At 41.7% G+C, this 97,526-nt stretch carries 89 protein-coding genes and 1 tRNA gene (1 of these 90 only partly in view); 41 read left to right on the forward strand and 49 right to left on the reverse strand.

The genetic code is table 11. The annotated features are described in order from the left end of the window. A protein-coding gene (locus ABD873_RS01655) for an ABC transporter ATP-binding protein (RefSeq protein ID WP_345063776.1) crosses the window boundary here: on the forward strand, window positions 1-1,565 show its 3' portion. 214 nt of this gene lie to the left of the window's left edge; only the last 1,565 of its 1,779 coding nucleotides appear in the window; its start codon lies off the left edge, out of view; its stop codon occupies window positions 1,563-1,565. 67 nt (window positions 1,566-1,632) lie between these two features. On the opposite strand, the gene ABD873_RS01660 is transcribed toward ABD873_RS01655, so the two are convergent. The 4 genes from ABD873_RS01660 to ABD873_RS01675 form a co-directional block, all read right to left on the reverse strand. Further along, complete coding sequence (locus ABD873_RS01660; protein WP_039054306.1) at window positions 1,633-2,262, reverse strand: YceI family protein; 630 nt, start codon at window positions 2,260-2,262, stop codon at window positions 1,633-1,635. 100 nt (window positions 2,263-2,362) lie between these two features. Next, entirely contained in the window at window positions 2,363-3,688 is a 1,326-nt protein-coding gene (gene murA, locus ABD873_RS01665) for a UDP-N-acetylglucosamine 1-carboxyvinyltransferase (protein ID WP_039054307.1), read from the reverse strand. Window positions 3,689-3,775: 87 nt separating this feature from the next. Further along, on the reverse strand, window positions 3,776-4,384 hold the full coding sequence (locus tag ABD873_RS01670; RefSeq protein ID WP_410528275.1) for a DUF4290 domain-containing protein: 609 nt from the start codon (window positions 4,382-4,384) through the stop codon (window positions 3,776-3,778). Window positions 4,385-4,512: 128 nt separating this feature from the next. Then, window positions 4,513-6,789 carry an ATP-dependent helicase gene (locus tag ABD873_RS01675; RefSeq protein ID WP_345063783.1) on the reverse strand — a complete coding sequence of 759 codons (2,277 nt, stop codon included), beginning with the start codon at window positions 6,787-6,789 and terminating at the stop codon, window positions 4,513-4,515. Between the two features lie 121 nt (window positions 6,790-6,910). Here ABD873_RS01675 and ABD873_RS01680 point away from each other — a divergent pair, with 121 nt between their 5' ends. Further along, window positions 6,911-7,588 carry a M15 family metallopeptidase gene (locus ABD873_RS01680; protein ID WP_345063786.1) on the forward strand — a complete coding sequence of 226 codons (678 nt, stop codon included), beginning with the start codon at window positions 6,911-6,913 and terminating at the stop codon, window positions 7,586-7,588. Window positions 7,589-7,600: 12 nt separating this feature from the next. Here the strand turns inward: ABD873_RS01680 and ABD873_RS01685 are convergent, their stop codons facing one another. The 16 genes from ABD873_RS01685 to ABD873_RS01760 form a co-directional block, all read right to left on the reverse strand. Continuing rightward, complete coding sequence (locus ABD873_RS01685; protein WP_345063789.1) at window positions 7,601-9,106, reverse strand: M14 family zinc carboxypeptidase; 1,506 nt, start codon at window positions 9,104-9,106, stop codon at window positions 7,601-7,603. Continuing rightward, window positions 9,103-10,155: a S66 peptidase family protein gene (locus ABD873_RS01690; protein ID WP_345063791.1), complete on the reverse strand. Its 1,053-nt coding sequence runs from the start codon at window positions 10,153-10,155 to the stop codon at window positions 9,103-9,105. The genes ABD873_RS01685 and ABD873_RS01690 overlap by 4 nt, the downstream gene beginning before the upstream one ends. Continuing rightward, window positions 10,155-11,489, reverse strand: coding sequence for a dihydroorotase (locus ABD873_RS01695; RefSeq protein ID WP_345063794.1), 1,335 nt, complete (start codon window positions 11,487-11,489; stop codon window positions 10,155-10,157). Before ABD873_RS01695 ends, ABD873_RS01690 begins: the two co-directional genes overlap by 1 nt. A gap of 132 nt (window positions 11,490-11,621) precedes the next feature. Continuing rightward, entirely contained in the window at window positions 11,622-12,251 is a 630-nt protein-coding gene (locus ABD873_RS01700) for a gluconate 2-dehydrogenase subunit 3 family protein (RefSeq protein WP_039054071.1), read from the reverse strand. 11 nt (window positions 12,252-12,262) lie between these two features. After that, window positions 12,263-13,687: a Gfo/Idh/MocA family protein gene (locus tag ABD873_RS01705; RefSeq protein WP_345063797.1), complete on the reverse strand. Its 1,425-nt coding sequence runs from the start codon at window positions 13,685-13,687 to the stop codon at window positions 12,263-12,265. Between the two features lie 16 nt (window positions 13,688-13,703). Next, window positions 13,704-15,395, reverse strand: coding sequence for a GMC oxidoreductase (locus ABD873_RS01710; protein WP_345063800.1), 1,692 nt, complete (start codon window positions 15,393-15,395; stop codon window positions 13,704-13,706). A 35-nt stretch (window positions 15,396-15,430) separates the two neighbouring features. Next, window positions 15,431-16,675, reverse strand: a complete 1,245-nt coding sequence (locus ABD873_RS01715; RefSeq protein WP_345063803.1) for an MFS transporter — start codon at window positions 16,673-16,675, stop codon at window positions 15,431-15,433. A 31-nt stretch (window positions 16,676-16,706) separates the two neighbouring features. Next, complete coding sequence (locus tag ABD873_RS01720; protein ID WP_345063806.1) at window positions 16,707-17,618, reverse strand: hydroxypyruvate isomerase family protein; 912 nt, start codon at window positions 17,616-17,618, stop codon at window positions 16,707-16,709. A 5-nt stretch (window positions 17,619-17,623) separates the two neighbouring features. Next, window positions 17,624-18,637: an FAD:protein FMN transferase gene (locus tag ABD873_RS01725; protein ID WP_345063809.1), complete on the reverse strand. Its 1,014-nt coding sequence runs from the start codon at window positions 18,635-18,637 to the stop codon at window positions 17,624-17,626. Between the two features lie 4 nt (window positions 18,638-18,641). Then, on the reverse strand, window positions 18,642-19,955 hold the full coding sequence (locus ABD873_RS01730; RefSeq protein ID WP_345063812.1) for a Gfo/Idh/MocA family protein: 1,314 nt from the start codon (window positions 19,953-19,955) through the stop codon (window positions 18,642-18,644). Between the two features lie 44 nt (window positions 19,956-19,999). Continuing rightward, complete coding sequence (locus tag ABD873_RS01735) at window positions 20,000-21,013, reverse strand: formylglycine-generating enzyme family protein (protein WP_345063815.1); 1,014 nt, start codon at window positions 21,011-21,013, stop codon at window positions 20,000-20,002. A gap of 97 nt (window positions 21,014-21,110) precedes the next feature. Next, window positions 21,111-22,025, reverse strand: coding sequence for an AEC family transporter (locus tag ABD873_RS01740; protein ID WP_345063819.1), 915 nt, complete (start codon window positions 22,023-22,025; stop codon window positions 21,111-21,113). A 166-nt stretch (window positions 22,026-22,191) separates the two neighbouring features. Continuing rightward, window positions 22,192-22,809, reverse strand: coding sequence for a hypothetical protein (locus ABD873_RS01745; protein ID WP_052258572.1), 618 nt, complete (start codon window positions 22,807-22,809; stop codon window positions 22,192-22,194). A gap of 3 nt (window positions 22,810-22,812) precedes the next feature. Next, a complete protein-coding gene (locus ABD873_RS01750; RefSeq protein ID WP_345063823.1) occupies window positions 22,813-23,559 on the reverse strand; it encodes a hypothetical protein in 747 nt (248 codons plus the stop codon). Window positions 23,560-23,646: 87 nt separating this feature from the next. Beyond that, window positions 23,647-24,528 carry an OmpA/MotB family protein gene (locus ABD873_RS01755; RefSeq protein WP_410528228.1) on the reverse strand — a complete coding sequence of 294 codons (882 nt, stop codon included), beginning with the start codon at window positions 24,526-24,528 and terminating at the stop codon, window positions 23,647-23,649. 318 nt (window positions 24,529-24,846) lie between these two features. Next, entirely contained in the window at window positions 24,847-25,878 is a 1,032-nt protein-coding gene (locus tag ABD873_RS01760; protein WP_345063830.1) for a quinone-dependent dihydroorotate dehydrogenase, read from the reverse strand. 91 nt (window positions 25,879-25,969) lie between these two features. On the opposite strand from ABD873_RS01760, the gene ABD873_RS01765 reads away from it, so the two are divergent. Continuing rightward, complete coding sequence (locus ABD873_RS01765) at window positions 25,970-27,895, forward strand: ABC-F family ATP-binding cassette domain-containing protein (protein ID WP_345063833.1); 1,926 nt, start codon at window positions 25,970-25,972, stop codon at window positions 27,893-27,895. Here the strand turns inward: ABD873_RS01765 and ABD873_RS01770 are convergent. From ABD873_RS01770 to ubiE, 5 genes are read right to left on the reverse strand one after another with little or no spacing between them, the layout of a single operon-like run. Next, a complete protein-coding gene (locus ABD873_RS01770) occupies window positions 27,892-28,356 on the reverse strand; it encodes a GNAT family N-acetyltransferase (protein WP_345063836.1) in 465 nt (154 codons plus the stop codon). The genes ABD873_RS01765 and ABD873_RS01770 overlap by 4 nt on opposite strands. A 4-nt stretch (window positions 28,357-28,360) precedes the next feature. Beyond that, the gene (locus tag ABD873_RS01775; RefSeq protein WP_039052974.1) at window positions 28,361-28,810 is read right to left on the reverse strand and encodes a GatB/YqeY domain-containing protein; all 450 of its coding nucleotides are present in this window, start codon (window positions 28,808-28,810) and stop codon (window positions 28,361-28,363) included. Between the two features lie 6 nt (window positions 28,811-28,816). Then, entirely contained in the window at window positions 28,817-29,581 is a 765-nt protein-coding gene (locus tag ABD873_RS01780; protein ID WP_345063986.1) for an SDR family oxidoreductase, read from the reverse strand. Further along, window positions 29,581-30,420 (reverse strand): porin family protein, encoded by an 840-nt coding sequence (locus ABD873_RS01785; protein WP_345063841.1) that lies wholly within the window; start codon window positions 30,418-30,420, stop codon window positions 29,581-29,583. The genes ABD873_RS01780 and ABD873_RS01785 overlap by 1 nt, the downstream gene beginning before the upstream one ends. Next, window positions 30,417-31,160, reverse strand: a complete 744-nt coding sequence (gene ubiE, locus ABD873_RS01790; protein WP_345063843.1) for a bifunctional demethylmenaquinone methyltransferase/2-methoxy-6-polyprenyl-1,4-benzoquinol methylase UbiE — start codon at window positions 31,158-31,160, stop codon at window positions 30,417-30,419. The genes ABD873_RS01785 and ubiE overlap by 4 nt, the downstream gene beginning before the upstream one ends. Window positions 31,161-31,576: 416 nt before the next feature. Here ubiE and dnaB point away from each other — a divergent pair, with 416 nt between their 5' ends. Both dnaB and ABD873_RS01800 read left to right on the forward strand, forming a co-directional pair. Continuing rightward, window positions 31,577-33,163 carry a replicative DNA helicase gene (dnaB, locus tag ABD873_RS01795; RefSeq protein WP_345063845.1) on the forward strand — a complete coding sequence of 529 codons (1,587 nt, stop codon included), beginning with the start codon at window positions 31,577-31,579 and terminating at the stop codon, window positions 33,161-33,163. 94 nt (window positions 33,164-33,257) lie between these two features. Continuing rightward, the gene (locus ABD873_RS01800; RefSeq protein WP_345063848.1) at window positions 33,258-34,751 is read left to right on the forward strand and encodes an NAD(P)H-hydrate dehydratase; all 1,494 of its coding nucleotides are present in this window, start codon (window positions 33,258-33,260) and stop codon (window positions 34,749-34,751) included. Window positions 34,752-34,819: 68 nt separating this feature from the next. Here the strand turns inward: ABD873_RS01800 and glsB are convergent, their stop codons facing one another. After that, entirely contained in the window at window positions 34,820-35,770 is a 951-nt protein-coding gene (gene glsB / locus ABD873_RS01805; RefSeq protein WP_345063851.1) for a glycine N(alpha)-acyltransferase GlsB, read from the reverse strand. Between the two features lie 4 nt (window positions 35,771-35,774). Beyond that, window positions 35,775-36,602 carry a lyso-glycine lipid O-acyltransferase GlsA gene (gene glsA / locus ABD873_RS01810; protein ID WP_345063853.1) on the reverse strand — a complete coding sequence of 276 codons (828 nt, stop codon included), beginning with the start codon at window positions 36,600-36,602 and terminating at the stop codon, window positions 35,775-35,777. A 180-nt stretch (window positions 36,603-36,782) separates the two neighbouring features. Between glsA and ABD873_RS01815 the strand changes: the two genes are divergently transcribed. From ABD873_RS01815 to ABD873_RS01855, 9 genes are all read left to right on the forward strand, one after another. After that, window positions 36,783-37,442 carry a CBS domain-containing protein gene (locus ABD873_RS01815; RefSeq protein ID WP_039054503.1) on the forward strand — a complete coding sequence of 220 codons (660 nt, stop codon included), beginning with the start codon at window positions 36,783-36,785 and terminating at the stop codon, window positions 37,440-37,442. Between the two features lie 45 nt (window positions 37,443-37,487). Further along, window positions 37,488-38,381 (forward strand): NAD kinase, encoded by an 894-nt coding sequence (locus ABD873_RS01820; RefSeq protein ID WP_345063855.1) that lies wholly within the window; start codon window positions 37,488-37,490, stop codon window positions 38,379-38,381. Between the two features lie 71 nt (window positions 38,382-38,452). Next, window positions 38,453-39,313: a type IX secretion system protein PorG gene (gene porG, locus ABD873_RS01825; protein WP_345063858.1), complete on the forward strand. Its 861-nt coding sequence runs from the start codon at window positions 38,453-38,455 to the stop codon at window positions 39,311-39,313. A 7-nt stretch (window positions 39,314-39,320) separates the two neighbouring features. Next, the gene (uppS, locus tag ABD873_RS01830; protein WP_345063861.1) at window positions 39,321-40,058 is read left to right on the forward strand and encodes an undecaprenyl pyrophosphate synthase; all 738 of its coding nucleotides are present in this window, start codon (window positions 39,321-39,323) and stop codon (window positions 40,056-40,058) included. A 90-nt stretch (window positions 40,059-40,148) separates the two neighbouring features. Then, window positions 40,149-42,725 (forward strand): outer membrane protein assembly factor BamA, encoded by a 2,577-nt coding sequence (gene bamA / locus ABD873_RS01835; RefSeq protein WP_345063864.1) that lies wholly within the window; start codon window positions 40,149-40,151, stop codon window positions 42,723-42,725. Window positions 42,726-42,783: 58 nt separating this feature from the next. Further along, window positions 42,784-43,326, forward strand: coding sequence for an OmpH/Skp family outer membrane protein (locus ABD873_RS01840; protein ID WP_345063866.1), 543 nt, complete (start codon window positions 42,784-42,786; stop codon window positions 43,324-43,326). Between the two features lie 69 nt (window positions 43,327-43,395). Continuing rightward, window positions 43,396-43,941 (forward strand): OmpH/Skp family outer membrane protein, encoded by a 546-nt coding sequence (locus ABD873_RS01845; RefSeq protein WP_345063870.1) that lies wholly within the window; start codon window positions 43,396-43,398, stop codon window positions 43,939-43,941. 141 nt (window positions 43,942-44,082) lie between these two features. Next, window positions 44,083-45,375, forward strand: coding sequence for a 4Fe-4S dicluster domain-containing protein (locus tag ABD873_RS01850; protein WP_039054493.1), 1,293 nt, complete (start codon window positions 44,083-44,085; stop codon window positions 45,373-45,375). A gap of 14 nt (window positions 45,376-45,389) precedes the next feature. Continuing rightward, the gene (locus ABD873_RS01855) at window positions 45,390-46,184 is read left to right on the forward strand and encodes a (Fe-S)-binding protein (protein ID WP_345063873.1); all 795 of its coding nucleotides are present in this window, start codon (window positions 45,390-45,392) and stop codon (window positions 46,182-46,184) included. Between the two features lie 51 nt (window positions 46,185-46,235). On the opposite strand, the gene ABD873_RS01860 is transcribed toward ABD873_RS01855, so the two are convergent. The 3 genes from ABD873_RS01860 to ABD873_RS01870 all read right to left on the reverse strand — a co-directional run bounded on the left by ABD873_RS01860 (window position 46,236) and on the right by ABD873_RS01870 (window position 47,658). Next, window positions 46,236-46,322, reverse strand: a tRNA-Leu gene (locus tag ABD873_RS01860). Window positions 46,323-46,369: 47 nt separating this feature from the next. Continuing rightward, on the reverse strand, window positions 46,370-47,260 hold the full coding sequence (locus tag ABD873_RS01865; RefSeq protein WP_039053373.1) for a Ppx/GppA phosphatase family protein: 891 nt from the start codon (window positions 47,258-47,260) through the stop codon (window positions 46,370-46,372). Between the two features lie 143 nt (window positions 47,261-47,403). Further along, window positions 47,404-47,658 carry a hypothetical protein gene (locus ABD873_RS01870; protein WP_345063877.1) on the reverse strand — a complete coding sequence of 85 codons (255 nt, stop codon included), beginning with the start codon at window positions 47,656-47,658 and terminating at the stop codon, window positions 47,404-47,406. Window positions 47,659-47,808: 150 nt separating this feature from the next. On the opposite strand from ABD873_RS01870, the gene ABD873_RS01875 reads away from it, so the two are divergent. After that, complete coding sequence (locus ABD873_RS01875) at window positions 47,809-48,357, forward strand: hypothetical protein (protein WP_345063880.1); 549 nt, start codon at window positions 47,809-47,811, stop codon at window positions 48,355-48,357. Here the strand turns inward: ABD873_RS01875 and tamL are convergent. Then, window positions 48,354-50,690 (reverse strand): translocation and assembly module lipoprotein TamL, encoded by a 2,337-nt coding sequence (tamL, locus tag ABD873_RS01880; RefSeq protein ID WP_486387641.1) that lies wholly within the window; start codon window positions 50,688-50,690, stop codon window positions 48,354-48,356. The genes ABD873_RS01875 and tamL overlap by 4 nt on opposite strands. A 7-nt stretch (window positions 50,691-50,697) precedes the next feature. Here tamL and ABD873_RS01885 point away from each other — a divergent pair, with 7 nt between their 5' ends. Genes ABD873_RS01885 through ABD873_RS01895 form a run of 3 tightly spaced genes read left to right on the forward strand, consistent with a single transcriptional unit; the run spans window position 50,698 to window position 53,940 of the window. Beyond that, the gene (locus ABD873_RS01885; protein WP_345063886.1) at window positions 50,698-51,447 is read left to right on the forward strand and encodes a TrmH family RNA methyltransferase; all 750 of its coding nucleotides are present in this window, start codon (window positions 50,698-50,700) and stop codon (window positions 51,445-51,447) included. Between the two features lie 23 nt (window positions 51,448-51,470). Further along, on the forward strand, window positions 51,471-52,646 hold the full coding sequence (locus ABD873_RS01890) for an MFS transporter (RefSeq protein WP_039053369.1): 1,176 nt from the start codon (window positions 51,471-51,473) through the stop codon (window positions 52,644-52,646). A gap of 16 nt (window positions 52,647-52,662) precedes the next feature. Then, a complete protein-coding gene (locus tag ABD873_RS01895; protein WP_345063891.1) occupies window positions 52,663-53,940 on the forward strand; it encodes an AI-2E family transporter in 1,278 nt (425 codons plus the stop codon). 13 nt (window positions 53,941-53,953) lie between these two features. Here ABD873_RS01895 and ABD873_RS01900 read toward each other — a convergent pair whose 3' ends face one another. Together ABD873_RS01900 and ABD873_RS01905 are read right to left on the reverse strand one after the other, a co-directional pair. Next, window positions 53,954-54,472: a 2'-5' RNA ligase family protein gene (locus tag ABD873_RS01900; RefSeq protein WP_082021823.1), complete on the reverse strand. Its 519-nt coding sequence runs from the start codon at window positions 54,470-54,472 to the stop codon at window positions 53,954-53,956. Window positions 54,473-54,482: 10 nt separating this feature from the next. Further along, window positions 54,483-57,422 (reverse strand): DNA polymerase III subunit alpha, encoded by a 2,940-nt coding sequence (locus ABD873_RS01905; RefSeq protein ID WP_345063894.1) that lies wholly within the window; start codon window positions 57,420-57,422, stop codon window positions 54,483-54,485. A gap of 68 nt (window positions 57,423-57,490) precedes the next feature. Here ABD873_RS01905 and ABD873_RS01910 point away from each other — a divergent pair, with 68 nt between their 5' ends. Both ABD873_RS01910 and ABD873_RS01915 read left to right on the forward strand, forming a co-directional pair. Then, window positions 57,491-58,180 carry a TatD family hydrolase gene (locus tag ABD873_RS01910; RefSeq protein WP_345063898.1) on the forward strand — a complete coding sequence of 230 codons (690 nt, stop codon included), beginning with the start codon at window positions 57,491-57,493 and terminating at the stop codon, window positions 58,178-58,180. Continuing rightward, the gene (locus ABD873_RS01915; RefSeq protein ID WP_039053598.1) at window positions 58,177-58,908 is read left to right on the forward strand and encodes a tRNA threonylcarbamoyladenosine dehydratase; all 732 of its coding nucleotides are present in this window, start codon (window positions 58,177-58,179) and stop codon (window positions 58,906-58,908) included. The genes ABD873_RS01910 and ABD873_RS01915 overlap by 4 nt, the downstream gene beginning before the upstream one ends. Before the next feature lie 34 nt (window positions 58,909-58,942). Here ABD873_RS01915 and ABD873_RS01920 read toward each other — a convergent pair whose 3' ends face one another. Next, on the reverse strand, window positions 58,943-59,326 hold the full coding sequence (locus ABD873_RS01920; protein WP_039053597.1) for a MauE/DoxX family redox-associated membrane protein: 384 nt from the start codon (window positions 59,324-59,326) through the stop codon (window positions 58,943-58,945). A 234-nt stretch (window positions 59,327-59,560) separates the two neighbouring features. Here ABD873_RS01920 and ABD873_RS01925 point away from each other — a divergent pair, with 234 nt between their 5' ends. Next, the gene (locus ABD873_RS01925; RefSeq protein WP_039053596.1) at window positions 59,561-59,854 is read left to right on the forward strand and encodes a DUF4342 domain-containing protein; all 294 of its coding nucleotides are present in this window, start codon (window positions 59,561-59,563) and stop codon (window positions 59,852-59,854) included. Window positions 59,855-59,873: 19 nt separating this feature from the next. Then, complete coding sequence (locus ABD873_RS01930; protein WP_039053595.1) at window positions 59,874-60,071, forward strand: YqaE/Pmp3 family membrane protein; 198 nt, start codon at window positions 59,874-59,876, stop codon at window positions 60,069-60,071. Between the two features lie 56 nt (window positions 60,072-60,127). Here the strand turns inward: ABD873_RS01930 and glmM are convergent, their stop codons facing one another. Further along, complete coding sequence (gene glmM, locus ABD873_RS01935; protein ID WP_039053594.1) at window positions 60,128-61,513, reverse strand: phosphoglucosamine mutase; 1,386 nt, start codon at window positions 61,511-61,513, stop codon at window positions 60,128-60,130. Between the two features lie 193 nt (window positions 61,514-61,706). On the opposite strand from glmM, the gene ABD873_RS01940 reads away from it, so the two are divergent. The 5 genes from ABD873_RS01940 to ABD873_RS01960 all read left to right on the forward strand — a co-directional run bounded on the left by ABD873_RS01940 (window position 61,707) and on the right by ABD873_RS01960 (window position 65,792). Then, on the forward strand, window positions 61,707-62,300 hold the full coding sequence (locus ABD873_RS01940; protein WP_039053593.1) for a phosphatase PAP2 family protein: 594 nt from the start codon (window positions 61,707-61,709) through the stop codon (window positions 62,298-62,300). A gap of 5 nt (window positions 62,301-62,305) precedes the next feature. Beyond that, complete coding sequence (locus tag ABD873_RS01945) at window positions 62,306-63,127, forward strand: ZIP family metal transporter (protein WP_082021858.1); 822 nt, start codon at window positions 62,306-62,308, stop codon at window positions 63,125-63,127. 164 nt (window positions 63,128-63,291) lie between these two features. Continuing rightward, on the forward strand, window positions 63,292-63,531 hold the full coding sequence (locus ABD873_RS01950; RefSeq protein WP_039053592.1) for a FeoA family protein: 240 nt from the start codon (window positions 63,292-63,294) through the stop codon (window positions 63,529-63,531). Continuing rightward, a complete protein-coding gene (feoB, locus tag ABD873_RS01955) occupies window positions 63,531-65,633 on the forward strand; it encodes a ferrous iron transport protein B (protein WP_345063913.1) in 2,103 nt (700 codons plus the stop codon). The genes ABD873_RS01950 and feoB overlap by 1 nt, the downstream gene beginning before the upstream one ends. 6 nt (window positions 65,634-65,639) lie before the next feature. Next, window positions 65,640-65,792, forward strand: coding sequence for a FeoB-associated Cys-rich membrane protein (locus ABD873_RS01960; protein WP_156138253.1), 153 nt, complete (start codon window positions 65,640-65,642; stop codon window positions 65,790-65,792). Between the two features lie 50 nt (window positions 65,793-65,842). On the opposite strand, the gene ABD873_RS01965 is transcribed toward ABD873_RS01960, so the two are convergent. Beyond that, window positions 65,843-66,430, reverse strand: a complete 588-nt coding sequence (locus ABD873_RS01965) for a YceI family protein (RefSeq protein WP_345063916.1) — start codon at window positions 66,428-66,430, stop codon at window positions 65,843-65,845. A 9-nt stretch (window positions 66,431-66,439) separates the two neighbouring features. Then, complete coding sequence (locus ABD873_RS01970; protein WP_345063919.1) at window positions 66,440-68,596, reverse strand: S9 family peptidase; 2,157 nt, start codon at window positions 68,594-68,596, stop codon at window positions 66,440-66,442. 214 nt (window positions 68,597-68,810) lie between these two features. On the opposite strand from ABD873_RS01970, the gene ABD873_RS01975 reads away from it, so the two are divergent. The 4 genes from ABD873_RS01975 (at window position 68,811) to recA (ending at window position 72,566) form a co-directional block, all read left to right on the forward strand. Continuing rightward, the gene (locus ABD873_RS01975; RefSeq protein ID WP_156138252.1) at window positions 68,811-70,436 is read left to right on the forward strand and encodes a S8 family peptidase; all 1,626 of its coding nucleotides are present in this window, start codon (window positions 68,811-68,813) and stop codon (window positions 70,434-70,436) included. Between the two features lie 73 nt (window positions 70,437-70,509). After that, window positions 70,510-70,692: a hypothetical protein gene (locus ABD873_RS01980; protein WP_345063923.1), complete on the forward strand. Its 183-nt coding sequence runs from the start codon at window positions 70,510-70,512 to the stop codon at window positions 70,690-70,692. Window positions 70,693-70,759: 67 nt separating this feature from the next. Continuing rightward, the gene (gene nth, locus ABD873_RS01985; protein WP_039053591.1) at window positions 70,760-71,428 is read left to right on the forward strand and encodes an endonuclease III; all 669 of its coding nucleotides are present in this window, start codon (window positions 70,760-70,762) and stop codon (window positions 71,426-71,428) included. Between the two features lie 106 nt (window positions 71,429-71,534). Beyond that, window positions 71,535-72,566 carry a recombinase RecA gene (gene recA, locus ABD873_RS01990; protein ID WP_039053590.1) on the forward strand — a complete coding sequence of 344 codons (1,032 nt, stop codon included), beginning with the start codon at window positions 71,535-71,537 and terminating at the stop codon, window positions 72,564-72,566. A gap of 69 nt (window positions 72,567-72,635) precedes the next feature. Here recA and ABD873_RS01995 read toward each other — a convergent pair whose 3' ends face one another. Then, the gene (locus ABD873_RS01995; protein WP_345063927.1) at window positions 72,636-73,835 is read right to left on the reverse strand and encodes an OmpA family protein; all 1,200 of its coding nucleotides are present in this window, start codon (window positions 73,833-73,835) and stop codon (window positions 72,636-72,638) included. 134 nt (window positions 73,836-73,969) lie between these two features. Beyond that, window positions 73,970-74,782: a response regulator transcription factor gene (locus ABD873_RS02000; protein ID WP_345063930.1), complete on the reverse strand. Its 813-nt coding sequence runs from the start codon at window positions 74,780-74,782 to the stop codon at window positions 73,970-73,972. 92 nt (window positions 74,783-74,874) lie between these two features. Here ABD873_RS02000 and ABD873_RS02005 point away from each other — a divergent pair, with 92 nt between their 5' ends. Continuing rightward, complete coding sequence (locus tag ABD873_RS02005) at window positions 74,875-76,038, forward strand: dicarboxylate/amino acid:cation symporter (RefSeq protein WP_345063933.1); 1,164 nt, start codon at window positions 74,875-74,877, stop codon at window positions 76,036-76,038. Window positions 76,039-76,090: 52 nt separating this feature from the next. Here the strand turns inward: ABD873_RS02005 and ABD873_RS02010 are convergent, their stop codons facing one another. The 9 genes from ABD873_RS02010 to ABD873_RS02050 form a co-directional block, all read right to left on the reverse strand. After that, window positions 76,091-76,786, reverse strand: a complete 696-nt coding sequence (locus tag ABD873_RS02010) for an ABC transporter ATP-binding protein (protein ID WP_345063937.1) — start codon at window positions 76,784-76,786, stop codon at window positions 76,091-76,093. A gap of 18 nt (window positions 76,787-76,804) precedes the next feature. Then, the gene (locus ABD873_RS02015) at window positions 76,805-78,283 is read right to left on the reverse strand and encodes a DUF5687 family protein (protein ID WP_345063940.1); all 1,479 of its coding nucleotides are present in this window, start codon (window positions 78,281-78,283) and stop codon (window positions 76,805-76,807) included. 92 nt (window positions 78,284-78,375) lie between these two features. Then, a complete protein-coding gene (gene pruA, locus ABD873_RS02020; protein WP_345063942.1) occupies window positions 78,376-80,010 on the reverse strand; it encodes an L-glutamate gamma-semialdehyde dehydrogenase in 1,635 nt (544 codons plus the stop codon). 129 nt (window positions 80,011-80,139) lie between these two features. Beyond that, window positions 80,140-81,012 carry a helix-turn-helix domain-containing protein gene (locus ABD873_RS02025; RefSeq protein ID WP_345063945.1) on the reverse strand — a complete coding sequence of 291 codons (873 nt, stop codon included), beginning with the start codon at window positions 81,010-81,012 and terminating at the stop codon, window positions 80,140-80,142. 8 nt (window positions 81,013-81,020) lie between these two features. Then, entirely contained in the window at window positions 81,021-81,662 is a 642-nt protein-coding gene (gene msrA, locus ABD873_RS02030) for a peptide-methionine (S)-S-oxide reductase MsrA (RefSeq protein WP_345063948.1), read from the reverse strand. Between the two features lie 78 nt (window positions 81,663-81,740). Continuing rightward, window positions 81,741-82,352 carry a superoxide dismutase gene (locus tag ABD873_RS02035; RefSeq protein ID WP_345063951.1) on the reverse strand — a complete coding sequence of 204 codons (612 nt, stop codon included), beginning with the start codon at window positions 82,350-82,352 and terminating at the stop codon, window positions 81,741-81,743. 105 nt (window positions 82,353-82,457) lie between these two features. Next, the gene (locus ABD873_RS02040; protein ID WP_345063954.1) at window positions 82,458-82,928 is read right to left on the reverse strand and encodes a nucleoside deaminase; all 471 of its coding nucleotides are present in this window, start codon (window positions 82,926-82,928) and stop codon (window positions 82,458-82,460) included. 4 nt (window positions 82,929-82,932) lie between these two features. After that, window positions 82,933-83,268 (reverse strand): tRNA-binding protein, encoded by a 336-nt coding sequence (locus tag ABD873_RS02045; RefSeq protein WP_039053586.1) that lies wholly within the window; start codon window positions 83,266-83,268, stop codon window positions 82,933-82,935. A gap of 3 nt (window positions 83,269-83,271) precedes the next feature. Beyond that, window positions 83,272-83,487, reverse strand: a complete 216-nt coding sequence (locus tag ABD873_RS02050; protein WP_039053585.1) for a hypothetical protein — start codon at window positions 83,485-83,487, stop codon at window positions 83,272-83,274. 45 nt (window positions 83,488-83,532) lie between these two features. On the opposite strand from ABD873_RS02050, the gene ABD873_RS02055 reads away from it, so the two are divergent. The 9 genes from ABD873_RS02055 (at window position 83,533) to ABD873_RS02095 (ending at window position 97,212) form a co-directional block, all read left to right on the forward strand. Continuing rightward, complete coding sequence (locus ABD873_RS02055) at window positions 83,533-84,147, forward strand: porin family protein (RefSeq protein WP_345063961.1); 615 nt, start codon at window positions 83,533-83,535, stop codon at window positions 84,145-84,147. A gap of 109 nt (window positions 84,148-84,256) precedes the next feature. Further along, window positions 84,257-85,879, forward strand: a complete 1,623-nt coding sequence (locus ABD873_RS02060) for a DUF6377 domain-containing protein (protein ID WP_345063964.1) — start codon at window positions 84,257-84,259, stop codon at window positions 85,877-85,879. Between the two features lie 212 nt (window positions 85,880-86,091). Then, the gene (locus tag ABD873_RS02065) at window positions 86,092-89,061 is read left to right on the forward strand and encodes a SusC/RagA family TonB-linked outer membrane protein (RefSeq protein ID WP_345063967.1); all 2,970 of its coding nucleotides are present in this window, start codon (window positions 86,092-86,094) and stop codon (window positions 89,059-89,061) included. 11 nt (window positions 89,062-89,072) lie between these two features. After that, window positions 89,073-90,599, forward strand: a complete 1,527-nt coding sequence (locus ABD873_RS02070; protein ID WP_345063970.1) for a RagB/SusD family nutrient uptake outer membrane protein — start codon at window positions 89,073-89,075, stop codon at window positions 90,597-90,599. A gap of 10 nt (window positions 90,600-90,609) precedes the next feature. After that, entirely contained in the window at window positions 90,610-92,109 is a 1,500-nt protein-coding gene (locus ABD873_RS02075) for an endo-1,6-beta-glucanase (protein ID WP_345063973.1), read from the forward strand. A gap of 4 nt (window positions 92,110-92,113) precedes the next feature. After that, window positions 92,114-93,451, forward strand: a complete 1,338-nt coding sequence (locus ABD873_RS02080; protein ID WP_345063976.1) for a DUF5125 domain-containing protein — start codon at window positions 92,114-92,116, stop codon at window positions 93,449-93,451. Window positions 93,452-93,628: 177 nt separating this feature from the next. After that, complete coding sequence (locus ABD873_RS02085; RefSeq protein WP_039053583.1) at window positions 93,629-94,411, forward strand: succinate dehydrogenase cytochrome b subunit; 783 nt, start codon at window positions 93,629-93,631, stop codon at window positions 94,409-94,411. 23 nt (window positions 94,412-94,434) lie between these two features. Next, the gene (locus tag ABD873_RS02090; RefSeq protein WP_345063979.1) at window positions 94,435-96,369 is read left to right on the forward strand and encodes a fumarate reductase/succinate dehydrogenase flavoprotein subunit; all 1,935 of its coding nucleotides are present in this window, start codon (window positions 94,435-94,437) and stop codon (window positions 96,367-96,369) included. A 69-nt stretch (window positions 96,370-96,438) separates the two neighbouring features. Continuing rightward, window positions 96,439-97,212 carry a succinate dehydrogenase/fumarate reductase iron-sulfur subunit gene (locus ABD873_RS02095; protein WP_197053579.1) on the forward strand — a complete coding sequence of 258 codons (774 nt, stop codon included), beginning with the start codon at window positions 96,439-96,441 and terminating at the stop codon, window positions 97,210-97,212. Between the two features lie 78 nt (window positions 97,213-97,290). Here the strand turns inward: ABD873_RS02095 and ABD873_RS02100 are convergent. Then, on the reverse strand, window positions 97,291-97,526 hold a 236-nt coding region (locus ABD873_RS02100; protein WP_345063983.1), incomplete at its 5' end, for an IS3 family transposase.

The raw sequence follows: 97,526 nt of genomic DNA on the forward strand, positions 1-97,526 counted from the left end.
GTCTTCTGTATTTCGGAATAATAGTATTGGTATTGGCTCTTCTTCGGGGTATATTTTTGTTTTTGATGCGTCAATCTATCATTGTTATCTCCAGATATATAGAGTATGACCTGAAAAACGAAATCTATCAGCACTATCAATCATTGGATTTTGCCTTCTTCCGCAAAAACAACACGGGAGACCTGATGAACCGAGCTACGGAAGATGTAAACCAAGTACGCAACTATCTGGGGCCGGCCATCATGTATACTATCAATACCGTGACGCTATCGGTGATGATCATCTATGCCATGTATGATGTGAATGCTAAGCTGGCTACCTATGCTCTCTTGCCTATTCCCATCATATCGTTGCTTATACTTTTCATTAACAAAATCATCAACCAACGAAGCACGCGTATCCAAGCACAGCTGTCGAAGTTATCCTCTTTCGTGCAGGAAACATTTTCCGGCATCCGGGTTATAAAAACTTATGTGCAAGAGCAAAACAAAATTGATGAATTCGTTAAAGAGAGCAACACCTATAGAAAATCGGCCTTGGACTTGGTGCGCGTACAAGCCATCTTTTTCCCCTTGATTATCTTCTTAGTGGGATTCAGTACCATCATCACCGTATACATAGGAGGTATTGAAGTCAACAACGGTAACATAACGGCAGGAAACATTGCAGAGTTTATCGTCTATGTTAACCAACTGACCTTTCCTGCTATGGCTTTAGCTTGGGTGACCTCACTGATACAGCGTGCTGCCGCATCCCAAAAACGCATCAACGAGTTTCTCAATACAAAATCCGAAATCACCAATGGATCCCTCCGTCGGTCCCTATCTGGCGACATCGAACTACGAAATGTCTCTTTCACCTATCCGGATACCGGCATAAAAGCGCTGGACAACATCAACCTTACCGTAAAGGCTGGACAAACCGTAGCTATCATCGGCAAGACAGGATCCGGCAAAAGTACTTTGGCAAACCTTTTGATGCGCATGTACGATGCGGACCAAGGCGACATCCGGTACGATGGGATTAACATCAAAGAATACGATTACCGCAACTTACGGAAACAGATAGGTTTTGTACCACAGCAGGTATTCCTATTCTCGGATACCATTACCAACAACATTGCTTTCGGGCTAGATAAGTTCACCACAGAACAAATAGAACAGGCAGCAAAAGAAGCTGCTGTTTACGACAATATTAAAGCGTTCGAACATGGTTTTGAAACCCATATCGGCGAGCGCGGCATCACCCTTTCTGGAGGTCAGAAACAGCGCGTTTCCATAGCTCGAGCATTAGTGAAAAATCCGGAGATTCTGATTTTCGACGACTGCCTTTCGGCTGTAGACACAAAAACCGAAGAGGAAATTCTGCATAAACTCAGCCGTATCATGCAGAATAAAACGTCAATATTCATAGCCCACCGCATTTCTACCATTAAGAATGCAGACCACATTATCGTCTTAGACAACGGAAAAATTATTGAAGAGGGTAATCATGAAACACTACTAGCTCTCAACGGTGAATACGCAGAATTATACGACAAACAGCTACTACAGGCTGAAGAATAAAATACATTAGAAAACACCAAAGGCTCTGTAGAATTACAGAGCCTTTGTTTATAGTAGAAAGACAAAATTATTTATTCGCTACCACATTCACTTTGAAATTGATTTCTTTAGAAATCAAGTCATCTTTTTTGCCTTCATAAGTTACCCCCCAATCTTCACGGGCGATGTTGAAATCTGCTGAATATTTTACTGTATTATCTGTAACCTCTTCAGCTTTAGCGTCAAAAGTGATATTCTTAGTTATACCTTTGATAGTCAAGTTGCCTGACACCACTAAATCTGAAGGTGTAGCACCAGCCTTCACCTCTGTAATTTCGAAAGAAGCCTCAGGGTACGTTTCTACAGCAAAGAAATCATCAGCTTTCAAGTGGCCGTCCAATTTTTCTTTCCACTCACCTTCCAAATCAGTGGAGCTGATAGTGTTCATATCCAACACAAATTTACCTCCCTTGATAACGCCATTCTCTACAATGACATTACCTGACTTGATGGCTACCGTTCCTGTATGAGAGCCAGTAACCTTAGTTCCTGTCCACACCACAGAAGATTGAGCTGTGTCTACGGTAAATGCATCTCCTGAAACTTGATTTTCAACAACTACAGAGTCTTTTGTATCAGCTTTTTTCCCTTCCGGATTTCCGGCACATGAAGCTAAAACTAGGGCAGCCGTAGCTGCTAATAATGTAATTTTCCTCATCTTCGATTTCGTATTATTAATAGTTTGACTACCAATAATAAAAATAATATTGTTAATTCTTATCGTATTACAAAATAAATAACATTAAGACGACAATTCCTTAATGACTCAAGGGCTGCGCTTCTATACGCTTGATATCTGCACCCAAGGCTCTCAAACGCTCTTCGATATGTTGATATCCACGTTCGATCTGCTCAATATTGAAAATCGTTGACTTTCCTTGCGCCGAAAGGGCAGCAATCAACAAAGAAACACCGGCACGGATATCCGGAGAAGACATGGAGATACCACGCAGCTGCGTCTGCTTATTCAATCCGATTACCGTTGCTCGGTGTGGATCACAAAGTATGATCTGTGCGCCCATATCGATCAGCTTATCCACGAAGAAAAGGCGGCTTTCAAACATCTTTTGATGAATCAACACGTTACCTTTGGCCTGGATAGCTGTCACCAGAACTATACTCAACAAGTCAGGGGTAAAACCTGGCCATGGGGCATCCGAGATAGTAAGGATAGATCCATCGATGAAAGTGTCTATTTCATAGTGATCCTGCGCAGGAATATAGATATCGTCACCACGAAGCTCCATTTGGATTCCCAAACGCTTGAAAACGGAAGGAATAATCCCCAATTGGTCGTAGCACACGTCTTTAATCGTAATTTCCGATCCTGTCATCGCTGCCATACCGATGAAAGAGCCAATCTCAATCATATCGGGAAGCATGCGGTGTTCTGTACCGCCCAGACGCTCCACCCCATCTATGGTAAGAAGATTCGAACCTATACCTGATATTTTGGCACCCATACGGTTCAGCATCTTACACAACTGCTGCAGGTAAGGCTCACAGGCCGCATTATAGATCGTTGTAGTTCCTTTGGCTAATACTGCCGCCATCACGATATTGGCTGTACCTGTAACAGAAGCTTCATCCAAAAGGATATAGGTACCTTTCAAGGCGGAAGCATCCACATTGAAAAACTCATTTTCTGCATCATAAACAAACTTAGCACCGAGTTTTTCAAAACCTAAAAAGTGTGTATCCAGACGGCGACGCCCTATCTTGTCACCTCCCGGCTTAGGGATGGCAGCTTTGCCAAATCTCGCCAAAAGCGGTCCTACGATCATGATAGAACCACGAAGTCCTCCTCCCTTCTGCTTAAATTCTTCCGAAGTGAAATAATCTATGTTGATGTTCTTAGCCTGGAACTCGTAAGTATCTTGGTTGACTCTGTTGACTTCCACTCCTAAAGAAGCAAGCAAGTCGATCAGCTTGTTCACATCTTTGATGTCAGGCACATTGCTGATGGTCATCTTCTCTTCGGTTAACAGTACAGCCGACAAGATTTGCAACGCTTCGTTTTTCGCTCCTTGAGGAATGATCTCTCCCTTTAATCGCTTACCGCCATGTATTTCAAATGCATTCATAGACAATGGATGTTTATTAAACGAAATAAGTAACCAACTTTAAGATTAGTTACTTATTTCTACCAAATAACTAGTTATTAAAGCTACTTATTTCTTGTGGTTGTTATTCTTTGTTTTCTTTTTATCGTTTTTCTTCTTCTTGTTGCCTGCCGCCTGTTGCTGGTTTTTATTGGCAGCCTGCGTATTCTTCACACGGTTGCCCGGAGGCGGCGTCTTGAATTCAAGCTTCGTAAGTACCGTATCTTCCGGCAAGATAAGCTGCCCTTGGGAAAGCTCTTTAAGGTCTTCGATAATCTGTTGGTCAGTGACAGAATCCTTATTCCATGTCACATAGGCCATTTTCATAAAGTTGGCGATACCCAACGTCATTTTAGCCTTGCTCTCCTCGTTGGTCATGGAGATAGCCTTCTTGATCATCTCCTCGACAATGAAGCCGTAATGCTTGAAACGAATCTTGTGCTGCGGATAAGGCAGTGGCTCCGGCTTATGACGCACCTCATCTCTGGTAGGAATAGGATATGGTGAATCCACATCAATCTTGAAGTCAGAAATGATGTAAAGGTGGTCCCAAAGTTTATGTTTAAAATCGGCAACGTCACGAAGATGTGGATTGAGCACCCCCATCATGTCGATGACCACTTGTGCCAATCTGTTACGTTCTGCTCTGTCCGGCACCGTACAAATATATTCTACCATATTTTGTACGTTCCGACCATATTCGGCCAAAATTAATTTCGGACGAGTACTGTTGTAATCAAAATTCATATATGATATTAAACGTATTGTTAACGTTAAGTTCTTATTTTGAGATAAAGATATAATTATTAATCAACTATTCTAAGTTTTGCAAATTTAAGTAACAATTGTTTCTGTCCCAACTCCTTGAAGAAAATAGTTGCTTTCATGTTGTCAGGATTAGTACCTTCTAAGTTAACAACCTTACCAAAGCCAAAACGCTGGTGTTCCACTTCCATACCTACCTGTATTTTACGCATATCCGACGGTGCAAAGCCCGGTGTAGGGATGTGCGCCTTCGGCAGGATGGCAGTAGTTTTTACCGGTTTAGGCTTAGGCTTACTGAACATATCATCCCCCTTAGTCTGCCAAGCTATCCTATCTGTCTTGAATGACCCTTCGTCGGCATGCATAGCTCTAGGCTTGAAATCCAAGTCCAGATAGCGTGGATCTAGCTCATCCAAGAATCTACTAGGCTCGCAGGTATTGAGCGTTCCCCAGCGGTAGCGTGACGTAGCATATGAAAGATGCAGTTTTTTCTCAGCACGTGTTACCGCAACATAAAAGAGACGACGTTCCTCTTCCAGCTCGCTACGTGAGTTCAACGACATCTGTGACGGAAACAGATTTTCTTCCAAGCCGACGATAAATACCACAGGAAACTCCAATCCTTTCGAAGCGTGGATGGTCATCAACGACACTGTATCCGCATTAGGATCTTTGTCGTTGTCGTCGTTGGTCAGCAAGGCCACATCCTGAAGGAATACGTCCAACCCCTTCTCTTCGATATCTTCACGTTCGGAAAACTCTTTGATACCGTTCAACAACTCCTGTATATTTTCATAGCGTGCAAGACCTTCGACGGACTTGTCCTCATACAAGTCTTTCAAGATACCGGAATGCTGTGCAATGTGCATCGCTGTGTCGAAGGCGTTGGAGCGGTTTGCTACAGCCTGAAAGCTCTGAATCATCGTAGCAAAATTCTGAACGGCGGTAGCACTACGTCCATCCAAAAACATCTGTGCATTGGCGACCACATCCCATAACCGGTACTGATTACGGTCTGCAGCCACGATAATCTTCTCTATGGTTGTATCACCTATTCCACGACGTGGATAGTTGATAATACGCTTTAGTGCTTCCTCATCATTCGGGTTGAATGTCAGTCGGAAGTAGGCTATCAGGTCCTTGATTTCTTTGCGTTGGTAGAACGATGTACCTCCGTACAGCTTGTATGGAATATTCAATTTACGGAGAGCCTCCTCTATGGCGCGGGACTGCGCATTGGTGCGATACAGGACAGCAAAGGACTTAAAATTCAACGATTTCAAAGCCTTTTCCTGTAAGATAGCCTCAGCAACCAGTTTTCCTTCCTCATTGTCGGAGAAGGCACGTACCACCTTTATCTTTTCACCTTCTTCATTTTCGGAGAACACGTTCTTCTCCAATTGATTTTTATTGTTGGCAATGATGCTGTTTGCTGCATTGACAATAGTCTTTGTCGAACGGTAGTTCTGTTCCAACTTGAATACCCTAACATCCGGATAGTCTTTTTGGAAGTTTAAAATATTCTGAATGTTAGCACCACGGAAAGCATAGATACTTTGTGCATCATCTCCCACTACGCATATATTTTCGTGTACTGCAGCCAGACGCTTCACAATAAGATATTGCGAAAAGTTGGTATCCTGATACTCATCTACCATCAGGTACTTGAACTGATGCTGATATTTGTGCAATACCTCTGGATATTTGTTCAACAACACGTTGGTTTTAAACAACAGGTCATCGAAGTCCATCGCGCCAGCGCGGTAGCAACGCTGGGCATAGGTCATATAAATCTGTCCCATCTGTGGACGTCCGTTTTCGCGGTCTTCCGCCAGCAAGGCTTCATTTCTATTGTACTCCTGTGGAGATATCAAGTTGTTCTTGGCAGCAGAGATACGACCATACACATAGTTGGCATTATACAGCTTATCGTCCAGATTCATTTCTTTCAAAATGGCTCTGATTAAGCTTTTAGTATCGTCCGTATCATAAATGGTAAAATTCTTCGGATAACCTATAAGCTCCGCCTCTACACGTAAGATACGTGCAAAAATAGAGTGGAACGTACCCATCCATATGTTCTTTGCTTCGGCTCCCACCACATTCATGATACGCTCGCGCATCTCCTTGGCTGCCTTGTTAGTAAATGTTAGCACCAGAATGTTGAATGGATCTACGCCTTTACGAATAAGATGGGCTACCCTATAAGTGATTACACGTGTCTTTCCTGAGCCTGCCCCCGCCACTATCATCACCGGACCTTCGGTTTGCTCGACAGCAGCGCGTTGGGAAGGGTTTAATCCTGCTAAATAATCCAAATTTATTACGCTTTTTATCCGTTAGAAAATCGAGGTAAAAGTACAAAATTATAGCCAAAAAATTATGAACCGAATGTAATAATTGGGCTTTTTGCTAACTTTAAAAACAAAACCTAATCTTATGAAAAAATTAATAACAATACTATTATTTCTTTGCGCCACACAGGGATTTGCCCAGCAGCAAAAACAGCTACCTGTCGGCTTTACCTATATTGACAATCATATTCCTCATATAGCTTATGACCTTCGTTACCATGGTTCTCATAACTTCGTAGGACGCAGAATAGACGGTTATGAAGCCAACAAACTTATCCTTACCGAAAAAGCAGTGATGGCATTGAAGAAGGTGGAAGCCGAACTCAATAAAGAAGGATTAGGACTCAAAGTGTTTGACGCCTACCGACCGCAGCGCGCCGTAAACCATTTCAAACGTTGGGCCAAAGATATCAAAGACACACTGATGAGACGAGAATTCTATCCACAGGTAGATAAGCGGGACCTGTTCAAAAAAGGATTTATAGCCTCCCGCTCAGGACATAGCAGAGGCAGCACCATAGACCTTACCATCATCCATCTTAACACCAAGGAAGAGCTAGACATGGGAGCGCCTTTTGATTTCTTCGGTGAAGAATCTGCCCACGGATATGTCCACCTTACCACACCACAAAGGAACAATAGACTCAAGCTTCGTAAAATAATGGAGAAACATGGATTCCGAGCCTACGAAAAAGAATGGTGGCACTACACCTTGCACGATGAGCCTTTCAAAGACAAATATTTTGACTTTCCCATAAAATAAAAAACAGAGTGCTTAATGCACTCTGTTTTTTATTGGAATATTTCTGTCGAAGTCTTTCGTCAAATCTATCAGGTAGCCATTAAGGATGGCATATTTGAGATTTCCGTTCCTATCACCGATATAGAAGCTGGCCATACCACCAAAGTCGGGGCTCATAGGCAGATAGAAGGTCGACTGCGTAAAAAGATGTATCGGCAGGTCGTGCAGTGCTTTTTCTTTCAGCACCTCTTCTTTTACCCTCACCGCCATTATTCCTTTTTTCAGCAGTTCGAAGGCCTGCTCTTGCGAAAGAGAAGCAGCATTTAGATAATTTGTGTAATCCACCTTTCCTCCAATAAACTTTAACCCCTCCGCCTCAATTTCTTCATAACCGAAAGACTCTTTCAAGTCTCCTATATCTTCTACTCTTCCACGTACATAATAATCTCTTCCTACTGTGGTCTCTCCTCGACGTATAGCAAGATCTGTTTTAAAGGTAGTAGAATCTGGTCCTATTTCTATATTTCGGATGACGATATCATGCATTTGCGAGACGTTAAAAGGAATTTCCTCGTACTGCTTCTTGTCGAACCGCGCATAGCTGTCCTCCGCAATTTGAATTAAAGCATTTAGGATAATGATAAAGTTTAGTTTGCGTATCTGCTGTTTTTCCGGATCACCTTTCATTCCTCCCGATTCGATCAACACTGTACTGGCATCCCACGACTGGAAGTTATCCCCAAATCCACGAGGAGTATAGGTATCATCGTATTTTGCTACCGCATTAGGAATATACTGCTGTAGAATCTCATTCATTCCTGCTGCCAGCTTCATAGCATTCTCCCGCACGGGATTGATTTCACGTGACTCATTGTATGCCGGTGCCAGCAACGCTATTCCTACGGGATTCTTGGTGTTAGGAACGTTATAGTAGATACTCTGGTCATGCAGATTGAAACCATATTGAGGAGCTATAGCCTTCGCCCTAGCACGCAGCAATGCCCCTTCGGCCGTTTGTCCTGCTCGGGCGTCGCGGTTCATGTCAATACCTTGAGCTGTTCTACGCTGGAAGCGCTCCGCACCATCCGGATTCAACATAGGAATAAAATGGATTTCAAGGTTTTCCTTCAGCAAAGAGCGTATATTATCATACTCATCTCCCTTACTTCCCAGAAAGTTAAATAGGTCGAAAAGTGCCATTGTAGCCGTAGGCTCATCGCCATGCATCTGCGACCACATCATAACTTTTTTCGACCCCTTACCAAAAGTAACCTCATAGATAGCCCTTCCTTCAAAAGAACGGCCTATCTGTTGTATCCCCAGCTGTCCTCTTTTTTCATGCTCTTTGATGAGGGAGTCTACTTCATGATGTTTGAAGCGACGGTGTCGCAAGGCCGGCTCCTGAAACCTGTCATATATAGCGTTAAATGTAGCAGTATCAATTTTCATGTGGTCGTCTTTAGTCGCCGAAGTTGTCTTTGCCTCATGACAAGACACATTCAACCCGGCCATACATAGAAGAATAATCAAACTTTTCATAATAACGATTTCTCTAGATATTCTATCCTACCATTTGTTGCGTCCATGCGTACTTTGACACCTACGGGCATCAAAAACTGGTCCGAGATATGTCCTATCACCGCACCGCTATAGGCAGGAATTCCCAAAGGCTTAATATAATCATTAAGCATCTGATCCAATGTAAGAGAACCGTATCCTTGAACCGGACCACAATTGGTACATTTTCCGAAAATAAATCCTTTTATCTGCGACAAGATTCCCGAGTTGCGTAGTTGACAGAACATGCGGTCCAAACGTTCCGATTTTTCATCAATCTCTTCGGTAAATAAGATAGCGTCTTTGAAATCTGGCAGATAAGGTGTCCCACATAGTCCCGTTATTAAGGTGAGGTTACCTCCGAGAATGATACCTTCCGCCACTCCCGGCGTTATGGTCTGTATTCTATCTTTATACTGAATGATGGTATTATCCTTTTTTACGGGATTCTCATATACGGCAAGTTTATTTTCCATAAGCTGTTCCTTGAAAAGCTTTGCCGTATAATTTGTCCAGGTGCTGCTGCCTACCGCACCATGGAAAGAAACCAACCCTACTTTAGCATAAAACGCCAGAATAAGAGCGGTGATGTCGCTATAGCCCAAAAGCACTTTCGGATTACGGCGAATCAGCTCGTAGTCGATGTAAGGAAGTAGTCTGGAAGCACCATTACCTCCTCGGATACAAAGTATTCCCTGCACCTCATTGTCGGCAAACATACTATGTAAATCTGCCAAGCGTTCCTGATCTGTGCCGGCGAGATTGCCATAGCGGGAACGTATATATTTACCTTCTTTGACTTTAAAACCAAAATAGGCCAACACCTCTTTGGTCATCGTGATGGTTTCTTCTTCCGCCAAAGCTCCTGCAGGGGTAATGATACCAATGGTATCTCCTTCCTTAAGCGTCCTTGCTTTCAGCACACCCTTGACAGCCGATGCCGTGTCAGCGACAGCTTGTGCTGTACGATGCGAAATCGCCAGACTTCCTAACCCCAGTCCCAGCGATTTTAAAAATGTCCTCTTGTCCATTACCTGTTAAACAATAGTCTATGTCCTGAACCGACTTCAATAATTTTACCTTCGGAATAAGCCAAGTTGCCCGAAACAATAGTATGTTCAATAGTGGATGCAAAAGTGTGCCCTTCAAAAGGAGACCATCCACATTTCGAGAGAATATTCTGTTTGGTCACCTGATAAGGTTTATGCATATTTACCACCACCAAGTCGGCCCAATAGCCTTCACGGATAAATCCGCGTTGTTCTATCTGAAAGCAGATTGCCGTATTGTGGGCCGTCTTCTGTACCAGCTGTTCTAGCGTCATCTTGCCTGCATGAACCATATCCAACAGGGCCAATAGAGCATGCTGTACCAGCGGCCCCCCCGATGGGGCTTGAAGATAGGGCTGCTGCTTCTCTTCCAAGGTATGTGGTGCATGATCGGTAGCGATCACATCTATATGACCATCCAACAAGGCTTCAAGAATCTGCGCACGATCCTGCGCTGTCTTCACTGCCGGATTCCACTTTATGAAGTTCCCTTTTGTTCTATAGTCTTCGTCTGAAAACCATAGGTGATGTACACAAGCCTCTGCCGTTATTCGTTTCTCCGACAAGGGTGTGGTATTATCAAAAAGTTGTGTTTCCTTTCCTGTAGAAATATGTAGAATATGAAGACGGGTATTGTTTTTCTTGGCCAAATCCACCGCTTTGGAAGAAGAAAGGTAGCAAGCTTCCTCCGAACGGATTAAAGGGTGCATGTCTATCGTTACAGCGTCTCCGTACTTATCCTTATAGTAGGCGAGATTGCGGCGTATGGTAGCCTCATCCTCACAATGGGTAGCGACAAGTGTAGGAGCATTACGAAAGATATTTTCTAATGCTTTATCATCATCTACCAGCATATTCCCTGTAGAAGAGCCCATGAAGACTTTAATACCGCACACATCGCGTGGATTGGTTTTCAAGACCTCCTCAATATTGTCATTTGCTGCCCCCATGAAAAAGGAATAATTGGCAAGAGAGGTGTCCTGCGCTATATCGAATTTATCTTGAAGTAGCTTTTGGGTCAACGTGTTCGGAACAGTGTTAGGCATCTCCATGAAAGAGGTGGTACCTCCTGCCACTGCAGTCCTACTTTCCGTAAAAATATTGGCTTTATAGGTAAGTCCTGGCTCACGGAAATGCACCTGATCATCAATCAGCCCCGGAAGGACATACTGTCCCTCACCATCAATAACCTTATCGGCATTTACATTTATGCTTGTATCGATCTTTTCTATGCGGCCGTTTTTGATGAAGATATCCTGTACTTGGATTTTACCTTCATTGACCACATGAGCACCTTTGATAATAATAGAAGACATTTTTAGTGTTTTGATGAGAAAAATAACTTATACAAACATAGCAAATAGATATATTACTTTTCATCAAATATTGTTAATAACCATATCAAAAATCAAAGGACGACATTGCATGTCGTCCTTTGTGAACAAGCTTTACACAAAACGTTTGTCTCCCGGCTTGTACGGATAGTCCCCATCATATTTTCCCGGGATTTTGACGTAATTCAATGCTTTTGTCAACGCCAACTCCGAGTTGAAGTACCCTAAAATTGTCGTTTCTTTGAACATAGAAAACCAATGTTTAGGTTCTAGTTCTAACACTTTATACGGCTCGTTTTGTTTAAGCTTATTCTTTTCGATATAATCTTTCTCTTTTTCTGCTTTCTGTTTGTTGTATTCTGCAGCCTCTTTATCCAAAGCTTCCGCTACATCGGTACGTTCTTCCAAGGTAAGGTCGGCAAACTTCTTGCCTTTCACCTCCATACATTTTTTATCCAACGTATTGAAGCCGTCGATAAAGGCTTTTTGCTCTTTTTCGTTATAGCAATCGCGTACCATCACCGGAATAAAGCTACCCACGCCCGCCTCTTTGGCGCCCGGTGTGGAAGTAGGTGGTAAAATAGCATCGGCAAGGTCACCGATACGGTCTATCATATCTTTTTCAAACAGAGCTGCTACACTTTTGGTAGCCGGGCGGGTACACCCTTCCAAAAATAAGTTGGCCCCTACGATAGAACCACCTAATATCATCGCAACGCGTTGTAGTGCCTCTCTTCTATTCATCTTTATCAGTATTAAAATGTATAGTTAACTTCCCAACCTGGGCGATAAGTACGTTTAACAAACTGGTTCACTTCGTCGAAGTTAGTCACACGCATATTGTCGTTATCCCAGATCAGCTTTTTACTTCTTCCCGGATATTTGCCGTCCACCTGAAGGTCTACGCCACGGATGGCTAAGTTAGCCATTAATAAGGCTTCAGTCAACGGTCCAGCAATTTCGAATGGCGACGACATTTCCATATTTCCGTAGCCTGCAATACATCCTTCCACCCATTGTGCCCAGTGACCGGAAGCACCGCCTTTGACGCGAGGATATTTTTCTTTCACGGTCTTGTATGTTTTGCTTGTAGGCAATAAGCGTGGATTTTCAGCGTAGGTGTCTGCCAACAACTTACCTTTAGTACCGATAATCAGGATACCGTTTCCTTTACCGCCAAACTCTTCATTTGGCTCCAACTCATCCGGTCTAGGTGGCTGTATACCGCCATCCATCCAGTGCACTTTAACGTCACCTTTTGTTTTAGGGGTTTTAGGGAAAGTCATAGTCACCGAACTTGACGGAGGACAAGACTCTGGGAAATAACCTCTCTTGAACTCATCGACATATACAGTTCCCACACTTGCCTGCACGTCTTTTACATATTGTAAGCCGTAGATACTGAAAGGAGCTTCTAGGTTGTGACATCCCATGTCACCTAACGCTCCGGTACCGAAGGCCCACCATCCTCTCCAATTGAATGGCACCAGCTTTTCGATATAGTCTGTATACTGAGCTGTTCCCAACCATTTGTCCCAATCTAAGGTTGATGGTACAGGAGCCTTTTTGGAAGGCCATGCTATACCTTGCGGCCATACAGGGCGGTCTGTCCATGCATAAATCTCTACCAAATCACCGATAAGGCCGGCATCAATCCATTCGCGCATCTGACGCACCCCATCTCCCGAAGAACCTTGGTTACCCATCTGTGTCACCACTTTATAACGCTTTGCGGCATGAGTCAACACGCGGGCTTCCCATACATCATGGGCAAGAGGCTTCTGCACATACACGTGTTTTCCCAATTCCATGGCTGCCAATGCCTGAATCGCGTGGTTATGGTCCGGCGTAGAGATGGAAACCGCATCGATATGCTTATGCTCTTTATCCAGCATTTCCCTAAAATCCACATAAAACTTGGCTTTAGGGAACTTTTCTACTGTTCCTCTAGCACGTGCAAGGTCTACATCACATAAGTAAGCGATATTGGCCTTACCACTTTTATAAATATTGTTTACATCACTACCACCCATTCCACCTACACCTATTGAAGCCACATTCAACATATCGCTAGGAGCTCTGTAGCCTTTGCCCCCTAAAACATGTCGCGGAACGATGGTTATTCCTGCTGCAGCCACTGCTGCCTTTTTTATAAAGTCTCTTCTGCTGTTATTCTCCATTTTTTATAGTTTTTATTTACAGGTTACCTTTTTTCAATTCACTTACGGCAAAGTCGGCAGCGCGGGCCGTCAAAGCCATATAGGTCAACGAAGGGTTAACACATCCTGAAGATGTCATACAAGCCCCGTCCGTAACGAATACATTTTTACAATCCCAGACTTGGTTATTGCCGTTCAATACGGAAGTTTTAGGATCTCTACCCATGCGGGCTGTACCCATCTCGTGGATACCTTGACCGAATCCGTATACATTGTCATAGACTGACACATTTTTAACACCAAGCTGCTCGAGCATCTCCTTCATTTCATATTGCATGTCATGACGCATCTTTAACTCGTTTTCTTTGATTTCTGCGTCAATAGCCAATACAGGAAGCCCCCACTTGTCTTTGGTGTTCTTGTCAAGTTTCACGTGGTTTTCGTGGTAAGGAAGAATTTCTCCAAAGGCACCGAAAGAGACGTTCCAATGATCTCTCAAGCCACAGAGGGCATCTTTGAAGCTACCACCCACCTGTCTTTCTTCTGCCGACGCATAGCCTCCATTGCGGGAAGCACTACCTTGATAGCCGAAACCTCTGACATAGTCTCGTTTTTTAGGGTCTCCTTCCACGTTAACGAAACGCGGTACATACAAGCCATTAGCTCTTCTACCATACACCTGCTTATCCAAGTGGTCTTCCACAATACCGCCAGCACCACAACGGAAGTGGTGGTCCATAAGGTTGTGACCGAGCTCACCACTGCTACTGCCCAATCCACCTTCCCAGATATCGGTAGCCGAATTCATCAAAATCCAAGTAGAATTCAGTGCGGAAGCACATAGGAAAATCACTTTTGCATAATACTCATACGTTTGGTTTGTTTCGGCATCCAACACTTCCACACCTTTAGCCTTCTGGGTGTCCTTATCGTAAATGATTCTTGTAACGATGGAATAAGGTCTCAATGTCAGGTTTCCGGTTTTCACTGCTGCCGGCAAAGTTGAAGACTGGGTACTGAAATATGCCCCAAAATTACATCCCAACCAGCATTTGTTTTGGTATTGACAGTTTACACGTCCGTTGTGAGGTACCGTGATATTAGCAGTTCTACCGATGATGAAATATCTTTTTCCATCATAGAGCTTGCGGATACGTGCAGCCAAGTCACGCTCGATGACGTTCATCGGCATTGGAGGAAGGTAATCACCGTCCGGCAAGGTTGGTACTCCGTCGCGGTTTCCCGAAATTCCGGCGAACTTCTCCACATAGCTATACCATGGCGCAATATCTTTATAGCGTATAGGCCAATCCACACCGTGGCCATCACGTAAGTTAGCCTCAAAATCCAAATCACCGAGGCGGTACGACTGTCTTCCCCACATGAGGGAACGTCCTCCTACATGATAGCCTCTATACCAGTCGAAACGTTTGATTTCCACATAGGGACTTTCCTTTTCATTCACCCAGAAGTCCAAGTTTTTCTCATTCAGCGGATAGTCTCTCCTCAACACAGGATAGTCTTGAATCATCTGCTGTGTTCGGCCTCCGGCATGAGGGAATTCCCATGGGTCTTTTGTTGTCGCATGATAGTCCTTGATATGTTCTACATTACGACCTCTTTCCAACATTATGGTTTTCAACCCTTTTTCGGTTAATTCTTTTGCTGCCCATCCCCCACTAATACCTGAACCTACTACTATAGCATCATAAACATTGTTCTCTACCATCTTTTTAACCTTAAGATTTATAATTAGTAATACATTTATTTTACGTTAGCCGATATTTTCTCGTTTTTGAAGAAAATAATAAATATGATCATCACAATGAAAGCTATGGCTGCTGGTACTATCCACAGCTGATTCCAGAATGCAGGAATGCTGGAAGACTTCACCTCAGCATACATATCGCTCACATAACCTGCAACCCAGAAGCCTATAAGTTGACCTAAGCCGTAGGTTGCCAACGTGATAAGTCCTTGTGCCGCACTCTTATGCTGTAAACCTGCCTTAGAATCGGTGTAAATCTGTCCCGACACGAAGAAAAAGTCGTAACAGATGCCATGAAGAGCTATACCGATAATCAACATAAAAGCCAGTTCGCCAGGATTACCGAAAGCAAACAGCAGATAGCGCAAGGCCCAGCACAACATACCTACAACAATGGTATTCTTGAAACCAAAACGGGTAAAAAACACAGGAAGCAATAATAAGCACAACACTTCAGAAATCTGTCCTATCGTCATCTTACCCGTAGGGTTAGACATCCCCACCTCCGTCAAGAATTGATTAGCATATTGGTAATAGAATGCCAGAGGGATGCATATAAGTACTGAAGAGACCACGAACACTAAAAAGTTTCTGTCTTTCAATAGTGCGATGGCATCCAACCCTAAAATCTGTGATATAGTTTTCTTCTCTGCTCCTTCCACCTTCACCGGAGGTGTTTTTGGCAGCAGGAAGCTAAACAAGCCTAACACCAATGACGCTACCGAAGCCAACAAAAAGGTATTTCTAAGCATACCCTGCCCTATAGCTTCTTCCGTATCCCACTTGAAAATATAACTTATAGACATTCCCGCTACAATCCATCCTATGGTGCCGAAAAGACGTATGATGGAAAATTCCTTTTCTGGATTGGTCATCTGACGGAAAGACACCGAGTTGACCAACGACAAGGTGGGCATGAAAAGAATCATATAACCCAACACAAAAGGAAAAAATACCGCTATGGTATCACTGGAATAAAGCTTATACATCAGAAAAGCTCCTATCAAGTGAAGTATTCCCAAAATCCTCTCCGCATTAAAATAGCGGTCTGCAATCAATCCGATAATAAATGGCGCTATGATAGCTCCCCAAGATTGTGTAGAAAATACGTTGGCAGTTTCCAGCCCTGTAGCGTTGAGCGTTTTGCTCAAGAAGGTTCCCAACGTAACGAACCAAGCTCCCCAAATGAAAAATTCGAGGAACATCATGAAAGATAATTTTGCCTTCGTAATTAAGTTCATATGTTTATAATTGATTATCTATACTTCTAATTTAAAAATTATCAGCTTCCCTGTAAGCAGCTACCAACAATTTTTCTCCCTCTACTCCGGATTGAGACATGCCATGTTCCATTCCCACGATACCTTTATACCCTTTATTATATAGCCACTTGAATACATTTTTATAATTAATCTCACCAGTAAAAGGTTCCTTTCTGCCTGGATTATCCCCTACTTGGATATAAGCGATCTCGGACCAACACAATTCCAAATTGTTTATGATATTACCTTCGTTCTTCTGCTGATGGTATACATCGTAAAGAATCTTGCAGGAAGGGCTGTCCACAGCCTTACAAATCTCATAAGCCTGATCCGTATATCGCAAAAAGAGGTCAGGAGTGTCACTTAACGGTTCTAATACCATCGTAATGCCGTGCGGCTCAAAAATCTCAGCACCACGCTTCAAGGCTTCCACCACATTGGCGGTCTGTACCCCTAAAGGAAGATGACGCGCATAATCTCCCGGCACTACCGTAACCCATTTGGCATTGACACGCTTGGCTACCTCTACAGACTGGCGACATCCGTTCAGAAAAATTTCTATATGTTCCTTTTTGTTGGCTGCTAAAGTATTTTGTCCATTGCCTCCTTTGGGAACGACAAAAACCCCCATACGCATTCCCAATTTAGCCAACAGCTCTCCTATTTTGATTTGCTCTTCAACACTACGCCCCGGCATACCGTTGTCTTCGATACTGCGAAATCCCAGGTCGTACATATATTTTATCTGATCCAGAAAATTTTTCCCTGCCGAGGCGGAAAACATTCCCTGATGTGGAGCATAATCCAATTTAAAAGGTTTATTGTCAAGAACTTCCCAGTTTTCAGCACTGGCTCTCCGGCTTGATAAAAGAAGACTTGAAAGTATCAAACCCGAGTTTTTTATAAAGTCAGTTCTTTTCATAATTATCAATTAGGTTTATGATTGATGTTATAAATATAATTATTAAATCCTGAGCTTTGCAATTCTTTTAACTCATTATTTTCTTCATAGATAATATACGCTTCCACCTCTTTTTGTTTCTCGACAAAGGCTATCGCTTCCTCTGGCGGCAGAAACATTAGGTAATTATCTAAGGCATCGGCCTGCATAGCTGTCTTCGCTATCACGGTCGCACTTATCGTCGTATTCTGCACAGTACGCCCAGTGGCAGGGTTTATATGATGCGAAATATGTTGTCCATCAGTCATTCTATACTTTTCATAATTTCCGGACGTAGTAATAGCTCTGTCCTGTAACGTCACGATATAACCTTCCTCCGAATCACGATACGGTCGTTGTATGCGTACTTTAAAACTTTCGCCATCAGGTTTGACACCATAAGCATAAATTTCCCCTCCCAATTCGATAATAAATCGATTTACCTGTTTGTTTTTAAAAAAATCGGCTAGAATATCTACCGTATAACCTTGAGCAATTCCATCCAATACCAAGGATACCTTAGAAGCCCTTTTTATTAAACGGTTACCTTTAAGTAATATTTTATCTATGCCGACAAATTTTCTTACACTGTCAATCTGTGTAGAGGTAGGTTCCTCCATCTTTTTTTGAGGACCAAATCCCCATAAGTTCACAAGTGGTAGTACCGTGATATCAAAAAATCCCTTAGTGAGCTTATTATATTTCAAAGAAGCACGTATCACCTTCTGCATATGGATATCCAAAGACATTTCCTTGGTTTCCTCTTTATTGAAAAGGCTAATTTTTGATTCCGCATTATAGATAGACATAGACTGGTCAATGACGCGCAGAAGGCTATCCACCTGATATCTCCGCACCAGACTATCGGCAGCATAATATCGAATAGAATAAGTGGTTCCTTGGGCAAAGCCCTGAAGATTAAACTCTTCCACCGGCGGGTTAGGGTTCGCCCGGATTCCACTTGCACATACAGCTATGACCAGTAGTATTACGCTTTTCAACACATTATATATGTTTATCCGTGTTAACACCTGGAATCGGAGCGGCATACATGCCATTTTCATCAGGCATGACTTTAGGATTAGCATTCCAATCGAATTTTTCCGGCAGCAGATCCACATTCGACTTCAATGCTTCTTCCCACTTGATAACCTTACCGGTGTAGCAAGCTGCCCGCCCTATAATTCCTGTCAGCGAACTGTAAGCCCCGTATTCCGTATTGTTAAACTTATATTCTCCTTTGGCTATTGCCTCAAATAGTTCCACATGCTCCTGGCGATAAGGGTTAGGATTACCCTGTGGATCGTGTCTATAGATTTCGCGACCTTTATGGTCCCACAAGATAGCCTGTCCTCCCGCCGAAAGATAGATACGTCCTTTCGTACCTTGGAAAGTCTCATCGACCCTATTGAAGGAACCTTCAAAATGACAGCACTGACTGTTGATTACTGAGCCATCATCGTATGTAAGTTCCACGGAAAAATTGTCGTAAATCTCTCCATAGTCTTTACCCACACGGTGAGCTCGGGACCCTACTCCCTGTATCGACACCGGATATTTACCTTTTATCCAGTTTGCCACATCAATATTATGGACATGCTGCTCTACGATATGATCACCGCAAAGCCAGTTGAAGTAATACCAGTTGCGCATCTGATATTCCATCTCGGTCTGTCCCGGTTTACGTGGCCGTACCCACACCCCTCCACTGTTCCAAAACACCTGTCCTGCCACGATATCGCCTATGGCTCCTTCGTGCACCCTTTTTATTCCCTCACGGTAGTTATATTGATAGCGACGTTGTAAGCCCACCACGACGTTCAGCTTTTTCTGCTCAGCAATCTTTCCGGCTTCCAACACACGACGAACCCCCGGAACATCTACAGCTACGGATTTTTCCATGAAGACGTGCTTGCCTTGTTTTACTGCCTCTTCAAAATGTATTGGGCGGAAGCCCGGAGGCGTGACAAGCAATACCACATCGGCATCCTTAATAGCGTGTTTATAAGCATCAAAGCCTACATATCTACGGGATTCAGGAACATCTACCTTGTCGCCAAATTTTTTAGACAGGTTGGTATAGGCTTTATCCAGATTATCTTGAAACACGTCAGCCAAAGCGACAAGCTTCACGTTCTGGCCGGACTGCAATGCATCAGAAGCAGCTCCCGTCCCTCTGCCGCCACACCCCACCAAAGCGATCCTGATGACATCACTTCCTCCCGCAAAAACAGAAGAAATATTGGAGGTCGACAATGCTGCCGTTCCCGTCAGCACCGAAGAAGCCTTAATAAATTCTCTTCTATTACATGATTCCATAGAAAAATATAATTTTAGGTTTATAGGTTATTATTGCGTTGATGTTAGAAATCTTCAATAGGTTCTTTGTCGTAATAAGCCTTAATCTCCTCTGGCGACGGCGGAACCAAAGGCCGTACGATTCTCAAGCCGACAAAAGGAGCTTCTGGGAACCACCAGTTTGACTTGGGAACCTGCGGATCCAGCTGTTTCCACTCCGGATCGGAAAAAGATCGGGCAGCCGAACGCAGCTCTTTTGCATCACTACGAAACGAGCCTCCTCTTACCACATGAGGATAAAGCTCCGTAGGCTCTGCCACAGGATTCTTAGCTTTCTTGCCTGCAAACTGCTTGTAAAAATCGGCGTGATATTGATCATAAGTCCATTCCGCTACATTGCCAATCATATCATAAAGTCCGAAAGCATTGGGCTTTTTCTGTCCAACAGGATGCGTCTTTTGTCCACTGTTGCCCGCATACCAAGCATATTCGTCCAGCTGTTTGGCGTCGTCTCCAAAATGGTAGGCCGTCGTAGAACCGGCACGACAAGCATATTCCCATTCCGCTTCTGTTGGCAGCCTGTAAAATACCCCCGTGCGCACATACAGCCATTTGCAAAACTGAATAGCATTATAATGGGTCATCGCCAAAGCAGGATATCCCTCTTTGCCGAAGCCGAAAGTCATATCTAGATAAGGCTTAGTAGGTCTGGTCACCGCATCCACTTCTACCGGAACCTGCCCTTCTTCCTGTTTGGATTTTTCGTAATCTTTATAGAGAAAGGCCTGAAACAAATCCCACGTGATTTCATAGGTACTCATCCAAAAAGGATCTAACTCTACCTCATGTGCAGGAGCTTCATCCCCCTTTTGCGAATGATTATCCCCCATAAGAAAGGAACCACCCGGTATCGCTTCCATACTGAAACTTAAAGGCGTACCTTCTATATACTGAACATATTTTTCGAAAGAAATATCAGAGGCCTTGGATTGATCTTTTTTGGAAATATGCTGAGCACTGACATATGTAAAACTGATGGATGCTGCAAAAAAATAAAAAAGAATCGGGTATGCCTTCATTTATCTCTATAATTGGTTGATAGCTAAACAAAATTAACTCTAAGATAAGCTATTAATCCAATTATAAAAATAAAAATGCTATAAGGTAACAACTAAATTACAAAAGTGTATTTATTACACTATACCAAGCAAATGAAAGCAAAATTCCTACTACGATGCTTACTCCTATCAAGGTGTTAGCGAATTTAACATTAAGGCCAAATTTTTCTATCACGATACTGGAAGCCACCAGACAAGGCATGGTCATCTCAAATACCGACACGCGAAAGAAATTGCCATGAAGCCCTAAGAGATAAACCAATAGCAAACATGCTGTCGGAGCAACCAACAGCTTCACAAACAACCCCGTATATAGCGCATTAAGTTCATGCGATATTCTTTTGAAGTTCAGCTGTATACCAATGGAAAATAAAGCCATAGGGCTTACCGTTGCCGCCAAACTGGAAAAGAGGTCGTGCAAAACAGGATGGTTTAAATATGCATGAAAAATTAGCGCTACAATACAAGCTATTAAAGGAGGAAAGGTGATAATTCTCTTAACGATATAAGTATATTTTTCTTTTGATGTCGAGAAGATGTTTTTGGTACTAGAAGCCAATAACACCCCAAATAAAGAAAGCAGAAAAAAAGTAACCTGATCGCTCACAATCGCTACCTTCAGGTACTCTTCTCCATAGTAACTGCTCACCAGCGGAAAACCTATGAAGGAGGTATTGCATAACCCTCCTGCGATTATCATCGTATATAAAGTCCTTTTGGAAAAATGCTGCCAGCGGTTCAACAATGAACACACAGCAAAAGAAATAGCAAAAGACAAAAAGGGAAGTATTGCCGTATATAGATAATCCAAACTCCATTCTATGGCAGGAATATACTTAAGTGCCACGGCAGGCAAGCCTACATAAATTACCCAAGTGTTTATAGCTAAATGTCCTCCCTTCTTAATCAGTTTCAGCGAACGAAAAACATAACCCAAGGTCAGGCAGAGGAAGATGAGTATAAAATTTGACATTATCGGTTTTGTTTAAATCTTCAATTTTAGACATCCATAGACTTGGAAGAGAATGGACATCACAAAGTAAGAGCACAAAGCAGGATAATCAAAATTTTATTAGAAAAGAATACAGCAAAAATGATTTTCGGATTATAAAAAAAGGACAACTTTCGTTGTCCTTACCTTATTGAAGTTTTTCTAAACCTTTACTTACCGATTTGGAAAGAGATTTTCCGAAATCTTTGTCTACCGTGATATATCCCGGATAGAAAAAGTTTTTGTTTCCTATTCTTACCGAAGGTTTAATTTTCAGAGCCAGCAGTGCATTACTTTTGCGGGTGAAGAGGTCGCTTAACAGTTTTTCGACGCCTTGCTCTTGCGCTACTCCGAAAAGATTAGCTCTAAAGGTCAACGGAACTATCATACTTTGTCCTTGCGCCAGATTGATATTTTCATTGACTGCCCCCTCGAAAAGCGGTTTACCACCGATTTCAATCAAATATTTAAACTCGTTGATTTTTGTTGTAGTAGTCGTCGGGTTCGTCATCTGCAAGTTTACTGTAGCTTCCAATGGAAGATCTTTGGTAAGTAAAGCTACCGCCAAGCCAGGCAAGCTGCTCAAAGATATTCCCCCATCGGCTTCGAAAGAGCTTATCTCTCGTCCCGCAATACGCATATTTTGCACGGAAGTGACATCGTAATTAAATTTGCTTAAAGCTTCCACCTGTGCTCGTTGGTTCAACGCACAACCACTTAACATCAAAACCAGCAATACCGCTACTGATAGTAATAATCGCTTCATATATTATTTTTTTCCAAATGTATAAACTAATCCTAACGTAAACACCGAATTTCCGGCTTTCAGATATTCATTTTTGTTCAACCCTATATTAAATCCGTTGGTGTACTGCAATTGCAGGCCGTTCACAAGCTGCATCCGCGTAAAAAACAGAGGTTCTATAAAAAAATTTTCCTCCCCTGTCACAGATACACCATCTACAGCAAACTTCTGCATCCCTACTCTACTTAGACGAATTGCAGTGCCATAGTTTAATTCCTTCCTATCTCCGAAGATATTTATTTTCTTTTTTCGGGTGGAAGAATAGTTAAACTGAACAAAGATCTTGTCGAAGTCCATTTCTCTTGCCTCCACCAGATCATACCCCATCACGGAAGCACGTTGCTTGAAATCTTTGGTATTGCCTATACCATACCCCATATATACTTCGAAAACCTGTCTTTGGTCTTTTCCTATCCGTGTAAAATATCCTATGCCTCCCTCTGCGAGCCACTGACGGAAATAATCATTATTATTTGCTCCAGTATTGACGGTGGATGCATTGGCGACAAGCCCTACATTATCCGTCAGTGCCAAGGCCAAATTTCCCGAAATATTGCCCTGCGCATTAAAATGCCCTCCCACATATACTTCTCCGGCTTCACGGAGCATAGGTGTGGCAGGTGCATTGGGCATATAAATGGAATGACAGCCTACCAAAAAAGCTAATGAAAGCCCTCCTACTATACGAGAGATTTGTCGAAACTTCAGCATACCTTTTGATACGAACAATCGTGCCAAATTAAAACAAAAAGCCCTTGACATCTATGCCAAGGACCTTAACTCTTTATTTTTTAACATCTAAAAATCTACCGAATGCTGTTCTGTCTCCGGCGCTTTATCGATCAACTCCATAAATTGATCCAACTTAGGTGTGATGATAATCTGAGTTCGGCGGTTGCGTGCTTTTCCTGAGGCGGTACTATTGTCTGCAATAGGATTGTATTCGCCACGACCTCCAGCAGTCAGACGTTTAGGATCTACTCCGTAATCGTTTTGCAGAGCCTGAACAACCGACGAAGCCCTCAAAACCGACAAGTCCCAGTTGTTTCGGATATTAGGCTTTGAGATAGGATCAGTATCCGTATTTCCTTCTACCAACACTTCATAATCTTTATAATCTTGAATGATTTTGGCTATCTTGCTTAATGTTTCGCCTGCTCTTTCGGAAATTTCGTAGCTACCCGACTTGTATAGCATATTGTCGGACAGCGAAATATAGACCACTCCTTTCAACACCTGCACATCCACATCTTTCATCTCTTCACGACTCAATGAACGGGTAAGCCTGTTTGTCAACACCATATTCAATGAATCTGACTTATTTTTAGTGTTAACCAAATGCTGGATATATCGGTTGGAAGCGTTGATTTCATCCACAAGCTTGGAGATGTTAACATTGCCTTGTGAGTTTTGGGCAATACTCTTATCCAGAGAAGCTTGTAGCTTTGCATAGGCTTCCTTCAACGCCGCATTGTTTTTACGCTCATAATCCAACATATCCTCTAGGCTTTTCACCTTGGCCCTACTTTCTGTCAACTCCATCTGCGTTTTGTGGTACAACTGCCCCAAATCTTTATACTGTGCATCCAGAGCAGCATACTGTTTTTTGCTTACACAGCCTGTCACCATCAGACCACCAAGCAATATCGTTATGGGCACTATTCTTTTCATGTTTATCATAATGTAATGTATTTGATAAGTGAAAATTAAATATTAAATTCTCGATTACCAATTTTTTATTGTTAAATAATATTAAAAGAAAATCCCTCAACCGGGGAGATTGAAGGATTTCTAACTAACTAACCAATTATAACCTAAATTATGAAAGCAATTACTGTATTTCAATTGATGTGCCAAACAACTTTTTGGCAGATGCTGTTAACAATTTTTAACAGCCCTTTTACTAACTTTCTACTGTTCAGACTATGAAAACATCATATGGTTTAAAAGGTTTTTGCCATAATGTCAGCAAAAAAAGTCCGGCATGCCGGACTGTCTTTATTTGCAATTAAGAATTCCTTTACATATATCCCTTATTAATCCCGGACCTTCGTAAATAAAACCGGTATAAATCTGCACCAAAGAAGCTCCGGCTTTTAGCTTTTCTAAGGCGTCGGCAGCAGAGTGTATTCCCCCCACCCCGATGATAGGAAAAGCACCATTAGATTTCTCATGCACATATCGGATTACTTCGGTAGATCGCTTTGTAAGAGGCTTCCCGCTGACCCCTCCTGTCTCTTTGACTAAATTCGAATCGGACTGCAGTCCTTCTCTGGAAATGGTCGTATTGGTAGCGATAAGCCCCGCAATTTTTGTTTGAGTAACTATCTCAACGATATCGTCGAGTTGTGAGTCCGTAAGATCAGGAGCTATTTTAAGCAGGATAGGTTTAGGCACCTCTTTTTGGGAGTTGAGCCCCTGCAAGGTGTTTAGGATGTGCATCAAAGGCTCCTTTTCCTGCAAATCACGAAGGCCTGGTGTATTAGGTGAACTGACATTCACCACAAAATAATCCACGTAATCGTACAACGCGTTAAAACAATAAATATAATCGTTCACGGCTTCTTCATTCGGCGTCACCTTGTTTTTACCAATATTACCGCCGATGATGAGGCCATTACGGTTTTTCAGGTGTTTAAGGCGTCCGGCAGCAACATCTGCACCTTGGTTGTTGAATCCCATTCGGTTGATTAAAGCTTCATCCGGAATTAGGCGAAACATACGCGGCTTGTCATTGCCCGGCTGCGGCCTAGGAGTAACAGTACCTATCTCGATAAAACCAAATCCGAAATTGGACATCTCTTCAATGTATTCGGCATTTTTGTCGAAACCTGCAGCCAACCCCACCGGATTCTTAAATTTCAAACCAAACACTTCACGCTCCAGGCGGGGATCTTCTATGGTATAAATAGATTTCAACAAGGGCTTCACCCCCCACACTTTGGTCAAGGAACGCAAGGATCTGGTCACTGTATGGTGTGCCTTCTCCGGAGCCATCGAAAAGAAAAGTGGTTTTATCAGTTTGTACATAATATCAATGAAGGTTTTTGTTATAATAACTCCTCTTACCGAGCTACAAAGGTAGAAAAGAAGCAGAAATATTCACTACTTTTGCAACGAAATGATATCAATAAATAACTTGACATTTGAAATTGGCTCGCGCGTACTGTATGACGAAGCCAATTGGCATATCAAACCGGGTGACAAGGTAGGATTGATCGGTGCCAACGGTGCCGGCAAATCGACATTGCTTCGCCTTATAGTAGGTGAATATACTCCTACCTCGGGTACTATCTCCAAAGCCAAAGACATCAAGATAGGTTACCTGAACCAGGACTTGCTGTCCTATCACTCCGACAAGAGCATACTTCATGTGGCTATGGAGGCTTTCGAACGCCAAAATCAACTGCATACTGAAATAGAGGATTTACTACAACAACTGGAAACAAACTATTCGGACGATATCCTGAACAAGCTTAGTGACAAACAGATGGAGTTCGAAGCGTTGGACGGTTACAATATCGAGTTCCGCGCCCATGAAATTCTGGCTGGGCTAGGCTTCTCGGACGAAGACCAAAAACGTCCGTTGGCAACCTTCTCCGGAGGATGGCGTATGCGCGTGATGCTTGCTCGCATACTCCTTCAGAATCCGGACATTCTGCTTTTGGACGAGCCTACCAACCACATGGACTTGCCTTCGATCAAATGGTTGGAAAACTACCTGCAAAGCTTCGAGGGAGCCATCGTTATCGTTTCTCACGATCGTTACTTCTTGGACCGCATCGTCAACAAAATTGTCGAATCAAGAAAAGGGAAGCTTACCCTCTATGCAGGTAACTACAGCTTCTACCTCGAAGAAAAAGAGTTGCGCAACGAAATCCAGGCCAACCAATACAAAAACCAACAGGCAAAAATAAAACAGGAAGAACGCCTTATCGAACGTTTCCGTGCCAAAGCTTCTAAAGCTAAGATGGTGCAATCGCGCATCAAAGCACTAGAACGTATGGAGCGCGTGGATGATGTAGACGACGACAACCCGGAAGTAAACTTCCGATTCAAATTTTCCAAGCCATCGGGCCGTCATGTCGTAACTTTGGAAAACATCTCCAAATCCTATCCTAATATTGAGATTTTAAGGAATACAGGAGCGGTCATAGAGAAAGGTGACAAGATAGCCCTTATAGGTGCTAACGGTAAGGGGAAGTCTACCCTCTTGCGTATTGTGGCCGAAGCAGACAACCAATTTGAAGGAAAGGTCATCAAAGGACATAATGTGACGCAGACCTTTTTCGCCCAGCATCAATTGGAAGCTCTACATCTAGACAACACCATCCTGCAAGAGCTGCAGTCCTTCGCTCCTAAACATACGGAAACGGAGCTTCGCTCCATTTTGGGATGTTTCCTCTTTTCGGGGGACGACGTGTTCAAAAAAATCCGTGTGCTGTCTGGAGGTGAAAAGTCGAGAGTGGCTCTGGCAAAAGCCCTCACCGCAGATGCTAATTTCCTTGTACTAGATGAGCCTACAAACCACTTGGACATGACTTCGGTAAACGTACTGATCCAAGCCTTACAACAATATGAAGGCACCTTCATTGTCGTTTCGCACGACCGTTATTTCTTGGACCATGTAGCCAACAAAATTTGGTTTATCGAAGATAAACAGATCAAAGAATATCCGGGAACATATCAGGAATACGAAGAGTGGAGTGCCAAACGTCAACCGAAAACAGTAGCAAAAGAGGAAAAGAAAACCGTCAAACAAGAGGTTCCAAAAACCAAAACTACCCCTACGGAAGACACCAAAAAGCTGCTTCAAAAGAAAAACAAAGAGCTCACTGCCTTGGAACAACGCATCGCCGAGAAAGAAAACGAAATCAAAACATTGGAAGCCTTGCTCACCGATGCCTCCGTCTATTCAGATGCTATAAAGCTTCAGGAAGCCACACGCAACTACAATTCCGCAAAGGCTGAATATGAAAAAATGCAACACGAATGGGAAAGCTTGGCTGAAGAGATTATGGAATTAGAAAAAGAAAAGGGACTTTAATCAAGTCCCTTTTCTTTTTCAAACAGCATTTCCACATGCGGAATGTTGTCTTCCAAATATTCTTCACTCACCCTCTCAAAGCCTACCCTTTCGTAGAAGCCTTGGAGATGTGCTTGGGCGCTGATACGTATATCTTCATTGGGGAAGTCTTCTCTCACCTGAGCTATTGCCTTTGACATAAGCGCATTTCCCAGCTTCAAATGACGACATTGAGGATGTACCACCACCCTGCCTATGGAAGCGTCGGGATAAGATACACCCGGTGGGAGAAGCCTTGCATATGCGACCAGTTGGTTGTTCAGATAGCCCATAAGATGCTTACCCTTCAGATCCTTGTTATCACACTCCGGATAGAGACACTCCTGTTCCAGCATGAACACATTGATACGAAGCTGAAGGATCTGATAGAGCTCAAAGTTGGAAAGTTCTTCGAATTCCTTAATTTTCCAGATAATATCCATGTATTTAAGCCAGACTAGATTTCACAATTTCCGAAATAGTTCTTCCATCAGCACGGCCTGCCAACTGAGCATTTGCCACTCCCATCACTCTACCCATATCTTTCATTCCTGAGGCTCCGGTCTCTGCAATGATCTTTTTTACTATTTCTTCTATTTCTTCACGCGAAAGTTGTTTTGGAAGATACTCCTCAATAACATTCTGTTCTTCCAATTCTATCTGATACAGATCATCACGTCCTTGGGCCTTATAGATTTCACCCGACTCTTTGCGTTGCTTAACCAACTTCTGCAGCACTTTGATTTCTGCTTCTTCAGTAAGCTCTTCATTGGCAGCCTTTTCAGTCTTCGCCAGAAGGATTGCTGCCTTTATAGCACGTAATCCACGGAGGCGCGCGTTATCTTTAGCAAGCATCGCAGCCTTAATATCCTGATTGATTTTTTGTTCTAATGACATAGTAATTTATTTTCTATTTACGATGGTGCCGTTAGCTTGCGCTGTAGGCATTATTAACAAATCATTGATATTGACATGTGCCGGTCTTGACAGCACAAAAGCTATCACTTCCGCAATATCGTCTCCACAAAGCGGGGTAAGCCCCTGATAGACGGCCTTGGCACGTTCCTTATCCCCCTTAAAGCGCACCTCCGAAAATTCCGTTTCCACCATACCCGGATTAATAGCCGTCACCTTGATACCAAAAGGCAACAAGTCTATGCGCATAGCTTTATTGAGGGCGTCCACAGCATGTTTGGTAGCACAATACACGTTGCCGTTGGGATATACCTCTTTGCCGGCTATAGAGCCCAGATTAATGATATGTGCATGTGCACTTTTCTTCAACAGTGGAGTTACTGCCTTGGTAACATACAACAAGCCTTTGACGTTGGTGTCTATCATACGGTCCCAGTCGTCCGGATCTCCATCCTGTATAGGATCCAACCCCTGGCTAAGCCCGGCATTATTGATTAATATATCGATGTTTTTCCAAGCGTCTGGAAGATTCTCTATCGTGGATTCTACCTGCATTCTGTCACGCACGTCCAACTCAAAAGTGTACACCTCCGTCGCAGGATATGCAGTCAATATTGCTTTTTTCAGGTTGTCCAAACGCTCTATCCTACGGGCACACAGCAGCAGCCTGTAGCTTCCCTCTCCGGCCAATACACGTGCACAGGCCTCTCCAATGCCTGAACTTGCTCCCGTAATTAAAACTGTTCTCTTCATCATTGAAAAATTAAACTGAAATAAACATTCCTAATCAACCCTTTATCTAAGGGTTTCATAAACTTATTGTCCTTTGCCAGCAAATGGTTATTGTCAAAGATATTGTTCACACTTTGACTGAATCTGATTTCCGGCGACATTTTAAAGAACGAAAAATAGATATCGAACCCTAATCCTGCTTCCCAAGCTATATAGTCATTCCTAAGCACTAAAGATGGTGAATACACTGATTGTGAGTCTATAGAATTGGATGCTGTAGCATAATAACTCTCAGCTCCAGCCCATCTTGAATAACGTATACCTCCCAGCAAATAACCTCTATATCTTACATCAGTTTTAAAAACTTTTTTTTCTTCCGATCTAAGCTTTAGGGCTACAGGAAATTCAAATGCCGTGAAGTTATCGCCATAAAGATCATCTACTACCTGCTTTGACTTTCGTACTATAGGAGCAATCTCCGGATTCGTCGATGTATAACGAATACTCAATCCGTTGATCACTGCAAACGTAGGCGTAAAATTAGCATAAACGATATCAGACAGCTTGAAATCCACAGGAATCCCAAAAGAAAAGCCATGCCCACTCTTAGAGCTTACGGCCTTTATCTCTCCCAAATAGGTAAGCTCCTGCGGATCTGTGTCCTTACCGTATAAGACCTGCCAGTTGTTTTTCAACGTCAACTGGTAGTCTTGCTTTAGAAAATTATATTGTATTCCTATTTGGATTTCGGCCTCCTCATCATATCCCCCACTGAACGGAAATGATATTTTTCGCTGCGCGTATGACGCATTTATCAACAGCAGCAAGCTGAGAATGACTGTCAATCCGATACGTTTCATTTTTCTACTTCATAAATCGTACAGAACCCGAACGTCTGCGGTTTTACGTCTGTAGATTTGAACCCCACCCTCCGGGTAATTTCTGCGAACCGCTCGCCATCGGGAAATTTGGCTACCGACTCCGGTAGATAAGAGTAAGCACTAGAGTCCTTGGAAATCAAACGTCCGAAAGCTGGAACCATCTTGTGGAAATAAAAGTTATAAAACTGTTTGATCGGAAATGCTGTTGGATTGGAAAGCTCCAAGATGATGGCCTTGCCTCCCGGTTTGAGGACCCTATGTATTTCTGAAAGTCCCTTCTCCAAGTTTTCGAAGTTCCGCACCCCAAACGCTACAGTCACTGCATCAAAACTGCTGTCGGCAAACTGCAGATTTTCGGAATCGCCAAGCTGCACTTCAAATACTTCCTGCAAACCCTTTTTCTGGATTTTCTCCTTAGCAATATCCAACATGCCCTGCGAAATGTCTACACCTACCACCTTTTTAGGCTTCAGAATCTGTATGGACTCTATCGCAAAGTCTCCCGTACCCGTAGCTACATCCAATATATACTGGGGCTTTATAGACTGTAGAAGCCTAATGGCTTTCTTTCTCCAGATCACATCGATACGCATGGTCATCAGCCTGTTCAACAAATCATAACGCTTGGAAATGTTGTTGAACATATCTGCTACCTGCTCCTTCTTACCTCCGTCTTTCGACTTATATGGTTTTAATGTTGACGCTTCATTATTTGACATAAGACAAATATATGTATATATTTTTTATGCAGGGTAAAAAGCTAATTTTTAAGCCTTTCTTCACCTGTAAAACGCTAACCTATTGATAATGAAACTCTAACTTAAAATTAACCTCAAAAGCGATTAAAACAACAACCAATTTCAAGTTATTAACACTACAGGAAGTTTTCCACATAAAATTATCCCTCTGAAAATCAGTGCAATTAACAATTAACTAACACTTATCCCACACCTGATGTGAATAATAACTCGTTATATCATAGGACAGAATGCATTATTCATTTTTTACATAAATTGATATGTGAACAACTAAAAAGGAAGATTATGGACTTATTTATTACTTTTGTTTTACAATGCTAAGAGGGCTCTACCAAAGAGTCCTGTAATATTGAAAATCAAAATCAGACAAAGGGATAATGGAGCAAGAATTTTCGGGTCAAAACACCAACTTTAACAGCTTTAACAGAGCTAATTTCAACAAAAAACGCACTAGTCTTAACAATCTGGTTAGTGGTCTTGGCAAGCTTCCACCACAAGCGGTGGACCTTGAAGAAGCTGTGCTGGGCGCGTTAATGTTAGAAAAGAATGCCTTAAGTGAGGTTATTGACATCTTGAAGCCTGAATCTTTCTATAAAGAGGCACATCAGAAAATTTTTGAAGCCATTTATTCTTTGTTCCAAAAAACCTCTCCAATCGATATTCTAACCGTAACGGCAGAGTTGCGAAAGATGGGAGCCCTAGAGATGGTCGGTGGTGCTTACTATATCACACAGCTCACGGACCGGGTTGTTTCCGCTGCCAATATAGAATATCACGCCCGTATTATTTCACAAAAGTATATTCAGCGTGAACTTATCCGTGTTTCTACGGAGATTATCAATGCGGCGTACGATGAGACCTCAGATATCTTCGACCTGTTGGATCACGCTGAAAAAAGCCTGTTCGACATTGCGCAAAACAATCTGCGTAGAGACTCCCGCAAGATGGATGACATCATGCGCGAAGCTATTTCTAACTTAGAGATGCTGCGTGACCGTACTGACGGCCTTACCGGTATTCCTTCGGGATTGACAGCCTTGGACCGTATGACTTCCGGATGGCAGCCTTCGGATTTGGTCATCATTGCGGCTCGTCCCGCCATGGGTAAGACAGCCTTCGTATTGTCTGTAGCACGAAATGCCGCCGTAGACCACAACTGCCCAGTAGTAATCTTCTCACTGGAAATGTCTTCCGTACAGTTGGTAAACCGTCTTATCGCCGGAGAAACAGAAATCGAACAGGAAAAACTTAAAAAAGGAAATCTGGCAGACCACGAGTGGCAACAGCTTCACTCCCGTATCGGTCGATTGACAGAAGCACCTATCATCATTGATGATACGCCGGCACTCAATATTTTCGAATTCCGCGCAAAATGTCGTCGTCTGAAGGCTCAGCACGACATACAGATGATTATTGTCGACTACTTGCAGTTGATGCAAGGAAAGAACGACGGAAAAGGTGGCGGTAACCGAGAGCAGGAAATCGGTAGTATCTCCCGCGCATTGAAATCGGTAGCCAAAGAGCTGAACGTCCCAGTACTAGCTCTTTCTCAGTTGAGCCGCGCCGTAGAGTCTCGTCCTGGAAACAGCAAAAGACCTATGCTTTCCGACCTGCGTGAATCGGGATCTATCGAGCAGGACGCCGACATGGTGCTGTTCCTCTACAGACCGGAATACTACGGCTTGGTGGAAGACGAAGAAGGGCGCCCTACCGCAGGTGTAGGTGAGGTAATCATCGCTAAACACCGTAACGGTGAAACGGGTATAGTTCCTCTTAAGTTTGTCGGCAAATATGTTAAGTTTACCGATCTGGAAGAAAATTTTGGTATGGGAGATGATTCCTTCGGCGGCGGATTTGGCAGTTCGGCCATGTCTCCTTCAGCATCATTTGACGACTTTATGGGTTCGGGAGGTATTACTATGCCTTCCCGCATGAACGACATGCCGGACGATGCTCCTTTCTAATGGTAAGAAAAGAACGCTATAATCCAAAGCCCTCTGTCTTATGACGAAGGGCTTTTTAGTTTCTTACATCTTTATTAAATTGGCTATAAAAAATATGCTCAATCTCATCACCAACCAACAAATGCGCCAAGCTGACACCTATACCTGTCAGCACCTAAATATAGAGTCCGTCGAATTAATGGAGCAGGCGGCGAAGGCTTTTGTAGAGTTATTTATTAAGTACAGCCTCTCTGACAAAGAGATATCCATTGTTGCAGGAAAAGGTAATAATGGCGGTGACGGACTAGCCATAGCGCGACTATTACATGAGAAAGGGTACAAACATATCAAAGTTTATATTTTAGAAAAATTCAACTCGGCATCCAAAGATTTTTCCATAAACCTCGAAAAACTTCAAACATTAAACATCCCTATTGTCTATTGCTATTCATTGCATGATCTTCCATCAACCTTTGATGTTGTCGTAGACGCCGTATTGGGCTCCGGATTTAATAGAGCATTAGACAGCTTCTTCGCGGCTGTTTTCCGACATATCAATGAGAGTAGCAACTTCATCGTTTCGGTGGATGTACCTTCAGGCTGTCCTGCCGACACTTTCGACATTGAAAGTTACGACGGCATACATGCCCATCTGACGATATGCTTCCAACGACCAAAACTCTTTTTTACACTCCCCGAATCGCACAAGGTGACAGACGATTTCAAAACTGTCTCTATAGGACTATGTGAAGACTATCTGCAGTCTATTCCTTCCGATTATTTTTGGATTGATAAAGGGTACGTTACAGCGCTGTTACCTTGCCGGAAGAAATTCTCCCATAAAGGAAGTTATGGACATGTGTTGGTGTATTCCGGTACCAAGACCATGCGTGGTGCCAGTCTTCTCGCCTCCAAAGCGGCAGTAAAAATGGGGGCAGGACGGACAACACTGTTGACAGACGCCGAATTCTTTCCTTTTGCCAATGTCTTTCTGCCAGAGTTGATGACAGCAGATATCGGGAGACTAAACGACTTGAATTTCGATAAGTTTTCGGCCATAGCAATAGGTCCCGGTTTAGGAATTTCAGAAACCTCACGCGAACATGTTCTACGTTTGTTGAAGCTAAAGAACCCTTTGGTGTTGGACGCCGACGCATTGAATGTGTTGAGCAAGGAAGACCTAAGCGGACACCCCCATCTGGTGATAACGCCTCACATGAATGAGTTTGACCGCCTCTTTGGTAAACATAAAACCTGGTATGAACGTCTACAATCCGCCAAATCCTTTGCTCAAGAAAATGGAATAGTCATTGTCTTGAAGAATCAATATACCTTTATCTGCACACCGCAGGGAAAAGTGTTTATAAATTCTACCGGCAATCCCGCTATGGCGCAGGGCGGTATGGGAGATGTACTGACAGGATGCATTACAGCGCTATTAGCGAGAGGGTTAAAGCCTGAAGAGGCGGCAGTGGCAGGATGCTACATCCACGGCTTCACGGCCGATCTGCTAGCAGAACAACATGAGGTAGTATCCCCTTCTTTGTTGACGGACAACTTGTCCAAAGCTATTTCCTTACTGAAAAGCGGCCCTCATAACATAAACTAAAGAGGCTTTTTATCATACACATACAGATCAAAAGCCTCTTTTATTATAACTCTTATAATTGGTGGAATTTATTTCTCTACATACACACGATCCCTCTCATAGGTCGCAATATGACGTTCCTTCTTAGGAAGATAAATATCCTCCAACGTAATCAAAATACCCGTTTCTTCCACCTCACCAAACTCATCGTTCAGCGCTGTACCGAAAGTCATCATCGTAGGCGACAGATTCATATAGGTATTGATAAGGGGAGGAATATTCTCTCCTAAGTCGCGAACATGCCTGTTAAGGATTTTATATCCTTCTTTATACGGTAGTCCATCAAAAATACCCTTGTATTTAGAAATATCTGTTTTATAGCCTATTTCCAGATGCTTCTTAGGTTTCACCAAATTTTTGCGATCAGGGAAATAACATTCCATGAAATACATCAATAAATCCCTTGCTTCCGCACTAAAGTGAGGATACATGGTCACCTTTCCAAACAAATACTTGATATCCGAGTTGATTACTACCAATGCTCCCAAACCATCCCAAAGATTGTCCAAGGAAAACAACCCTTTACGGTTGTCCACAGAAGGTTGATAGCGCGGTTGTACCCACGATCTACCCAACTCTATGGTATAAGGTAGATAATCTCTGTTAAACTCATCGGAAAAGTCAAAATAATGCGATGTGGAAAGATGTATGTTCCCGTCTTTGTCTATGGCTTCATCACAACGGATAATACGATAGCCAGCAATGATTTCTTCATCCTCAGGATTCCATGCAATAAGCTGATCGTAATTATGTTCACAAGTATCGTTTTCGTCGATATCCAATGCTAATCCTGTGCCGCCACCTGCAGCCCTAAATGTGATTTCACGCAGACGACCTATCTCACGCATAATATTTGGCGCCGTATGATAATTAACCAAATACACCTCGTTATTACCGTTGTTAGTATAACGTAAGAATGCTTCTTTGGTCAACTCTGCCTTAATCAGTTCTCTCTCTACTGGAGGTATTATTTCTTCCATAAAATTATTTCTGCGTCTTCAATCCGTACACCAACTGCTTCACTTCGGCAGCCCATTGTTTTTCATTTCTTGAGTTATCAAACATCGTATAAGGGATGCGTTTTCCCACGCGAATGGTAACGCGCTGGTTACGCTGTGAGAAAAACTCATCTACAAGATACAACATCTCGATATTGAACTTTATTCCTAGCTTATTTCTCCAATTGGATAAGTTATAGAAAAAGTTAGAATTCTTCCCTTCAATATAAACAGGGATAATGTCTTTTTTATATTTTTTTGCTTTGGAGATAAAACTTTTTTTCCATTCCAAGTCCACGATCTGCCCATTGATCTTGCGGGACACCAGTCCTGCCGGAAAGACCAGCAGTGCCTGATCGGCAGCGTAAGCTTCTTCTACGGCGGAAGCTACACTCTTATTCTGCCCTCCTACTTTGTTGACTCCGACAAACAGCGGCTCCAAGTTAACCACATTCATCAGAATATCATTTACTAGGAATTTGACATCTTTACGTACTCTACCTATTGCCTGCATAAAGGCGATACCATCCATCCCGCCAAGAGGATGATTAGACGCAAAGATTACACTGTCTTCTTTAGGGATATTTTCCTCTCCTTCTAATACAACATCTACACCTAAATGTTTGATTAAAGCATCAACAAAATCTAAGCCTTTCAAATCCCTGTACCTATACATGATGTCGTTGATTTCATCTTCATGTATAGTGCGCTCTAAGTATTTAAGTAGAGGCCCCGGAATCCATTTAGCCAGCTTGGGACTTTTCTTGCGGATAACCTCTCTAACCTGAATAAACTTCTTTGTGCCTTCCACCATATAATTAAGACTAGCCTGTCGAAAGTGTTGACAAGACTATCCGTGTAAAAATAAAAAATATTGCACGAATTCAGATAAATTTTGCAAATATTATTCATTTAAGCTTGTTTTTTGCATATTTTTTTCGAATATTTATTTATATTCTATTCGAGGGTTGGTTCTTAAAGAAGAGGAGTGAAAATGTTCATAGGACAATACATATCTACTGAATATCACGAGGTTTTACCATCGGACACTATAGATTTTGCCCTACAGAAAATGAGCGAATATTACCTTCACCAGCTTGCTGTCGTGAAGGATCGCGTTTTTTATGGTATTGTGACCGAAGAAGAGCTCCTCGATCAGATGGACTCTTCCCTCCCGTTGGACAATGTTCCTATGCTTTATAAACCTATCTTCCTGTTCGACTATCAGCATATATACGATGCTCTGCATAACATGGCAGCCTATGGATACTGCTTCCTTCCTATTCTCAACAAAAACCACGAGTATCTTGGCGTGCTGACCAAACAGAAACTTATTGAAGCGATAAATACCTTGTTCGGTAACGAAGAGGGCGCTATCATTGTGCTGGAACTAGGTATACGCGATAATGCTTTATCTCATGTCGCGCGAATCATAGAATCCGAAAACGTGAGCATCCTCAGCACGGCCGTACATCAGATTCCGGACAGTTCCAAGCTGGAAATGACAATAAAAGTCAATAAAACCAATATTTCAAGTGTTATTTCTTCGTTGTGGCGCAACGACTATGTTGTAAAGGCTACATTTCGTGATGGTGGTTCCCAATCTGATTTACAAGAAAGATACGACCTTTTGATGAATTATTTAGATTTATAATCAAATCTTCGCACCTTTGTAATAGGATATCAAAATATTGCTGGAATGCAACATCGTAAAATCGCCATCTTCGGAAGAGTCTTTAGCTCTTCTGTTACGCCTTACATAGAAAATCTATTTGATTACTTACATAATCAATCTATTGACGTCATCGTACATCGGGACTTCTATGCCTATCTGCAAGATACCGTACAATGTCCTTCAGGCTTGGCGACCTTCAGCAATAACAAAGACTTGCCAAGAGATATAGACTTCCTGCTATGTCTTGGGGGTGATGGCACCATGCTGGCTGCTGTATCCATCATCCGCGACTCAGGAATTCCGGTGGCGGGTATCAACTTCGGTCGTCTAGGTTTCTTGGCCAATATCCCCAAGGACCGCATACAGGAAGCTCTGCAAAAGATTATGCAGGGCGAGTTCAGTATACAGAAAAGAAAGCTACTCTGTGTGGAAAGCCCACAGAAGACACTTTTCGACAGCGAAAACTTCGCCCTGAATGACATCACCGTCTTCCGTTACGACTCTTCTTCCATGATTACGGTCGAAGCCCACATCAATGGAGAGCTGCTCAACTCCTATTGGGCAGACGGGCTTATTATCGCCACACCTACAGGCTCCACCGCCTACTCGCTGAGTTGCGGCGGACCTATCATCATGCCGGGTAGTGACAACTTTGTTATCACCCCTATCTCTCCGCATAACCTCAACGTCCGTCCTATCGTTGTCTCTTCCGACATGCAGCTTTCCCTAAAAATCGAAAGCCGTACAGAAAAATTTATCCTCAGCTGTGACTCCAAAAGCGAAACCTTGTCCACTGATGTTCAGCTGACCATATGCAAGGCTCCTTTCGAAATCAACCTTATACAGCTTAAAGATGACAGTTATTTCGGTATATTACGCGAAAAGCTACTGTGGGGAATAGATGTGAGAAACTATTGATATAGTTTTGTGTAGTTCCTCGTTACAGATATTCCATAAAATTTTATCTTTACAATCAAATTGGACCGGCATTGCGAAACGTTAGATTTCTCATACTAACCTGTATAACCTTACTGTCGTGGCATTGCTATGCCCAACGATACGAGGTAGGTATTGCCGGTATGGGAACAGGATACATGGGAGACATAAACCCACAAAACACACTCTATATCAAAAGCTTAGGAGGAGGAATATTCAGCAAATATAACTTCAGTCCTACTTGGGGGGCACGTCTGAGTGTCAACTACCTGCATCTTCAAGGACAGGATAGAGACTTTAACAACGAGTTGCAAAATACTAGGAATTTGAGTTTCCAAAACAGGATTACGGAGTTCTCACTGATGGGAGAATTCAACTTTTATACAATTTTTAATAAAAAGAGACAGCAAACACCTAATTTTACGCCATATATATTTGCCGGTATTGGGATTTTGAACCATGATCCTTATGTTCGCTATGGCGGACAAAGAGTACGGCTCAACCCTTTGCGGCTCGAATATGATGAAATAAGCAATCCGACGATATATTCCACATGGAATATGCTGTTACCGTTCGGAGTGGGTATAAAGCATAATTTAAAAAACAGCTGGGCTATAGGAGCAGAAATTTCCTATCGTCTGGCATTCACCGATAATCTGGACAATGTGAGTAAATATTATGCTACCTCGATACCACAATATCTGAGGGTTCCAAACGTAGAGATAAAAGATGGTGATGTAACACGTAAATTTGGAATAGAAGACTGGGAATATTTGGCAGATCCCTCCGGCAATCTGTTTACAAATGCGGGATTGGCCCGAGGGGATGGCAAAACAAAAGACGGCTATATGACTATAGGGATTACCCTTACATATAGCATACTTAGTACCGACTGTTTCAGTTGGAGAAAATAATAACAGAATGAGTGTTAAGAGTAAGATAGATAGATCAAAACTGCCTCAACATGTCGCTATTATAATGGATGGCAATGGCAGATGGGCAAAAGGATTAGGAAAGTTAAGAGTTTTTGGACACAAAAACGGAGTGACAGCAGTACGTGAAGTGCTGGAAGGAGCCATAGAAATAGGCGTTAAGCACCTCACCCTCTACGCCTTCTCTTCCGAAAATTGGAATAGACCCAAAGCGGAAGTAAAAGCTCTGATGGAATTACTGATCAACTCTCTAAACAAGGAACTTCCCACATTCCAAGAAAATGGAGTGCGGCTGAAAGCTATAGGAACATTGTCCCACCTGCCGCAAGACTGTCAAAAAACGTTGGCCAACGTGATAGAGCTTACCCAGCATAACACCACTTGCGTGTTGACACTGGCATTGAGCTATGGCTCTCGCAACGAAATCATCGAGACAACCAAAAAGCTTGCCACACAGGTCGCCAAAGGGGAAATTGCTGTAGAAGACATCGACGAAAAGATGTTTGCAGACAACCTGCAGACTGCCGGCACACCTGACCCAGACTTGATGATACGTACCAGCGGCGAATACCGAATAAGCAACTTCCTACTATGGCAGCTGGCCTACACCGAGCTGTGGTTCACACCGAAATTATGGCCGGACTTCACACGCCAAGACCTCTTTGAAGCAATCTTGGACTATCAACAAAGAGAACGTAGATTTGGAAAGATTAGCGAACAACTATAGCCTGTAAAAAACAGCAGGTTTTCAATAATTTATCTTTTAACAAAAATTAACAAGACTTTGATGTACTTTAGCATCCATAATTAGAAATAAATGAAGCGACTATACATACTGATTTTAGCATTTATACTGGTTAAGACTTCAACAACTTTTGCGCAAGTAAATGGGCCGATCAACTTGACAGATCCGGACGAGTTCAGTTATTTGCAACCCAAAGATTATGTCATCGCAGGGGTGACCATAACAGGTACCCAATACTTGGATACGGATGTTTTGCTTACTATTTCTAAACTTACCGTAGGACAATATATTGAAGTACCAAGTGAAGCTACCTCCAATGTCATCAAAGACTTGATGGCACAGAACCTCTTCGAAGATGTTCAGCTATGGGCAACACGCATTCAGGGAGAAAATATCTTCTTCGAAATCCGCGTAAAGGAAAGGCCACGCCTTACCCGTATCGACATCAATGGACTCAGCAAATCCCAAACCGAAGAGATCCAAAAAAGGCTAAATGCTAATACAGGTAGAATAGTAAACGATAACCTATTACAATCTACCCGTAACACAATCACGAAATTTTTGAGAGAAAAGTCCTACCTGTATCCGGATATTAAGATTAAAACTTTAAAAGATTCTTCACAAGCAAACAACGAAATCGTCCAAGTTGACGTACAGAAAAACAAAAAAATCAAAGTTAACAGCGTCAACTTCTCGGGTAACAAAGAATTCTCAAGCAGAGAGCTCAAACGATACCTCAAAGGAATCAGACCACGCAAATGGACACGTATTTTCGGTCCCGGAAAATTCAAGGACGAAAAATACAAAGAAGCTAAAGAAAAACTTATCGCCAAATTGCAGGACAAAGGTTACCGCGACGCTCAGATTATACGCGACTCGGTATACCGCTACGACAACAATGAAGTTGCCATAGACATAGAAATTTATGAAGGCCCTCGATATTATGTTGGAAATATCGAATGGACCGGTAATACCAAGTTTACGGATTCGGTATTGAACATCATCCTTGGTATCGAAAAAGGAAGTGTTTATTCTGAAGAGAAAATCCATACCAAGCTGATGGGACCTACACGTAACGGCGACGATATCAGTGCTATCTATCAGAATGATGGATATCTAACCTTCAGTATCAATCCTGTGATCAAGCGAATCTATAACGATACTATAGACTTGGAAATTCAGGTAAGCGAAGGAAAGCAATATACCATCAACAACGTTATCGTGAAGGGTAACGATGTGACAAACGACCGCGTGGTGTTGCGTTCAATTTACATCAAGCCGGGCCAAAAATATTCACGTGAGCTCATCATGCGTAGTATCCGCGAGATCTCGCAGCTAGGCATGTTTGACGAACAAAAAATCACACCGGATATCCCTACCTCGACGATGAATCATGACGAAGGAACTACTGACATTGTTTTCAATGTTGTGGAAAAGCCTTCCGACCAAGTCGAGTTGTCGGGAGGTTACGGCGCCGGACAGATAATCGGTACGCTAGGTTTGACGTTCAACAACTTCTCGACAAGCAATTTCTTCAAGAAGGAAGCGTGGAAGCCTCTTCCTCGAGGTGACGGACAGAAGTTGAGCATCCGTGGCCAGACCTCAGGAAAACGCTACCAGTCGTACAGCTTCTCTTTCTCTGAACCATGGCTCGGCGGTAAGAAACCTATATATTTTGGTTTGAGTGCTTATACGTCAAGCTCTTCGTACGGAGGCTTCGACTATTACACAGGAAGACAGATCATCTCGGACAGCCAGTTGCAACGTATCTGGATGTCAGGGGTTACCGCCTCTTTGGGTAAGCGTCTGCAATGGCCGGACAATTACTTCCAGATCAGCAGTGCTCTATCGTTCCAACGTTATAAATTACAAAACTTCGGAGATTACTTCTTATTCTCTAACGGTACAGCATACAACATCAACTTCACCCAAGAGATAAGCCGCAACTCCGTAGATGCGCCGATCTACCCTACTTCCGGATCTCATATCCGCCTGTCGGTATCGGTAACACCACCTTATTCGTCATGGAACAATATCGACTACAAAAACGATCCGGACAACGTACGTTACAAATGGACAGAGTATCATAAGTGGAAGTTTGACTCGCAATGGTACACCAAGATCGTAGGTAAGCTGATCCTGAAGACACAGGCACAGTTCGGATACTTAGGTAAATATAACGATCGCACGGAAACCTCTACGTTCGAACGCTTCAAGCTAGGAGGCGACGGTATGCAAGGTTTTGACTTCCTTCAGGGATCGGAAATCATAGCTATGCGTGGCTACGCCAATGGTGTTATCATCCCGCAATCTACCGGTAACGGAATGCAGAACATTGCCATCAACTCAGGTAGCCCTATCTATGCTAAATACCAAATAGAATTGCGCCACCCTATCATGTTGAATGACCAAGCCACCGTATTCGCCTTGGCCTTTGCCGAAGCGGGTAATACGTGGAACAAATTCTCGGAAGTAAATCCATTTAAGATGCGTCGTTCGGCAGGTGTTGGTGCCCGTATCTTCCTGCCAATCTTTGGTATGTTGGGTATTGACTACGGTCATGCATTCGACCCTATTCCGGGAATGCGTACCGACGCGTGGAAACAAAGCTTTACATTCAGTATAATTCAAAGTATGGGTGGTTTCTAATAATTAAACTTTTTATTATTATTGCTGTCCTACATAACAGAAAAAAATATATAGCTATATGAAAAAGTTTTTGGCAATCTTAGCATTCCTTACTCTCAGCATCGGTGTTACCTTTGCACAGCGTATTGCCTATGTTGACTCTGAATATATCATCCGACATATTCCGGAATATTCTGCCGCACAAAAGCAATTGGATGACCTAGCGAAAAAATGGCAAGATGATATAGACCGTCAGTATGACGAAATTGAAAAACTTTACAGAGCCTACCAGAATGATCATGCTCTTTTGAGTGAGGACTTACGTCGCCGCAGAGAAGATGAAATCGTAAATAAAGAAAAACAGGTTAAAGAGCTTCAACGTCAGCGCTTCGGTTTCGGAGGAGAATTGGAAAAAGAAAGAACAAGACTTTTCCAACCTATTCAAGATAGAGTCGCTAAAGCTATTGAAGCATTCGCCAAAGCCCAAGGTTTCGACTTCATCGTAGACAAAGGCGGTGAAATGGCCTTCCTTTATGCCAATCCGGCTTTGGACAAAAGCAACGACATTATCACCCGTTTGGGATACAAACCAAATCCGGCTTTGTTGCAACAAAATCAGTAATTAAACACTAATTTACAGACATAAGAAAAATAGAATTAAAAAATTACATTTGTAATTATCACGATCAACATGAAAAGAATGACAAATTTATTAAAAGGAGCGGTTGTAGTATTAGGATTATTTTTTGCTACTAACGTGGCGAATGCTCAACAAAAAATCGGACATATCAACGCTGATGAAGTATTCCAATTAACTCCGGAATTCAAGACAGCTACTGAGCAATTAAAAGCCCTAAGTGAGGAAAAACAAAAAGAAATCGAAGCTATGATTACAGAGCTTCAAAAGAAAGAAAAAGAGGCGGAAGAATTGTTGAGAAACCAAAGTGAAGCAAATAAAGTTCAAACTCAAACTAAACTTGACTCACTTCAAAAAGAATATCAACAAATGCAACAACGCATTCAAGATGTTCAAAAAGTAGCGCAAGAAACTATCGCAAAAAAACAACAAGAATTAATGGCCCCTATCCAAACTAAAATGATGAATGCCATCAACTCTGTAGCCAAAGAAAAAGGTTTGGCTTATGTATTGGACTTAGGTGCCGGTGCTGTGATTTATCACGCCGGTGGAGAAGATATCTCCGCAGCAGTAAAAGCTAAATTAGGAATCAAAGAATAGAAAAAATATATACCTATTCCATAAAAAGGGGTAACTAAAATGGTTACCCCTTTTTTATTTGTAATCCTTCTAAATAATTGTTATGCATGCATAATATTAACTTCTTTTTTATATTTGTACATAAACCTATAAATCCAAATTATGATAAGTCAACTATTATTTACTTTACTATTAGTTGGTGCTGTATTTCTTTTCGCCAGAAATGCACAGAAAATTTATCGCAATATCAAGCTGGGCAAAGAACTTAACCGCTCGGACAATCCTTCTTTGCGTTGGAAGACAATGATTCTGGTGGCTTTGGGACAAAAAAAGATGTTTAAAAGACCTATCGCCGCCTTCCTACATTTATGTGTCTATGTAGGATTTATTATCATAAACATAGAAATGCTGGAAATAGTCATTGATGGTGTCTTCGGCACACACCGCGTATTATCCTTTTTAGGCGGGTTTTACGATTTTCTGATAGGTGCTTTTGAAATATTAGCCATCTTGGTACTTATTTCCTGTGTGATATTTCTTATTCGCAGAAATATCATCAAAATAAAGCGTCTCAATCAGCCTGAACTCAACAATTGGCCAAAATCGGATGCCAACTATATTCTTATCACAGAAATACTGTTAATGACGGCATTCCTATTCATGAATGCAGCAGATTTTAAGATGCAGCAGATGCATGTTGCTGCTTATCATACGGCGGGGAGCTTTCCTATTAGCCAATGGCTTACTGCTCTCCTTCCTGACCATGCTAATGCGTTGATAGCTATAGAGAGGGGATGCTGGTGGTTCCACATCATCGGTGTATTGGCATTCCTAAACTATCTTCCTATATCGAAGCATCTGCATATCATCCTAGCTTTTCCAAATACCTACTTTTCCAACTTGGAGCCTAAGGGTAAATTTAACAACTTGGATTCCGTGACGGCAGAGGTAAAGTCCATCTTGGATCCTACGATACCTCCTCCTAGTGGGGAAGTGGCTCGCTTTGGCGTCAAGGATGTCACCGACCTGACGTGGAAAAACCTTTTGGACGCATACACCTGTACCGAATGTGGACGCTGTACGGCTTCCTGTCCGGCAAACATCACGGGAAAGCTCCTCTCCCCTCGCAAAATCATGATGGATACCAGAGACCGTATCGAAGAGATAGGCCGCAACATCGATAAGAATAAAACTTTCGTCGACGACGGCAAATCGCTATTAGACGACTATATCAGTAGAGAAGAAATATGGGCATGTACCAGCTGTAATGCCTGCGTAGAACAATGTCCTGTAAATATTAATCCTTTGGAAATTATCATGGGCTTACGTCAGTATGTAGTCATGGAAGAGTCACAGGCACCGCAGAGCATCAACAACATGCTTTCAAATATGGAAAACAATGGCGCTCCATGGAAATATGCACAAGCCGACAGAGCAAATTGGACTAACTTCTAAACATTGAGACTATTATGGAAAATACAATACATATCCCAACGGTAGCGGAGCTGGCAGCGAAAGGTGAAACTCCTGACTTGCTATTCTGGGTAGGCTGCGCCGGATCCTTCGACGAAAGAGCACAACGTATCACACGTGATATCTGCAAAATCCTCCACCATGTAGGCATCAAGTATGCTATACTGGGCACCGAGGAGAGTTGTACGGGAGATCCTGCCAAACGTGCCGGCAACGAATTTTTGTTTCAGATGCAGGCGATGATGAACATCCAGGTGTTGGATGGCTATGAGATAAAAAAGATTGTCACCGCCTGTCCACACTGTTTTAACACCTTGAAAAATGAGTATCCTGCGTTAGGAGGAAATTATGAAGTCATCCACCACACGCAGCTTATACAATCTCTCATCGACGAAGGGAAGCTGCGTCCTGCCGATGGTCATGTATTCAAAGGAAAGCGTATCACCTACCACGATCCTTGCTATTTAGGTCGTGCCAACGAGGTATACGAAGCTCCCCGTAAGGTATTGGAAACCTTGGATGCCGACCTAGTAGAGCTTAAACGCTGTCGGAGCAACGGCCTTTGCTGTGGTGCCGGTGGTGCACAGATGTTCAAAGAACCGGAAAAAGGAAATAAAGATATCAACATAGAACGTATCGAGGACGTCATCGAAAGCAAAGCCAATGTGGTGGCAGCAGCGTGTCCTTTCTGTATGACCATGCTTCGTGATGGCGTCAAATTAAAAGAAAAGGAAACTGAAATCGAAGTGCTCGATATAGCGGAAATTACCGCTAAAACAAATGGGTTATAACTTATATAGGACTTAATGAAACAAAAAAGGGAAGAAAAATCTTCCCTTTTTTGGTACCTAGGAGCAGATTCGAACTGCCATGCCCTTGCGGGCGCCACCCCCTCAAGATGGTGCGTCTACCAATTTCGCCACCTAGGTATGTTTTGTAAGCACAAAATTATATCTTTTTTTGATAGAATCAAGAGTTAATTAGAGATAATTTCCACATAATTTTTGCGGATAAGCTGTTGGATAATGCCATCTGCCAAACCTACTCTGGGAGTCACGATGTTACGTAATTTTCCAGCCTTCATAATGGTAAGATAAATTTCAGCGGCTGGAATGATAACATCAGCACGGTCGGACCGCAGGCCCAGATCAAAGATACGTTCTTCCAAACTTAACGACTTTAGATGTTCATACACACCTTGGAGTTTTTTATAGCCGAAGGCTTTGTCCACGCCGTTATTTACCAAGCGCGAAAGCTTATTGATATTACCCCCTGTCCCTATGCCGTATACCTCCTCATGGTCGGAAGTATGTGTTTTCACCCACTCCTTGAGATCCTGCCAGATTTCCGGCGTATCCTGTCCATCCAGAATGCGGATGGTTCCCAAGTTAAAGGATTTAGAAGCTTTGAGCTCACCTTTTGCAAATAGCGATACTTCGGTACTTCCTCCCCCTACATCCACGTATAGATACACCTTTTCTTTATCCATCACGCCGCTTAGGTATGCATTGTAAATAATTTTAGCTTCCACCGAGCCATCGATTATCTGAATATCCACACCTACATCTCTGCATGCCTGCACGATCTGTTTGCCGTTCTTTGCATCCCGCATGGCCGACGTGGCACAAGCCATATAATCGCTCACCTTATATACATCCATCAAGTCACGGAAGGCTCGCATCGTTTTCACCATATCCTCGAATTTGGCTTCCGAGATTTCACCTTTCACGAAGGCTTCATCTCCTAGACGCAAAGGCACGCGTAACAAGGTGTTTTTGGAGTATTGTACCTGTACGCCCTTTCTTAAAATATCGGCAATCAACAAACGTATGGCGTTGGATCCTATATCTATAGCTGCAAATCTCAATTCTGTAAATATATTTATATGTTACTGGAATAAAAATAGCATTTTAATTGGCTCTAGAAAACAAAAGTTTTAGTTTCATCCATAAAAAAAGGCAACTCCTGAAGGATGTTGCCTTTTAAATATCTTACAAAAGAAAGGTTCACTTATTTCTTTCCAAAACCTAAGATTGCAAATACAACTTTGAAGGCGATATACGATGCTACTAAAATTGCAACATTTGCAATAGTAGAAAACAAGAAAGTATATTGATTTAATGCTTTTACCTCATCCGGAACGAATCTAACAAACACACCAAATAAACCGATGATAATAGCAATAGTCAAAGTCACGTAGTAGTGTGTTTGATTTGCGTTGTTATCTGTTGTTTTAGGTTGTCTCTGCACTGCTGTATTTTCCATATTATTTTTAATGTTTTTTCTCTATTTTTTCTCTTGTCTTTTGCAAATGTACAAAGTATAACTACATTTCAAAAATATTTTCCCCATGAAAATAAGGTATTTTTCCACAATATCATAAAGAATTTAGTATCATTGTCCCGGAAATAACATATGAAAGCATTACACGTCTATATCGTCCTTTTTTTGTGCTTTTTAGCAGTCAGCGTACAGCCTTTGCCGCTAACAAACTACCAAAAGATTGACAATTTTATGGTGAAGGAAAATCTTACCGCCAACGGTAAAATTGCCATCATCGCTGTAGACTCTGCGGATATAGCTCAAGACCATATCAATGGAACCTTCAAATTTTCGATAAACGGATTTGAGCAGGCCTTAACTTTCCATAATGGTGTTGCCGTAGCTTCACACCCCATATCCGAATCAACATTCGTATTTTTCAAGCATAAAAATCACGACAAGACGATAGGAAAACTTTATTTTCTATATAAAAAGGACAATAAAATAACACCATTCAAAATCAATGGTTTGCTGTTGATTATCATTCCTACGATTATTCTACTTCTAGCCTACACTTTCAAGAGACTGCTCAGCACTTTTCTCATCCTTGCTTTGATTTACGGATATTTTTCTTTCAGCAAAGGACTTTCTATCTCACAAATCCTAGAAAGCGCTTTCCATGTGCTCAAGAACTTACTTTAGAAAGGCATCCCCACTCCAAAGTTAAATTGAAACAGTCCGTAGCGATCCGGTTTATGCGTATCGTAGTAAGCTCTTTTGAATGGCCCCAAGTCAAAAAGATGTTGGATGACCCATTGGTCTTTCCCTTCAAACTGTGGGTCTTTAAGCTTTAGTCCCGTATCCAGGCGTATAGTAAAGTAATCCATATCGAAGCGTAGTCCGACCCCCGTTCCGATGGCCACTTGTGAGAAGAATCTGTCGAATTTAAACAACCCTCCTCTATTCAGCTCGTTTTCCCGTAGCAGCCAGATATTTCCCATATCGAGGAAAGTAGCACCATTGAGCTTCGCCCCAAAGAAATTGTTCCATATACGGAATCGATATTCAAGGTTGGTTTCTAGTTTAAGTTCTCCTAACTGATCCAAATTTCGAAGGTTACGGCGCAACTCTTCTCTGATCGAACTTCTGTTATAATTTCCGGGTCCCAGTGTGCGGGCCTGCCATGCACGCATGCCGTTCATCCCTCCTGCATAGAAGCTTTTTTCAAAGATTAGCAAACGTGAATTGTTGCCGTAAGGTACTATAGCGCCACCATTGAAACGGAACACAACCTGCTTATTTCCTCCCAAATAGCGGTACAATCTATAATCCACCTCGCCTTTGAAATACTGCAGGTAGGTCACACCAAACAAGGTCTTGCTGTCGTCATCATTTTTCCTAAAGTTGAAAATACTGCTCAGCAGTCCCAACGTATTGCCACTAAGATCTATGGCTCCACGGAAAAAGGAAAAGTCATCGAGCTTCTGCAATTTATTGTTGTTCCACGTAATGGCATATTGGGCTCCCAAACCAAAATACTGCCTATCGTTGGAGGCGATATAGAGCTGGTAGCCTTCCTCGAGCAGCTCATTCCTGAAGTTCTCGTCAAATTTCCCTGCTCTGTATTCTACGACGATGGGTGTATAGCTATGCTGAAGATTAGGGTTCTGCCACCACGAATAATTCAAAGTATTGATAAGATATCTGTTGGAATAGGTTTGATCCTGATTAAAGATCTGCAGGCTTGTAGAGAAGGTAGTCTTCGGTAGACCATATCTTCCGGCATTTCCCCAACCGAATGGCAGCAGCATACGTGGTACGACGAGGTTTACACCAGCCTGAAAGTCGTTGTTAAAGATTTTCTGAGACAGCGATCCTGCCAAGCGCGGATCGAAAAGCAATCCATAGCGCACTTTAAGTTCCAACAGTTCGGATCCACCAAAGATGTTGCGATGAGAAAATGTATTACCTACGTTAAAGCCTCTCATCCCGGAACTAAATGTATATTCTCCTTCAATCTGGTTGGACATCAGTGCGCGGGGGATAAGCTCATACGTCACATTCAGCCTGCTGCTATCCACCTTTTCGTAGTTTATACGCACATTACGGAAGCCGTTGGTCTCGTACAACCTGTCGTAGGAAATATTTTCGTTTGCTAGGCTATAATTTTCTCCCTTCTTCAAAAACATATACCGCATGAGCGGCTTAGCCTTATACTGATTGGTATAATCTGTAAACAAGACTTCTCCTATAGTATCAGCGGGTATATTACTGCCTACAAGCTGATCCTGTGTATGGATGACAAGACGTACATCATTAATCTTATACACACGCAAGGTATCGTCGGAAGAAGACACTTGGATTTTCAAATCAGCAAAATAGCGGGTCTTGGTAGTATCTATGGCCACGCGCATATGCTGACGAAGGTAATCATAATACCCTTTATCACGGGCCGACATATACAATGCCTCCCGCAGCGCGACCAGTCTGTCCATGTCATAAGGCTCGTTGGTCTTTACTTTGGAGAAAGGTTCTACCTCCGTATGGTATATGAGCTCTATATGCCGATTGTCAAACTCTGTTTCTATATTCCCTACACGGAATAAGGTGTCTTTCTCCACTAGGAAGTGGATATGCGTCTTTTTCTTGTTTGTCTCTATCTGAGGGCTTACGTGAGCTTTGAAATATCCTTTGGTCTGTAGAAAACGCTGTATCTGCAAAGCAGAAAGATCTACCAATGAGCTATCCAGAATATGGGGAGGTTCCCCCACTTGGCGAATCTTTTCGGTTTTATACTTTCCGTTTTTGGTATTGAATATATTGTAAAGCGTAAGGTTTAGAGCCGAGTTGGGACGTATTTCATTCGAAATATACTGGTAAGCGGATTCTCTCAGCTCTGTAGGAACCCCTTGGATGTCGACTTTGGTAACCAAAGACTGATCCTCATCTAGGTACTTCGCCGAACGACAGGATTCAAAAAATAGAAGTAAAAATGTTATACTTGCAAAAAATAAAAATATACGCTTATTATTCATTTACTCAATGTTGTCGAAAGCTCAAATAAGTTTAATTACTTCACTACAAAACAAAAAATTCCGTATACAACATAACGTCTTTATCGTTGAAGGAATTAAATCTGTATTAGAGTTTGTGCATTCTTCCTACAAGGTACAAAAAATATATGCTACCCCCCAAGCCTCGACAAAGTTGAGCAAAATACCTCAAAATATAAAACTAGAGGAAATAAGCGAGCAAGAATTTAAGAAAATTACGACACTAAAAACACCTCAAGGGGCGTTGGCTATAGTAGAGATTCCTCCATATAAACCTTTAGAAGAGGAGGAGTTGAAAGGAAAACACAGTATAGTCTTGGATGACGTGCAGGATCCTGGCAATTTAGGCACTATCATCCGTACAGCAGAATGGTTCGGTATTGAACATATTGTCTGCTCCATAGGCACAGTAGATGCCTACAACCCAAAGGTGGTACAAGCCACCATGGGATCCTTGTCGCGCGTAAAGATCCATTATGTGGACATCGAACAGTTTATCGACAACATACATATTCCAAGCTTCGGAGCATTGCTGGAAGGTCAATCCATCTATAGCACAGATTTCGGTCCGGAAGGGTTGATTATCATGGGGAATGAGGGCAACGGCATACGTTCCAGCCTTATAAGCAAGATCGACAAGGCGGTGACTATCCCGCGTATCGGTCAGGCGGAATCCCTAAATGTAGCGGTAGCTACCACTATCTTCTGTTCGGAATTAAGCCGTCAAAAGCTGGCTTAACAGACAAAACACTTCTTTTTTTTATGCATACTGAAAATACACAAAGCATCTACACGCTTTCGTTCGGCTTATTGTGTTTGAGTACATTATTATTTTCGGCGAGCTTCAATATGATTATTCCGGAGCTTCCGAACTATCTATCTTCCCTTGGTGGTGCAGAACATAAAGGGCTTATCATATCACTGTTTACCCTGACTGCGGGGATTTCCAGACCTTTCAGTGGCAAGCTTACCGACAAATGGGGGCGCGTGCCAGTGATGGCTGTAGGCTCTTCGGTATGTGTGCTATGCGGGGTGCTGTATCCGGTTTTAAGTAGTTTGGCCGGCTTTTTCCTGCTGCGCCTTGTTCACGGCTTTTCTACAGGTTTCAAACCTACCGCTACCTCCGCCTATATTGCAGACATCATTCCTTCTCAGCGTTGGGGGGAGGCCTTAGGCATGCATGGTCTTTGCTATAGCATTGGCAGCGCTTTCGGTCCTGCTCTAGGAGGATACCTAGCCCATATCTACAACCTAGATACCATGTTCTATTGTTCGTCACTGCTGGCTTTCCTTTCCATCATCATAGTTTTCAATATGAAGGAAACGTTACCTACTCCTCAGAAGTTCAGAACATCCATGCTACTCATTTCACGTCGTGATATTTTCGAGCCACGTGTTTTTCCTGCTGCCGTAGTCATGGTCCTTAGCATCAGCTCCTACGGTGTGATACTCACCTTAATTCCTGACTGGAGTGAACATTTAGGAATCAGCAATAAAGGTTTATTTTTTACCGTATACACCATTGCTTCTGTAAGCATTCGCCTTATTACACGCAAGATGGCGGACAGGCACGGGCGCACCCTAGTGATGCGTATTGGAGCGGCCATCACAACTGTCGCCATGCTTATACTAGGTTTGGGTGAAGGCATAATCTATCTTATTGTAGGAGCTACCGTCTTCGGCATAGGCAACGGCATCCTTTCTCCTGCGCTCAACGCTTGGACCATAGATTTATCTCTTCCTACACATCGTGGCAGGGCCATGGCTACGATGTATATAGCCCTAGAAGTAGGAATCGGACTTGGCGCATTATTTGCTGGATATATCTATCAGGATATGTTGCCACGGATTCCTCTCATTATTTGCGGAAATGCCCTCTTCGTTTTCCTGTCTTTATTGTATATTTATTATTGGGAGAGAAATAGAAAAATAAATTAGGACTAACCTTAACTTTATGGATGTAAAACCGTCGAACAGGCCATACTCTCTGCAGTTGGCTTCCAGCTTGTTGGCGTTGGCGTTGATTTTGGGGTTGATGTATGTAGCGCAAAGCATACTTATCCCTATACTTTTTGCCACCCTCATCGCCATATCCTTATTCCCTTTAGCTCGCTTCTTTGAAAAACTTAGATTGGGAAAAGCTGTAGCCTCCCTGCTAGCGGTGACGGTAGCCATAGCGATTATTTTTGGTATTGTCTGGTTTATTGTTCATCAGAGTATCATCATAGGCAAGGATGCTACCGCGATTACCGACAAGGTGCTATCGGTATTGGAGCGGGCCCAGAGCTGGCTGCAGGAACGTTTCGGCATCGAACGAAACCAAGTTATGGATAAGCTGCGCGAACAGGGTAATAAGTCCTTGGAAAATATAGGGGGTGTGCTTACAACAACCTTCGGCTCTGTAGGCAACACGGTGGCCAATGCCATCCTCGTGCCTCTCTACTGCTTTTTCATGCTATACTATAGGGATTTCTTTCGTGAATTTTTCTTCAAAGCCTTTAAGACGAGTCCTCAACATAAGGTGAACGAGGTACTCAACAAAATCTACGAGGTAGTGCAAAGCTACCTTGTGGGACTGGTTACGGTGATGGGCATTGTAGCGGTCCTTAACACCGTAGGGCTGATGTTCATGGGTATAGACTATGCTTGGTTTTTCGGTACGCTGGCCTCCCTGCTTATGCTCCTCCCCTATATCGGCATAGCTATCGGCTCCATCTTGCCGGCTCTTTTTGCTTTAGCCGTAAAGGACAGTACTTGGTATGCCGTAGGGGTTATCGCTTGGTTTCAGGTCGTGCAATTCCTCGAAGGGAATATTATCACACCCAATATCGTAGGCAGTAAAGTAAGCATCAATCCCTTGATGGCCATCGTAGGCATACTTATCGGCGGTATGTTGTTCGGCCTTGCCGGGTTAATTATCGCATTGCCATTCATCGCTACACTCAAGGTGATTTTCGACGCCATCCCATCCATGGAAGCCTTTGGATTTCTCATCGGCGAACCAGAAAAAGAACACTTGAAGCGCAATTCCACGCAAGAGCTACTCATGAAATGGGGTATAGTGCGTATGCCTAAAAACAAGAAGAAAATTGAAGTGGATATCCATATCCAAACGGATAAGAAAAAAGAATCTCAGACCACAGTTTCTTATAAAGAAGTCAACGAAAGTGAAGTACTTCCGGAAGAAAAGATGAAAGAAAAGCTTTCTAAAAACACATCCACGGAAGAATAGTGTACTCCATTTATCAAAATCGGATAAACTCCTTTAGGTCGTACTGCTTTCTTTCAGGATTAAATTCACGGAACATTACGCCTTCACATACGAAGTTTCCTGAATAGTTGTTAAAAAGCCTATTTGCTATAGCCATCTGTTCGGGCTTGAGGGATCTACCTATAGACAGATGAGGATGGGTGCAGATATATGCCTCGGCAACTACCGCTCTCACCTGCTCCCCCACCGCAGCAAAAAGCTGTTCCAAATACAGACAAGAATGTTTTTCTGGTCTGATATACAACGTTTTGCTATTTTCAAAGAAGCCAAAGCCGTCCAGCAGTATTTCCCGTATTTCCCAATTGAGGATACGGTCCCTCACACGCTTTTGGATTTCCTGTAGCGTTGTGGAGTCACACTTAAACTGGCTGATTGTAAAATGTGCCAGCGAATTTACGCTAGGGTACCACCCTATACGTCTTTTCAGCTCTTGTTTGATGTTTCTTATCTCTTCAATCAATGTGAAGGGGTGTACGACAATAGAATATTGCATCGTCTTTTTTCTATTTATTTGTTCCAAACTTATATCCCAGCTTGTGCATGCTGTATACTTCCACGCTATACACGCCAAAATCTTCGATTACAGTACCAAGAATCTCGTAAAATCCTGTTCCCAAAAATGGATATTGCCGATAGACGGGCGGAAAATGGACCGTATCAAGCCAGTTACCTTCCACGTCGAGGAAGGTGCCGAAACACATACGTTCCCGTTTTATCGTCCTTGTTTCTTTCAAGGTGACAAAGCGGCCTATGATTTTGATTTGTTGTCCCAGATAGTCTGGCAGATCCCTGACCGTGATACTTCCTGCCAGATGTCTTTCTTCCAGCAGCTCGAAAAAGTCTCCCACCACAAACCCTAGGATGTCCAGCTCATCCTTGAGATCTTCAAGGCGATTTTCTTCAAAAGAAGGCAACGTAAAATGAGGTTCTCTCTCTTCTCCGAACAAGCTTACCGTCACCTTGGTGGCGATACGTTTGCTCTTAAAGTTGGCTTCCCACAGCAGAGTTTTCTTATCCAGTCCGGTGAAACGCAACGCACCGATACGTATGAGCAGGTTAAGCTGTTCTGGTGCTGGTCGCAGACGCTGCAGCACATCTTCCAAACTGAGATAGGGACCGCCGCGGTGGCGCTCCTCTACAATCTGTTTGGCAAGCTGGTCCTCCAGTCCTTGCATATGGATGAAGCCTACATACACTTCATCGCCACAGATAGCGGTAAGGTAGTCGCTGTGGTTGAGGCAGGGCAGCTGTATATTTCCACCGTGGCGCCGCAACTCATGGAAATAAAATTCAGTACGGTAAAAGCCCCCGAAATTGTTGATTACCGCGACATAAAACTCTACAGGATAGTAAGTCTTGAGATACAGACTTTGATAGCTCTCCACAGCGAAGGATGCCGAATGGCCTTTGGCAAAAGAATAGCCTCCGAAACTTTCCATCTGTCGCCATACCTCTGCTATCACCTTCTCCTCGTAGCCGAAAGCCCTACAGTTGGCAAAAAACTTATCTCTCAACTGCCCGAACTTATTTTCCGAACGGTATTTGCCACTCATAGCACGCCGCAGAATATCCGCTTCGTCCAACGATATACCTCCGAAATGGTGAGCCACCTTGATTACATCTTCTTGGTATACCATGACGCCGTAGGTCTCTTCGAGCAATTCTCTCATCTTGGGATGCAGATACACCACCTTATCGGGATCATGATAACGTTCGATATATTGCTTCATCATGCCGGACTGGGCCACACCAGGACGTATGATAGAACTTGCGGCCACCAGAGTGAGGTAGTCCGAACATTTCAGCTTACCCAACAGCTGGCGCATTGCCGGACTTTCGATGTAAAAACAGCCTATAGTATCGGCCTTACGGATTTTTTCTGCCAAAAGGGGATCTTCCAAAAACTTTTCGACAGCATGAATGTCAATATGTTTTCCGCGATGTTTGGCAACAAGGTCCAAAGCATCTTTGATATGCCCTAGCCCTCGTTGGCTGAGGATATCAAACTTGAACAATCCTATCCTATCAGCCTCAAACATATCGATATGGGCGGTAACAAACCCTTTAGGTGGTCTTTCCGTTACGGCATATGCATGGATCGGATTTTCGCTGATTAATACCCCTCCGGCATGTATGCTGAGATTTGTGGGAAAATTAATCAACAGTTCGCCGTATTTTTTAATCCACCCTTGAATCTTATCTTCCGGTGTCCACTCGGCTTGCATCGCCAGCCTGTCGATTTCTTCTTTCGGCAGCCCGAACACCTTACCTAACTCACGCACTATGGCACGTCGCTGAAAGGTATTGTACATCCCCAATAGGGCCACATGTTTACGCCCATGCCGCATAAAAATATACTCGAAGATAGCATCTCTGTCCTGCCAACTAAAGTCTATATCAAAATCGGGAGGAGAGGCACGATTAGGATTCAGGAAGCGTTCGAAGTATAGGTCTAGCTTTATAGGGTCCACATCCGTAATGCGGAGACAATACGCTACTATGGAATTGGCTCCACTACCTCGTCCTACATGGTAGAATCCGCGCTCGTTGGCATAACGCAATATATCCCAAACGATGAGGAAATAAGCGGTGAACCCTAAGTTGGAGATCATCTCCAGCTCTTTCTCCACGCGACGGCGGGCCTCCCTATTGCGGCCCCCATACCGCGCTACACATCCCTCCATGGCTAGCTTGCGCAGCAATGCCACATCATCTTCTACCGACGAGGTAAAGCACTTCTTATTTTTATCCGTATGGAATTCCATCGCTATAGAGCAGGAACGTACTACCTCCATAGTCCTAGTAATGATGGAAGGAAATGCCGCAAAAGCCGCAACCAGTTCCCGTTCTTCCATCAGCACTTCCCCCGGAGCAGCATACTCATGTGGTTCTAGCTTGGAGAGCAACGTATTTTTCGCTATTGCCCGCAAAATACGATGCAACGCATAATAGGTCTTATCCTGATAAGTCACCGGATGCAAAATGACAAAAGGCAACACCTCCACATATTTCTGCCAAGCCAACAAGGTCAGATGAGGAATATCCAAACCTATAAGCTCATTGGCGGCAAAGGACTCCCCTAGCAACTCTTCCCTATAGCGGTAAATGACCCATACATCCTCTTCTACAAAAGAAGGCCGTGCTGGAAAGGGCATCTCCTGCTGCTTATGAGTCGACAAGAAGTCATGGATAGCCATCAAGCCACGATTATTTTTGGCCAACAAGACATAACAAAAAGTATCTTCATTGCGGACTTCCGTCCCGATGATAGGCTTTATTCCTTCCTTCTGACATTTATACACAAAATCCCAACAGTCGGCCGTAGAATTGATGTTGGTCAAGGCCAGCACTTTCACACCTAGCTGCGAGGCGTGCTCTATTAATTTGGCAGGCTCATACGTACCGTAATGGAAGCTAAACCAAGTCTTGCAGTTCAAAAACATAGTACAAGATTACGAATTAACCTTTATTTTACTAAAAAAATTAGCAAAATTTTATACGCAAAAAACATATGAAGCACCAATCTTTTAGTAAATTGCGCTTTATGATGCCATACATCGATATACATACACATCAACATAGGGAAGTCCCCCATCTTCTTCAGTTGCTCAATTGTATCATCGGTAAGGGGGCTATACCTGAAACTATATGTTCTGTCGGTATCCATCCGTGGTACGTGGAGGGCGATGGAAATACCCAATGGGCGCTATTAAAACAGCAGGCGACTTCCACTCAGGTACTAGCTATTGGAGAGTGTGGACTGGATAAACTGACTGACACTCCGTGGGATAAACAGATAGAAATCTTTGAGTGTCAAATTTTACTGGCCAACAAATTGCAGAAGCCTCTTATCATCCACTGTGTACGTGCCTTTCAAGAAACGATGACCATGCTAAAGGCACAAAAAGTGCAGGTTCCGGTACTCTTCCACGGCTTCAACAAGAAAAAAGAAGTAGCCCAGGCCTTGCTGCGACAAGGATATTACCTTTCTCTGGGTAGTGCTATCCTCAAAGGGCAAATGGACGACATATTGATAGATCTTCCTTTAGAAAAAATTTTCTTTGAGACAGACGATAAATCGACTAATGTAGTAGATATTTATTCTTATTTTTGCACCGTCCGAAAAATCAGCATGGATGATTTGCGGCAACAGATAAGCAAAAATTTTCAGAACGTATTCAGATACACACTATCCGCATGAAAGATTTATCTTGGTTATCAAGAACAGAAGCATTAATCGGTAGAGAAGCATTGGAGAAGCTAGCCCACTCCCACGTGTTGGTATTAGGTTTGGGCGGTGTAGGTTCTTTCGCTGCAGAATTTATCGCCCGCGCGGGGGTAGGAAAGATGACAATTATCGACGGCGATACCGTAGATCCTACAAACCGCAACCGCCAGCTTCCGGCATTGGCTACCAACCACGGCGTACCTAAAGCAGAGATTATGAGACAGCGCCTACTGGACATCAATCCCGAATTGGACTTGACTGTCTACCAAGAATTTATTATTCCCGAACGTGTGGAAGCTCTTATCGCCGAAAAGCCGGACTATATCGTAGAAGCCATAGACAGCATCACGCCGAAGCTATACCTTATCCGTCAGGCCTATGAAGCAAAGATTCCTTTCGTAAGCTCTATGGGTGCCGGTGGCAAGCTGGATCCTACCAAAATCAGAATTGCGGACATCAGCAAGACTTATAACTGCAAGCTTGCCCATCATATCCGTAAGAAGCTCCGCAAACACGGCATACGTGAAGGAGTAAAGGTCGCGTTCTCCACAGAGTTACCGGACAAGGCTTCCTTGCTATACACCGACGGCAGCAATTTCAAGAAGTCTGCCTACGGCACTATGTCCTACCTTCCCGCCGCCTTCGGAGGGGCTATAGCTTCCGTAGCTATAAGAGATCTGATAGGGAAAAAAGTTTTATAATAAAAAAGCGAGAAAGAGAAACCTTCTCGCTTTTTTAATTACCTTCCCTATCTTTCGTCTTAGCTTCGTAATACCACAACAGCCCAAATAGATACATTCCATGTACAAGCTGAGCTTCTATGGCACTCCAATTTTCTATGCTGCTACTTCCCAACACGAGAATAGCCATCAGTGTCAGACTTGCATAAAGACAATAGCGCAACTGAATACCTATCAGCAGCCATATGCCCAGCAACAGTTCTATAATAGGCAGGACATACCCCCAAGCTTGCACCAGTCCCACAGGAAGAAAAGACTTTTCCATCGTCGTCACCATCCATTCGCTAAATCCCTGAAGCTTGGGTAACCGCACGGCTCCGTGCCCCACCAAGGAAATAGCCATAGGTAAACGGGCAAAGAAAAATAATGAGTTATTCATCGTAAATGTTTTCAGTTTGGGTCTATCATAAAGTTAACAAATAGCGGCAGCAATGGCAAGCTTAACTAACAAACATCACCTTAGCCTTTTACCGAGAAGAAGTCCTACTTCACCGAATTCCCAACACGGTTTACCTAAAACGCCTGCTCTCCCATCGCTCTCTGCTATATCTTTGAAACATAATCAGATAAATAGTTGTTTAATTATTACTAAAAAACTAAAAACATTACGGTCATGGCATACAAAGAAACTTTCAATATTTCGGGCGAGCACCTACTCAAAAAGATTAAAGAGCTAATCAGCGACGCCAATGTGACAAAAATTACGATAGCCGACAAAAACGAAAAGGAAATCATCAGCTTTCCAGTATCTATAGGCATCGTGGGGGTATTATTAGCTCCTGTTTTCGCTGCTGTTGGTGCTATCGCTGCAGTCTTAGCAGAATGCAAAATCATCGTCGAACGCAAAGATGATATAGAGCACGAAGCTACTGCGGCAGAAAAAGATGAAATCAACCCTTTGGTATAACTTTTAAAAGCATATAAAAATGATCTTAATAGCGGTACTGTTTCCTTGGTTGTCCTTTTTTCTAAGAGGAAAGATTATAGTGGGATTTTTATGTTTGATACTACAGATTACGCTTATCGGCTGGCTTCCGGCTGCTATCTGGGCTGTAGCTTCGCTGCTCGATGGGCGGAATAAACGAAGAGTAAAGGAGCAATACCACAAGGTGCATTTTGTATAGTTTAATTATTATGGATAGTAAAGCAAAAAGCCTTCGCTGTTGCGAAGGCTTTTGTTTTATTTTGAGATAATCTCTTGCATTTCGTGCATGATTTTCTGTGCTATGGCATCTGCTGCTTCCGGTGTCTTTCCTTCCGAATAGATGCGGATGATAGGCTCGGTATTTGATTTACGCAGATGTACCCATTCGTTTTCGAAATCTATCTTCAATCCATCTATCGTAGTATGATTCTCATGTGCATACTTTTGCTGCATGGCTGATAGCAGGCCATCGATATCCAAGTCCGGTGTCAAGGTGATTTTATTCTTGGACATGTAATATTGTGGCAGTTCGGCACGATATTCCGAAATTTTCTTACCCATCTTCGCTAGATGTGACAGCAAGATAGCAATACCCACCAACGCATCACGTCCGTAGTGTGAAGCCGGATAGATTACACCACCGTTACCTTCACCACCGATTACAGCGTTTACCTCCTTCATTTTTGTTACGACGTTTACCTCTCCTACTGCTGCGGCAAAATATTCGCCACCATGTTTCAGGGTCACATCGCGCAAGGCACGCGTTGACGATAGGTTCGACACGGTATTACCCTTTTTATGCTGTAGGATATAATCTGCCACAGCTACCAGCGTATATTCTTCACCGAACAGCTCTCCGTCTTCCATCATGAACACCAATCGATCCACATCCGGATCCACTGCAATACCAAGGTCGGCGCCGTTTTGGATTACAGCAGCGGACAGGTCGGTCAGATGCTCTTTGAGAGGTTCGGGATTGTGTGGAAACTTACCGTTCGGCTCACAGTGTATTTTGTAAATAGTTTGCACACCCAAAGCTTCCAACAATGCCGGCACAAAAATTCCTCCCGTGCTGTTAACCGCATCTACCGCTACCTTAAAATTAGCTTTGCGGATAGCTTCTACATCCACATATTCCAAAGCCAAAATAGCATCTATATGTTTCTGAAGGTATGTGTCGTCTTGTATTACTGTTCCTAATTCCTCGATACCTGCAAAGTCGAAGTCTAGGCTTTCTCCCAAATCTAACACCTCTTTTCCTTCAGCATCGGAAATAAACTCTCCTTTCGCGTTGAGCAGCTTCAGTGCATTCCACTGTCCCGGATTATGCGAGGCTGTCAAAATTATACCGCCAGCAGCCTTTTCCATAGGAACGGCAATCTCCACAGTAGGAGTAGTGGAGAGTCCCAAATTTACTACCTCTGCACCGATACTCTGTAAAGTGCCGATAACCAGGTTACTGACCATCTCTCCCGACACACGGGCATCACGACCTACTACTATTTTCTTGTTTCCTGATTTTTGGATTAAGATTTTACCGAAAGCAGCAGTAAACTTGACAATATCAACAGGGGTCAATGCATCTCCAGGACGGCCACCGATAGTGCCGCGAATTCCTGAGATAGATTTTATTAATGTCATAATTACTCTTCGTTCTCTAGTTTAAAGTCCCGTAAAATTAAGGGATTATTAAAAAATCACAAGTTAAAATTCGTAAATATTCACAAAAAAACTAACTTTGTTGCAACATTGTGTATTTTACAACTTAAAACAACACTTTTTATCTGTTTACAAATGATGTAAATTAGTTGTACGATACATAACCTTAGCATATATGTTACAAGAAATCATACACTTAGACAAAGAAATATTTCTAGCCATCAACCAAGGATTGAGCAACACCTTCTTTGATTGGTTACTTCCTATATTACGCAACCCTTACACGTGGGCCCCTCTATATTTGTTTTTGATAATATTCTTTGTGAAGCACTACGGCAGGTTAGGCATCCTTATCGTGGCTTGCACCTTACTCAACTTTGCCATATCGGACGGGGTTTCTTCACATCTGATCAAGAAGAACGTCAAGCGTGTGCGGCCTTGCAATGATATAGAATTTAAGCATGAAGTCAATGTACGTGTACGCTGTGGCTCCGGTTACAGCTTCACCAGCTCACATGCTACCAACCATTTCGCTATGGCCTTTTTCTGGATAGTGCTTTTCCGTCGGAAGTGGCGTCACACGTTATGGCTATGCATTTTATGGGCATCTTCCATAGCCTTTTCACAGATCTACGTAGGGGTACACTATCCGCTGGATGTATTCTTCGGCTCCATACTGGGAATACTTATAGGCTGTACATCAGGTTATCTTTTTAACCGTTTTGTACCCTCTTTCATTGAGAGAAAACAAGAACCCAACATACAGTAACATTAATGAGTCCTATTCTTATTGTTTCGATACTTTTCACTTCGGCCCTATTAGCCGGATTGGCAGTATTTTTTGTCAAACGTGACAACACCAGCTATTTAAAATTAATCCTTTCTTTCAGTGGAGCTTACCTATTCTCCATTACAGTCTTACATCTGATTCCTCATGTGTATACGGAAGGTACTTCCTCCCCTGAAATTATAGGACTTTATATTTTAGGTGGTTTTATCTTTCAGCTCATCTTGGAGCAGTTTTCACAAGGTATAGAGCACGGGCATATACATCATCATGAGAGTGCAGGCTTTCCGCTAGGCATTATGATTAGTCTGTGTCTTCACGCATTCTTGGAAGGGATGCCGTTGACTTCGGGTCATCAAAGCCAGTTAGTATTTGGCATTGCAGTGCACCATATCCCAGCAGCCTTTGCGTTGGGTAGCTTATTACTGAATACGCGGCTCAACAAAAAAGTGATTGTGATCTTGCTGTTACTCTTTGCGGGCATGACCCCGATGGGATTCCTGACCAGCAAACTTCTCAGCGCCGGTGAGATCGGCAACATCGCCCTGTATTTCGACAAAATCATGGCGGTAGTGATAGGTATATTCCTACATATTTCTACCACCATCCTCTTTGAATCGGGATCGGCAGACCACCACACCTTCAACAAAAAAAAGATGGCAGCCGTATTTTTGGGGATGGCGCTATCCCTTACTTCATTTCTATTCCCGCATGACCATGACCATTCGTCTCATGGCACCGAACAGCATGACGAACATCATCATCATGACCATCATGAGCACCATCACGATCATGAGCACACACATTAATTTTCAATAAAAGCTCCTCATCTCGGGGAGCTTTCTTATTTTTATACATCATTATTTAAAATCATTCTTAATAAAGACAAAGATTTGACATAAAGTCTTACAGGAGCTAATTGTATTTGAGTATCTTTGGGTTTTAATAAAGAAAATCTAAAACTTACGCTATAATGCAGCAAAAAATCTCATTGGACAGACTTAAAAAAGGAGATAAAGCCATAATAGACTCTTTCGCCAGTGACATTCTGCCGGCAAAATTCTATGAGTTGGGTTTCGCGCCGGGCTCTGTGATTATTGTGAAACATAAGGCTCCTTTCAATGGTCCTATATGTGTGAATATCCAACATGACGATTCCTTGATAGCCATCCGTAAGACTGAGGCAGCTTTAATCTTAGCGCGTAAAATATAATGAAGAAAAAAACTATAGCTTTACTTGGAAATCCTAACGTGGGTAAAACCTCGTTGTTCAATCGTATTACCAAACTCAACCAAAAGGTAGGCAACTATCCGGGCATTACGGTAGAAAAAAGACAGGGTACCGTAAAAGTTCATGATATAGAATATACTGTCATAGACCTTCCAGGGACTTATACCTTATATCCTAACTCTTTGGATGAGGAAGTTGTACTGAACACCTTACTTAACAAGGAAAGCAAAGACTATCCCGACTTGGTGGTCGTCGTATCTGAACCCAGCACCATCAATAGAGGGACAATAATCTATCAGCAAGTACGTGAGATAGGACATCCGGCTATCTTCGTCATCAATATGGAAGATGAAATCAAAGATAAAGGCCTCCATATAGATATTGCACGTCTAGAAGCATACTTAAAGACCAAGGTGTATAAAACCAATGCACGCACAGGAAAAGGAATTGACACCCTTATCCAGAATCTGGAAACACCGGTAAGCCCTTATTTTGGCGCGTTGGATTTACCCTCTCAATATCATGATGCGTTAAATGAGGCTAAAAAGCTGTTTCCTCTAGAAACAGAATATAAAACATGGATACACCTCGCGCTGGACAGTTCCTCCGCACTTTCGGAAGATGTCAACGAAAAGCTGGATACTATACGTAAACGTTATAATCTTTCTACCCAGCAGCTGCAGAAAGATGAAGCAATCCTTCGCCATGACAGAATCCAAAATGAACTGGATAACATCATCACCAAATCGCAGAACAAAAAATTGTCTCTAACAGAAAAGATAGATAATATCTTAATACACCCTATATGGGGGTATGTCATCTTCTTCAGTCTTCTGTTTTTGATATTCCAAGCTATATACAGCTGGTCCGGCCCATTAATGGATACGGTAGACGGGCTTTTTGCTGCCTTAGGAGACTATGTAGGGTCTACCTTCCCGGAAGGGCCTCTCAATGACCTTCTTGTCAATGGCATTATTGCGGGAATAGGTGGCATTGTTATATTCCTACCACAGATTATCATCTTATTTCTTTTCATCTCTTTGATGGAAGAGACAGGCTATATGAGTCGTGTGGTATTTTTGATGGACAGGTGGCTGAAGCCTTTTGGATTGAACGGCAAGTCGGTCATCCCATTGATGTCGGGTGCTGCCTGCGCCATTCCTGCTGTCATGTCGGCACGTAATATAGAAAACCCGAAAGAGCGTCTTCTGACCATGCTGGTCACCCCTTTCATGACCTGTTCGGCACGTCTGCCTATCTATATTGTGATTATAGGCTTAGTAATTCCGGACAAAGAAGTATGGGGATTCAACCTACAGGGCATAACCCTTTTCGGTATGTATCTCCTCGGCATCATTGGAGCTTTATTTTCTGCACTGGTCCTAAACCGCATCATCAAGTCCGTACGTCAGTCCTTTTTGATTTTCGAGCTACCTATATATAAGAAGCCGGATTTGAAAAACGTTTTAACGACAGTATGGGAGAAGTCTTTAGGTTTTCTTTGGGGAGCAGGAAAGATTATCTTGGCCATCTCTATCATCCTTTGGGTATTAGGAAATTTCGGTCCTAACGACCGCTTCTCCAATCCGGAAAAATATATTGTCGCCGAGCAGCCTGACCTCAGCGAGGAGCAACTTCAAAATGAAATCACAGCATATAAAACAGAATATTCGTATTTGGGTTATTTGGGAAGAGGCATAGAACCTGCAATAAAGCCTTTGGGATACGACTGGAAAATTGGCATAGGCCTGTTATCATCTTTTGCGGCACGTGAAGTGTTTGTTGGCACGGTGGCTGTCGTTTACTCCTTGGGAGAAGATTTGGATATAGAAGATGAAGAGCAAAAGGTAACCCTTTTCGACCGCATGAAAGCAGAAATCAACCGCAATACGGGATTACCTACGTACAATTTTGCTACAGGAATATCGTTATTATTATTTTATGCTTTTGCAATGCAGTGTATGGCTACTATTGGTGTTGTGCGTCGCGAAACGGGATCTTGGAAATGGACAATCACGCAAGCTCTATTTATGACCGGCTTAGCCTATATAGCAGCCCTCATAGCATATCAACTTTTAAAATAACAAACTATGTCACTAACAGTACAATATATCATCATTGCAATTATCTTTATCCTCGCGGTGATATCGGTAATAAAGAAATTTATCCCTTCCAAGTCAAAACCTCAAGGAGGTTGTAGCAAAGGTTGTGGATGTGAATTAGATCAAACCTCTATCAAATAAACAAGGTGCTTAACGAATGTTAAGCACCTTGTTTATTATGATAAGTCAGCTTATTTTTTCTCAGCTACCAATACAATGTTGAGTACAAAATAATCCTCAATAGCGTTGTCCCCTAATCCGGAAAAGATACTTCCCGATCTATATTTGATATCGAACTTGGTACGATCTACCTTCACCTCACTGGCCTTTGCCACAACAACATCCTTTCCATAGGTGACTTCAGCAGGAAATGATAGGCTGTGCGTTATGCCTTTGATAGTCATCTTACCCGTCACGTGAGCTTGCCTATCTTCCACTTTCACCGAAGTGATAACGAAAGAAGCGGTAGGAAATTTCTCCACATCAAAGAAATCCTCATTCTTGAGATGACTGATTAGACGCGCAGGAGCTTTCTCCGAAGCTATGCTTTTAGTGTCAACGACCACCTCTCCTTCTGCCAGCTGCTTACCTTTCACCCCTAAAAATCCACCTGCAAGCTGAATTGTACCCGCAGTTTCCTCTCCCACAATCTTCTTTCCTGCCCACCTGATTAATGACTTGGAGGTATTTATTTCGAACCTATCTATCTTCTGCCCATAACTAATCATATGGACAAAAGCTATAATTAATGTCAATAAACTATATCTGATACTCCTCATCGTCTGCTATTATTGTGTGATACCTTCCAACTTCAAAATAAATGCCCACTCAAAAGCTTGGTCCTTGAGGTAGTCGAATCTTCCTGAGGCTCCTCCATGACCAAAGTCCATATCCGTTTTAAGCAAAACCACATTATTTCCTTTCTTCGTAGCTCTAAGCTTAGCTACCCATTTTGCGGGTTCAAAATATTGCACCTGGCTGTCGTGCAAGCCTGTAGTCACCAAAAGGTTAGGGTACTCTTTAGCCTCTACATTTTCATACGGTGAATAAGACTTCATGTAGAAATAAGCTTCCTTATTGTTTGGATTTCCCCATTCATCGTATTCATTGGTGGTAAGAGGTATCGTTTCATCCAACATGGTATTTACCACATCTACAAATGGTACTGCTGCAATGACCCCATTCCACAGTTCCGGCGCCATATTGATTACAGCCCCCATAAGAAGTCCTCCTGCACTTCCGCCCTCAGCATACACATGTCCCTTGGATGTATATTTGTTGGCGATTAAATACTTAGCACAATCGATAAAATCCGTGAAAGTATTGATCTTCTTCATCAGCTTACCATCCTCGTACCAGTGGCGCCCCATCTCTTCTCCTCCACGGACATGGGCGATGGCATATATAAATCCTCTATTTAACAAAGACAATCTTGCGGTAGAAAACGTAGGCTCCATAGAAGCTCCATAGGACCCGTAGCCATAAAGGTATAGAGGCGCAGAACCATCTTTCTTCGTTCCTTTTTTATATACCAAGGATATCGGAATCTTAGTGCCGTCTTCCGCAGTGGCATAAGTCCTTTCGGTTACGTAATCTTCAGGGTTGTAACCTCCTAAAACTTCTTGTTGCTTCAACAGCGTCTTCTCACGCGTACGCATATTGTAGTCAAATGTAGAAGAAGGCGTCACCATGGATGTATAACCATAACGAACTACCTCGGTATCATATTCTCTGTTGACACTTGGATATACGGCATAGGCTTCTTCCCCAAAATCTAGATTATGAACCGAATTATCATTCAAGTTGTGTATAGAAAGATTGGTTAGCCCGCTCTTGCGTTCAGAAACCACCAAATAATTTTTAAACTCATCTATCCCTTGGACTAGTACGTCTTCCCGATGAGGAATATAATCTTTCCAATTTTCTTTGGTAGTCTTGTCTAGTGGCGTCTGTACCACTTTGAAGTTTTTCGCCCCATCGGCATTCGTGACAATGAGGAAGCGGTCTTCCAGCGCTGTCACCGAATACAATACGTCTTTCATACGAGGCTGAAACACCTTGAATTCACCATTAGGATTGTCGGCAGGAAGATATCTTACTTCCGAACTTAATGTTCCTTCTGATTCGATGAAAATATATTTACCGTTTTTGGACTTACCTACCCCTATATAGTTGGTATTGTCTTTTTCGTCATAAACGACGACATCTGACTTAGCATCCGTCCCTACGGTATGTCTCTTAATCTTTTCGGACAGGAGTGTCACCGGATTTTTCGAAGTATAAAAAAAGGTTTTGCTATCGGCAGCCCATACGGCAGAACCGGTAGTCCGTTCTATACGGTCTTTATAAATCTCTCCGGTTTCTAGGTTTTTGACATGCAGTACATACTCTCTTCGCGACACCTCGTCCACCCCAAATACCATGAGCCGATTGTCAGGACTTATCGATGTACCTCCTATAGCATAGTAAGGCTTACCTTCAGCCATCTGGTCTACATCCAGAAGAACCTCTTCCTTAGCATCCAAAGAACCTTTCTTACGACAGATCTTATAGTACTGTTTTCCTTCTTCCGTACGCGTGTAGTAATAATAACCGTTATGGAAATAAGGTACAGACTCGTCCTTTTCCTTGATGCGGCCCTTCATCTCTTCGAAAAGCTTATTTTGCAGCTCTTCGGTGCCGGCCATCATCGCTTTGGTATAGGCATTTTCGGCCTCAAGATAAGCGATAACTTTTGCGGAATCTGGTCCCTTTTTGAAGTAGTCGTTCAGCCAATAATAATTATCTATCACCGTATCTCCATGGATAATACGAGTATAAGGTTTGACCTCTGCTATCGGAGGCTGCACCTCAGGCCATTCTACAGCAACCTTTTTCTCCTGGTGCGAACAAGACATCATAGTCATAGATAAAATTATAACCCAATTGTATTTGTTGGTCAACATAATAATATTTTTAAGTGAATAAAAATAATTCCGAACAGGTTATTGTTAGTCGTTTAAAATTCAATCAATTAAAATTAACTAGAATTATAATAGGATTACAGAAATATAGCTACAGTTTTTGCAATTTTTAAGTTACACGTAGTTTTTAGCAATATTTAACAGTTCGTTCATTTGTATTAAACCTTATATTTGTTTAGAACGCAAAATCATTTTTATGAAAAAAACAAGACTTTTTATTGCTTTACTTGGAATAAGCATTCTGCCTTTCACAGGTTTGGCACAATCTAAGAAAGAAAAAGCACCGGAAAACTGGTACAACCTAGATTATAAAACAGATGGCGTAATGGGTATCAGCACAGAGAAAGCATACGAACTCCTCAAAGGAAGAAAAGCTTCGCCGGTGATTGTAGCAGTAATCGATGGTGGGGTAGACGTAGAGCACGAGGACCTGAAAGATGTGCTGTGGATTAATAAAAAGGAAGCAAAACCTAATGGTAAAGACGACGACAACAACGGATATATAGATGATAAATATGGCTGGAACTTCATCGGTGGAGCCAATGGTGAGAATGTTCACTACGACAATCTAGAGGTGACACGCCTTGTCAGAAAATACGATCCGCTGTATTCTTCGGTATTGCCTAGTACCAAGCTTAACGAACAGCAGCGCCGTGAATTCGTAGCCTATCAAAAGATGATTGCCGACTACACCACCAAAATGGATGAGGCTAGCTTCGGTAATAATAACTACAGTCGTCTCAAAGACAATGTAGATAAAATTATAGCCGAAATCGGCAAAGACCCTAAGGATATCACCAAAGCGGACATTGAAAATTATAAGACGGAAAGCAGGGAGCTGAAGACTACGATATCCATAGTGAAAAGGGCTATCTCCGAAGATTCGTTCGAGAAATTCTACAAAGAGCTTAACGAGGCAGTAAAGTATTTTAGTGCACAGGTAAAATATCACCTGAACAAAGAATATGACTCCCGCCATATCGTAGGTGACAACTATGAAGATGCTACGGAAAGATACTACGGTAATCCGGATGTGAAAGGCCCTGATGCCAGCCACGGCACACATGTAGCAGGGATTATCGCCGCAAAACGGAACAACAACATCGGTATCAACGGGGTGGCAGACAACGTGCAGATCATGGCTGTCCGCGTGGTACCCGATGGCGACGAGCGTGACAAAGATGTAGCTAACGGCATTCGCTATGCCGTAGACAACGGAGCAAAAATCATCAACATGAGCTTCGGAAAAGGTTATGCCTACAATAAAAAGGCTGTGGATGAAGCTATACGCTATGCCCAAGAAAAAGATGTGCTCCTTGTACACGCGGCAGGCAACGACGGCAAGGATATAGATATCAACCCTAACTTCCCTACTAAATATTTTACGGACGAAAATGAAGCCGTGACAGGAGAAGCTAAAAACTGGATCACCGTAGGTGCTACAAGCTGGAAACTGGACGACAATCTACTGGCAGAATTCTCTAACTATGGATACAGAACGGTAGATGTCTTTGCTCCGGGAGTTGCGATCAAATCCACCATGCCGGAAAACAAATACGAAGAGCAGCAAGGGACAAGTATGGCAGCCCCTGTGGTATCGGGTTTAGCGGCAATACTGCGATCCTATTTCCCTTCGCTTACTGCCGAAGAGGTCCGCAACATCATCATCAAAAGTGTAACCAAGGTGGATCAAAAAGTAAAAATCAAAAAGGACGGAAGTACCAAGAAAGTGTATCTGGATGAAATATCCGTTTCGGGAGGTATTGTCAATGCCTACAATGCTGTAGCGGAAGCTATAAACTACTTAAACAGCAAAAAGTAAAAAAATGTTAAATTTTCTACAATAAATTGAAAATAAGTTCGTTTTATAATTACAAAACAAAACTTAAATGCTTATGGTAGAAAATTTTACTCCTACAGAAGAAGAAACTTACATAAACGACGTAGAAAATATTACAACTATTGAAGATACATTTGAGGCAAAAATAAAAGAGGAAGTCAAAAAAATTGGTATACCACCAAGTCAATCCGTGATTGACCGTATTCTTCAATATTCGAAGTCGTTTGGTAAGAAATAAAAGCAAGGTCTCTAAGTTTAGAGACCTTGTCTCTTTCATAGCCTGCCGAGAAAGACTATCTTTGTATATGCTCAAGAAAGACCGATACAAAGCTTTTGTAGAATATTTCTCTACGCACAATCCGGACGCTAAAACCGAACTCAACTATAGCAATCCTTTCGAACTACTTATCGCCGTCATCTTGTCAGCGCAATGTACAGACAAGCGCATCAACCAGGTGACGCCGGCATTATTTCAGCGCTACCCTACTCCTGAATCCCTAGCCGAAAGTTCAGTGGATGAAGTTTTCAGCTATATCCGCTCGGTAAGCTATCCCAACAACAAAGCAAAACACTTGGTGGGTATGGCCAAAAAATTAGTCTCCGATTTCAACGGAATCGTTCCCGAAAAGGTCGAGGATTTGGTAAAACTGCCCGGCGTGGGACGTAAGACCGCCAATGTCATCTCTTCAGTAGTATATGACAAGCCCGCTATGGCTGTAGATACCCACGTATTTCGTGTTAGTAACAGACTGGGGTTGACTACAAACGCAAAAACCCCTCTAGCCGTAGAAAAGCAATTGGTAAAATACCTTCCTGAAGAAACCATAAAGATTGCACACCACTGGTTAATCCTTCACGGCAGATATATATGTCTTGCCCGAAAACCAAAATGTGAAGAATGTCCTATCACCCACTTCTGTAAATATTTCGAAAAAACCCACAAAGCAAAAGTTATCAACAACAACGAAGAATAAGCTTTTTTCATTGTAATTTTAATTATTGCATAAACACTAATTTTTTTAGCACAAATTTTGTATATTAAAAATATTATTATACTTTTGAAATGTAAATACTAAAAATATGAGCAACGCAGACAAACTAAAAGCACTTCAGCTTACTTTAGATAAATTAGAAAAATCATATGGTAAGGGTACCGTAATGAAACTGGGAGATTCGGCAGTAGAGCCTATTGAAGCTATTTCCACAGGATCTTTGGGGTTGGATATAGCCTTAGGTATCGGCGGGCTTCCTAAAGGCCGTATTGTAGAAATCTACGGTCCTGAATCCTCAGGTAAAACTACATTGGCTACCCATGTCATTGCCGAAGCACAGAAAAAAGGTGGCATAGCCGCTATTATCGATGCAGAGCATGCCTTCGACAAATATTATGCACAAAAATTGGGAGTAGATGTAGAAAACCTCTTGATATCGCAGCCGGACAACGGAGAGCAAGCCTTAGAAATTGCCGACAACCTTATACGTTCGGGAGCTATCGACGTTATCGTGATTGACTCTGTGGCAGCCTTAGTACCTAAAGGAGAGATCGAAGGCGAGATGGGCGATTCCAAGATGGGGCTTCAGGCGCGCTTGATGTCGCAAGCCTTGCGTAAGCTTACCGGTACTATTGCCAAAACAAACTGCTGCTGTATTTTCATCAACCAGCTCCGCGAAAAAATTGGTGTCATGTTCGGTAATCCGGAAACCACTACCGGCGGTAATGCCTTGAAATTCTACGCTTCGGTACGTTTAGACATTCGTCGTACCTCCCAGATTAAAGATTCGGACGAAGTTTCAGGAAACCGCGTAAAAGTGAAAATCGTTAAAAACAAGGTAGCTCCTCCATTCCGTGTGGCAGAGTTCGACATCATCTTCGGAGAAGGTATATCTAAAATAGGTGAAATTATCGACCTAGGAGTAGAATACAACATCATCAAAAAATCCGGCTCATGGTTCAGCTACGGAGACACCAAACTGGGACAAGGACGGGATGCTGTGAAAGCCTTGTTGATGGATAATCCGGAATTGGCGGAAGAATTGGAAGCTAAGATACGAGCTGAAGTGACAGGAGAAGTGCTGGATCAAGCGATGCTCAACAAAGACAACGAAGAATAATAATTCTTAATATGCTGTAAAGGGCAGTTCTCACAGTCGAGAATTGCCCTTTTTATATTTGTGGCTAACTTATTTTCGGATAAATTCCACGCGTCTGTTTTGAGCTTTGCCCTCCGCTGTAGCATTGCTTGCCACAGGCTCTGATGCCCCTTTACCGATAGCGACAAGCTGTGAGGCAGGAATATTGAAGTTTTTCATCAAGTACTGACGTACCGCTTCTGCTCGCTGCAGTGAAAGCCTTTGGTTCAGCTGGGCTCCTCCATCCGAATCTGTATGGCCTACTATTTCGAATTTTGCCGATGGATTATGTTGCATCAGCAGGCCTATCTCATTCAAAATATTATAAGACACAGCTTTGATTCTGTCTGACCCGCTGTCAAAATGTATGCCTGACACCACCAGCTTTCCTTCTCCTATCAGGGCAGCACTCAAATCTTTGGATACCGCAGCAATACGGACATTTGACACATAGAAGCCATCCTTCGGCTTAGGTATCACTTCTGCTGCACGCAGATGAAAATTATTACGGTAAGCATTGTTGTCAAAGGCCTTAGGAAGATCGAACAGCTTCTCCGTATCCATATACAGTCTTATTCGTTCCTCATTGACAGCGATGCTTACATGCACTACCTTGCCGGTATGGCCACGTACATCCCACTCCGTAAACGTTTCATGACCCGAATACATGTTTGTGGTATATCCAACCACATTTTCTACATTATTACTTTTCGGAATCACAAAATAAAATAATTTCTTACGCTGTATACTCTGCTTGGCAGGATTAGCAACTTCCGAAAAGCCAAAAGTTACAGGAGGTCGAACCGCATTATCGGGATAGTACAAATCAAACTCTACTGTAAAATTTTGTGGTAGGCTCCCTTTTAGCAAGGGAAAACTCAGCGCATTATCACCCACCATAAACCAATTACCCGTCAGATTACTAAATTTCACTACTTTACCACCAACAGTAGTATTCCACTTACTAGGAAAATCTCCATATGCGGTATTACTAAAGTCGTCATAAAATAATAACTGATCGCCCGGAATGAAGTCATAGTTGGAAGACATCACATTGGGATCGGAAGAAGTCTTCCCCTTCACTGTTGTGGAAGAAACACCTCCTTTGGTCGATTTATCAATCTTTTCTTCTACCTTATCAAGGCCTTTGTCCACAGCTTTATCGACTTTACGGTCTACACGCTGCTTCACTTTGTTTTCCACTTTCTTGCCCAAGCGGTCCAAGATCTGGGCTTCTCCTCTCCCATGCATACTCAAAAGAAAAATAACAGTTAATGCAAGCACTCTCATATCCCACAAAATTTAAGTTCACAAATAGGGTTAGCTACTTAAACAAATGTACCCCATGATGAAAGTGCCGGCAATAGTGATAAATCACTAAAAGTTTATATCAACCCGTGAATGAGTGCATAGGCCACTACCTCGCTGCTCGTATACGAGTTGGTCTTTTTCAGAAGGCGCTGGCGGTGATTTTCTACTGTATTTTTGGATATGTTGAGTTTCTCGGCGATGATTTTGCTGGTCATTCCTAATGAAAGCAGGCGTACCACCTCTATCTCCCGCTTTGTAAATTTGACCTCTGACATATATTTTGTTTCAATATTCGCGGGAAGGCTTTTTAAAAGTTTATGATTATCTCCATCTACAATAAGGATAGACAGCTGAGGAATATAATCCACTTCCATATGTGAAATATCCGTAACCTGACAGAGGCAATACCTTACTCCCCCGTCCTCCTCATACTTCCAATCCAACACCTGCTGGACGACATTACGGAAGTTGCCTTCTGCATCCCTCATTTTAAGGTATATGTTGGGGCGGAAGGTTTTATTAGGATTATTTAAGATAAATGAATATACGTAATCTACATAGGCCATCCAATAAGGGATATGCTCGGGATAACCTACTTCTTCCACATACCTCTCCGGCGACATCCCTTTCCAATACTCGGCAGGCTTACCGGTCATCTCTTCCAATATGCCTCCCACCTCCAAAAGACGCTGATCCGCAAAATCTACGATACACCATTGGTACATCCCCAAGGAGAAAGATTTCATAGCCTCTATCTTGGGTTCGAAATATTTACGGATATCGCATTTTTCAAGCAAAGGAGTTGCCTTATTAGACAAAATATTTCCAAATTCATCTAAACTATTAATCGGAGAAATTCCATCTATATAGTTTACAATTGGCTTCATATATAGAAATATAAATAAATTTATACAAAATTAAAAAAGACAGAGAGTAAAATAAGGCCTTGACAGAGAATATTATTTTGTATTTTTAGCAAATGAAAAACCTAATAAACAACCTATTATTTCGTGTTATTTTTGCCATAGCTTTAGGAATACTGTTAGGCAATATTCTTCCTAAATCGGTTGGCGATATTTTCGCAACATTCAATGCTCTGTTTGACCAACTGTTAAAATTTCTTATCCCTCTGATTATCGTAGGACTTATCATTCCTGCCATTACTAAACTGGGCAGTACGGCGGGCAAGATGCTTATTGTTACAGTAGCCATCGCTTACGGTTCGACCCTGTTTTCGGGATTTTCAACCTATTTTGCCAGCATGGCTATATTTCCCTCCCTCTTGGAAGGGCAAAGTGTACAAAACATCGCTGACTCAAGTAGAAGCCTTTCACCATATTTCACCCTACAGATCCCTCCTTTTTTGGACGTGATGGGAGCTCTGGTTTTTTCTTTTCTTGCGGGTATAGGGCTGGCGCGTCAACAGAACTCCAGACTAGCAGAAATAGCCTTTGATTTCGAAAACATTATTTCTTTTATCATCGAAAAAGTCATCATTCCATTATTGCCGGTGTTCATTTTCGGTATCTTCCTAGATATGACCTATTCGGGTAAAGTGTTGATGATATTGAATGTCTTTATCAAAATTATCGGTGTAATCTTTACCTTACATATCCTGCTCTTATTGTTGCAATATATATTAGCCGGTATTATTACAGGTAAAAATCCATTTAAACTTTTGCGTACTATGCTACCGGCCTATTTTACCGCTTTGGGCACGCAATCTTCTGCAGCTACCATTCCTGTGACATTAGCTCAAGCCAAAAAGACAGGCATATCCGAAGAAGTTGCATCTTTCGTCGTTCCTCTTTGCGCTACCATCCATCTAGCTGGAAGTACATTAAAAATCGTAGCCTGTGTAATAGCACTGATGTTGATGCAGGGATTACCTATAAATTTCGGCTTGATTGCCGGCTTCATCTGTATGCTGGGTGTGACTATGATTGCTGCACCTGGAGTGCCGGGGGGAGCCATCATGGCGGCCATAGGCATCATTGCGTCCATGCTGGGATTTAATGCAGAAAATCAAGCCTTGATGATTTCTTTGTATATTGCCATGGACAGCTTTGGCACAGCTTGTAACGTTACAGGCGACGGGGCAATAGCCGTTGTGGTGGACAAGTTTTTTGGAAAGAAAGGCTAAAGGAGATACAGATACACCAAAAACGCTTCGGAAATTCCGAAGCGTTTTTTGCTTATATAGAAAAGAGTGTATGCAGCTCTTCCAAAGTTTCGGGAGAGGTTTCAAGATCTTTAATCACTTTACCTTTTTCCAACACGATGATTCTGTCGGAAATTTCCACGGTATGGGACAGGTCATGACTCGATATAAGGATAGTGACTTCTCGTTCTTCAATCAATGTTTTTATAAGCTTTTTCAAGCGGAACTGCGAGCTGGGGTCCAAGTTTGCAAAGGGTTCATCTAGGATGATAAGTTCCGGACTTCCTATCAAAGCACCGATAATCCCTACCTTCTTCTGATTTCCTTTAGATAAGTCACGTATATATTTACGTATGTTCAGGATTTCGCCGTTAAAAAATTCTTCATACTGAGCGACAAAATTGGCAACATCCACTTTGTTCATTCCCTGCAGCGCTCCGATGAAGTTAAAATATTCTTCCGGCGTGAGATAACCTATCAGAAAAGATTCGTCTAGGAAAGCACCAGTAAAGTCTTTCCACGACTCATCTTTATTGACTTCGATATCTTTAATTTTGACGTTTCCCGAGGTCGCTTGTATCAAGTTTAACATTAAGCTGAACAAAGTGGTCTTTCCCGCTCCATTATTACCCACCAAACCTATACTTTCACCACGCCTTATTTCGAGCCTGTGTATATCCAAGACTTTGACATTATTATATACTTTAGAAAGATTTTCTATGCTTATCATATATCTGAATGTTTAAGGTTAAGAACGTTGTTTGAATCCTTCGAGCATACTGAACCGTCTACTCGTATAAAGCTGAGCGATAAAATTAAGGATAAGAGGGCGACATAGGAGACCTAAAATTCCTAAACTCAAAAGCGTCACATTAGCTGCTGTAAGACCTATAAAAACCTTGATAGGGAACCAAATAATACAAGGCAGTATAATCAAAGGAAAGCTAATCAACCATTGCGCCAATCCAATACCTTGATAGTTGAACACATTGGAATTAGAAAGATCAATATATTTTCTGTTATATGCTCCGAACAACAATACTACTGGAATATTTATTCCAGCATTATATACCCCACAGACAATATGTACGTAAAGTTTATCCCAGCCGAAGTACACATAAAACGTACTCAATATAGTTAGAATCAAAACCGATCCATCCATCAACAAGGCTTTAGCCTTCAAATAGGTACGCATGGTAATTGGTCTTGTTTGCAACAGGGCAAAATAAGAACTATCCCATGCCGGAATGAATTGTCCGAAATTGATAACGAAAATTCCGGTGATAAACAACCCTATAAACAAGGACCACCCCGGAATTAAAAAAGCTGGATTCGTATAAAAAAGCAGGCCATATGCCAGAAATCCGAAGCTTAGATACACCACCGTCCGGGTCCGTTTATTTCTCCAGAGCAGTTTTAAGTCCAACTCTAAAAAGGGAGCAAGGGTCCCGAATCGGCTTGTCCAGCTTAAGTCTGCCGTACGGTATTCTTTTTGTGTTTCTCTTAGATAAGCATCCATATAGAGATGCTCCTTCACATCCATGAATGTGAGTCTATAGCAAAGGACAAGGACCGCAAAAGGAAGCAGACACAGAACAGGATATATCAAGACAAGGTTGAAGAAGTTTCCGAAAAGATTCGTAACGGAAAAAAGTTTATAATACTCCAGACCTATCAGCACCAGACAGATTATTAGAAAAGGTACTAACGCCTTTATATAGCCCGAAAACTTGCGCTGAATCCAAAAGTTCAGGAAGTTAAGAATAAGCACCATTCCAAACAAAGTCAGTAGCCAGCCTATAAGGGAAACACTATCAAAATCTCCGCTTATCCTGTTAAAGATTACAAAAGGCACAGCCACAGTCATGGTCAGGATATTGTAAAACGAAAACAAGGACTTGGCCATTAAAGCGTGCACCACCTGACTTCGTGTGACGCGCTGCGTCAGAAGAGGTTTGGCATCCAACACGGGAAGGTTTTGAAAGAAAAAACGTAAAAGCAACTCTGCCGCCAACCACACCAGCAAGAAGCTGTTGACCACCAGCAAAGGCTTTTCACGGGGAACCGCCTCTTTGCATAGAGGATATAAGCTTATTCCCAGCGAAAGAAAAGTAAAAAAGAAATAAAGCCCTATAAAGCCCATAAAAAGCTTTACGGCTAAGCTCTTGCCAAAAGTAGCCGAGCGAAAAAAGGATTTAAACTCTAATTTAAGCAGCTTGAAAAACATAGGTCGTTTTCGGAATATTTGGCTTAATATAAAAAAAAGCTTCGAGAAAACCTCGAAGCTTTAACCTAACCTAATCAAACATCTATTACAATCTAATCTTCTGCTAAGAAAGGATATCTGTAATCCGTGTCCGGATTGAATGTTTCTTTTATGGTACGCGGTGACACCCAACGTAACAGATTAATCATAGAACCAGCTTTGTCGTTGGTACCTGATCCACGAGAACCGCCGAAAGGTTGTTGCCCCACTACCGCTCCAGTACATTTATCGTTGATGTAGAAGTTACCGGCCGCATTGCGCAATTCGTATGTAGCTTTGTCAATGGCATAGCGATCCTGAGAGATGATAGATCCTGTCAAAGCGTAGATAGAAGTCGAATCTACAAGTTTTAACGTTTCTTCAAATTTGTCGTCCTCATATACATACACTGTCAATACAGGACCAAAGAGCTCCTCACGCATAGTTTCATAATCCGGCTTTTTCGCCAAAATCACTGTCGGATGGATAAAATATCCCTTAGATTTGTCGTATTCACCACCGATGATTATTTCCGCATCCGGAGATTCTTTCGCACGGTCAATATATTTAGTAATCTTGTCGAAAGCTTTTTCATCAATCACAGCATTGATGAAGTTGGAGAAATCCTCTGTACCTCCGATTTTAAAAGATTTGATATCGGCTTCCATAAGGTCTCTCAACTTAGGCCACAATGACTGTGGAATATAGGCTCTTGACGCTGCCGAGCATTTCTGGCCTTGGTATTCGAAAGCTCCCCGCACTAGAGCAGTATTTAACACTTTGATGTCGGCAGAAGAGTGGGCAACGATGAAGTCTTTACCCCCTGTCTCGCCTACAATACGAGGATAACTTTTGTAAATATGTATGTTTTCTCCTATAGTTTTCCATATGTCTTGGAATACGGCGGTAGAACCAGTAAAGTGAATTCCCGCAAAATCTGGATGTTTGAAGATGACATCTCCTGCATCTGGTCCAGACACATATACCAAGTTGATTACACCATCCGGCAAACCAGCCTCTTTAAATATCTGCATCAACACATTTGCAGAGTAAATCTGTGTGTTTGAAGGCTTCCACACCACTACGTTGCCCATCATAGCCACACAGGTAGGCAAGTTACCGGCGATGGCAGTAAAGTTGAACGGTGTCAAAGCAAAGACAAATCCTTCCAGCGGGCGTTGTTCCACACGATTCCACACACCTTTGGCATTCACCGGAGGTTGTTGCTGATAGATCTCAGCCATATATTTTACGTTGAAGCGCAAAAAGTCCGTGATTTCACAGGCTGAATCGATTTCTGCCTGAAATGCATTTTTGGACTGTCCAAGCATGGTAGCGGCGTTCAACTTATAACGGTATTTCGTAGAGATTAGTTCTGCAGCTTTCAGAAATATAGCAGCGCGCTGTTCCCATGGCAGATTTTCCCAATCCTTTTTCGCGGCCAAAGCTGCATCGATAGCTTCTTTGACATGCTCTTTGGTGCCTTGGGAATAATAACCCAATACGTGCTGATGGTCATGAGGAGGAGACAATTTCACTTTCTTGTCTGTACGCACCTCTTTAGACCCTATATACATAGGAATATCTACTTGCTGGGCTCTTGCTTCAGCGATAGCTTGTTTCAATAATTCGCGCTCCTTTGTTCCCGGAGCATAAGAATATACGGGTTCGTTTGCTGGAACCGGAACGTTGAAAAATCCTTTTAACATAAGCGTAAATTGTTTAATGTAAAATTACGGACAAAAGCGGCTGAGGGATTTACCCTATTTGTCCAACTATAAACATATTCTATCCTTTATAGTTAATGGATTAACGAAGATTTTTGAGAAATAATCAATTTAGGTTATATCTGCACTATGGGCTTGAATGTATTTTTTAGGCGACATCTTTGTGATGGATTTAAACACCCGGTTAAAGTGCACGATATTGTTGAATCCAACCTGAAAAGCGGCTTCGGAAATATTTTCCGACTTGTTATTCAACAAAATCTGGCAGGCCTTCTCAATTCTCACCTCGTTGAGGAAGGTAATATAGGTTTTCATCGTATGCTTCTTGAAGAATTTGCAAAACGAGGTGGGTGTCATATGTACTAAGGCCGCCACCTGATCAATGGTAATATCTTCCTGATAACGTTCGAACGTATATTTGTACACCTGACTTATACGCACACCATCCTTATCCGAATAGCTCATATCGCGCACCCCAGAATATAAGGTCACCGTATCGTTACGGTGTACGGTAAGGGCATGGAGAAGCTGCAAAAATTCCGTAAAGCGAGGCATCCCTGTCTTCACCAACAGGTTGGTAAAATAATGAATCATGGACTCGGAAATAGAACGGTCCAGCATTTTGGAAGTATGTAGGTCCTGAAGGTAGTCGCGTACAGCCTCAAACTCGGGAATATGATAGAGTTTCTTCATGCGTTCGAGGTTGACAAAAATGTGTATAGCATGAATATCCCCTTTATCTTCTTCGGACTCTGTGTCGCGATCAAACATGTGTGGCTCGTTAGGTTTGAGCACAAAAATATCACCCGATTGGAAGGACTGCATGATATTTCCTACCATTATAGTGCCTTTACCTTTGAGTATGTAGGTAATCTGTGCTTCATCGTGGCGGTGATAGTAGTTATAGAAATTCTCTTTCTTGTCTTCCAACACAGCGAAGACTCCTTCTCCATAAACCGAAACTGTAAATTGGATAGGCTTCATCACTAGAACTATTGCTTCTTCAATTTATCCGCAAAGACTTTTTTTACTTTTTCAACCTTAGGGCGAGCAACAATCTTACAATACATCTCGTTAGGGTTTCTGTTATAATAATTCTGGTGATAATCTTCGGCAGTATAGAAGGTCTCTGCATGTTCTATGGTGGTGACGATAGGTCTTTCGTAGGCACCGGATTTTTCCAAGGTCTCTATATAGTAACGGGCTTTATCTTCTTGGTCTTTATTTACCGGAAAAATGGCAGAGCGGTACTGAGTACCTATATCATTGCCTTGGCGGTTGAGTTGTGTAGGATCGTGAACCGTGAAAAAGACCTCCAATATTTCATCATATGTAATTTTCTGTGGGTCGAAAGTAACTTTTACGGCTTCGGCGTGTCCTGTCTGGCCTGTACATACCTGAGCATAGGTGGGATTTTCCACATGCCCTCCTATATATCCCGAGACTACGGTATCAACACCTTCCAACAGCAGCAGAGGTGCTTCCACGCACCAAAAACATCCTCCTGCCAAGATTGCTACTTCTTTATTTTCCATGTTCATATCCTTCACTTTTACATAATCACTACTGAGCTGCGCCTTGCTATGACATGCCCAGCAACACATAAGTAGAATAATACTTCCTATCCATCTCATCACTTTCGTCGTCACCTAAATTAAAAAATAAAGGCGACATACGTGTATGCCGCCTCCTAAATATCCTAATAGATGCTATTATTTTTTAGCAGCTGCATAGTTAGCGGCTACAGCATCCCAGTCAATTACATTGAAGATGGCTTCCAAATAAGCCGGACGTTTGTTTTGATATTTCAAATAATAAGCATGCTCCCACACGTCAATACCCAAGATAGGTGTACCTTTTACCTCTGCTACGTCCATTAATGGGTTGTCTTGGTTTGGTGTAGAGGTAACTGCCAACTTACCTGACTCATCCACAATCAGCCAAGCCCAGCCCGATCCGAAGCGGGTAGCACCTGCATTTTGCAACTGTGTCTTCAGTTCAGCGAAAGAACCGAAAGCAGCATTGATGGCTTCTGCCAACTCCCCTTTAGGTTCACCGCCACCGTTAGGACTCAGGATTGACCAGAACAATTTGTGGTTATAGTGACCGCCACCATTGTTGCGAACAGCAGCCGAATATTTGCTCACATTTTTAAGAATATCTTCTAAAGAAGCATTCTCTGCATCCGTACCAGCAATAGCTTTGTTTAAGTTATCCACATAAGCTTGGTGGTGACGATCGTGATGGATTTCCATCGTTTCTTTATCGATATGAGGTTCTAATGCGTCAATTGCGTATGGTAACGCTTCTAATTCAAATGCCATAGTTCTATATTTTTTTAATTATCGTATAATAATATCAATTACAGTTACGAATATAACAAATCATCCGTCTTTATGTTTCATAATAATGCCATATTGTGGAAAAGTTTAGCGCTTGCTCTTGAAAAAACGCTTCATTAGTTCGGCACATTCACTTTCCATCACACCACCTACTATTTCGGTTTTCGGATGAATAATATGAGAACTGATAGCCGAATAACCGCGTTTATCATCTTTGGCGCCATAGACTATACGTGAGATCTGCGTCCAGTAGGACGCTCCGGCACACATGACACAAGGCTCTACCGTAACGTACAGCGTGCAGTCTTTTAGATATTTCCCTCCCAGAAAGTTGGCTGCCGCCGTGAAGGCCTGCATTTCGGCATGTGCTGTCACATCATTCAGTCTTTCGGTTAGGTTGTACCCCTTGCCGATGATTTTGCCTTGTGACACGATGATGGCACCTATGGGGACCTCATCCTCTTCATAAGCCTTCTGCGCCAGCTTATACGCCTCCTTCATATACATTTCATCGGTATTTACCGGCGCTGCTCCCTTTTCAAAATTATAAACCTTCATATGCTTAAAACATCTTTGACCCATTCGGTACTTTACGCTCCACGCTGGTAAGCACTACATCCCCATTTGCATCGGCAAAGCCGGTAACCAAACACTCGGACATAAACTTGCCTATTTGCTTGGGTGGGAAATTTACGACAGCAACAACCTGACGACCTACGAGCTCTTCCTTCGTATAATGTTTGGTAATCTGAGCGCTGGATTTCCGAACTCCTATCTCCTCACCAAAATCTATCTTCAGCTGGTATGCAGGCTTCCTAGCCTCTGGAAAGTCGTATACTTCCACGATTGTACCCACCCGCAAATCTACCTTTTCAAAATCACTCCAACTAATTTGCATAGATTAAAGTCTGTTTATATCCAAATCGGCCAGCTGCTTACCTAGCGTATAGATGACATACTCTTCCTTACGCTTCAGACGTCTTGCCAATCTGGAAATCAGCTCCTTTTCTTCTCCTTCGTTGTATGCAAGATCTTCCTCAGAAAGATGATTATACTTGCGTAACAATTTTAATTTTAGAATTTCCCAGTCAGTTTTCGTAATTTTAAGGCTTGTCATTGTTAGTAGATTATTTATAATTGAAACCAAAATAACATTTATTCTATGAAAAACACAATACTTACGCTTTTTGTAGCTATTTTCAGCTCATTATCACTCCAAGCTCAGGAATTCAAACTAGGTTTGAAAGCAGGTATGAATTTTTCTAAAATCAAGTTTGATAAAGACGTTTTAGAATCATCTAATAATGCGGGCTATTTAGCAGGTGTTTGGTTTAGACTAGGTGGTAATTCATTCCATATCCAACCTGAGGCTTATTTCACTACCAAAAATGCAAGTGTGCAAGCTCCTAAAGAATCAGCTCCTACAGAACTAATCAAAGGCGACATGAAATTTTCAAACATTGATGTACCTATATTATTAGGGACAAAGTTCCCTGTGGGACCTTTGAAATTAAAATTACAAGCGGGTCCATTGTTTTCATTTGTGATTGACCAAGAAGCTTCTTTCAAAGACAACATCGTATCAACCTATGATGATGCCTTAAAAAGCTATAAAGACAAATTCGCCGCAGTAGTAGCAGGTACAGGATTAGACATCGGTAATTTTGCTGTAGACTTACGCTATGAATATGGTCTAGGTAACATTAGCAAAACAGAGACCGCTGGAAAACAAACATTAAATCTCTGGACAGTAAGTATAGGATATAGCTTATTCTAAACCTATTTACAAATATATAATACTATCAAAAAAGCGCACGATGCGCTTTTTTGATTAATTATTCCTTCTCTTAATATAACCTAACTATATCATTTGCTATATTGAACTTATGATAAGACATATTCTTTTTCTACTAATTAGCCTACAGCCAATTTTATTATTAGGGCAATATGACATTAAAAATCTTGAAAAGGAACTTGATTTATTATTAGATAAAGAAGAACAATATCATCAGATTCGACTAGAAAAAATCAATAAACTAAAAAATAACCTACTATTCAAAAGAAACTCTACTCAAAAATCACTATTCGATATTCATTACCAACTTTTTGAACAATATCAAAAGTTCCAATCAGATTCAGCTCTTACCTATATTTACAAATGTCAAGAGATTATAGGTCAGGAAAATGATTCATTGCGAATCAAATTACAATTAGATTTAGCACACTTATATTCTACTAAGGGACGGTATCTAGAAGCAAATGAAATTTTAAAAAACATTTCTCCACAGACAATTCCTGTCATGTTGTTAGTCAAATACTATGATACTTATTTAGCATTCTATAGTCATTATGGTCAAAGCAATAATAACAACATCTATTATAGACAAAGTGAGTTGTACCGAGATTCATTACTTCAGTATTTAGATCCAAATGCCATTTCTTACCAGATTGAGATAGCAACGCGAGATATTTTTGCTGGCAATCGCAAAAAAGCTATTGAGGCACTTGAATATATACTTCAAAATAAAAACAATACAGGGGAGTACACAGCTCTAGTATCCTATCTTCTTGGAATAGCATACAAACAAGAAAACAATCCAGAGAAACAGAAATATTATGTACTCCGATCGGCTATAGAGGATATAAAGAATGCAAATAAAGATAATGCTTCTCTTCAAGATTTAGCGCTCATTTATTACGGTGAAGAAAATTTTGATAGAGCTTTCAAATTAATTGACAAAGCTATCAAAGACGCTATTTACTGTGATGTGAGATATAGAATTATTGAAGGAACCACCTTCTATCCTATCATTAATGCTTCATATCAAGCAAAAATTAATGCTCAAAATAAAAAGTTATTATTTAATCTCGTCCTAATCAGTGTACTGACTGTAGTTTTGATTGCTGGAATTATATTCATCATAAAACAAATGAATAAACTCAGTGCAATACGGTCTCAACTGTCACAAACCAACAGCCAGCTACTGCAGATGAATAGACAGATTCATAAAAACAATATTGAACTGTCCGAAGCCAATCATATCAAGGAAGAATATATAGCTCAATTCTTTGACATGTGCTCTTCTTACATAGAGAAAATTGATGTACTTCGAAAAGATGTAATTAAAAAAGCTAATTCCAATCAAATAAAAGAGCTAATAGCAGAACTAAAATCTACCAAAGTCATTGAAGATGAGGTAGCCGAACTTTACCACAACTTTGATACTATATTTCTCAACTTATATCCTTCATTTATTGAGGATTTTAATAGCCTCCTTCGCGAAGAAGAAATTATATTACCAAAGAAAAATGAACTTTTAAATACTGAGCTTCGGATTTTTGCATTGATACGACTAGGTATTGATGACAGTGTGAAGATTGCTAGCTTTCTAAGATACTCCTTACGAACTGTCTATAATTATCGGACAAAAGTCCGCAATAAAGCTATAGGTGATCGCGAAGAATTCGAAAATTTAGTTAAGAAAATTGGTAATATAGACCGCAAGTAATTCCCAATTCAGTACTTTTTAGCTTATCTAAAAAAACATAAAACACTTAATACAAGCAAGTTACAAACAAAACTTAGTACTTTAAAAGTATAACGCCTACCCAAATAGAAATTCTGTAGCTAAATTTATACTTGCATTCGAGCGGGATACTTGTCTGCAAACAATAACAGCACCAAGCTGTTATAGATAACCTAATAAATCTATCTTAATTTATGAGACACAAAATACCATTATTTAATGTTATCACATTTCTATTATTGGTTACTCAGATTCACTTTGTTATGGGACAACAAACGAAAAGAGTAACAGGTAAAATAATAGATGGAGAAACACAAACCGCGCTACCTGGTGTTACGGTAACACATAAAGGAACTCAGCTAAAAACCATGTCAAACAATGATGGTTATTTCGAAATCAATGTCCCTACTAATGCAGTCTTAATATTCCAATCTCTCGGCTATGAAACGCTAGAATGGAATACACAAGAAGCACAGACTACAATTTCACTTTTTAAAAGTGTAAATCAACTAGAAGACATCATTGTCATTGGATATGGTAGCGTGAAACGCAAGGACGTGACCACTGCTATTTCATCTGTATCGACCAAAGATCTAGAAAAAAGACCAATTGTCAATGTGGGGCAAGCCATACAGGGGAAAGCTGCCGGTGTATCTGTCATCCAACCGAGTGGTGAACCTGGAGCAACTATGTCTATACGAGTAAGAGGTACTACCTCATTTAATGCCAGCAACGAACCGCTCTATGTCGTAGATGGTGTTCCCGTAGATAATATCAAATTCCTAGCTCCAAATGACATTCAGGACATCCAGATTCTAAAAGACGCTTCTTCTGCAGCAATATATGGGTCAAGAGCAGCTAACGGAGTGGTATTATTAACTACAAAATCTGGCAAAGCTGGAGTAGCCAAAATAGCTTTGAATTCGCAACTCACGGCTAATGTAGTTAACAATTCATTTCAAGTACTCAATACGCAGCAATATCGAGAATTACAAGAGGAAATAGGATTAGTTAACCTTCCGTTAGGCTTGCAAGATCAGACGGACTGGTTCAAAGAAGCCTATACTGTGGGCAGACAGCAAAGTCATCAATTATCCATCTCAGATGGCAATGAAAAACTACGTTATTACTTATCGGGAGGCTATATTGGAGAAAATGGGATTCTTGAATCTTCTTTCTTCAAAAGATATCATTTCAGGGGCAATATTGACAATCAAGTAAGAGATTGGTTAAAAGTAAACGCTAATATTACCTATTCGGACTATAACGACAACGGCATCATTAGTGGTACAGGTGCAAATCGTGGTGGAGTCGTGCTGTCAGTCATTAATACCCCCGTATATGCCCCTATTTGGGATCCATTGAATCCACAGCAGTATTACAATAATTTCTATGGAATAGGTAATATCACTAGTCCATTAGAAAATCTAAGTCGTAGTAAATACAATAAAAACAGAGAAAACAGATTGTTGGCATCTGGAAATGCATTAGTCAGTATACTTGACAATTTGCAATTCAAAACTAGTTTAACACTGGACAGAAGAAATGCGCTAAATACAACCTTCTTAGACCCTATTTCTACAGCTTGGGGACGCAGTCAATATGGGACAGCTTCTGATTTCCGTAATATGAATACGTTAATAGTATTCGACAATACATTGACCTATAACACCAACGTTGATAAGCATAATATAGAAGTAATGCTTGGGAATTCATGGACAGACTCTAAGTATACCAATAGTTATATCAATGGTTCGCACTTTCGTAATGATTTGATACAAACATTAAACGCCGCTAACAAAATATCATGGGATGGAACAGGCACAGGTGCTTCAGATTGGGCTATTATGTCCTATTTTGCTAGAGCTATGTACAATTATGACAGCAAATATCTCTTAACTGTCAATATGCGTGCTGATGGCTCTTCAAAATTAAATCCCAACGATAGATGGGGATATTTCCCATCCGTATCGGCAGCTTGGCGCGTTTCTTCTGAATCATTTATGGAAGATGTATCATGGATAAATGATTTAAAAATTAGAGGTGGCTGGGGACAAACAGGTAATCAATCAGGTCTAGGCGATTATGCATACCTACAATTGTACAATATTGAACGATTTCAGTGGTTTCAAGTAGGTTTTGAAAATGCCGTTCCTAATATTAGTCCTGCTAACCTAAGAACAAAAGATCTTCGCTGGGAAACAACGACACAATCCAATATCGGACTTGATTTGTCAGCTATTCAAGATAGATTATCACTTAGTTTAGATTATTACTATAAGAAAACTTCGGATATGCTGATGTATGCTACTCTACCAGATGGACAAATAGCGAACACCATTCGTCGTAATGAAGGCGAAATGACAAACAGAGGATTTGAAGTAACCTTAGGTTCAAAAAACATCCGCAGAAATTTCACATGGGATACAGATTTCAATATTTCATTCAACAGGAATAGGTTAGAAAAACTTGAACTGCAAAAGATATATTACGCAGCTAAAACTTCAGAAATTGTCAACGATTATGTGGTACGAAACGAACCTGGTAGACCGTTAGGCGGTTTCTATGGCTATATCAGTGATGGTGTTGATCCTGAAACAGGAGAATTAATGTACAGAGACATCAACAATGACGGTAAAATCTCTTCATCAGATCGTACGTACATTGGAGATCCTAACCCGAAGTTTACCTATGGTATGACCAACAATTTCTCATATAAAAACTTTGATTTAAGTGTATTCATACAAGGATCTTATGGCAACGACATCTATAATGCTAGCCGTATCGAAATGGAAGGAATGTATGATGGCAAGAATCAAATTATCAAAGTATTGGACAGATGGAAAATACCTGGTCAGCAAACCGATGTTCCAAAAGCTGGATATGACATTAAAAATTCAACTTATTTCATAGAAGACGGGAGTTTCTTGCGCCTAAAGAACATTTCATTGAGTTATAATATTAATGCAGAAAAAATCAAAAAGATTGGTTTTCAAAAGATTCAACCCTACTTATCAGCAAGTAATCTCCTTACTTTAACAAAATATACAGGTATGGATCCTGAGGTGAATCAATGGGGTAATAGTGGTAGTGTACAAGGTATAGACTGGGGCACTTATCCTCACAGTCGTTCTTTTGTCTTAGGTGTGAATCTTGAATTTTAAATTATTACATTATGAAAAAGAATTTCCGAATAATAGCCTTTATATCTACTCTACTGTTGAACTTTATTATAGCTTCATGTTCTTTGAATAGAGATCCGCTTGACTCCTATTCAGACGTAACTGAAGGCGAAACAGAAAAAGGCCAAAATATAGTATTCAAAGATAAAGCTGCTGTAGATAATTACCTTAATTCACTCTATCAACAACTAAAAGATAGACAAGAGCATTGGTACTTAGATCTATTACTTATTGCTGAATCACATAGTGACAATGCTTATGCGGGGACTACGGGCGCTGAAGTTGTTCCTTTTGAAAATAATTCTATAGAAGGCTCCAATTCTGTTATTGAACGGGATTGGCAACGCTACCTAGAAGATGTAGCACGCGCAAATCGTCTGATTGTGTATATCGACAGCGTAGCGGACAATTCTCTAAGTCCAACATTAATTACCTCTTACAAAGCGCAGGCAAAAATTTTCCGTGCATTAGTATTATTTGACATGGTAAGAATATACGGCTCTATTCCCCTTGTCTTGACTATTGCACCTGATATCACATCGGATAATGTCACGGAGGTATATCCAAAATATTTCCCAACTCAAAGTACAGAAGAAGAAGTTTACAAGCAAATCGAAGCCGACCTACTCTATGGTCTTGCTAATGCGCCGGATAATAATGCTTCAGATAAAACAAAATTTAGCAAATCTGTTGCGAAAGCCTTGTTAGCTAAAATTTATGCTGAAAAACCACTACGCGACTATGCGAAAGTAATTCAATATGCAGATGCATTAGCAGCAGATGGTTTTGACTTAAACGCTAATTATGCTGACTTGTATCAATTGACCGCAGATAATAAAAATTTAGCCATGCGTAATACGCAAGAATCTATACTAGAAGTTCAATTTTTCCCTGGCGCTGGCAATTGGGCGAGTTGGATGTTTGGACGTGATTTGTCTAATTATGATATCAACTTCACCTGGGCAAAATGGGTTACACCATCACGTGATTTAATTCAAACATTCCAAAACGAAGGTGATAATATCCGTATGAATCAATCCATTGTATATTACACCACTACATGGAGTAACTATTATCCTTCTACAAATTATCCATTCATGTTCAAATTAAGATCAGGTATGAGCAGCATTATCAAACTGAGATACGCTGATATACTTTTGTTAAAAGCAGAAGCTTTAATCATGCAACCTTCGCCAAACCTAAGTGCTGCAGCAGATATCATTGATAAGGTAAGACAGCGTGTATCATTACCAAAACTAACAGCTACAGATAAAGCCAATAAGGAGAACATGCTCAAAGCATTACTGAAAGAAAGACGTTTAGAATTAGCTTTTGAAGGACAAAGATGGTTTGATTTAGTTCGTTTGGACAAAGTCGAAGAGGTAATGAATGCAGTATTTGCAAAAGACACAGGAAGAAAACCTTTAGTTTACCCATTCAATCAATATTCGTATCGACTTCCTATTCCTCAAGCAAAAATTGACCAAAATCCCAACCTAATTCAAAACCCAGGTTATTAAACGATAAATTATGAAACGCTTTAATTATAAATATATGATTCATCTCTTTATACTGTCTGTTATATTGTCTACTGCCGCTTGTCAGCGTGATAGTTTCACAGCTTCAGACAACATTGATAATCAAAACACTTCAGGTGATGTCACGCTATACGTAACATCCAACAATCGAGCATATGATTTAACAAAATTACACCTCGATTATAGTAACAAATTCAACATGTCCCCTAACACTATCCATATTAATACTGATGTAAAATATCAATCTATGGAGGGTTTTGGGGCAGCAATAACAGGTTCGACTTGTTATAATCTTATGCAAATGTCCAAAGAAGATCGGACTAAATTTTTAACAGAAACCTTCTCCGAAAACAATGGTTTCGGAATGAGTTATGTTCGAATTTCTATTGGCTGTTCTGACTTTTCACTTAGCGAATATACTTGTTGGGATACTCCTGGAAAAGAAAACTTTGGTTTACAATCAGAAGAGAAAAACTATATCATTCCTATTTTGAAGGAAATATTAGCAATCAATCCCAACCTCAAAATAATGGGCTCTCCATGGACTGCACCACGCTGGATGAAAGTCAACAACCTGACAAACCTAGCTCCTCACAATTCATGGACAGGTGGACAACTAAACCCTAGCTATTACCAAGACTATGGCTGGTATTTTGTACAATGGATTAAAGCTATGCAAAATGAAGGAATTAATATAAGCTCTATCACTATTCAAAATGAACCATTAAACAGAGGTAACTCAGCATCTATGTATATGACTTGGCAAGAACAACAACAATTCATCAAAGAATCGCTAGGTCCACAACTGAAAGCCGCTAATCTGAATACTAAAATCTACGTTTTTGACCACAACTATAATTATGATAATATAGAAGACCAAAAATCTTATCCAACTAAAATATACCAAGACGCTACTGCTGCGTCCTATATCGCAGGAGCAGCATATCACAACTATGGAGGTAACAAATCCGAGTTACTCAACATACATGAAGCAAGACCAGACAAAGAGTTAATTTTTACGGAGACTTCTATAGGTGAATGGAATGATGGCAGAAATCTGAGCAAACGCCTAACAGAAGACATGAAAGAAGTAGGATTAGGAACTATCAATAACTGGAGTAAGGCTGTGATTGTATGGAATCTTGTATTAGATACCGAGAAAGGTCCTAATCGTGATGGCGGTTGCCAAACTTGTTACGGTGCGGTAGATATCAACAGTAAAAACTACCAACATATCACCAAAAACTCACATTACTATGTAACTAGCCATCTATCATCAGTCGTGAAGCCTGGTGCTTATCGTGTAGGTACCACCGGTTACAAGGTAGACGGATTAGAGTATAGCGCATTCCAAAATACAGATGGCTCATTGGCATTTGTTATTCTCAATGATTTGAATGAAGGAAAAAGTGTAACAATTAGTGATGGTAAAAAACATTTCTCTTACGAAGTGCCAGCCAAATCTATAGTTTCTTACAAATGGAAAAATTAAGGTCATGAAACAGTTAAAGAACAACCTTTATATTTTTGTTTGTCTCGTTTTAGCCCTTTCTTGTCAAAAAGAGAAAGAGTATACGTATAATATTGGCAACCCTTCTATTACCATAAATAATGCTCCTACTTCCGCATTATTTGGTGATAGTTTAGTGTTTAATGTTGCTGTTGAGGACAAAGATGTACCACTTTCTACGCTCAAAGTTCAATTGTATTTCACAGATGATATCGTCTCTGAAACCACTATTCGAACAAAGGAAAATGGCTCCTACACAGGCAAAATTTATGTTCCTTTCCTTAAGGATATCCCTAATGGAACAGCTACATTAAAATTTGTACTACAAAACATTAGTCAAAAAAAAGTGGTTAAAGAAATTGATTTACCATTGAGTAGACCTAATTTCCCTTACTTGGATTTAGTAACTAGCACCAATACATATAGATTACAACGAGTAGAGGAAAATACCTATGCTATCACTGAGAATTTGCCCTACTCGGTAAAAGGATATATTCAAGCACCGAAAGTAGGAGAATATGGTAATATTATGAACTTTGGGTGGGTCAATAATGAAGTACAATTGGGCAGTACCTCGGAGATACCATTCTCTTATTCTTCATCTACCACTTATACTATACAATTTAACACTCTGACATATGAAGCTTCACCGTTTATTGTCGCTTACGCTATCAACGGTACAATTTTTAGCCGCATCAATGACAATCTATTCAGAGCAGAGATAAATCTAAATAAAGGAGAGGAAGTTAAAGTAGATGGAATTGATGATTTCGAGAATTGGTGGATCGACCCAGATTTTTTCAAAGTAGATCAAAACAATAAAATAACCAGCAACGTCATCAATGGAAAGTATCGAATTTCAGCGGATTTTACACACAAATATCTGATTGCGGAAGCTATGGATGGAAATAACTTAGCAACATTAAAAGGTGATGGCACAGGAGCTATTTGGATTATTGGGGATGGCATAGGTAAACCTAATGTATCAAGTAACCATGTTGGTTGGAATACAGATAAAGCTATCTGTATGGCACCAATAGGAAATAAAAAGTATCAAGTTACTATTACGGGCGGTATTACAGCTAATACGGATTATATAAACTTTAAGTTCTTCCATCAAAAAGGCTGGGGTGGTGAATTCACAAATAGCCAACTCTCATCTTCTAGCGACATTATATTCGTAGGTAACGGTTCTAATGGTAGGGACCCAGGAAATCTAGGATTAGTATCAGGTAAGTTGCTTGAAGAAAACAAACCCTATATCTTGGTAGTAGACGTTTCGGCTGGTAATTCGAACGCTGTACTGACGGTCACCCCTAAATAAAACTACATCGAAATTGATACTCCAAAACATAGAGCCGTTAATAAGAATATTAACGGCTTTATTATGTGTATATTGACTGATTAGAATAATTCTAAATTAGATTTTTGTTATATTTACGAGGTCATTTTTATAAATGATTAGGTACTTTTGCAAGAAAAATTTAAACATTTAAGGATAATGAGTAGTAAATCAAAGCCGCTATTTAGTTCTTCTCTAGGTAAGAAATTAATCATGAGCTTAACGGGACTATTTTTATGTACGTTCCTTGTCGTGCACTTGATTGGTAACTTACAGTTATTTAAGAATGACGAAGGCTACGCATTCAACAACTATGCGCACTTCATGACGCATTTCACGCCTATTAAAGTAGTTTCATACTTACTTTATGCTTCAATCATTTTACATGCTGTCTACGCATTAATCTTGACTTTAAAGAACAAGGCTGCTAGACCTATTGGGTACCACCAATCGGCTGGTAATGCTAACAGCAAATGGAACTCACGCAATATGGGTATCTTGGGTACTATCATTTTGGTATTCTTGGCTACACATATGCAAAACTTCTGGTATCAGTACAAGTTTGGTACCACTCCTTACATCGAGTACCACACTGATCTAGAGACTGGCAATCGTCAAACTATCTCATCAGATGATTTACCTGCGAACTACGATGGGTACAAAAGCTTTGTGAAAAACGGCGTAGAAACCGTAAAGACCAAAGATTTGTACAAGCAAGTAGCATTTACTTTCCAAAATCCATTCATCGTATTACTTTACGTAGTAGCAATGGGTGCCTTGGCTTTCCACTTGATTCATGGATTCCAATCGGCATTCCAAACATTAGGTTTCGACCATAGAAGATATATTGGTTTGGTAAAAACAATTGGTATTTGGGTATTTGGAGTGATTATTCCTATTGCTTTTGCTATAATGCCATTGTATTTCTTTTTTAAAGGTTAGTAATCTCTATTAAAAATAAAGATATGTTAGATTCTAAAGTACCAGCAGGCCCATTAGCCGAGAAATGGTCAAATCATAAATTCAACTTGAAGTTGGTGAATCCTGCCAACAAACGTAAGTTTACGATTATCGTTGTAGGAACAGGATTGGCAGGTGCTTCAGCAGCTGCTTCATTAGCAGAGCTTGGTTACAACGTGAAAACGTTCTGCTATCAAGATTCACCACGTCGTGCACACTCTATCGCTGCACAAGGTGGTATCAATGCGGCAAAAAATTACCAAAACGACGGTGACTCTATCTTCCGTCTTTTCTATGACACTATCAAAGGTGGAGACTACCGTGCCCGTGAGGCCAACGTTTATCGTCTAGCTGAAAACTCAGTAAAAATCATCGACCAATGTGTGGCACAAGGTGTACCTTTTGCTCGTGAATACGGAGGTCTTTTAGATAACCGTTCTTTCGGTGGTGCGCAAGTATCGCGTACATTCTACGCCCGTGGGCAGACAGGACAACAATTGTTGTTAGGTGCTTACTCAGCATTGAACCGTCAAATCAAAAAAGGAAAAGTAAAATCATACACCCGTCATGAGATGTTGGACCTAGTAGTGATCGATGGTCATGCTAAAGGTATCATCACTCGTGACTTGGTAACAGGAAAGATTGAAGCGCACGAAGGTCATGCCGTATTGTTGTGTACAGGAGGTTACGGAAACGTATTCTTCCTATCGACAAATGCTATGGGCTGTAACGTTACGGCAGCATGGAGAGCACACAAACGCGGTGCCTTCTTCGCAAACCCTTGTTACACGCAGATCCACCCTACCTGTATCCCAGTGACAGGTGACCACCAGTCGAAATTGACATTGATGTCCGAGTCATTGCGTAACGACGGTCGTGTGTGGGTACCTAAAACAAAAGAATTAGCAGAGAAATTACGTAAAGGAGAACTAGGTCCTAACGACATCAAAGAAGAAGACAGAGATTACTTCTTAGAGCGTAAATACCCATCATTCGGTAACTTGGTGCCTCGTGACGTGGCTTCACGTAACGCTAAAGAGGTGGTAGACGAAGGCCGTGGTGTAGGTAAAACTGGTTTTGCGGTATTCCTAGACTTCGCTGACGCTATCAAACGTATGGGTGAAGAGACAGTACGTGCTAAATACGGTAACTTATTTGACATGTACCAAAAAATCACCGACGAAAACCCATACGAAGTGCCAATGCGTATCTACCCAGCTGTTCACTATACTATGGGTGGTCTATGGGTTGACTATAACTTAATGACTACTATTCCGGGCTTGTACTGTCTAGGAGAAGCTAACTTCTCTGACCACGGTGCTAACCGTCTAGGTGCTTCTGCCCTAATGCAAGGTCTGTCAGATGGTTACTTCGTAATCCCTTACACTGTAGGTGATTACTTGGCAGGATTGGGAAGCTTCGCTCCTGTAGACAAAAACCATCCGGCATTCGAAGAAACACGCAAAAACGTAGAAGATAACATCAAAAAATTATTATCTCTACGTGGTAACAAAACTGTAGACGACATCCACAAACAGTTAGGTCACATCATGTGGGAATACTGTGGTATGGCGCGTACAGAAGAAGGCTTGACTAAGGCTAAAGGTTTGATTCGTGAGTTGAGAAACGAATTCTGGAACAACGTAACGGTTCTTGGTTCGAACGAAGAGTTGAACATGTCTTTGGAAAAAGCCGGTCGTGTTGCCGATTTCTTGGAATTAGGAGAACTAATGGTTGACGATGCTCTTCACCGTAGAGAATCTTGTGGTGGTCACTTCCGCCTTGAATCACAAACTGAAGAAGGTGAAGCTAAACGTGATGACGAAAACTTCGCTTATGTAGCAGCTTGGGAATACAAGGGTCCAGACCAACCAGAAGTACTTCACAAAGAAGAGTTGGTATTCGAAAACGTTAAGTTAACACAAAGAAGTTATAAATAGTATAGAGTATTGAGTGTCGGAACTTATACCTTCCGATACTCAACACTTCATACTCAATTCATAATAGATATGAGTAAACACATGAATTTAACGCTAAAGGTTTGGCGTCAAAAAAATCAGAATTCAGAAGGTAAATTTGTTACTATCCAAGCTAACAACATTGCGGACGATATGTCCTTCTTGGAAATGCTTGATGTAGTAAACGAAGATCTTACCCGTAAGGGAGAAGATCCTATATATTTCGACCACGACTGTCGTGAGGGCATCTGCGGTATGTGTTCATTGGTAATCAACGGTCGTCCTCACGGTCCTAACGAGCGTACTACAACCTGTCAATTGCACATGCGTTCGTTCCACGACGGACAAACTATCGTTATCGAACCTTGGAGAGCTGCAGCTTTCCCTGTATTGAAAGACTTGGCGGTAGACCGTTCGGCATTCGACCGCATCCAACAGGCTGGTGGTTATATCAACGTAAACACTGGAGGTGTGCCTGACGCCAACGCTATCCCTATCCCTAAACGTATTGCTGATGAAGCATTCGAATCGGCAACATGTATTGGTTGTGGTGCTTGTGTGGCAGCATGTAAAAATGCTTCAGCAATGTTGTTCGTTTCGGCAAAAGTTTCTCAGTTTGCTTTGTTGCCTCAAGGTCAAACAGAACGATACGAACGTGCTCAAGCAATGGTTGACCAAATGGACAAAGAAGGTTTCGGTAACTGTACTAATACGGGCGCGTGTGAAGCTGAATGTCCAGTAGGTATCAAATTGACTAACATTGCTAGACTGAACAGAGAGTATTTCACAGCGAAAATCTTCCGTCAAGAAGATGTTCACGCTTAATTTATAGAAATATAATCTTCTATAAAAAGAGCTTTCCTTTAAGTGAAGTGCACCCAAAAAGTTGGACAAAGTTAAAAATTAATTGTCTATGTGATGAGCTCGATATTTTATCGGGCTCATTCCTTTTAGATTGAGTTTTATTCGATCGTTGTTATAGTATTCAATGTAGTTCTTTATATCCCGTTTAAGTTCATCGATGTCATGGTACTTTTTAAGATAGAATAGTTCAGATTTTATAATACCGAAGAAGTTCTCAATAATGGCATTATCTAGGCAGTTGCCCTTTCTGGACATACTTTGCCTGATGCCTTTCT

The organism is Sphingobacterium thermophilum (assembly GCF_039541675.1).
GTDB classification, from domain to species: domain Bacteria; phylum Bacteroidota; class Bacteroidia; order Sphingobacteriales; family Sphingobacteriaceae; genus Sphingobacterium; species Sphingobacterium thermophilum.

Excerpts from the sequence above, each read along its gene's own strand:
- ABD873_RS01670 (WP_410528275.1), bottom strand. The coding sequence starts at position 4,384 with ATGGTAGAATATATTTGTACGGTGCCGGACAGAGCAGAACGTAACAGA.
- ABD873_RS01900 (WP_082021823.1), bottom strand. The coding sequence starts at position 54,472 with ATGCAATATTCTATTGTCGTACACCCCTTCACATTGATTGAAGAGATA.
- uppS (WP_345063861.1), top strand. The coding sequence starts at position 39,321 with ATGAGTGTTAAGAGTAAGATAGATAGATCAAAACTGCCTCAACATGTC.
- glsB (WP_345063851.1), bottom strand. The coding sequence starts at position 35,770 with ATGGAAGAAATAATACCTCCAGTAGAGAGAGAACTGATTAAGGCAGAG.
- ABD873_RS01910 (WP_345063898.1), top strand. The coding sequence starts at position 57,491 with ATGAAGCACCAATCTTTTAGTAAATTGCGCTTTATGATGCCATACATC.
- ABD873_RS01980 (WP_345063923.1), top strand. The coding sequence starts at position 70,510 with ATGGTAGAAAATTTTACTCCTACAGAAGAAGAAACTTACATAAACGAC.
- ABD873_RS02005 (WP_345063933.1), top strand. The coding sequence starts at position 74,875 with ATGAAAAACCTAATAAACAACCTATTATTTCGTGTTATTTTTGCCATA.
- ABD873_RS01690 (WP_345063791.1), bottom strand. The coding sequence starts at position 10,155 with ATGGACAAGAGGACATTTTTAAAATCGCTGGGACTGGGGTTAGGAAGT.
- ABD873_RS01765 (WP_345063833.1), top strand. The coding sequence starts at position 25,970 with ATGATATCAATAAATAACTTGACATTTGAAATTGGCTCGCGCGTACTG.
- ABD873_RS01960 (WP_156138253.1), top strand. The coding sequence starts at position 65,640 with ATGTCACTAACAGTACAATATATCATCATTGCAATTATCTTTATCCTC.
- ABD873_RS01940 (WP_039053593.1), top strand. The coding sequence starts at position 61,707 with ATGTTACAAGAAATCATACACTTAGACAAAGAAATATTTCTAGCCATC.
- ABD873_RS01755 (WP_410528228.1), bottom strand. The coding sequence starts at position 24,528 with ATGATAAACATGAAAAGAATAGTGCCCATAACGATATTGCTTGGTGGT.
- ABD873_RS01720 (WP_345063806.1), bottom strand. The coding sequence starts at position 17,618 with ATGAAAAGAACTGACTTTATAAAAAACTCGGGTTTGATACTTTCAAGT.
- ABD873_RS02065 (WP_345063967.1), top strand. The coding sequence starts at position 86,092 with ATGAGACACAAAATACCATTATTTAATGTTATCACATTTCTATTATTG.
- ABD873_RS01995 (WP_345063927.1), bottom strand. The coding sequence starts at position 73,835 with ATGCATGGGAGAGGAGAAGCCCAGATCTTGGACCGCTTGGGCAAGAAA.
- ABD873_RS01730 (WP_345063812.1), bottom strand. The coding sequence starts at position 19,955 with ATGGAATCATGTAATAGAAGAGAATTTATTAAGGCTTCTTCGGTGCTG.
- ABD873_RS01820 (WP_345063855.1), top strand. The coding sequence starts at position 37,488 with ATGCAACATCGTAAAATCGCCATCTTCGGAAGAGTCTTTAGCTCTTCT.
- ABD873_RS02000 (WP_345063930.1), bottom strand. The coding sequence starts at position 74,782 with ATGAAGCCAATTGTAAACTATATAGATGGAATTTCTCCGATTAATAGT.
- ABD873_RS01950 (WP_039053592.1), top strand. The coding sequence starts at position 63,292 with ATGCAGCAAAAAATCTCATTGGACAGACTTAAAAAAGGAGATAAAGCC.
- ABD873_RS01920 (WP_039053597.1), bottom strand. The coding sequence starts at position 59,326 with ATGAATAACTCATTATTTTTCTTTGCCCGTTTACCTATGGCTATTTCC.
- ABD873_RS02060 (WP_345063964.1), top strand. The coding sequence starts at position 84,257 with ATGATAAGACATATTCTTTTTCTACTAATTAGCCTACAGCCAATTTTA.
- msrA (WP_345063948.1), bottom strand. The coding sequence starts at position 81,662 with ATGAGATGGATAGGAAGTATTATTCTACTTATGTGTTGCTGGGCATGT.
- ABD873_RS01660 (WP_039054306.1), bottom strand. The coding sequence starts at position 2,262 with ATGAGGAAAATTACATTATTAGCAGCTACGGCTGCCCTAGTTTTAGCT.
- ABD873_RS01740 (WP_345063819.1), bottom strand. The coding sequence starts at position 22,025 with ATGTCAAATTTTATACTCATCTTCCTCTGCCTGACCTTGGGTTATGTT.
- ABD873_RS01760 (WP_345063830.1), bottom strand. The coding sequence starts at position 25,878 with ATGTACAAACTGATAAAACCACTTTTCTTTTCGATGGCTCCGGAGAAG.
- ABD873_RS01775 (WP_039052974.1), bottom strand. The coding sequence starts at position 28,810 with ATGTCATTAGAACAAAAAATCAATCAGGATATTAAGGCTGCGATGCTT.
- ABD873_RS01700 (WP_039054071.1), bottom strand. The coding sequence starts at position 12,251 with ATGAATAGAAGAGAGGCACTACAACGCGTTGCGATGATATTAGGTGGT.
- ABD873_RS02025 (WP_345063945.1), bottom strand. The coding sequence starts at position 81,012 with ATGAAGCCTATCCAATTTACAGTTTCGGTTTATGGAGAAGGAGTCTTC.
- ABD873_RS01715 (WP_345063803.1), bottom strand. The coding sequence starts at position 16,675 with ATGAACTTAATTACGAAGGCAAAATTATCTTTCATGATGTTCCTCGAA.
- tamL (WP_486387641.1), bottom strand. The coding sequence starts at position 50,690 with ATGAATAATAAGCGTATATTTTTATTTTTTGCAAGTATAACATTTTTA.
- ABD873_RS01945 (WP_082021858.1), top strand. The coding sequence starts at position 62,306 with ATGAGTCCTATTCTTATTGTTTCGATACTTTTCACTTCGGCCCTATTA.
- ABD873_RS01745 (WP_052258572.1), bottom strand. The coding sequence starts at position 22,809 with ATGAAGCGATTATTACTATCAGTAGCGGTATTGCTGGTTTTGATGTTA.
- ABD873_RS02010 (WP_345063937.1), bottom strand. The coding sequence starts at position 76,786 with ATGATAAGCATAGAAAATCTTTCTAAAGTATATAATAATGTCAAAGTC.
- ABD873_RS01780 (WP_345063986.1), bottom strand. The coding sequence starts at position 29,581 with ATGAAGAGAACAGTTTTAATTACGGGAGCAAGTTCAGGCATTGGAGAG.
- ABD873_RS01970 (WP_345063919.1), bottom strand. The coding sequence starts at position 68,596 with ATGTTGACCAACAAATACAATTGGGTTATAATTTTATCTATGACTATG.
- ABD873_RS01975 (WP_156138252.1), top strand. The coding sequence starts at position 68,811 with ATGAAAAAAACAAGACTTTTTATTGCTTTACTTGGAATAAGCATTCTG.
- glmM (WP_039053594.1), bottom strand. The coding sequence starts at position 61,513 with ATGACATTAATAAAATCTATCTCAGGAATTCGCGGCACTATCGGTGGC.
- ABD873_RS01885 (WP_345063886.1), top strand. The coding sequence starts at position 50,698 with ATGTTGTCGAAAGCTCAAATAAGTTTAATTACTTCACTACAAAACAAA.
- ABD873_RS01895 (WP_345063891.1), top strand. The coding sequence starts at position 52,663 with ATGGATGTAAAACCGTCGAACAGGCCATACTCTCTGCAGTTGGCTTCC.
- ABD873_RS01710 (WP_345063800.1), bottom strand. The coding sequence starts at position 15,395 with ATGGTAGAGAACAATGTTTATGATGCTATAGTAGTAGGTTCAGGTATT.
- ABD873_RS01930 (WP_039053595.1), top strand. The coding sequence starts at position 59,874 with ATGATCTTAATAGCGGTACTGTTTCCTTGGTTGTCCTTTTTTCTAAGA.
- ABD873_RS01680 (WP_345063786.1), top strand. The coding sequence starts at position 6,911 with ATGAAAAAATTAATAACAATACTATTATTTCTTTGCGCCACACAGGGA.
- ABD873_RS01840 (WP_345063866.1), top strand. The coding sequence starts at position 42,784 with ATGAAAAAGTTTTTGGCAATCTTAGCATTCCTTACTCTCAGCATCGGT.
- ABD873_RS02040 (WP_345063954.1), bottom strand. The coding sequence starts at position 82,928 with ATGAAGGTTTATAATTTTGAAAAGGGAGCAGCGCCGGTAAATACCGAT.
- ABD873_RS01905 (WP_345063894.1), bottom strand. The coding sequence starts at position 57,422 with ATGTTTTTGAACTGCAAGACTTGGTTTAGCTTCCATTACGGTACGTAT.
- ABD873_RS01890 (WP_039053369.1), top strand. The coding sequence starts at position 51,471 with ATGCATACTGAAAATACACAAAGCATCTACACGCTTTCGTTCGGCTTA.
- ABD873_RS01815 (WP_039054503.1), top strand. The coding sequence starts at position 36,783 with ATGTTCATAGGACAATACATATCTACTGAATATCACGAGGTTTTACCA.
- murA (WP_039054307.1), bottom strand. The coding sequence starts at position 3,688 with ATGAATGCATTTGAAATACATGGCGGTAAGCGATTAAAGGGAGAGATC.
- glsA (WP_345063853.1), bottom strand. The coding sequence starts at position 36,602 with ATGGTGGAAGGCACAAAGAAGTTTATTCAGGTTAGAGAGGTTATCCGC.
- ABD873_RS02015 (WP_345063940.1), bottom strand. The coding sequence starts at position 78,283 with ATGTTTTTCAAGCTGCTTAAATTAGAGTTTAAATCCTTTTTTCGCTCG.
- ABD873_RS01735 (WP_345063815.1), bottom strand. The coding sequence starts at position 21,013 with ATGAAGGCATACCCGATTCTTTTTTATTTTTTTGCAGCATCCATCAGT.
- ABD873_RS01875 (WP_345063880.1), top strand. The coding sequence starts at position 47,809 with ATGAAAGCATTACACGTCTATATCGTCCTTTTTTTGTGCTTTTTAGCA.
- ABD873_RS01845 (WP_345063870.1), top strand. The coding sequence starts at position 43,396 with ATGAAAAGAATGACAAATTTATTAAAAGGAGCGGTTGTAGTATTAGGA.
- ubiE (WP_345063843.1), bottom strand. The coding sequence starts at position 31,160 with ATGTCAAATAATGAAGCGTCAACATTAAAACCATATAAGTCGAAAGAC.
- ABD873_RS02050 (WP_039053585.1), bottom strand. The coding sequence starts at position 83,487 with ATGACAAGCCTTAAAATTACGAAAACTGACTGGGAAATTCTAAAATTA.
- recA (WP_039053590.1), top strand. The coding sequence starts at position 71,535 with ATGAGCAACGCAGACAAACTAAAAGCACTTCAGCTTACTTTAGATAAA.
- ABD873_RS01750 (WP_345063823.1), bottom strand. The coding sequence starts at position 23,559 with ATGCTGAAGTTTCGACAAATCTCTCGTATAGTAGGAGGGCTTTCATTA.
- ABD873_RS01850 (WP_039054493.1), top strand. The coding sequence starts at position 44,083 with ATGATAAGTCAACTATTATTTACTTTACTATTAGTTGGTGCTGTATTT.
- ABD873_RS01965 (WP_345063916.1), bottom strand. The coding sequence starts at position 66,430 with ATGAGGAGTATCAGATATAGTTTATTGACATTAATTATAGCTTTTGTC.
- ABD873_RS02045 (WP_039053586.1), bottom strand. The coding sequence starts at position 83,268 with ATGCAAATTAGTTGGAGTGATTTTGAAAAGGTAGATTTGCGGGTGGGT.
- ABD873_RS02095 (WP_197053579.1), top strand. The coding sequence starts at position 96,439 with ATGAGTAAACACATGAATTTAACGCTAAAGGTTTGGCGTCAAAAAAAT.
- ABD873_RS01685 (WP_345063789.1), bottom strand. The coding sequence starts at position 9,106 with ATGAAAAGTTTGATTATTCTTCTATGTATGGCCGGGTTGAATGTGTCT.
- ABD873_RS02075 (WP_345063973.1), top strand. The coding sequence starts at position 90,610 with ATGAAACGCTTTAATTATAAATATATGATTCATCTCTTTATACTGTCT.
- nth (WP_039053591.1), top strand. The coding sequence starts at position 70,760 with ATGCTCAAGAAAGACCGATACAAAGCTTTTGTAGAATATTTCTCTACG.
- pruA (WP_345063942.1), bottom strand. The coding sequence starts at position 80,010 with ATGTTAAAAGGATTTTTCAACGTTCCGGTTCCAGCAAACGAACCCGTA.
- bamA (WP_345063864.1), top strand. The coding sequence starts at position 40,149 with ATGAAGCGACTATACATACTGATTTTAGCATTTATACTGGTTAAGACT.
- ABD873_RS02055 (WP_345063961.1), top strand. The coding sequence starts at position 83,533 with ATGAAAAACACAATACTTACGCTTTTTGTAGCTATTTTCAGCTCATTA.
- ABD873_RS02085 (WP_039053583.1), top strand. The coding sequence starts at position 93,629 with ATGAGTAGTAAATCAAAGCCGCTATTTAGTTCTTCTCTAGGTAAGAAA.
- ABD873_RS01695 (WP_345063794.1), bottom strand. The coding sequence starts at position 11,489 with ATGTCTTCTATTATTATCAAAGGTGCTCATGTGGTCAATGAAGGTAAA.
- ABD873_RS02080 (WP_345063976.1), top strand. The coding sequence starts at position 92,114 with ATGAAACAGTTAAAGAACAACCTTTATATTTTTGTTTGTCTCGTTTTA.
- ABD873_RS01855 (WP_345063873.1), top strand. The coding sequence starts at position 45,390 with ATGGAAAATACAATACATATCCCAACGGTAGCGGAGCTGGCAGCGAAA.
- ABD873_RS01870 (WP_345063877.1), bottom strand. The coding sequence starts at position 47,658 with ATGGAAAATACAGCAGTGCAGAGACAACCTAAAACAACAGATAACAAC.
- ABD873_RS01925 (WP_039053596.1), top strand. The coding sequence starts at position 59,561 with ATGGCATACAAAGAAACTTTCAATATTTCGGGCGAGCACCTACTCAAA.
- feoB (WP_345063913.1), top strand. The coding sequence starts at position 63,531 with ATGAAGAAAAAAACTATAGCTTTACTTGGAAATCCTAACGTGGGTAAA.
- ABD873_RS02035 (WP_345063951.1), bottom strand. The coding sequence starts at position 82,352 with ATGGCATTTGAATTAGAAGCGTTACCATACGCAATTGACGCATTAGAA.
- dnaB (WP_345063845.1), top strand. The coding sequence starts at position 31,577 with ATGGAGCAAGAATTTTCGGGTCAAAACACCAACTTTAACAGCTTTAAC.
- ABD873_RS02070 (WP_345063970.1), top strand. The coding sequence starts at position 89,073 with ATGAAAAAGAATTTCCGAATAATAGCCTTTATATCTACTCTACTGTTG.
- ABD873_RS02090 (WP_345063979.1), top strand. The coding sequence starts at position 94,435 with ATGTTAGATTCTAAAGTACCAGCAGGCCCATTAGCCGAGAAATGGTCA.
- ABD873_RS01705 (WP_345063797.1), bottom strand. The coding sequence starts at position 13,687 with ATGGAGAATAACAGCAGAAGAGACTTTATAAAAAAGGCAGCAGTGGCT.
- ABD873_RS01915 (WP_039053598.1), top strand. The coding sequence starts at position 58,177 with ATGAAAGATTTATCTTGGTTATCAAGAACAGAAGCATTAATCGGTAGA.
- ABD873_RS01800 (WP_345063848.1), top strand. The coding sequence starts at position 33,258 with ATGCTCAATCTCATCACCAACCAACAAATGCGCCAAGCTGACACCTAT.
- ABD873_RS01770 (WP_345063836.1), bottom strand. The coding sequence starts at position 28,356 with ATGGATATTATCTGGAAAATTAAGGAATTCGAAGAACTTTCCAACTTT.
- ABD873_RS01785 (WP_345063841.1), bottom strand. The coding sequence starts at position 30,420 with ATGAAACGTATCGGATTGACAGTCATTCTCAGCTTGCTGCTGTTGATA.